Annotated in this window: 115 protein-coding genes, 2 pseudogenes and 1 other annotated feature (2 of these 118 running past the window's edge); of the genes and pseudogenes, 21 read left to right on the top strand and 96 right to left on the bottom strand. The window is 39.0% G+C overall.

The features are described from left to right. The 8 genes from DKZ56_RS10470 to DKZ56_RS10505 form a co-directional block, all read right to left on the bottom strand. On the bottom strand, positions 1 to 576 hold the 5' portion of the coding sequence (locus DKZ56_RS10470) for a peptidoglycan D,D-transpeptidase FtsI family protein (RefSeq protein ID WP_208649936.1). The gene continues 1620 nt to the left of window position 1, outside the view; 576 of the gene's 2196 nt are visible here — the first part of the coding sequence; the start codon lies at positions 574 to 576; the stop codon falls past the left edge of the window. Positions 577 to 831: 255 nt separating this feature from the next. After that, the gene (locus DKZ56_RS10475; protein WP_208649937.1) at positions 832 to 2106 is read right to left on the bottom strand and encodes an ISL3 family transposase; all 1275 of its coding nucleotides are present in this window, start codon (positions 2104 to 2106) and stop codon (positions 832 to 834) included. Positions 2107 to 2235: 129 nt separating this feature from the next. Further along, a complete protein-coding gene (locus DKZ56_RS10480) occupies positions 2236 to 3870 on the bottom strand; it encodes an EAL domain-containing protein (RefSeq protein WP_208649938.1) in 1635 nt (544 codons plus the stop codon). A 354-nt stretch (positions 3871 to 4224) separates the two neighbouring features. Further along, on the bottom strand, positions 4225 to 4644 hold the full coding sequence (locus tag DKZ56_RS10485) for a pyridoxamine 5'-phosphate oxidase family protein (RefSeq protein ID WP_208649939.1): 420 nt from the start codon (positions 4642 to 4644) through the stop codon (positions 4225 to 4227). Between the two features lie 59 nt (positions 4645 to 4703). Next, positions 4704 to 5588: a patatin-like phospholipase family protein gene (locus tag DKZ56_RS10490; protein WP_208649940.1), complete on the bottom strand. Its 885-nt coding sequence runs from the start codon at positions 5586 to 5588 to the stop codon at positions 4704 to 4706. Positions 5589 to 5730: 142 nt separating this feature from the next. Next, positions 5731 to 5904 carry a hypothetical protein gene (locus tag DKZ56_RS10495; RefSeq protein WP_208649941.1) on the bottom strand — a complete coding sequence of 58 codons (174 nt, stop codon included), beginning with the start codon at positions 5902 to 5904 and terminating at the stop codon, positions 5731 to 5733. 227 nt (positions 5905 to 6131) lie between these two features. Then, positions 6132 to 6743: a superoxide dismutase gene (locus DKZ56_RS10500; protein WP_208649942.1), complete on the bottom strand. Its 612-nt coding sequence runs from the start codon at positions 6741 to 6743 to the stop codon at positions 6132 to 6134. 177 nt (positions 6744 to 6920) lie between these two features. Continuing rightward, positions 6921 to 7403 (bottom strand): DUF456 domain-containing protein, encoded by a 483-nt coding sequence (locus DKZ56_RS10505; protein WP_208649943.1) that lies wholly within the window; start codon positions 7401 to 7403, stop codon positions 6921 to 6923. A gap of 115 nt (positions 7404 to 7518) precedes the next feature. Here DKZ56_RS10505 and DKZ56_RS10510 point away from each other — a divergent pair, with 115 nt between their 5' ends. The 4 genes from DKZ56_RS10510 (at position 7519) to DKZ56_RS10525 (ending at position 10191) form a co-directional block, all read left to right on the top strand. After that, positions 7519 to 8034: a DUF1189 family protein gene (locus DKZ56_RS10510; RefSeq protein WP_208649944.1), complete on the top strand. Its 516-nt coding sequence runs from the start codon at positions 7519 to 7521 to the stop codon at positions 8032 to 8034. Between the two features lie 43 nt (positions 8035 to 8077). Further along, the gene (locus DKZ56_RS10515; RefSeq protein WP_208649945.1) at positions 8078 to 8407 is read left to right on the top strand and encodes a hypothetical protein; all 330 of its coding nucleotides are present in this window, start codon (positions 8078 to 8080) and stop codon (positions 8405 to 8407) included. Positions 8408 to 8498: 91 nt separating this feature from the next. Next, entirely contained in the window at positions 8499 to 9599 is a 1101-nt protein-coding gene (gene ispG, locus DKZ56_RS10520; RefSeq protein WP_208649946.1) for a flavodoxin-dependent (E)-4-hydroxy-3-methylbut-2-enyl-diphosphate synthase, read from the top strand. 19 nt (positions 9600 to 9618) lie between these two features. Then, positions 9619 to 10191, top strand: a complete 573-nt coding sequence (locus tag DKZ56_RS10525) for a hypothetical protein (RefSeq protein ID WP_208649947.1) — start codon at positions 9619 to 9621, stop codon at positions 10189 to 10191. Between the two features lie 47 nt (positions 10192 to 10238). On the opposite strand, the gene DKZ56_RS15760 is transcribed toward DKZ56_RS10525, so the two are convergent. Next, positions 10239 to 10367, bottom strand: coding sequence for a hypothetical protein (locus DKZ56_RS15760; RefSeq protein ID WP_281275654.1), 129 nt, complete (start codon positions 10365 to 10367; stop codon positions 10239 to 10241). Positions 10368 to 10496: 129 nt separating this feature from the next. Between DKZ56_RS15760 and DKZ56_RS10530 the strand changes: the two genes are divergently transcribed. Beyond that, the gene (locus tag DKZ56_RS10530; protein ID WP_208649948.1) at positions 10497 to 10997 is read left to right on the top strand and encodes a 23S rRNA methyltransferase; all 501 of its coding nucleotides are present in this window, start codon (positions 10497 to 10499) and stop codon (positions 10995 to 10997) included. Between the two features lie 19 nt (positions 10998 to 11016). On the opposite strand, the gene DKZ56_RS10535 is transcribed toward DKZ56_RS10530, so the two are convergent. Beyond that, complete coding sequence (locus DKZ56_RS10535; protein WP_208649949.1) at positions 11017 to 11661, bottom strand: alpha/beta hydrolase; 645 nt, start codon at positions 11659 to 11661, stop codon at positions 11017 to 11019. A gap of 276 nt (positions 11662 to 11937) precedes the next feature. On the opposite strand from DKZ56_RS10535, the gene DKZ56_RS10540 reads away from it, so the two are divergent. Continuing rightward, positions 11938 to 12549 (top strand): hypothetical protein, encoded by a 612-nt coding sequence (locus DKZ56_RS10540; RefSeq protein WP_208649950.1) that lies wholly within the window; start codon positions 11938 to 11940, stop codon positions 12547 to 12549. 295 nt (positions 12550 to 12844) lie between these two features. Here DKZ56_RS10540 and DKZ56_RS10545 read toward each other — a convergent pair whose 3' ends face one another. The 8 genes from DKZ56_RS10545 to ccpN all read right to left on the bottom strand — a co-directional run bounded on the left by DKZ56_RS10545 (position 12845) and on the right by ccpN (position 20720). Beyond that, positions 12845 to 13963, bottom strand: a complete 1119-nt coding sequence (locus DKZ56_RS10545) for a Nif3-like dinuclear metal center hexameric protein (protein ID WP_208649951.1) — start codon at positions 13961 to 13963, stop codon at positions 12845 to 12847. Next, positions 13960 to 14658 carry a tRNA (adenine(22)-N(1))-methyltransferase gene (locus DKZ56_RS10550; protein WP_208649952.1) on the bottom strand — a complete coding sequence of 233 codons (699 nt, stop codon included), beginning with the start codon at positions 14656 to 14658 and terminating at the stop codon, positions 13960 to 13962. The genes DKZ56_RS10545 and DKZ56_RS10550 overlap by 4 nt, the downstream gene beginning before the upstream one ends. A gap of 93 nt (positions 14659 to 14751) precedes the next feature. Continuing rightward, positions 14752 to 15102 (bottom strand): c-type cytochrome, encoded by a 351-nt coding sequence (locus DKZ56_RS10555; RefSeq protein ID WP_208649953.1) that lies wholly within the window; start codon positions 15100 to 15102, stop codon positions 14752 to 14754. 252 nt (positions 15103 to 15354) lie between these two features. After that, a complete protein-coding gene (locus DKZ56_RS10560; protein ID WP_208649954.1) occupies positions 15355 to 15921 on the bottom strand; it encodes a hypothetical protein in 567 nt (188 codons plus the stop codon). A 152-nt stretch (positions 15922 to 16073) separates the two neighbouring features. Next, positions 16074 to 17198 (bottom strand): RNA polymerase sigma factor RpoD, encoded by a 1125-nt coding sequence (gene rpoD, locus DKZ56_RS10565; protein ID WP_208649955.1) that lies wholly within the window; start codon positions 17196 to 17198, stop codon positions 16074 to 16076. A gap of 31 nt (positions 17199 to 17229) precedes the next feature. After that, the gene (dnaG, locus tag DKZ56_RS10570; protein WP_208649956.1) at positions 17230 to 19047 is read right to left on the bottom strand and encodes a DNA primase; all 1818 of its coding nucleotides are present in this window, start codon (positions 19045 to 19047) and stop codon (positions 17230 to 17232) included. Positions 19048 to 19251: 204 nt separating this feature from the next. Further along, entirely contained in the window at positions 19252 to 20070 is an 819-nt protein-coding gene (locus DKZ56_RS10575; protein ID WP_208649957.1) for a pyruvate, water dikinase regulatory protein, read from the bottom strand. An 11-nt stretch (positions 20071 to 20081) separates the two neighbouring features. Next, positions 20082 to 20720 carry a transcriptional regulator CcpN gene (ccpN, locus tag DKZ56_RS10580; RefSeq protein WP_208652234.1) on the bottom strand — a complete coding sequence of 213 codons (639 nt, stop codon included), beginning with the start codon at positions 20718 to 20720 and terminating at the stop codon, positions 20082 to 20084. A gap of 374 nt (positions 20721 to 21094) precedes the next feature. Between ccpN and DKZ56_RS10585 the strand changes: the two genes are divergently transcribed. Beyond that, positions 21095 to 22480, top strand: a complete 1386-nt coding sequence (locus DKZ56_RS10585) for a glycine--tRNA ligase (protein WP_208649958.1) — start codon at positions 21095 to 21097, stop codon at positions 22478 to 22480. 134 nt (positions 22481 to 22614) lie between these two features. Further along, a complete protein-coding gene (locus DKZ56_RS10590; RefSeq protein ID WP_208649959.1) occupies positions 22615 to 23091 on the top strand; it encodes a hypothetical protein in 477 nt (158 codons plus the stop codon). Between the two features lie 11 nt (positions 23092 to 23102). On the opposite strand, the gene recO is transcribed toward DKZ56_RS10590, so the two are convergent. The 26 genes from recO to gpr all read right to left on the bottom strand — a co-directional run bounded on the left by recO (position 23103) and on the right by gpr (position 47864). Further along, the gene (recO, locus tag DKZ56_RS10595) at positions 23103 to 23894 is read right to left on the bottom strand and encodes a DNA repair protein RecO (protein WP_208649960.1); all 792 of its coding nucleotides are present in this window, start codon (positions 23892 to 23894) and stop codon (positions 23103 to 23105) included. 98 nt (positions 23895 to 23992) lie between these two features. Continuing rightward, positions 23993 to 24907: a GTPase Era gene (gene era, locus DKZ56_RS10600; RefSeq protein WP_208649961.1), complete on the bottom strand. Its 915-nt coding sequence runs from the start codon at positions 24905 to 24907 to the stop codon at positions 23993 to 23995. After that, positions 24885 to 25295, bottom strand: coding sequence for a cytidine deaminase (locus DKZ56_RS10605; RefSeq protein ID WP_208649962.1), 411 nt, complete (start codon positions 25293 to 25295; stop codon positions 24885 to 24887). Before DKZ56_RS10605 ends, era begins: the two co-directional genes overlap by 23 nt. Positions 25296 to 25321: 26 nt before the next feature. Continuing rightward, complete coding sequence (locus DKZ56_RS10610) at positions 25322 to 25666, bottom strand: diacylglycerol kinase family protein (RefSeq protein WP_208649963.1); 345 nt, start codon at positions 25664 to 25666, stop codon at positions 25322 to 25324. Further along, positions 25659 to 26135, bottom strand: a complete 477-nt coding sequence (ybeY, locus tag DKZ56_RS10615; RefSeq protein ID WP_208649964.1) for an rRNA maturation RNase YbeY — start codon at positions 26133 to 26135, stop codon at positions 25659 to 25661. Before ybeY ends, DKZ56_RS10610 begins: the two co-directional genes overlap by 8 nt. 181 nt (positions 26136 to 26316) lie before the next feature. Continuing rightward, positions 26317 to 28434: an HD family phosphohydrolase gene (locus DKZ56_RS10620; protein WP_208649965.1), complete on the bottom strand. Its 2118-nt coding sequence runs from the start codon at positions 28432 to 28434 to the stop codon at positions 26317 to 26319. A 112-nt stretch (positions 28435 to 28546) separates the two neighbouring features. Further along, positions 28547 to 29503 (bottom strand): PhoH family protein, encoded by a 957-nt coding sequence (locus DKZ56_RS10625; RefSeq protein ID WP_208649966.1) that lies wholly within the window; start codon positions 29501 to 29503, stop codon positions 28547 to 28549. A gap of 2 nt (positions 29504 to 29505) precedes the next feature. Next, the gene (locus DKZ56_RS10630) at positions 29506 to 30633 is read right to left on the bottom strand and encodes a sporulation protein YqfD (RefSeq protein WP_208649967.1); all 1128 of its coding nucleotides are present in this window, start codon (positions 30631 to 30633) and stop codon (positions 29506 to 29508) included. Further along, on the bottom strand, positions 30630 to 30872 hold the full coding sequence (locus DKZ56_RS10635; protein ID WP_208649968.1) for a hypothetical protein: 243 nt from the start codon (positions 30870 to 30872) through the stop codon (positions 30630 to 30632). Before DKZ56_RS10635 ends, DKZ56_RS10630 begins: the two co-directional genes overlap by 4 nt. A gap of 58 nt (positions 30873 to 30930) precedes the next feature. Then, positions 30931 to 31362 (bottom strand): hypothetical protein, encoded by a 432-nt coding sequence (locus DKZ56_RS10640; protein WP_208649969.1) that lies wholly within the window; start codon positions 31360 to 31362, stop codon positions 30931 to 30933. Positions 31363 to 31389: 27 nt separating this feature from the next. Further along, positions 31390 to 32385 carry a flotillin-like protein FloA gene (gene floA / locus DKZ56_RS10645; protein WP_208649970.1) on the bottom strand — a complete coding sequence of 332 codons (996 nt, stop codon included), beginning with the start codon at positions 32383 to 32385 and terminating at the stop codon, positions 31390 to 31392. Beyond that, a complete protein-coding gene (locus tag DKZ56_RS10650) occupies positions 32382 to 33164 on the bottom strand; it encodes an NfeD family protein (RefSeq protein ID WP_208649971.1) in 783 nt (260 codons plus the stop codon). Before DKZ56_RS10650 ends, floA begins: the two co-directional genes overlap by 4 nt. A gap of 243 nt (positions 33165 to 33407) precedes the next feature. Then, the gene (gene rpsU / locus DKZ56_RS10655) at positions 33408 to 33584 is read right to left on the bottom strand and encodes a 30S ribosomal protein S21 (protein ID WP_208649972.1); all 177 of its coding nucleotides are present in this window, start codon (positions 33582 to 33584) and stop codon (positions 33408 to 33410) included. A 104-nt stretch (positions 33585 to 33688) separates the two neighbouring features. After that, positions 33689 to 34336, bottom strand: a complete 648-nt coding sequence (deoC, locus tag DKZ56_RS10660) for a deoxyribose-phosphate aldolase (protein WP_208652235.1) — start codon at positions 34334 to 34336, stop codon at positions 33689 to 33691. 148 nt (positions 34337 to 34484) lie between these two features. Continuing rightward, positions 34485 to 35816, bottom strand: a complete 1332-nt coding sequence (gene mtaB, locus DKZ56_RS10665) for a tRNA (N(6)-L-threonylcarbamoyladenosine(37)-C(2))-methylthiotransferase MtaB (RefSeq protein ID WP_208649973.1) — start codon at positions 35814 to 35816, stop codon at positions 34485 to 34487. Positions 35817 to 35831: 15 nt separating this feature from the next. After that, a complete protein-coding gene (locus DKZ56_RS10670; protein ID WP_208649974.1) occupies positions 35832 to 36572 on the bottom strand; it encodes a 16S rRNA (uracil(1498)-N(3))-methyltransferase in 741 nt (246 codons plus the stop codon). A gap of 47 nt (positions 36573 to 36619) precedes the next feature. Further along, entirely contained in the window at positions 36620 to 37555 is a 936-nt protein-coding gene (gene prmA, locus DKZ56_RS10675) for a 50S ribosomal protein L11 methyltransferase (protein WP_208649975.1), read from the bottom strand. Positions 37556 to 37589: 34 nt separating this feature from the next. Continuing rightward, the gene (gene dnaJ / locus DKZ56_RS10680; RefSeq protein WP_208649976.1) at positions 37590 to 38726 is read right to left on the bottom strand and encodes a molecular chaperone DnaJ; all 1137 of its coding nucleotides are present in this window, start codon (positions 38724 to 38726) and stop codon (positions 37590 to 37592) included. Between the two features lie 102 nt (positions 38727 to 38828). After that, complete coding sequence (locus DKZ56_RS15765) at positions 38829 to 38951, bottom strand: hypothetical protein (protein WP_281275655.1); 123 nt, start codon at positions 38949 to 38951, stop codon at positions 38829 to 38831. Positions 38952 to 38989: 38 nt separating this feature from the next. After that, positions 38990 to 40813 (bottom strand): molecular chaperone DnaK, encoded by a 1824-nt coding sequence (dnaK, locus tag DKZ56_RS10685; protein WP_208649977.1) that lies wholly within the window; start codon positions 40811 to 40813, stop codon positions 38990 to 38992. A 36-nt stretch (positions 40814 to 40849) separates the two neighbouring features. Next, complete coding sequence (grpE, locus tag DKZ56_RS10690) at positions 40850 to 41491, bottom strand: nucleotide exchange factor GrpE (RefSeq protein WP_208649978.1); 642 nt, start codon at positions 41489 to 41491, stop codon at positions 40850 to 40852. Between the two features lie 15 nt (positions 41492 to 41506). Beyond that, entirely contained in the window at positions 41507 to 42538 is a 1032-nt protein-coding gene (hrcA, locus tag DKZ56_RS10695) for a heat-inducible transcriptional repressor HrcA (RefSeq protein WP_208649979.1), read from the bottom strand. Positions 42539 to 42628: 90 nt separating this feature from the next. Beyond that, positions 42629 to 43771 (bottom strand): radical SAM family heme chaperone HemW, encoded by a 1143-nt coding sequence (gene hemW, locus DKZ56_RS10700; RefSeq protein ID WP_208649980.1) that lies wholly within the window; start codon positions 43769 to 43771, stop codon positions 42629 to 42631. Positions 43772 to 43901: 130 nt separating this feature from the next. Beyond that, the gene (gene lepA / locus DKZ56_RS10705; RefSeq protein ID WP_208649981.1) at positions 43902 to 45734 is read right to left on the bottom strand and encodes a translation elongation factor 4; all 1833 of its coding nucleotides are present in this window, start codon (positions 45732 to 45734) and stop codon (positions 43902 to 43904) included. A gap of 248 nt (positions 45735 to 45982) precedes the next feature. After that, positions 45983 to 46783, bottom strand: a complete 801-nt coding sequence (gene spoIIP / locus DKZ56_RS10710; RefSeq protein WP_245989423.1) for a stage II sporulation protein P — start codon at positions 46781 to 46783, stop codon at positions 45983 to 45985. A 49-nt stretch (positions 46784 to 46832) separates the two neighbouring features. Further along, a complete protein-coding gene (gpr, locus tag DKZ56_RS10715) occupies positions 46833 to 47864 on the bottom strand; it encodes a GPR endopeptidase (protein ID WP_208649983.1) in 1032 nt (343 codons plus the stop codon). A gap of 157 nt (positions 47865 to 48021) precedes the next feature. Here gpr and rpsT point away from each other — a divergent pair, with 157 nt between their 5' ends. Continuing rightward, a complete protein-coding gene (rpsT, locus tag DKZ56_RS10720; RefSeq protein WP_208649984.1) occupies positions 48022 to 48282 on the top strand; it encodes a 30S ribosomal protein S20 in 261 nt (86 codons plus the stop codon). 210 nt (positions 48283 to 48492) lie between these two features. Here rpsT and holA read toward each other — a convergent pair whose 3' ends face one another. Next, positions 48493 to 49503, bottom strand: coding sequence for a DNA polymerase III subunit delta (gene holA, locus DKZ56_RS10725; protein WP_208649985.1), 1011 nt, complete (start codon positions 49501 to 49503; stop codon positions 48493 to 48495). Positions 49504 to 49677: 174 nt separating this feature from the next. Between holA and DKZ56_RS10730 the strand changes: the two genes are divergently transcribed. Continuing rightward, positions 49678 to 49842, top strand: coding sequence for a YqzM family protein (locus DKZ56_RS10730; protein ID WP_208649986.1), 165 nt, complete (start codon positions 49678 to 49680; stop codon positions 49840 to 49842). A 39-nt stretch (positions 49843 to 49881) separates the two neighbouring features. Here the strand turns inward: DKZ56_RS10730 and DKZ56_RS10735 are convergent, their stop codons facing one another. The 11 genes from DKZ56_RS10735 to DKZ56_RS10785 all read right to left on the bottom strand — a co-directional run bounded on the left by DKZ56_RS10735 (position 49882) and on the right by DKZ56_RS10785 (position 58532). Continuing rightward, positions 49882 to 52170, bottom strand: a complete 2289-nt coding sequence (locus DKZ56_RS10735; protein ID WP_245989425.1) for a DNA internalization-related competence protein ComEC/Rec2 — start codon at positions 52168 to 52170, stop codon at positions 49882 to 49884. Continuing rightward, the gene (locus tag DKZ56_RS10740; RefSeq protein ID WP_208649987.1) at positions 52154 to 52723 is read right to left on the bottom strand and encodes a ComE operon protein 2; all 570 of its coding nucleotides are present in this window, start codon (positions 52721 to 52723) and stop codon (positions 52154 to 52156) included. The genes DKZ56_RS10735 and DKZ56_RS10740 overlap by 17 nt, the downstream gene beginning before the upstream one ends. A gap of 35 nt (positions 52724 to 52758) precedes the next feature. Further along, positions 52759 to 53394 carry a helix-hairpin-helix domain-containing protein gene (locus DKZ56_RS10745; protein ID WP_208649988.1) on the bottom strand — a complete coding sequence of 212 codons (636 nt, stop codon included), beginning with the start codon at positions 53392 to 53394 and terminating at the stop codon, positions 52759 to 52761. Between the two features lie 81 nt (positions 53395 to 53475). Further along, complete coding sequence (locus DKZ56_RS10750; RefSeq protein ID WP_245989427.1) at positions 53476 to 54216, bottom strand: class I SAM-dependent DNA methyltransferase; 741 nt, start codon at positions 54214 to 54216, stop codon at positions 53476 to 53478. Beyond that, a complete protein-coding gene (rsfS, locus tag DKZ56_RS10755) occupies positions 54209 to 54556 on the bottom strand; it encodes a ribosome silencing factor (protein WP_208649990.1) in 348 nt (115 codons plus the stop codon). The genes DKZ56_RS10750 and rsfS overlap by 8 nt, the downstream gene beginning before the upstream one ends. 62 nt (positions 54557 to 54618) lie before the next feature. After that, positions 54619 to 55176, bottom strand: coding sequence for a bis(5'-nucleosyl)-tetraphosphatase (symmetrical) YqeK (gene yqeK / locus DKZ56_RS10760; protein ID WP_208649991.1), 558 nt, complete (start codon positions 55174 to 55176; stop codon positions 54619 to 54621). Further along, positions 55163 to 55735 (bottom strand): nicotinate-nucleotide adenylyltransferase, encoded by a 573-nt coding sequence (locus DKZ56_RS10765; protein WP_208649992.1) that lies wholly within the window; start codon positions 55733 to 55735, stop codon positions 55163 to 55165. The genes yqeK and DKZ56_RS10765 overlap by 14 nt, the downstream gene beginning before the upstream one ends. A 22-nt stretch (positions 55736 to 55757) precedes the next feature. Continuing rightward, a complete protein-coding gene (yhbY, locus tag DKZ56_RS10770) occupies positions 55758 to 56051 on the bottom strand; it encodes a ribosome assembly RNA-binding protein YhbY (RefSeq protein ID WP_208649993.1) in 294 nt (97 codons plus the stop codon). A 17-nt stretch (positions 56052 to 56068) separates the two neighbouring features. Next, positions 56069 to 56890, bottom strand: coding sequence for a shikimate dehydrogenase (aroE, locus tag DKZ56_RS10775; protein WP_208649994.1), 822 nt, complete (start codon positions 56888 to 56890; stop codon positions 56069 to 56071). A gap of 20 nt (positions 56891 to 56910) precedes the next feature. Further along, positions 56911 to 58014, bottom strand: a complete 1104-nt coding sequence (gene yqeH, locus DKZ56_RS10780) for a ribosome biogenesis GTPase YqeH (RefSeq protein ID WP_208649995.1) — start codon at positions 58012 to 58014, stop codon at positions 56911 to 56913. After that, positions 58014 to 58532 carry a YqeG family HAD IIIA-type phosphatase gene (locus DKZ56_RS10785; RefSeq protein WP_208649996.1) on the bottom strand — a complete coding sequence of 173 codons (519 nt, stop codon included), beginning with the start codon at positions 58530 to 58532 and terminating at the stop codon, positions 58014 to 58016. Before DKZ56_RS10785 ends, yqeH begins: the two co-directional genes overlap by 1 nt. A gap of 259 nt (positions 58533 to 58791) precedes the next feature. On the opposite strand from DKZ56_RS10785, the gene sigK reads away from it, so the two are divergent. Then, a complete protein-coding gene (sigK, locus tag DKZ56_RS10790; protein ID WP_208649997.1) occupies positions 58792 to 59526 on the top strand; it encodes an RNA polymerase sporulation sigma factor SigK in 735 nt (244 codons plus the stop codon). 263 nt (positions 59527 to 59789) lie between these two features. Here the strand turns inward: sigK and mtnN are convergent, their stop codons facing one another. From mtnN to alaS, 12 genes are all read right to left on the bottom strand, one after another. After that, positions 59790 to 60482: a 5'-methylthioadenosine/S-adenosylhomocysteine nucleosidase gene (gene mtnN, locus DKZ56_RS10795; protein ID WP_208649998.1), complete on the bottom strand. Its 693-nt coding sequence runs from the start codon at positions 60480 to 60482 to the stop codon at positions 59790 to 59792. 56 nt (positions 60483 to 60538) lie between these two features. Beyond that, entirely contained in the window at positions 60539 to 61204 is a 666-nt protein-coding gene (locus DKZ56_RS10800) for a YrrS family protein (protein WP_208649999.1), read from the bottom strand. A gap of 155 nt (positions 61205 to 61359) precedes the next feature. Then, complete coding sequence (greA, locus tag DKZ56_RS10805) at positions 61360 to 61848, bottom strand: transcription elongation factor GreA (protein WP_208650000.1); 489 nt, start codon at positions 61846 to 61848, stop codon at positions 61360 to 61362. Positions 61849 to 62098: 250 nt separating this feature from the next. Further along, the gene (locus DKZ56_RS10810; RefSeq protein WP_208650001.1) at positions 62099 to 63382 is read right to left on the bottom strand and encodes a peptidase U32 family protein; all 1284 of its coding nucleotides are present in this window, start codon (positions 63380 to 63382) and stop codon (positions 62099 to 62101) included. A gap of 15 nt (positions 63383 to 63397) precedes the next feature. Further along, positions 63398 to 64330, bottom strand: a complete 933-nt coding sequence (locus DKZ56_RS10815) for a peptidase U32 family protein (protein WP_208650002.1) — start codon at positions 64328 to 64330, stop codon at positions 63398 to 63400. Between the two features lie 5 nt (positions 64331 to 64335). Further along, positions 64336 to 64968 (bottom strand): O-methyltransferase, encoded by a 633-nt coding sequence (locus DKZ56_RS10820; protein ID WP_208650003.1) that lies wholly within the window; start codon positions 64966 to 64968, stop codon positions 64336 to 64338. Positions 64969 to 65205: 237 nt separating this feature from the next. Beyond that, positions 65206 to 66306 (bottom strand): endolytic transglycosylase MltG, encoded by a 1101-nt coding sequence (mltG, locus tag DKZ56_RS10825; protein WP_484421936.1) that lies wholly within the window; start codon positions 66304 to 66306, stop codon positions 65206 to 65208. 211 nt (positions 66307 to 66517) lie between these two features. Continuing rightward, entirely contained in the window at positions 66518 to 67024 is a 507-nt protein-coding gene (locus DKZ56_RS15985) for a DUF1292 domain-containing protein (protein WP_208650005.1), read from the bottom strand. 74 nt (positions 67025 to 67098) lie between these two features. Beyond that, positions 67099 to 67413, bottom strand: coding sequence for a DUF1292 domain-containing protein (locus DKZ56_RS10835; RefSeq protein WP_208650006.1), 315 nt, complete (start codon positions 67411 to 67413; stop codon positions 67099 to 67101). Between the two features lie 109 nt (positions 67414 to 67522). Continuing rightward, positions 67523 to 67948 carry a Holliday junction resolvase RuvX gene (gene ruvX / locus DKZ56_RS10840; RefSeq protein ID WP_208650007.1) on the bottom strand — a complete coding sequence of 142 codons (426 nt, stop codon included), beginning with the start codon at positions 67946 to 67948 and terminating at the stop codon, positions 67523 to 67525. 3 nt (positions 67949 to 67951) lie between these two features. Further along, a complete protein-coding gene (locus tag DKZ56_RS10845) occupies positions 67952 to 68218 on the bottom strand; it encodes an IreB family regulatory phosphoprotein (RefSeq protein ID WP_208650008.1) in 267 nt (88 codons plus the stop codon). A 104-nt stretch (positions 68219 to 68322) separates the two neighbouring features. Continuing rightward, entirely contained in the window at positions 68323 to 70983 is a 2661-nt protein-coding gene (alaS, locus tag DKZ56_RS10850) for an alanine--tRNA ligase (RefSeq protein WP_208650009.1), read from the bottom strand. Positions 70984 to 71041: 58 nt separating this feature from the next. After that, positions 71042 to 71287 (bottom strand) — a binding site (T-box leader). 143 nt (positions 71288 to 71430) lie between these two features. Between alaS and DKZ56_RS10855 the strand changes: the two genes are divergently transcribed. Continuing rightward, positions 71431 to 72114 (top strand): TerC family protein, encoded by a 684-nt coding sequence (locus DKZ56_RS10855; RefSeq protein WP_208650010.1) that lies wholly within the window; start codon positions 71431 to 71433, stop codon positions 72112 to 72114. A gap of 50 nt (positions 72115 to 72164) precedes the next feature. Continuing rightward, positions 72165 to 72560 carry a retropepsin-like aspartic protease gene (locus DKZ56_RS10860; protein WP_208650011.1) on the top strand — a complete coding sequence of 132 codons (396 nt, stop codon included), beginning with the start codon at positions 72165 to 72167 and terminating at the stop codon, positions 72558 to 72560. Between the two features lie 484 nt (positions 72561 to 73044). Here the strand turns inward: DKZ56_RS10860 and DKZ56_RS10865 are convergent, their stop codons facing one another. The 5 genes from DKZ56_RS10865 to DKZ56_RS10880 all read right to left on the bottom strand — a co-directional run bounded on the left by DKZ56_RS10865 (position 73045) and on the right by DKZ56_RS10880 (position 75679). Beyond that, positions 73045 to 73815 (bottom strand): sporulation protein, encoded by a 771-nt coding sequence (locus DKZ56_RS10865; RefSeq protein WP_208650012.1) that lies wholly within the window; start codon positions 73813 to 73815, stop codon positions 73045 to 73047. 73 nt (positions 73816 to 73888) lie between these two features. Continuing rightward, positions 73889 to 74005: a TetR-like C-terminal domain-containing protein gene (locus tag DKZ56_RS15830; protein WP_425471054.1), complete on the bottom strand. Its 117-nt coding sequence runs from the start codon at positions 74003 to 74005 to the stop codon at positions 73889 to 73891. 162 nt (positions 74006 to 74167) lie between these two features. After that, positions 74168 to 74449 carry a TetR/AcrR family transcriptional regulator gene (locus DKZ56_RS15570; RefSeq protein ID WP_245989429.1) on the bottom strand — a complete coding sequence of 94 codons (282 nt, stop codon included), beginning with the start codon at positions 74447 to 74449 and terminating at the stop codon, positions 74168 to 74170. 130 nt (positions 74450 to 74579) lie between these two features. Continuing rightward, a complete protein-coding gene (locus DKZ56_RS10875) occupies positions 74580 to 75143 on the bottom strand; it encodes a GNAT family N-acetyltransferase (RefSeq protein ID WP_208650013.1) in 564 nt (187 codons plus the stop codon). Positions 75144 to 75256: 113 nt separating this feature from the next. Further along, entirely contained in the window at positions 75257 to 75679 is a 423-nt protein-coding gene (locus tag DKZ56_RS10880) for a PaaI family thioesterase (protein WP_208650014.1), read from the bottom strand. A gap of 101 nt (positions 75680 to 75780) precedes the next feature. Here DKZ56_RS10880 and DKZ56_RS10885 point away from each other — a divergent pair, with 101 nt between their 5' ends. Next, positions 75781 to 76320: a TetR/AcrR family transcriptional regulator gene (locus tag DKZ56_RS10885; protein ID WP_208650015.1), complete on the top strand. Its 540-nt coding sequence runs from the start codon at positions 75781 to 75783 to the stop codon at positions 76318 to 76320. A gap of 280 nt (positions 76321 to 76600) precedes the next feature. On the opposite strand, the gene menE is transcribed toward DKZ56_RS10885, so the two are convergent. From menE to DKZ56_RS10905, 4 genes are all read right to left on the bottom strand, one after another. After that, positions 76601 to 78073 carry an o-succinylbenzoate--CoA ligase gene (gene menE, locus DKZ56_RS10890; RefSeq protein ID WP_208650016.1) on the bottom strand — a complete coding sequence of 491 codons (1473 nt, stop codon included), beginning with the start codon at positions 78071 to 78073 and terminating at the stop codon, positions 76601 to 76603. Between the two features lie 30 nt (positions 78074 to 78103). Next, positions 78104 to 79666 (bottom strand): acyl-CoA dehydrogenase family protein, encoded by a 1563-nt coding sequence (locus tag DKZ56_RS10895; protein ID WP_208650017.1) that lies wholly within the window; start codon positions 79664 to 79666, stop codon positions 78104 to 78106. A 145-nt stretch (positions 79667 to 79811) separates the two neighbouring features. Continuing rightward, positions 79812 to 80993: an acetyl-CoA C-acetyltransferase gene (locus DKZ56_RS10900; protein ID WP_208650018.1), complete on the bottom strand. Its 1182-nt coding sequence runs from the start codon at positions 80991 to 80993 to the stop codon at positions 79812 to 79814. Between the two features lie 14 nt (positions 80994 to 81007). Beyond that, positions 81008 to 82498, bottom strand: a complete 1491-nt coding sequence (locus DKZ56_RS10905; protein ID WP_208650019.1) for a class I adenylate-forming enzyme family protein — start codon at positions 82496 to 82498, stop codon at positions 81008 to 81010. 59 nt (positions 82499 to 82557) lie between these two features. On the opposite strand from DKZ56_RS10905, the gene DKZ56_RS10910 reads away from it, so the two are divergent. Together DKZ56_RS10910 and DKZ56_RS10915 are read left to right on the top strand one after the other, a co-directional pair. Next, a complete protein-coding gene (locus DKZ56_RS10910) occupies positions 82558 to 82755 on the top strand; it encodes a hypothetical protein (RefSeq protein WP_208650020.1) in 198 nt (65 codons plus the stop codon). A 246-nt stretch (positions 82756 to 83001) separates the two neighbouring features. Continuing rightward, positions 83002 to 83598 (top strand): C40 family peptidase, encoded by a 597-nt coding sequence (locus DKZ56_RS10915; protein ID WP_208650021.1) that lies wholly within the window; start codon positions 83002 to 83004, stop codon positions 83596 to 83598. Positions 83599 to 83689: 91 nt separating this feature from the next. Here the strand turns inward: DKZ56_RS10915 and DKZ56_RS10920 are convergent, their stop codons facing one another. The 6 genes and pseudogenes from DKZ56_RS10920 to DKZ56_RS10945 form a co-directional block, all read right to left on the bottom strand. Continuing rightward, entirely contained in the window at positions 83690 to 85360 is a 1671-nt protein-coding gene (locus tag DKZ56_RS10920; RefSeq protein WP_208650022.1) for an acyl-CoA dehydrogenase family protein, read from the bottom strand. Beyond that, the gene (locus DKZ56_RS10925; RefSeq protein WP_208650023.1) at positions 85357 to 86862 is read right to left on the bottom strand and encodes a class I adenylate-forming enzyme family protein; all 1506 of its coding nucleotides are present in this window, start codon (positions 86860 to 86862) and stop codon (positions 85357 to 85359) included. Before DKZ56_RS10925 ends, DKZ56_RS10920 begins: the two co-directional genes overlap by 4 nt. Next, complete coding sequence (locus DKZ56_RS10930) at positions 86855 to 87244, bottom strand: MerR family transcriptional regulator (protein ID WP_208650024.1); 390 nt, start codon at positions 87242 to 87244, stop codon at positions 86855 to 86857. The genes DKZ56_RS10925 and DKZ56_RS10930 overlap by 8 nt, the downstream gene beginning before the upstream one ends. Positions 87245 to 87443: 199 nt before the next feature. After that, positions 87444 to 87740: pseudogene (locus tag DKZ56_RS15990) on the bottom strand (amino acid permease); the annotation flags it as partial. A 63-nt stretch (positions 87741 to 87803) separates the two neighbouring features. Beyond that, positions 87804 to 89310 (bottom strand): annotated as a pseudogene (locus DKZ56_RS10940) (cation-translocating P-type ATPase); the annotation flags it as partial. After that, positions 89297 to 89476 carry a cation-transporting P-type ATPase gene (locus tag DKZ56_RS10945; protein ID WP_208652237.1) on the bottom strand — a complete coding sequence of 60 codons (180 nt, stop codon included), beginning with the start codon at positions 89474 to 89476 and terminating at the stop codon, positions 89297 to 89299. The pseudogene DKZ56_RS10940 and the gene DKZ56_RS10945, both read right to left, overlap by 14 nt. 397 nt (positions 89477 to 89873) lie before the next feature. Here DKZ56_RS10945 and DKZ56_RS10950 point away from each other — a divergent pair, with 397 nt between their 5' ends. Together DKZ56_RS10950 and sspO are read left to right on the top strand one after the other, a co-directional pair. Next, entirely contained in the window at positions 89874 to 90206 is a 333-nt protein-coding gene (locus DKZ56_RS10950) for a DUF2500 domain-containing protein (protein WP_208650025.1), read from the top strand. Between the two features lie 60 nt (positions 90207 to 90266). Further along, positions 90267 to 90422, top strand: a complete 156-nt coding sequence (gene sspO, locus DKZ56_RS10955; RefSeq protein WP_208650026.1) for a small acid-soluble spore protein SspO — start codon at positions 90267 to 90269, stop codon at positions 90420 to 90422. Between the two features lie 84 nt (positions 90423 to 90506). Here sspO and DKZ56_RS10960 read toward each other — a convergent pair whose 3' ends face one another. Beyond that, positions 90507 to 92243 carry an ABC transporter ATP-binding protein gene (locus tag DKZ56_RS10960; RefSeq protein WP_208650027.1) on the bottom strand — a complete coding sequence of 579 codons (1737 nt, stop codon included), beginning with the start codon at positions 92241 to 92243 and terminating at the stop codon, positions 90507 to 90509. A gap of 299 nt (positions 92244 to 92542) precedes the next feature. On the opposite strand from DKZ56_RS10960, the gene DKZ56_RS10965 reads away from it, so the two are divergent. Beyond that, positions 92543 to 94522, top strand: coding sequence for an acetoacetate--CoA ligase (locus DKZ56_RS10965; protein ID WP_208650028.1), 1980 nt, complete (start codon positions 92543 to 92545; stop codon positions 94520 to 94522). A gap of 321 nt (positions 94523 to 94843) precedes the next feature. On the opposite strand, the gene DKZ56_RS10970 is transcribed toward DKZ56_RS10965, so the two are convergent. The 9 genes from DKZ56_RS10970 to asnB all read right to left on the bottom strand — a co-directional run bounded on the left by DKZ56_RS10970 (position 94844) and on the right by asnB (position 109175). Then, positions 94844 to 96229 (bottom strand): ammonium transporter, encoded by a 1386-nt coding sequence (locus DKZ56_RS10970; RefSeq protein ID WP_208650029.1) that lies wholly within the window; start codon positions 96227 to 96229, stop codon positions 94844 to 94846. A gap of 21 nt (positions 96230 to 96250) precedes the next feature. Further along, entirely contained in the window at positions 96251 to 96592 is a 342-nt protein-coding gene (locus DKZ56_RS10975) for a P-II family nitrogen regulator (protein ID WP_208650030.1), read from the bottom strand. A gap of 12 nt (positions 96593 to 96604) precedes the next feature. Then, the gene (glnA, locus tag DKZ56_RS10980) at positions 96605 to 97942 is read right to left on the bottom strand and encodes a type I glutamate--ammonia ligase (protein WP_208650031.1); all 1338 of its coding nucleotides are present in this window, start codon (positions 97940 to 97942) and stop codon (positions 96605 to 96607) included. A gap of 34 nt (positions 97943 to 97976) precedes the next feature. After that, on the bottom strand, positions 97977 to 98864 hold the full coding sequence (gene dapF / locus DKZ56_RS10985) for a diaminopimelate epimerase (protein WP_208650032.1): 888 nt from the start codon (positions 98862 to 98864) through the stop codon (positions 97977 to 97979). Between the two features lie 4 nt (positions 98865 to 98868). Next, positions 98869 to 100119 (bottom strand): LL-diaminopimelate aminotransferase, encoded by a 1251-nt coding sequence (locus DKZ56_RS10990; protein ID WP_208650033.1) that lies wholly within the window; start codon positions 100117 to 100119, stop codon positions 98869 to 98871. A 10-nt stretch (positions 100120 to 100129) separates the two neighbouring features. Further along, entirely contained in the window at positions 100130 to 101605 is a 1476-nt protein-coding gene (locus DKZ56_RS10995) for a glutamate synthase subunit beta (protein WP_208650034.1), read from the bottom strand. Positions 101606 to 101621: 16 nt separating this feature from the next. After that, positions 101622 to 106100, bottom strand: coding sequence for a glutamate synthase large subunit (gltB, locus tag DKZ56_RS11000; protein WP_208650035.1), 4479 nt, complete (start codon positions 106098 to 106100; stop codon positions 101622 to 101624). Between the two features lie 266 nt (positions 106101 to 106366). Then, complete coding sequence (locus tag DKZ56_RS11005) at positions 106367 to 107230, bottom strand: AraC family transcriptional regulator (RefSeq protein ID WP_208650036.1); 864 nt, start codon at positions 107228 to 107230, stop codon at positions 106367 to 106369. Positions 107231 to 107327: 97 nt separating this feature from the next. Beyond that, a complete protein-coding gene (gene asnB, locus DKZ56_RS11010) occupies positions 107328 to 109175 on the bottom strand; it encodes an asparagine synthase (glutamine-hydrolyzing) (protein ID WP_425471024.1) in 1848 nt (615 codons plus the stop codon). A gap of 760 nt (positions 109176 to 109935) precedes the next feature. On the opposite strand from asnB, the gene DKZ56_RS15835 reads away from it, so the two are divergent. Beyond that, positions 109936 to 110079, top strand: a complete 144-nt coding sequence (locus DKZ56_RS15835) for a hypothetical protein (RefSeq protein WP_208650038.1) — start codon at positions 109936 to 109938, stop codon at positions 110077 to 110079. 74 nt (positions 110080 to 110153) lie between these two features. On the opposite strand, the gene recD2 is transcribed toward DKZ56_RS15835, so the two are convergent. Then, entirely contained in the window at positions 110154 to 112607 is a 2454-nt protein-coding gene (gene recD2, locus DKZ56_RS11020; RefSeq protein ID WP_425471025.1) for an SF1B family DNA helicase RecD2, read from the bottom strand. A 140-nt stretch (positions 112608 to 112747) separates the two neighbouring features. Between recD2 and hisA the strand changes: the two genes are divergently transcribed. Next, entirely contained in the window at positions 112748 to 113494 is a 747-nt protein-coding gene (hisA, locus tag DKZ56_RS11025; RefSeq protein WP_208652238.1) for a phosphoribosylformimino-5-aminoimidazole carboxamide ribotide isomerase, read from the top strand. A gap of 303 nt (positions 113495 to 113797) precedes the next feature. On the opposite strand, the gene DKZ56_RS11030 is transcribed toward hisA, so the two are convergent. Both DKZ56_RS11030 and mnmA read right to left on the bottom strand, forming a co-directional pair. Further along, positions 113798 to 114475, bottom strand: coding sequence for a tetratricopeptide repeat protein (locus DKZ56_RS11030; RefSeq protein ID WP_208650040.1), 678 nt, complete (start codon positions 114473 to 114475; stop codon positions 113798 to 113800). A gap of 44 nt (positions 114476 to 114519) precedes the next feature. Further along, positions 114520 to 115343, bottom strand: the 3' portion of a protein-coding gene (gene mnmA, locus DKZ56_RS11035) for a tRNA 2-thiouridine(34) synthase MnmA (RefSeq protein WP_208650041.1). 298 nt of this gene lie beyond the right edge of the window; only the last 824 of its 1122 coding nucleotides appear in the window; its start codon lies off the right edge, out of view; it ends in the stop codon at positions 114520 to 114522.

The following is a 115343-nucleotide window of genomic DNA, read 5'->3' on the forward strand; positions in this document are numbered from 1 at the left end:
CATTTCACGATAAATCGCCAACACTTCCAAATCAAAATCCGAAAGCTCGGCCAATTCTTCATCGGTAATTCTCTCTCGCACTAACCGGTCAATTTCCATTTGTGCCTCTTTCTCGTCTTCATATTTTGCTTTTATTTGCTTTTCTTCATTTTTAGAGACTTTCGCATAAGCTTTTTCTTTATTTTTCATAATCCAGAAATCTTTTTTATCGCGAAGGGTTACCCGATTAGTCGGCTGTTCAATCAACTTGGCTAATTTTTCAGCCACTTCAATCATTTCTTCTTGAGTTGTAGTTGGAAATTTTGTATAGGTAATGGCGTTTTGAGGTTCATTATCGACTAAAATTCTTCCGTACCGATCGTAAATTCTTCCACGTGGAGAACTCGTATTTACCGATACTTCTTCTGTCCGTTGCACTTCCAGAACATATTCTTCCCCTTTTACAATTTGCAAATAGCCTAAGCGCAGTATTAAAATCGAGAATAAAATAAAAATCGAAATAAACAGAACGTTCATTCGAAATGAAAGGTTCGTACGAGAATCTCCCTTGCTGCTAGATTTCTTTAGCTTCCTCATCGGTACCCTCCTTTTCAAAGAAGCTCATTCATGGTCTTTAGTATAACACTTTAACGTATGAGAAAAAAGAAATTCCTTTCTTTAATATTTTGTAATGGTTCCGATTGAAAAAAGTTTCTTTTAAAAATAAAAAGAGAGAGTCTCCCTCTCTCCATTGTTATTTTGGTTCTTTGTCAAATGGTGTTGGTGAATAAATTCTAGTGACATTATTTGGTAATATGTAATCGGATGGCTTAGGGGAAATTCGAGGTTCCCCTAAGCGGTTTTTATTTTCGCTAAGTTTTGGGTAATGAATATTCGGTTTCTAAAGTGATAGAAGGATCGATAACCGAAAGAAATGCGTTTAATCACTTTGATTTTGTTATTAATCCCCTCTAAAATGCCGTTGCTATAATCATATTTCAACGTATTCTCCATGTAATTGATGTATTTGTTGATTGTCTTGATGGCGGTTTTCATATAGCTGGAAACGATATTTTGTTTATTCTCTAATGTTTTCTTTAGGAGCTCAAAGTCTTTGGTTTTGATGCAATGGCGAACGTATTGGTATAACTCATAGGACGCTTTTAATTCAGAATCTAAATCAATGAGATAGTGGAGAATCTCCACCTCACACATATGCTTTTTAAAGCAACGATGATATTTATAGTTCTTATAATCAAGTTTTGTTTGATCTTTCAGAAGGAGCTTCCAGTATTTTTTCAATTTATTGTAATTCTTTTTATCCCGATTCATGACGTTGATGCGCGTTTTGTTTAAAGCTCTGCTAAATAGTTGGAGGATATGGAATTTGTCGAGTATGATTTCCGCCTTAGGGAAAACTTCTTGGATTAAGGAAATATAAGGGCTGTACATATCGATGACAATCGTTTTTACCGCATCTCTCGCCTTCTTGGAATACCGTAAGAAATACTCTTTGAGGACATGTAATCTTCGGTCCTCCACGATATCCACAATCTCCCCCGTTTCAGAGTCACAGAAAATAAAGGACATCGCTCCAGCTGCGGATTTCACTGATTTAAACTCATCAAAACACAAATGCTTTGGAAGGTAGTGAACATTTGGTTGATAGTAGCTATAAAAGCTGTCAATGACTCGACTGACAGTGGCATGAGAAACATTATGTTTCATCGCAATATCTTTTTCGGAGATTTTATCTTTGGCGTTTAAAGCAATCGATACTTTAGTATTGTTGGAAATACAACAGTTTTTAGCCACGACGCTCGTTTTTAAAGTAAACGTGGAATGACAATGTTTACAGAAATAACGCTGTTTACGCAATTTTAAGTAGGTATGAAAACCTGAAATGCTAGGCATTTTAATGAGAGACGTTTTAAAACCGTGTTTAATGATTTGATCATCAAAGACATGTCCACAAGCATAGCACGCTTTTGGTTGGTAAGTTAATTGGCCATAAAAGACTTTTGATTGGACCCCTTTAATGAGTTCTTCTGCACAAAAATTTTCATCAAATGTGATATTTTTATCTTTAATATTTAATAAATTACGTATAGAATAATGATGAGACATGTGACATCACTCCTTGTAAATGTGGTTTTGGTCGATTACATTTTACCAGAGTTTTGTCACTGTCTCATTTTTTTGTTCAAAAAAATTGGTGCTGGTTTTTACTCACCAACACCAAATATTATAGAGCCGTTATTTTATTAATTCATCCACTTTTTCAATTGGCATCGGTTTATAAAAATAAAAACCTTGGGCTGTTGAACAATCCATTTTATGTATCAATTGCAACTGTTCCTGCGTCTCAACTCCTTCAACCACTGTATGTAAGCCCATATTTTTAGCTAATTGGATGATAGACTGAAGGATAATTCTTCCTTTATTATCGTCAACTTTATTGATGAAGTTTCGGGCAATCTTGATTTCAGAAATAGGCAGATTCATTAAATAGCTTAATGACGAAAATCCGATTCCAAAATCATCAACGGAATTTTCAAAACCATAATTCTGCAATTGTTTCAAGATCGCACTTGCCCGATCCACATCAACTAAACAAATGCTTTCAGTAATTTCCAATTTTAAATATTTAGGATCGATTTCGTATTTTTCAATTAAAGCGATTAAATCTTCGACAAAAGTTGGCGTGTAAAAGTGCGATGGCGAAATATTTACCGCCACTTGGTATAAACATAAGTTTTTCTCTTTTCTCATTTTCAGCCATTGGAGAACTTGCTCAATGACGAGCGTATCAAGTTCTTTGATTTGCCCTAGAGATTCTGCTACTTCGATAAATACAGCAGGCGATACATTTCCTAAAAGTTCGGAATACCATCTCGCAAGGGCTTCAAACCCTACCACTTCGCCAGTTTCAATTTTCACTTTTGGCTGAAGATAAACGGAAATTTCTTTATTCTGAATTGCACGAATCAATTCAATTTGGAGCTCCATCGATTTTTCGATTTCCAGTCCATATTCCTCTTTATACGAAACGACTGAATCGCCAGGAGATTTTTTTGCTACATTTAGGGCAATATCGGCAAAATGGATTAATTCATGGATATTCCCTGTGAAATAGCTTAATGAAACGACCCCAATATTAAAAGAAAGGAATAATTCCATATGGTTAATATTAAACGCATGATTTCTAATTTCTAACAATTTCTTTGTATAATATTCAATTTGATCCTCAAGGCAAATGCCAAAAACAATCAAAGAAGTTTCGGATGTCGTTGAAATAATGATTTCAATATCATATAATTCCCTGCGGATTCTTCTTTCAATTTCCTTTTGCAATAAAGACAGTTGGGCATTGTCAAAAAGATGGATGATTTGAATATAATTTGCCGGTTCAATTAGCAAAATAAATCCAGAAACATTTTGCCCTATGCGCTCTTGCAATTGATTGATAAAATAATTGTAATCGGTTAATCCAGAAATTGGATCAATCGATTTTAAAATTTCTGTTTTTTCTTTTTCTATAGAAATACTTTGATATTCCACTTCAAAGAAAATAACAACATCATAAGCATGTTTGCCCTCATCATCATAAAAAGGTTGATTCATGACTTCAATCCATAGGGTGCTTCCGTCTTTCCTTCTACACAATTCTTTTCTCTTTAAATGGTTTTTTTGGCTGAACTGAATGATCGATTCAATCGGTTTATTTTTCACTTCATCTGCTATGTATCCTGTTAATCTCGTAAATGCTTTATTGGCAAATAAAATATGGTGATTAACAGAATCTAGAATTAGAAAAGTGGTTTTAAATTGTTCGCCGATTCGACAGAGCCAAAAAAATAAATTATCCTTACTTAATTTTGTATCTAACAACAGCTGTCACCCCCTTCTGTTGCTCCCTACAAATATATATTATAGAAAAATATGAAAAAAAGCTACTTAATAGTATGCTTGCATTCTCACTATAATAAACATTAAACCGTCGATAATATTAAAAAATTTTCATCATAATGGATGAATTATTCATTTATTAAATAATTTTACAAAAAATTTTTTCAAAATTATTCTTTTCTAAGAATTTATATTTCTAAAAATAAATTTAAAAATCCTTATTATTGCTTTTCATTATAAAGCCAAAAAATATAAATTACCATCCACAATTTGGATGATAATTTATATTTCATTAAGACCAAAGGACGCATTTCAAATGTACTATGTTTAAAAAAATTATAATTGAATAACTTTTGGTTCTTTTCCTTTCGAATTCATAATCCGGATTTGGGAAGGAACAATTTTTATCACCACCATGTTCGGGTCATCTGGGCCATCAAACCAAAATTTTAATACCTTATTCCATACTTTTTCCTTCATTCCCTCATCAGAAGACGCTTCCGCTTTTCCCTCAATTTCCAAATAGGCATCACCAAATCCTTTTCCATCATATCCTATCAAAATGTGAACATATGGATTATTGGAAAGCTCTTCTACCTTATGGGTATCTTTGCTTGTGACCGTATACAAAGTTAAGTTATCGTTGTAAAAGGTCATATAGCGAGTATGGGGTTTATTGCCTTCAATTGTTGCCATCGTACCTACTAAATTGTCATTCAAAATTTTCTCTGCGATTTCTCGATCGGTTTTTGCCATGTCCATCACTCCATTCATCGTTTTTATTTTTAGTATTTTAAAAAATGCAGTCATTTATGTTAATGAATCGGCCGCCAATATTTCAAAAAATGTTCCGCCTTTGTCCTGCCAATTTGAATCAACTGTTCTTTCGCATCTTCATCCAAATCAAACTGCGTAGCGCTATAATGCTCCACTGGGATAAAAATAATATTTTTCTCATGCCTTCTTGAAATGTACCGATTATCATGGGCATTCATCATCGACTTAAATAATGCCTCAAATAAATGCAGCCCATTCTCGATTTTATGAGGAGGAATTTCTGAAGCGTGACTGCTGAGTTTTAACCCTAAAATTGGCCGAACCTTTTTCCCGTTATCATAAATCCACAATGGAAAATTGCTTAATACTCCGCCGTCGACAAAGATGGAATCTCCATTCCCATTGTGAATTTTTACTGGTTCAAAGAAAAACGGTATGCCGCAGCTCATTCTTAATGCTTTTGCAACCGAAAACTCTCTCCAATCTTTTCCATACAAATGCAACTCATCTGGCAGTACAATCATGCGGCCGTTTGTTAAATCTGAGACAACCACTTTTAAGGAATCTTTTGGCAAATCCCCAAAGGTATATACATTTTTTTCTGCTAATTTTTTCCACAGCCATTTTTCAAGAGCTTTTCCTTTATACAATCCTAAGCGTATATATAAATTCAACCATTTCATGAAAGGAAGGGTTTTCGAAAACCTCGGTGCATCGAGCAGCGATTTTGTATCCAATTCGTCCAATGCCTTCTCCATTTCCTGCACTGTATACCCGGCTGCAATAAAAGCAGCTACAATGGAACCGGCGCTTGTTCCAGCCACCCTTTTAAAGATATATCCTTTTTCCGACAATACTTGAAGGGCACCGATAAAGGCAAAAGCTTTTACTCCACCACCTGAAAAAACACCATCTATTTCCATGTACCTCTCCCTTATTTTTCATTGGTATAATAATGTAAGAAAAAATAAGGGATTTTAGAACTTTTTATCGAGAAGAATCGAAAGGGTTTAGTAAAAAATTCGCAAGCTATGTATATGCAGCTTGCGAATAGGTTGTCGAATATTATTCGTTTAAAATAGAAGGATTTTGCTTACTAGATGGCTTGCCTTTGTTTTCATTTTGATTTGCTTTTTTTGCTTTCTCATTTTGGCCAATCACATCCAAATCATCCGGGCTTAAATCATACCCATAGCCATATTCTTCTCGATCTAATGATTTTTCTTTTTTCTTCGCCATATCGGTCACCTCCATCAAACATAATGTGTCCCAAATTCTCCAATTTATGCGGAAGGTGAAAAATTGAAAAGTTCACTACAACTAACGAATTTTAGGAAGAAAAATATACAAAATAAAAATTGCTTCAACGCAAACAAAAAGGATCAGCCTTCACCCACAAAGGATGAAAGCTGATCCTTTCTTGCTAGCCGTTCAGAACTTGCAAGAAGCTCTGATCAGAAGAACCATTATTTTTTCGCAGCTGCGTATTTTTCAGCTACAACGTCCCAGTTTACTACATTCCAGAATGCAGAGATGTAATCAGGACGACGGTTTTGATATTTTAAGTAATAAGCATGCTCCCAAACGTCTAAACCAAGGATTGGTGTTTCGCCTTCCATGTATGGAGAATCTTGGTTTGGTGTAGAAGTAACTTTTAACTCGCCGTTTTTATCTACTACAAGCCAAGCCCAACCTGAACCGAAGCGGCCAGCAGCAGCTTTAGAGAATTCATCTTTAAATGCATCAAAGCTGCCGAATTTTGCATCGATCGCAGCTGCTAAATCACCTGTAGGAGCTTTTGCACCACCAGGAGTTAAAATTTCCCAGAACAAAGAGTGGTTGGCATGTCCGCCGCCGTTGTTGCGTACAGCAGTTTGTTTATCTGCAGGCACTGCATCAAGATTTGAGATTAATTCAATTAAATCTTTATCTGCGAATTCTGTGCCTTCAACAGCAGCATTTAAGTTTGTCACATACGTATTGTGGTGTTTCGTATGGTGAATTTCCATTGTTTGTGCGTCAATATGAGGTTCTAATGCGTCATATGCATAAGGTAATTTTGGTAATTCAAATGCCATGAAAATTTCCTCCCTTTATATAAATCAGTAATTTCTTACCTCTGCTATAAGATTATCAGAATAAATATAGCCGTTCAATTATTACGCTCAGCCTCTATGCTATTTCGGACTTTTGACTGAAACCATGTTCGCCCGCTGAAACCCAACCAAACTCACTATTTCCCTTCAACGGTGTTTTTATACGATGGCGACGATAAAAATCACAATCATCACCAATTGAAGAACACATTTCGTTGCTACAGAAGTTAAAAAACCGACAAGGGAACCGATGCCCGCCCGGAATGCCTGATAAATGTTCGAACGGGCAACAATAAATTCCCCAATCACTGCCCCTAAAAAAGGGCCTATCAGTATGCCCAAAAATGGAATGACAAACGGGCCTATCAAAAGCCCAATCGTACTTCCCCAAAGGCCTGCTTTTGTTCCGCCAAATTTTTTCACACTAATCAAATTCGCGATTGTATCCGCCAAAAACAAAAGAATGACAAACAGGATTTCAATCAGCCAAAACCCCAAGGAAAGTTCGGTAAAGGAAAAAAACAATCCATAAAGGATAAAACCCAGCAATAAAAACAGCACTGACGGAATAATCGGGTATATTAAACCGATAAAGGCGATGATAAAACAAGCGATAATTAACAACCAAGCAAGAAATTCCAACTTCTTCCCTCCATACTTGTTATGGCGTAATAGATTAAAAAAGTTTCAAGAAAACCAATTTGTTCATTTTTTCTTTTTCCCTTTTCATGTTAAACTTTCAATGGAGGAGAAAATCATGGTTTCGCATATACAATTGTTTTTAGACAGCCTATTTCAACCCAAAAAACTTGCGGCCTATCGGATACTATCCATTGGAAAAGTCATTCAATACGTTTTCATACTCATCACCATCGTGACGTTTTTTTCTTTTATTCAATTTATGACAGGAGTATCTGAAACAGCCATTCAAATGAAAGGTTTGCAACAATATGTGAAAGACATTCAATGGCTGCTTTATCCTTTCGCTCTTTTTTTATTGTTTTTTACATCGACCGTACTATTGTTTGTTCGAATTTCCATTTATGCAGCAATTGGCACAATCTTCATCAAATTATTTAAACGCCGCGGTGAATATCGGCATATGTGGAGAACAACCGCTTTTGCCATCACTTGGTCGACTCTACTTTCTATCCTCTTTTCCTTTTTCAGCCTTTCTAGCGGGCTAGCCACAACAATAAACGCAATCATTACTATTTTTCTATTAATTCTTGCATCCTTCAATTATCCAAAATTAGAAAAAACAAAGTTCTGAATCCTTTCCTGCTTCATATAGTGGAGCAAGGAGGGATTTTTTTATGAAACGATTTCTATCAATTGCCATGATCATCCTTCTAGCAGTTGTTATTAAAATAGATTTAACGGATGGAACCGTTCCCTTAATTGCCCATTCTGAATCTCAACCTTGCAATGAACAGCTTTCCGTAAAATCCGTGCCCGTTATGACACAAGAAGGCGATACGGTGCAACGCCTGCTTGCAGAATTTTCAACGGATGAAAGAATTTCCTTGCCTGAGCGGATGGCGGATTTTTATAAAATGAACCCTCACTTGAAAAATCAAGCCATCGTTCCTGGTGAATTCATTAAAATTCCGATTTACGCAAGCCAAGAGAATTGCAAAAAATAATAATGTTTCTTCCTTGTCGACACAATTTTACACTGCTAAAATAGTGGAAGTGAAGGTACGGGAAAAGTACCTTAAGAAGGAGAGAGTTTGGATGAGTGAAATTATTCATCGTACAAAAACACGTCCTGTACGTGTTGGGAATTTAACTATCGGTGGAAACAATGAAGTCATCGTTCAAAGTATGTGTACAACGAAAACCCATGATGTAGAAGCAACGGTCGCTGAAATTTTGCGGCTTGAAGAAGCAGGATGCCAAATTGTGCGCGTTGCTGTTCCAGATGAACGGGCAGCAGCAGCCATTCCAGAAATTAAAAAACGCATCCATATCCCATTAGTAGCGGATATTCATTTTAACTATAAACTTGCATTAATGGCAATAGAAAACGGCATCGATAAAGTGCGCATCAACCCAGGAAATATCGGCCGCCGCGAAAAAGTAGAAGCCGTTGTCAAAGCGGCCAAAGAAAGAGGCGTGCCTATTCGGATTGGTGTCAATGCAGGTTCCCTTGAAAGACATATTCTAGAAAAATATGGCTATCCAACAGCAGATGGTATGGTCGAATCTGCTTTACATCATATAAAAATACTCGAAGATTTAGATTTCCATGATATCATCGTGTCCATGAAAGCTTCGGATGTCAACCTTGCCATTGAGGCTTATGAAAAAGCAGCCCGCACCTTCGATTATCCATTGCATCTAGGGATCACAGAATCAGGAACGCTCTTTTCCGGCACAGTAAAATCTGCAGCAGGTTTAGGAGCCCTTCTTTCAAGAGGCATTGGAAATACGATCCGCATTTCCCTTTCTGCTGACCCAGTAGAAGAAGTAAAAGTAGCAAGAGAATTATTAAAAGCCTTTGGTCTTGCATCCAATATGGCCACATTAGTTTCTTGCCCTACTTGCGGACGAATTGAAATCGATTTAATCTCAATTGCCAATGAAATTGAAGAATATATTTCCAAATTAAATGTTCCGCTCAAAGTCGCCGTGCTAGGATGTGCGGTAAACGGACCTGGCGAAGCAAGAGAAGCAGACATCGGAATTGCCGGAGCCCGTGGAGAAGGCCTTCTCTTTATGAAAGGAAAAACGGTGCGAAAAGTGCCTGAAGAAACAATGGTGGAAGAATTGAAAAAAGAAATCGACAAATTGGCAGCAGAAAAATTGGCTGAACGGGAACAACAGCAAATTTAATCTCGAGGGGGGAGTCGCGATGAAGAAAAAACCTCGTTTTGGCATTGATATCGATGGAACTGTTACAACTCCCGATACGCTGCTTCCGTACATCAATAAACAATATAAAACCAATATTGTGCTTGATGATGTCATTGAGTATGATTTTTTAAGCGCATTCCCCCATCCCGTCGACCGAAAAGAGTTTGCGCGATGGTTTAAAGAAAATGAACCTTATTTTTACGCTGTCAGCAAAATTGCCCAAGATGCCCAACGAATTTTAAACAACTGGCATAAACAATATGAATTATTTTATATTTCCGCAAGAGACCATCATTTGTATGATGTGACAAAACGATGGTTTGAAAAACATCAAGTTCCTTACGATCATATTGAATTAATCGGCAGCCACAATAAATTAGAAGTGGCGAAAAAACATCGCATCGAAGTTTTTTTTGAAGACAAGCACGATAATGCGGTCGAACTAGCAGAAGAATTAAAGATTCCAGTGCTTCTTTTCGATACGCCGTATAATCGTAAAGCTATCCCTAGCAATGTCGTGCGGGTGAAAAATTGGAAAGAAGCAAATGAATGGATTGAGCGGCATTTTTAATCATAACCCAAGGCTTGTCCATGAATGTTGTACAAGCCTTGGGATTTTTATAACTCCAATACCCCCTTCATCCACCGCTCCACAAATCTCTCAAACGTAATCCCATATCGATTATAAATATCGTGGTATACAAAATAGACTCCCAGCTTCTCTAACAAATCATCATTGATTTTCATGAATTCTTCCCTTCTAATAGAGTTAAATTCAACAAAAATTAACGGAAATTTCAAATTCCTCTAAACCAACGATGAATTTTTTCGCTATCATGATATTGGGCGCTAGTTTAATCACTAGGAGGTTTCGGAATGAAGAAAGTCCATTTTTTTGTTGCCATTATTATTTCAATAATTCTATTATCCGGATGCAGCAATATGAAAGAGGCAGTTTCTGGCATACAAACACAAGCGGAAAAAGCGAAAAGCGGTTTGACGGTCGATGCTTTTTCTTTGCGTGAAACTGAACTTGAATATAACAATGAAACCTTTACTGTAGAGGATTTATTTAAAACCATTTTACGTGATGTCCAATGGGAATATGAAAAAAATGAAAATCAAGATTATCTGCTTGTAAAAGGGACATGGAAGGAACCTTTATTTGACGATTTAAATTTATCTGAAGAAGAAAAAAAGGAACTTTCAACGACTGGAAAAATTTATATTCGATTAGTTTTTGAAAAGAATGAACTCATTCCTAGTGAAACAACCGCATCGATGAAGTTGAAAGAAGAAACGTTAGTGGATGAAAAAGGAGAAGATATTCTACATTACTTTTACAATCTGTATTTGAATGTAAAATCGTCTAATTAAAAAAAGCTGACGGCGGCTGTCAGCTTTTTTCATGGACATCTTCCATAATAAAATCAATAAAATCACGCATATTTTCAGGGGAAACTCCGTGGCCAACGGGATATGTTTTGTAAACGACTGTTGCTCCATAATCTTCAAAAAACGCTTTGCTTTCTTCACTCCAGAAAATCGGATAATCGAAATCATATTCCCCATGGGAAATAAAAATTCTAGTTCCCCTCATGTTCTGTTTAAAATATTGCTCCTTCACAAAATTCGGCAAGAATCCTGACAATGAAGCACATGCTTTTATTTGATTGCCCATAACCACACATAATGTTTGGGCAATGGCTGCTCCTTGGTTAAAGCCCGCAACAAAAATTTTCTCCGGATCTAAATGATATTCTTCGATCGCTTTCAAAATGAAATCTCTTATCACAGCGACCACTTTGTCAAAAATAGCTTGTGTAGGCTTTCCTTCCTCTTCAAAAGTATAAAAGGCATAACCCGGATCATGGGTAATAGGTCCTCTTAAACTAAATACATGGCAAACATCTTTCAAATCCCCAATAATTTGCAGCAAATCTTCCTCGTTGCTTCCAAGTCCATGAAACAAAAAAATGGCAGGACTTTTTTGGCTTTTTTCCTTTGGTTCTATATGTTTAAAAGTAAACACTGATTCCATTTTCCTTCCTCCTGTACTGAGCTACGAATGCGAAAACATCTCATTCTTCCTATCAAATTATTTTAACATGAATCCTAATCATAAGGTTTTTATCATTTTGATAAAAATCTTTGAAAAACAACCTGAAATTTCTTTAAAATATATCATTTTCATTATTATTAAAAATTTATCTATGATTTGAAATTGAATTTGGTAAACTATTATTAGATGCTTTTATTCGATGCTTTGTTTGATTCGGGGAAATCATACAACTTGCATTTCAAAGGGGTGTAAAGAATGTATAGGGAAATCACTGTTGATCGCAGTTTATTGTATATCGAGCAATATCATATTGATACATTTAATGAATTAGCCAAGAAATACAGCCAATTTAATTATCTTGTCAAAGAAGGCGCACTTAATTTAATCGATGCATGGATTATTGCTTTTAATATTTGGCTACTGCTCTTGCCTGACAAATACCATATCATACACTCTGCGGGAAAAACCCTATTCTACTCCTCAAATTTTGTCATTCTCACTGCGCTTGAAGAAAATATTCATATAAATCAGCTTAAAGCGAGAGAAAATCGCCCCGAATTACTATATTATATCATTTCTCTACAACTGGCTACAGGAATCAATCGATGGATTTTGCATGTCATGTTGAAGCATGACTTAACAGATATGATTGAGCGCAATAAAAATCGAGTCTATTTTGACGCTCATCTAGGAACAAAAGAAGAAATTCAAATTTTTTTAGAAAACCAATCCAGATTTGTCAAAGCAGCTGTAAAAGAACTGAATTCCACCAATTCCTTTGACAAAATGATTAGGCGTTCGATTAATGAGTCCCATAATGTATATAATGATTATCAGAATAAATCGAAAGAGCCATCTACTTATTAGAAGATGGCTCTCAGCTTGTAGACAAAGTCCCTAACTAGGGGCCAAATCTACAGGCTTTTTTTGTATAATAGGGATAGAATTCTTGGTTAACGGGGGAAATTTAGGATGTTCAAGAATCTTAGAAAATGATGAGCAAAAAAAAGACAAACCCCAACTCAAATGAAGCATTTGAGTTGGGGTTTGTCGACAGTCTGAAACATCATTTTCTCCAAAGAGAAAATGATGTTTTTTTAGATTTGTCCCAACCTCTTCTCATGCATAGGATTGCTTGTACATTTCTTATTTATTTCCACTTTTAAATAAAAATAAACGGTTCTGTATTCACTTCAGATTCGATAAACTCCACATCTAGTTTTCCATCACAAAGGGCGGTCATTTTTTCTTTTACCCCTTTGATCATCACTTTTTCCACATGATGGCCAGGATCCACAATATTTAATCCTATGGCTTGGGCATCTTGAGCCACATGGAAATACATATCTCCCGTTACAAACACATCCGCTCCGGCTCTTTTTGCAATATGGATATATTTATTTCCGTCTCCTCCAAGCACTGCAACTTTGGATACCGTTTCATTTTCTTTACCTACAATGCGCACCATTGGAACATTTAATCGCTCTTTTACATACTCCGCAAATTGCCGCAATGTCATTGTCTCTTTCAACGTGCCGATGCGCCCAATGCCGTATTCATTTGTTTCCTGGGCCAATGTATAAAGGTCATAAGCAGGCTCTTCATATGGATGGGCATTCAACATGGCTTTTAAAATTCTATTTTTCATGGATGTTGGAAAAACTACTTCGATTTTTTCTTCCTCTGTTGATTCAATCTCACCCACATCTCCAATGTATGGATTCGCCCCCTCTAACGGTCGGAAACGCCCTGTACCGGCTGTTGAATAGCTGCAGGAATCATAATTGCCGATTTTTCCAGCGCCTGCTTTTGCAAGAACATAGCGAAGCTCCTCTGCATGGTCAACCGGCACAAACACCGCAAGTTTCATTAAATGTTCGGAGTAGGTTTTTTCTAAAATTTCACGGTTTTCCAGTTCCAATGCATCCGCAAGCAAATCATTGACACCGCCTTCCGCCACATCCAAGTTCGTATGGGCGGCATACACAGCAATATCATTTTTTATAAGCATTTCGTAAAGTTTCCCGCTAGGTGTGTCCGTTCTTAAATTAGATAATTTGCGGAAAATGGGCGGATGATGGGCTATGATGAGCTGGCACCCTTTTTCAATGGCTTCATCGGCTACCTCTTCATTTACATCAAGCGTTACTAATACCTTTGTCACTTCTTTATTCAACGTGCCGATTGCAAGACCGATTGGGTCATTTTCCATGCAAGCCAATTTTTTCGGCACCCAACTTTCAAACAGCTGAATGATTTCGTTCCCATTTGCTTTCTTCATGATTGGATGACCTCCTCCACTAGTGCAATGTGATGAAGCAATTCTTCCCGCTTCGCTATAATCTCCGGCGTTGATTCCGCTTTTTCCAGCGATTGAAGCACTTTTTTCCAATGCTTCACCTCATTGTTCCATTTTTTTAAAAATACATCCGATTTCTCTCGCAATAGATGTTTGCCCATTAATATTTCCGCTTCCGTTAATTCCATTTGTCCTCGCTCTAAAACGAGAATTTCATAAATCTTTGCATCTTCTTCGACAATGGCTTCGTCAATGATTTCCCATTGGTGAGCGAGCGCCCATTTGCGGATGAATTTGGCGTGTATGTTTGGCTGCAAAATTAGCCGGTGAACAGACTCCAGTTTTTCAGGATTTTTTTCGAGAATGGAGACGATTAATGAGCCCCCCATTCCGGCAATGGTAATGGTATCCACCCCATCGCTTTCTCCAATAGCTTCTAGCCCGTCCGCTAGCCTCACCGTAATGTGATCTTCTAATCCTTCTTCTTTCACTTTCTTTAAAGCCGATTGATAAGGCCCGTCCACAACTTCACCGGCAACAGCTTTTTGTACAATCCCTTTATGGACTAAATAACATGGCAAATAGGCATGGTCAGAACCGATATCTGCCACAATTGCTCCTTTTGGCACAAAGGAAGCTACTGTTTCAAGTCGTTTGGAAAGATTTTGTGCATTCATGATGTACCCGCCTTTATTGTTAATTTATGCCTCTTATTCATTATATAAAAAAACAAATCCTTAGTCGCCTATTGCAACTAAGGATTTAAGAGATTATTCTAAAGAACTGATGTATTCGGCAATTTTTTTCGCTTCGTCGCCAGTTTTCATTCCAGGTGTCATAGGAGTTCCTTCGATACCGTTTTCAAGAACATCCACGATACGATCCGCATCAAGTCCAGCGATTTGAGGACCCATGCCACCTTTTAAGTCTTGACCATGGCATCCAATACAAGTTTGAACTAAAGCTGCTCCATCTTCTGCATCTGCAGTTTCAGTTGTTGCACCATCTGCACCTTCAGCAGCTTCTTTTTGTTTTTCGACACCATCTAATGACAAGAAGAAGATAAGTGCGATACCCAATGCCATAATGAGGATATAAGGAACAATCGGGTTGTTTCTCATGTGTTTAACCTCCTTAATAATTCATGAATACTATAAAATATATAGAATATAGCCAACAACCATTATTGTACTTCATATTTTATAAAACGAAAAGACCTAAACAGAAAGTTTTACAAGGAATGTAACAAATTCGACAATTTTTCACAATTTAGCTCTATCTTATAGTTTTTCATTTTCTTAAAAAAACGTTGGATTATTATTGTTTCAAATCCTCTTAAAATTATTTTAAGAAAATGAATGAAAAAATTCTCTTTATGAGAGGAAAAAGATTTGATATCCAATAATGATTAGTAATCCTAACACACCGGAAATTGTAAAATACAAAAGCTTCAATCTTGCGCCCGTTATCGTCCACATTAGGCAATTGGCAATAAGCAAAGAATATAAAACGACATTATTATTCTCAAAATAGACTAAGCTCACTTTCACCGATATGCCAAAAATCAGCAATGCCGCTGCTACTTGCAAAATCGGTGTAATAAAATCATGTTTTTTTGCAAATTTATATGAATAAATGATCAATAGAATGGCAACGATTCCAACAACAATTGCGCCAATCACAAAATAATAGGATGACAAGAAAAATAAGAGCGCTAAAAGGGCTATTGAAAATAAAAGAATTCCAAGGGCGAAAAGGCGTTTTTTGCGCTTTTCTTTCACTTTTATCGACTTTTTAAAACTAATATTTTCTTGTTCCTCGATGTCTTCGCCTTCCATATATAAAGTCAGCAAAAAATCGCAATATTGTTCTGGCAAAAGTTTATTTTGCTTCCAAAATAAGATTTCATTGATGATGATTTGTCTTTTAGGATTTTCCATAAATATTCCCCGAAATGTTTAGTTATTTGTCTATATTTTATATGATTTTCTACTTTTCGACATCGATAGAAAGTAATAAATCTCTATGAAAATTTGTTAAAGTTTTCATATAAAAAGGCACCCAATATGGGTACCTTTACTTATAGGTAAAATTATTCCAAGAAGTCTTTTAAACGTTTGCTTCGAGATGGATGGCGCAATTTTCTTAAAGCTTTTGCCTCAATTTGGCGAATACGTTCACGGGTTACACCGAAAACTTTGCCGACTTCTTCAAGGGTGCGCGTACGGCCATCATCTAATCCGAAACGAAGGCGAAGCACGTTTTCTTCACGGTCCGTTAATGTATCTAATACATCTTCAAGCTGTTCTTTTAATAATTCGTAAGCTGCGTGATCCGCTGGTGATTGCGCATCATGGTCTTCAATGAAATCACCTAAATGGGAATCGTCTTCTTCACCAATTGGTGTTTCAAGAGATACCGGTTCTTGAGCAATTTTTAGGATTTCCCGAACTTTCTCAGGCGTTAAATCCATTTCTTCTGCAATTTCTTCTGGTGTTGGTTCGCGGCCTAAGTCTTGCAATAATTGACGTTGAACACGTACTAATTTATTGATTGTTTCTACCATATGAACTGGAATGCGGATTGTTCTCGCTTGATCAGCTATGGCACGGGTAATGGCTTGTCGAATCCACCAAGTAGCATACGTAGAAAATTTAAATCCTTTGCGGTGGTCGAATTTTTCAACCGCTTTAATTAACCCCATATTTCCTTCTTGAATTAAATCCAAGAACAGCATTCCGCGACCCACGTATCGTTTTGCGATAGATACTACTAATCGCAAGTTTGCTTCTGCAAGTCTTTTTCGAGCTTCTTCATCACCTTGCTCAATACGCTTTGCTAATTCCGTTTCTTCTTCTGCAGTTAATAAGTCGACACGTCCAATTTCTTTTAAATACATTCGAACAGGGTCGTTAATTTTCACACCAGGAGGAACGCTTAAATCATTTAAATCAAATTCTTCTTCCAATTCTTCTTGTTTCGCGATCGCTTCTTCTTCGAACTCTTCTTTTCCTTCCACTCGAATATCATATTGGCTTTCTAATTCTTCTGCAAAGTGAAAGATCTCATCAGGTTCTAATTCAAATGGTTCTAGCTTTTTAGAAATTTCCTCCATGGAAATTCCATCATTTTTTGCTTTTTGTCGAAGAAAATTTTTCGCCTCTTCCAAATTTTTTTCTAAAATTTCTCTTGAACGTTCTGACAAATTGTCCGCCATAAACCTTCCTCCTTATAAAAACCAATCTCAATCAAATCGCAGATAAAGTTCTTTTCAGTTGAACCATTCGTTGAAAAAGCTCTAAAGCTTTATCATATTCGTGCATTCGTTCAGCTTCTTTGGAATCGTGCATAAGCTTTTCTATTTCGAGCTCTAAGCGATGTTTTTTCAAATGTTTTAAACAATCTTGTATTTCAGCATCTTTATATTCTGGATCGCGTTCTACAAGCGCTGCTTCCATCACAATTTTCCGAAGTTCAGCATCATCTAAAATTTCAAGAAAACGCTGATAATCTGATGTTCCATGTTCTTCACAAAAGCCGATTAAGCGAACAAATACCGCAATATATTCATCATGTACAAAGGGCTGCGGATCATCGCTTTCTATAATGTGTTTTACTACTTCCATATCAGATAGCATATGAGAAAGAAGCAATCTTTCTGCACGTTTTGTGGCATTTAAATTTTTCGGATGAAAGTCGATACTTTTTATTGAGATGTTTTGGTCTGCTCGTTTATAATTTTTAGCAAAGTCAGCATCTAATTTTCTGAATTGTGCATAAATCGCCTCTTCCGAAACTTTTGTTTCCTTCGCCAATTCCTTTATATATAAGTCACGTTCGATAGGCGATGTTCTACCAACTAATTGTTCAAGCACTTCTTGGATGTATTGTAGAATATCGTTTTCAAATTGGAAATTTTTGTTCCGTCGTGCATACATCATCATAAATGACATGTATGCATGCGGTTTTTCAACCATCTGAACAAAAGATTCTGTACCATAATTTCGAATATACGCATCAGGATCTAACTGTTCAGGCAGTACGACGACTTCAACCTCCATTTGTTCATTATATAATAACTCTGCAGCACGTTTCGCAGCTTCCCATCCAGCATGATCACCATCATAACAAATAACTACTTTTCGAACTAAGCGTTTTAGCCTTGTGATATGCTCCTTTGTCAGGGAAGTGCCCATTGTTGCTACAGCGTTATCAATTCCCGCTTTATTTGCAGCAAGTACATCCATGAAACCTTCCATTAATATGGCTTGACGTTTTTTTCGAATTGAAGTTCTCGCCTTATCCAGGTTAAAAAGCACTTCACTTTTTCGAAAAATAGGAGTTTCGGGGCTGTTTAAATATTTCGCTTCTGATTCTTTCGGCTCAATTAAACGACCTGAAAAGCCAATCACCTTTCCAGATTCATTGCGAATTGGAAACATGATACGTCCTCGAAATCGGTCAAAATAAGTATGGTCATTTTCCCGTTGAATAATGAGCCCACATTCGACCATTTCATCTAAGGAAAAGCCTTTTCGCTGCAAAAGTACTGTCACCGAATCCCCATTTGGCAATGAATATCCTATACCATTGGATTCGATATCTTCCCTTGTAAATCCTCTTTTGAATAAATAATTTAACGCTTTTTCACCATCTTCTGTGTTCATCAATAAATGATGGTAATACTCAGCAACAAATTGATGGGCGTCCAGCATATTTTCTTCTTTTTTTGAATAGCTGCGAAGACGGTTGTCCATACTTTGGTTTTGGATATCTATATGTATGCCGATGCGTTCTCCTAATTTCGAAACCGCTTCAGGAAAGGATACATTTTCGATATCCATGACAAAGGTAATCACATTTCCACCAGCACCACAACCAAAGCAATGGAAAATTTGTTTGTCTTCGGAAACGGAAAAAGAAGGTGTGTTTTCGTTATGGAATGGACATAACCCAAACCAGTTTCGACCTCTTTTTGTCAGCTGGATATATTCGCTGATGACATCGACTATATCCGACTCTGTTCGAATTTTTTCAATCAACTCTTCAGGGATTTTATTTACCATTCCATCACCAACTTTGTTGCTACATAACACAATTCGATAAAAAATGAAAAATCCCTTTAAAAAATCGACACAAAAAATTAATTTTTTAAAATAATTGTTATAAATTATTTTTACCCCAATTTTATTATTATAAAACAATTTAATTAAAATTTCTATAACTATTTTATAAAAAAACGCAAAAAACCTCCCTATAATCGGAGGATTTTACTTATTTTTTAATCGTTCTAATCGTTCGATTATATCATTAGCTGTTTCCTCAACAGCCTTATTGGTTACATCAATTACTTCACAGCCTAATTTTTCAGCCACTTTGTAAAAATAAGCGATTTCTTTCTCGATCCGGTCTGTCCGAGCATACATTGCATCATCGCTTAAACCTAGCGCAATTAATCTTTCTTTTCGAATGATATTCAGTTTTTCCGGCGATATGACTAAACCAAAACATTTTCTTGGATCCACTTGAAACAATTCCTCAGGCGGTTCAACTTCAGGAACAATCGGAACATTGGCCACTTTATATCGCTTATGGGCCAAATACTGAGATAATGGAGTTTTGGAAGTCCGAGAGACACCAATTAACACAACATCGCTTAATAAAATGCCTTTTGGATCGCGCCCGTCATCATATTTTACCGCAAATTCAATAGCTTCCACTTTTCGGAAATAATCTTCATCCAATTTATGGACTAGTCCAGGTTCTTCTAGCGGGGCTTCTTGAAGCTTTTCGCTGAATAAAATAATCATCGGCCCCAATAAATCGATGCAAGCCACATTTAATTGTCGGCATAAACTGAGCATCAACTGACGCTTTTGTTTTTCTACTAGCGTAAAAACGATGATCGCATCTTGCATCACAGCAATTTCGACAATATTTTTTATATGGTCATCGCTGGATATGTGAGGAAATCGTTTTATAATGACGCCATCAAAATTAGGCCGAAATTGTGTTGCCGCTGCTTTTGCGGCTTGTTCTCCAGTTTCTCCTACCGAATCCGATACGACAAAAATTTTTAAGTTTTTCAAATTCGCACCTCTTACAAATCATTCGTTTCTGCTAATGAAATAAACGCTTTTGTAATATTTGTTTTCGTTATCCGACCGACAATCTCCAATCCATCTTCTCTTTCCTCGACAACCGGCAATGAATCGACTTGTCGATCAATCAGTTTTTTCGCAGCATGAACGAGCGAATCATTTTTGTGGCAATATACGATATTAGGCATTCTTGTCATAATAATATGAACTGGAATTTTTGTTATCGCCTGAGTCCCGATGCTAGTACGAAGCAAATCTTTTCTCGATAGAACCCCTTGTAGGCGGGATCGTTCATCCACTACAAATAATGTGCCTACATCTTCCAAAAACATTTGGCAAATGGCATCATAAGCTGTCATATTTTCAGATACCACAACAGGCAAAGACTGAAAATCTTTTACTTTTAGATTCATCATGGATTCTGTTAGAGCTGCCATCGTTTTTTTTCCAGAATATATATAGCCAACTCTAGGTCTGGCATCTAGAAACCCTGCCATCGTTAAAATCGCTAAATCCGGACGCAGGGTTGCACGAGTTAAATTTAAGTGTTCAGCAATTTTTTCTCCGGTGATAGGACCCTTTTCTTTTACTATTTGAAGAATTTTATCTTGACGTTGATTGAGTTCTATTGGACTCACCGCCTCAATTAGTGTTATACTTTTACTCAAATATTATATACTATTTTTTTTATAATTGCTAAGAAAAGAACATCATGATAAAATAATGTCACAACTAAGCATTATAAAAACTATATTAATATATTGAAGGCAATGACAGGACTATAAGTATCTTTTCAACTGACAGCGAGTAGGGATGGTGAAAGCCTACACGAAAAGAGAAACGGCATCCTGGAGCCATGTTCCAAAAAGAGGATTGCATTTCATTTTACGGAATGCAGTCAATCGGGGTGGAACCGCGGGTGTAGTACGCACTCGTCCCCGGGCTATAATCGCCCGGAGACGAGTGCTTTTCTATTTTTCATGAAAACTATAAATCAATAGGAGGAAACAAAATGGCTGTTCAATCAATGGAAACAATTGTAAGTTTAGCGAAACATCGAGGATTTGTATTTCCTGGTTCAGAAATTTACGGAGGACTCGCCAATACTTGGGATTACGGTCCTCTTGGAGTGGAACTAAAAAACAATATTAAAAGGGCTTGGTGGCAAAAATTCGTTCAAGAGTCGCCTTATAATGTAGGTCTTGATGCCGCAATTCTCATGAACCCCCGCACTTGGGAAGCTTCCGGCCACGTGGGCAATTTCAATGACCCGATGATCGACTGTAAACAATGTAAAGCAAGACATAGAGCAGATAAATTAATTGAAGCTGCGGCTCTAGAAAAAGGCGATGAAATTGTCGTGGACGGCTTATCTTTTGAAAAAATGGAAGAAATTATGAAGCAATATGATGTGCATTGCCCGGACTGCGGTGCGCAAGATTTCACAGATATCCGCCAGTTTAACTTGATGTTTAAAACATTCCAAGGAGTCACAGAAAGCTCTGCCAACGAGATTTACCTACGCCCTGAGACAGCGCAAGGGATTTTCGTCAACTTCAAAAACGTACAACGCTCCATGCGCAAAAAAATTCCATTCGGCATTGCCCAAATCGGTAAATCATTCCGCAACGAAATTACTCCTGGAAACTTTACTTTCCGCACACGTGAATTTGAACAAATGGAATTGGAGTTTTTCTGCAAACCAGGGGAAGATTTAGAGTGGCAAAATTATTGGAAAGAATTCTGTAAAAACTGGCTCTTGAGTTTAGGCATGAGCGAAGAAAACATTCGCCTCCGCGACCATTCAAAAGAAGAATTGTCCCATTACTCAGCGGCTACAACGGATATTGAATACAAATTCCCATTCGGCTGGGGCGAATTATGGGGAATTGCAGACCGCACTGATTACGACTTGAAGCAACATATGCAATATTCCGGCGAAGATTTCACATATGTAGACCCAGTTACAAATGAACGCTATGTACCTTACTGCATCGAACCATCTGTAGGTGCTGACCGCGTCACTTTAGCATTTTTATGCGATGCTTATGATGAAGAAGAATTGGAAGATGGCGACAAACGTACGGTGCTTAGATTCCATCCGGTTATTGCGCCATTTAAAGCAGCGGTTTTACCACTTTCTAAAAAGCTTTCAGAAGAAGCAACAGAAATTTGGAACGAATTGCGCAAATATTTCCCTGTTGATTATGATGAATCTCAATCCATCGGAAAACGTTACCGCCGCCAAGATGAAATTGGTACTCCATTCTGCATCACATACGACTTCGATTCTAAAGAAGATGGCCAAGTAACAGTGCGCCATCGCGATTCAATGGAGCAAGTACGCATTCCGATTGCCGATGTAAAAGCTTATATTGAAAAACATTTACAATTTTAATGACTAGAGCCGTCCAATTTTCGGGCGGCTCTTTAATTTTATAAAAATCAGAATTATTCGAATTTATAATGCCCATTTCCCCCATCTTTTGTATAATTAGGCTAAGGGATGTATGAACTTAGGGGGGAATGGCCATGCTTTTTCAACAATTTTTAGCGGTGAAAAATGAAGAAAAACAGCAGAAAGAAGATTGTTTCGATCAATTAAAGACGATGGTGGAAAGCCTTTTTAAAAAAGAAGTGCCTTCTATTCAGACGACGGGCCATTTATTATTTAACGCTAATTTAAAAATCCAACAATATCTTCATGCGGCTGAGTTCCATCGAAAACAAATCGACCTTTCCACAGCACTGGGGACTTTTCATCAAGAAGCCTATGAAATTGCGAGAAAAAAAGGCAAACAGCTTCAGCTTCTGATGGACAGTTTCATTTTATTAAATATTGAAGAGGAGCGAGAAAGAGTCAATCATCGTTTGATGCTTGTGGATGATAAAATCGAAAAATTATATCGCCAATTTCAAAACAAAGACGAAATCCTTCCAGAATTAAAAGAAAAATTTTGGCAAGCTTTGAAAGAGGATTTAATACCAATCTTAGTTGAATTAAGATAAATTAAAAGGCGTCATGGTTCGACGCCTTTATTTTCATCTTCTTTTTGCATCGCCATCAAAGCTTCGGATTTTTCCAGCTGTTCAATAAAGGAGCGGGATTTTAACCGCATCCCTGTTTGTTCTTCATAAATCGTTGTTACAATCATTTTAATAAAACGCTTCGTCTCGCGTTTTAGCTCCAGCTTTCCTATTTTTTCGATTGGCACATTGGCAAACATTCGTATCAACTTAATTTGAGTCGGATTGAGCCGAATAATATAAGGATCCGCATGAAAACAACGGTGGCAAAGAAACCCGCCTTGAGAAAAGGAAAAGGCAAACTCCCCTTCAACAGCGCCACATGATGCGCATTGATGCAATACCGGCCTCACCCCTGCATAAGGAAGCAGTTTCCAGTCCACAAATAACGCAATTGCCTCTGGGTCGTATTCCTCATCAATAGCATACAAAGCCTGCTTGAGCACCTCATAAACAAAAGTTTGCGAGCTTCCCTCTTCAATTAAACGGTCCACCAATTCCACGATGTAACTGGCGTAAGCAGCCCTTACAATATCCGTCTGAATATGGCGCATAGACTGCATCAGTTCGCCTTGCTGCAAGGTGCCCAAGCCTGTTGTGCGCTGTACAATAAAAATACCGTGCATAAAAGTTTGGGAAATGGCAGCTAAGCGGCTTCTCGGCTTTTTTGCTCCCCGGGCCATCACGGCGATTTTTCCCGCTTCTTTCGTCATTAAGGTAACGATTTTATTCGATTCTCCATAATCTCTTGTTTTTAACACAATGCCTTCTAATTTATGTAGCATTATTGCACATCCCTTTTTAGCAGAAGCCAAAAAACTATTAAACGGATACTAGAAAAAATGCCGCAAAGAGCGGGTCTTTAAATGACGCGCTCTTAAGACTAATATTCATCTTCCCGATATCCGAAGTCACGCAAATACGTAATTTTATTCCGCCAATCTTTTTGCACTTTTACCCATAGCTCTAAATACACTTTCGAACCTAGAAGCATTTCGATATCTCTTCTTGCTAAAGTGCCGATTTCTTTCAACAATTTGCCGCCTTTTCCGATGATGATGCCTTTTTGGGAATCGCGCTCCACCATAATCGTTGCCATCACATGAATTAAGTTTTCATTTTTCTCATCTCGTCGGATTTGGTCAATGACAACGGCAACGGAATGAGGCACTTCTTCCCTTGTTAAATGAAGCACTTTTTCACGAATCAATTCAGAAATGATAAAGCGCTCAGGATGGTCGGTGATTTGGTCGCTTGGATAGTATTGCGGCCCTTCCGGCAAATATTTTTCAATTGTTTCAAGCAACCGTTCCACATTATTTCCTTCCAATGCGGAGATTGGAATAATTTCTGCAAAATCCATGCGCTGGCGATAGTCATCGATGATTTTCAACAATTCATCCGGATGCACTTTATCGATTTTATTGACAACCAAAAACACAGGCGTAACCGTATCGCCGAGCATTTCCATAATGTATTCGTCGCCTTTTCCGATCTTTTCTTCGGCATTGACCATGAACAAAATTAAATCCACTTCACGCAATGTATTTTTCGAAACTTTCACCATAAATTCGCCCAGTTTATGCTTTGGCTTATGAATTCCCGGTGTATCAATGAAAATCATTTGGCTGTTTTCTCTAGTCAACACACCTTGGATTTTATTGCGGGTTGTTTGCGGTTTATCAGACATAATGGCAATTTTTTGTCCGATTACATGATTTAAAAATGTGGATTTCCCAACATTTGGTCTTCCAATGATTGAAATAAAGCCTGATTTAAACGTTTGATTTTCCTGCATCTTTCATATCCTCCGATTTAAACGAACTTGGTAATAATTGTTCCACTGTCGTTTGTTCTATATTCCCGTTTACATTTGCTAAATATACGGGCATCGTCGGCGGGCAAAACTCCGCCAATACTTGCCTGCAAGCACCACATGGAGAAACGGGATCTTTTGTATCCGCAACGACTAAAAGGGCCTGAAAATCCCTTTCCCCTTCAGATACCGCTTTAAAAATCGCCGTTCTCTCTGCGCAGTTCGTCAATCCGAAACTTGCATTTTCAATATTGCAGCCGCGGTAGATTTTTCCGCTTTTTGTAATGAGCGCAGCACCAACCGAAAACTTTGAATAGGGAGCATAAGCATTTTCTCTTGCCTTTTTCGCTTCTTCAAAAAGTATTTCCATATGTATTCAATAGCACCTCCCGCAAGTTAAAACCATTTTGGAAGAAAAAGAATCATTCCAATAATTATGCTTGCAATCGCAAAAACAAGCACAGCCCCTGCCGCCACATCCTTAGCTGCTTTTGCCAGCGGATGAAACTCCGGGGAAACTAAATCGACCACATTTTCAATAGCTGTATTCACCATTTCAAGTCCAATGACAAGGGCAATGGTAATGATTAAAATAAGCCATTCCACCGCACTTAATTTCGAAAAGAAACCAGCAAAAATGGCAATACTTGCGCAAACAAGATGAAAACGCATATTTCGTTCCTTCGTTGCCAAACGAATTCCTTCAAAGGCAAAACGAAAAGAACGAAAAAAATTACCCATGCAAATCACGACCTAAACCAAAGGATGAAAGAATCTCCTCTTGTTTTGAAAACATAACTTTTTCATCTTCTTCAGTCATATGGTCGTAGCCTAGTAAATGTAAAAATCCATGAACGGCAAGAAATCCCAGTTCCCTTTCAAAGGAGTGGCCGTATTCTTCCGCCTGCTCTCTTGTACGTTCCACCGAAATGATAATGTCCCCGAGCACGCGAGGCATATCTCCGACAATTTCGATTTCCCCTTCCCCCATTTCTTCAAGGGCAAAGGAAATGACATCCGTCGGGCGGTCAATATGCCGATACTCCCGGTTAATTTCGTGGATTTTTTCATTGGTAACAAAAGTAATAGAAACTTCTGCTTCCTCAACATTTTCCATTTTCGCAGCGTGTTGCAGCAAGTTTTCCACAAGTTGTATATGTTCTTCGTTTAATTCATTTGTTTCATCTAAAAAATCAATGGTTAATGTCATAGTTCCTCCTAATGTTTAGCAAATATGCATTATTTATTTAATCATGGTCGGTTACATAATGCCAATATACATGACATTAAAAAGCTTTTCAGAAGGAGACTCCAGCGAGAACAGCCCTAAACTTGAGCCCCCTCTGAGGAAGTTCAAGACCGAAGAAAGCGCCTTGAGCGAAAATCAACATCTATTTTTTTTCCTCTTTCGGATACTCAATTCGGGAATGGAACGTGCCGTTTAATGTTTCACAAAGCACTTTTTCAATGATTTTTAATTCCTTAATGGAAATATCGCATTCATCAAATTGATTTTCTTCCAACCGGTCTTTAATAATCGATTGCACCAAGTTTCGGATTTTCTCCGCATTTGGCTCTTTCATGGAACGGACGGCAGCTTCCACACTATCTGCAATGCTGATCACCGCAATTTCCTTTGTCTGCGGTTTTGGACCAGGGTAATGGAAAATCGACTCATCCTTTAATTTTCCTTGTTCCTTTGCCTTATGCAAGAAAAATTTTAGCGAACTTGTGCCATGATGCTGAAGGGCGATATCAATAAATTCTTGAGGCATTTTATGCTTACGTAGAATCTCCGCCCCATCTGTCGTATGGGCAATGATAATTTCTGCGCTTCTTTCTGGCGGCAAAGAATCATGCGGATTGATGCCAGACATTTGATTTTCCACGAAAAAGGCCGGCCTTTTCGTTTTCCCAATATCATGATAATAACTGCCTACCCGGGCAAGCAAACCATCCGCACCAATCGCTTCGCAAGCTGCTTCCGCTAAATTGGCAACCATAATGCTGTGATGATAAGTTCCAGGCGTTTCCGTTAAGATTTTCTTCAATAACGGATGATTCGGATTGGATAGTTCAATTAATTTCATTGTCGACAAAATTCCAATGGCTGATTCAAAGAATGGCAAAAGCCCCATTGTCAATGTGCCTGAAAGCAAGCCTGAAACAATTGCAGCAGCCCCGTAAAACAACAATTCGAAAGGTTCATAATGGGATTGGGTCATCAATAAATAAAATGCGATAAACGATAAATTAATCATGGACACCACTCCACATCCTTTAAGAATATCGGAGCGGTTTTTGATGGACTTCATAAAGTAAATGCAAGCAAAGCCCCCAAGCAAAATGTACAATGCAATTTCCATTTGCATGACAGCAGAGTATCCTTCTTGGAAGATGATCCCAGCTGATGACGCCACAAGCACGGTCACAAGACTTGCAGCTTGATAGGATGAAAGCAAGCTGATTAACATTGTTGCCAACGCTGAAGGATAAATAAAGCCAATTTGCACATCAAAATCATCTAATAAACTAATTAGCTCCATTAAAGCAATCGATATTAAGTAGACAATGACCGTTACAACCAATTGTTTCCGTTTTTTTTGTACATCCAATTTCTGCTTATCAAAAAGAAAATAAAGAAACGCCATTTGAATAAATACCAATATAGCGAGTCCCAAAACAGGTTTTAAGGAAACTTTATTGTTGGTCATTCCCAATAGTTCTAGCTGCCGATATTTCTCTCTGTCGATGAGCTCTCCTTCTTGCACAATAATCTGCCCTTGCAAAATGCGGACAGGTTCAACGGAATGGCGTGCTTGTTTTTTCAGTTCCTCCGTTTTTTCCTCATCCAGCGTTTCAGTTTCAACAACAGCTGTTCTTCCCAGCGTAATGTATGGAGAAAGCAAGGCAGCACTAATATCTTTCTGCTCGCGAATTTTCGTTTCTAAATCATTTCGAATGGCTGCAACATTTTCTTTGCGTATGGGTTTAGATAAAGCCTTTTTTACCAACTCGACAATCGATGTTTGAGCCCGAGCCAACTCCTTCTCATCCACTATTAAAAGCGTCCATAAATCATCATCGGTTAATTGAAGAGTTTGGCGGTCTGTAATTTCTTTCAATTTATTTTTGAATTTTTGAATCTGTTCATCTTTAGTTAAACTTTCATCGCTGTCGACAATTTCCTTACGAACATCTAATGTAATTTCGTAAATCGATTCTAACAGTGCAATGCGATGATTGACAATCTCTTCATCAAAAACATATACCGGTTCGACAGTCTCTTCGGCTTCCTGTCTCTCCTCTTCGGTTTTTTCAGTGTCCTCCACCGTCTTCACCGCTCGTATTGTTTCCGGAGCCAATTGAAAAGGTTGAACATCATATGTATCACCAAGGACATTGCCAAGCATCATGAAAAACTGCAAAATACCTGCAATCGTTAAGATGATAACTAATAATACCCTAAATCCAAACATATCTAACAATCTTTTTAAGTGCTGATCCATGACGCACCCCCAGATATTGTATAGTACTAGTTTAACAATTTCTTCAATGTTTTTCATTGATATCATCAATTCTTAAAAAATAAAAATGTGTACGGTGTGCTCGTACACATTTTTAAAGTTCTTGTTCATGATAGGCTTGTATAATTTTTGCCACAAGGGGATGCCGTACAACATCTCCAGCTTCCAGATAGGAAAAATGGATATCTTTAACATCTTTCAAAACCCGCTCAGCAATGATAAGTCCTGATTCCATTTTTGTTGGCAAATCAATTTGGGATTTATCTCCTGTAATGACCATTTTGGAACCATAGCCTAAACGGGTTAAAAACATTTTCATTTGCATGTGAGTTGTATTTTGGGCTTCATCTAAAATAACGAAGGCATCATCTAAAGTACGTCCTCTCATGTATGCAAGAGGAGCAATTTCGATTGTACCTCGTTCGATAAGGCGCTGCGTATGTTCCGTTCCATACACATCATGCAATGCATCATATAATGGACGAAGATATGGATCGACTTTCTCCTTCATATCTCCAGGCAAAAAACCAAGAGATTCTCCAGCTTCAACTGCTGGACGCGTTAAAATAATGCGTTTAACATGTCCATTTTTCAATGCCTGTGTTGCCATCACGACGGCTAAATAAGTTTTTCCTGTCCCTGCAGGCCCAATAGCGAATACTAAATCTTTTGAGCGAATGGCCTTGATGTATTCCCGCTGGCCAATCGTCTTCGCCCGAATCGGCTTGCCTGAATGGGTTCTCGCTATTTCAATATCATACAATTCCGCAAAATATTCAATTGTTCCTTTATTCATCATCTCAATCGCGTTGGCAACATCCCGCAAATCGATATTGATGCCTTTACGAATGACTTTTAACAATTCTTTTAATAATACAGTCACCTTTTTCTTTTGCTCTTCTTCTCCGGCAATTTGAATTGTTTGGCCGCGAGTGATGATTTGACAGTTGAATGTTTCTTCGATTAACTTTATGTTTTTATCGCCCATTCCGAGAAGCATAATCGCTTCATTCGAATTTTCTACTTGTAACTCTGTTAATTCTTCCGTCATATTTAATCTCCTTGGTCAATAGGATATTCTTTCGCAATATTTTCATTTACCAAAAATAGGACTTTCCCTTTTACTTTATCATCATCAAAGGTAACGTGCAAAATATTTTCTTTCTTGATATTCGTTTTTGGTGGAAGCGAGCGTAAAATTTTTTCGTGCAATAGAGGCAAGATAAATGAGTTGATGTGTTCTTCGGAAAGTTCTTGAGTAGTTGTTGTATAAGTTTGGGTTTTTTTGATTTCGATAAAATTTGAAATCCACTTTGGCAATTTGACTTCTTGTAACGATTGTTCCTTCTCCTCTTCTTTTTGATTTTTTAATTCAATCGTCCACTTTTTCTCAGTGGCAGAAATATATTGCACTTTTCGTGGAATTTCAAAGCTTGTTTCCAGCCAATAATCGGCGTATACTTCTCCTTTTGCACCAACAGCAAGGTAATCATCCTCCCCTATTTGAATAACCCCGGAGACAAGTACATCTCCTTTATAGACTGTGGTATTTGGCATGACTCGGCGCTCGCCGCTTGTAATATTAAAATGGGTAATAACTCCACTCTTTGCAGCAATTAAATGGTAAAGTCGATCCGGCTTTTTGTCTTTCACTTCTGTAATAGGAGCAAGCTGCGGAACAATCGTCATGCTGCCTCCTTTTTTGATAATATGAACCCATGAAAGGTCACGGATTTCTTCCATGATTGTTTGTCTAATTTCATGATCGGAAAGGAGATGGCGTTTTAGTAAAGGCTGTTTTAATTTTATTTTTTCATCCAACACTTTTTCCACTTTTGCCTCAAGTTCAGGTGTTTCCGCTTCTACATCCACTTTCCAAATAAATTGGGCACATAAGATTGGAAGAAGAATCATAAGTGCTATTCCGATGATTGTCCATCCTGTATTTTGAAAAATTCTTGATTGTTGCAAATAACGAATTTTTACTTTTAAATGATATTTTTTCCGCAATGCGCGAACCGTAGACACTTCTTTTCTTGTAATTTCAAATTTGACTTCATCATCTAAATACTCCAGTTCGCGAATTTTTACCCGATTTTGCTGCAGGCGCCGAATAAATTCATGCACTTTTTCTCCGCGGGACACGCGGACTACTACAGGGCGACGGTCGTAAATTCTCATAATTCCTTCACCTGTCGTTTCATTTCAAAATATTTTAATTCATCCACATGCACTAAAATTTCCTCTTCTTTAAGCACATTGATATGTACTGAGGAAGCTTCAATCTTCACAAGGAAGTCTTCATAATAAAACTTGCAATGGGCTTCTGATGCTTCAATAAATTTATAGTTTCCAATTATTCGAATTTGGCTAGTATTCATTATTTCAATCATAGGCTCGCTCTGGAATAACTTTTTCAAAAAAAACTGCCCTCCCTTTCCGCAAGTATATGCGGAGAAAAGGGAGGACATGATTCTTTTAACGTTTTTTCGCTTTCGGCGGGCCTAAGATTTCCTGTGCAATGATTGCGTTGACAAGCCCCTCTTTCGATGATAAAAAGGAATGCCCAGTTCCTTTAGTGCTGCGCTGGTTTTGTTTGACCGCGACAGGTTTTGGATTTTGATCTTTTGCCATGTTTACATGTTTTCTCGATGTTTCGATTTTCGGCTGTTCCCCTTGTATTTCCAATTTCGGCGCCGCCTCTTGTTTCGGTTGTACTTCTTTCTTTTCCGTCAACTGTTGATAAATTTCTTTAGCAAATTCATCGAATGTTTTAATCTCAACTTTTGGCCTATTTTGAGGATTTTGATAAACAGGAGGCGGCGTGGATGGATTATGCCGATCCTTTGCCTTGCTACTTAAAATGGAGCCGATAAGGCCAAATAATATTAAGATGATTAAACTTTCCATTAATAGCACTCCTTTCTGAGGAGTTTATTATGACTCTTCTTGCTGAGTTTTCGTTACATTTGCTATGGACTCTCTCATAGCTGTATCAGCTTGGATATTTTTGTAATTCATGTAATCCATGATGCCTAAATTTCCTGAGCGCAATGCTTCTGCCAACGCCAAAGGAATTTGCGCTTCCGCTTCCACCACTTTTGCTTTCATTTCTTGCGTTCTCGCCACCATCTCTTGCTCTTTCGCCACCGCCATCGCACGGCGTTCTTCCGCCTTCGCTTGAGCGATATTTTTATCCGCTTGAGCCTGTTCAATTTGCAACTCAGCACCAATATTTTTACCAACATCTACATCGGCAATATCGATGGATAAAATTTCGAAGGCAGTACCTGCGTCCAAACCTTTTTTCAACACTGTTTGCGAAATCATGTCAGGATTTTCCAAAACTTTAGAATGGGACTCACTTGAACCGATTGTACTAACAATACCTTCACCAACTCTGGCAATTACCGTATCTTCGCCGGCACCGCCGACTAAACGGTCCAAATTCGCGCGTACTGTAATTCTAGCCTTTGCTTTTACTTCAATCCCGTTAAGGGCGACACCTGCAATAAATGGCGTTTCAATTACTTTCGGGTTAACGGACATTTGAACGGCTTCCAACACATCGCGACCAGCTAGGTCAATGGCAGCAGCCCGTTCAAAAGACAATTCAATATTCGCTCGTTGTGCAGCAATTAATGCATTGACAACTCGGTCCACATTCCCACCGGCTAAATAGTGGGATTCCAATTGGTTAATCGTCACAGCCAACCCTGCTTTATGGGCCTTGATTAACGGGTTCACAATTCTACCTGGTATAACGCGGCGCAAACGCATTCCGATTAACGTTAAAATGCTCACACGAACACCGGCTGCTAATGCACTAATCCACAGCCCAACAGGAACAAAAGTAAAGAATATCCCTAAAACGATGATGACTAGCACAAAACCGATTACCGATGTTACAAATAAACCATCAACAAATATCATGCATCTTCTCCTTCTTTCTCTTTGATTTCTCTTACAACGATTCTTGACCCTTCAACCTGCACGACTTTTACTTTTTTATCAAAATCGATATAGCTTCCTTCAGAAACCACATCAACCCTTTCATCCCCTATTAAAACCGAGCCAGCAGGTCTAAGAGGTGTAAGAGTAATGCCTTCTTTCCCTAATAAATCATTGCGATTGATATTGGAAACATAACCTTCTTCAGTCGTTGTTGCATCTTTCAACACCAGTTTGCTAAAGAGATGTATATTTTTTCCGAAGAACTTCACTAATACCACCATTCCTATTATGGCAATCGCCAATGCTATAATCATCGAATAAGCCATGTGAACAACACTTTTTCCTGCAAACAATAAACCAATTACCATGAAAGCACTACCGATAAGTCCTAAAATCCCCCCAGGGACTAGTAACTCCGCAAGCAACAAGGCAAATCCGATCATAAATAAAAGAATGTTTTGAAATCCTGCAAATCCCGCTGATACATGGCCAAAAAAGAATAAAATTATTGATAAGAACCCAATCATGCCGGGTATTCCGATTCCAGGCGAGAGCAGTTCAAATACTAAACAAAGAGATGCAACCGTTAAAAGTACCGTTACCACAATCGGATTCGTTACAAAGGTTGCCAGTTTTTCAACAAAAGTTGATATATTACCAGCTTCCATTCCATTTTCTATTGCCAAAGCGCTGCTTGGAAAGATGAAACATAATATCATAAACATGGTCATCCACTGAAAAAGCCATGGCTTATTCATTTTTCCCCCTCCTTCCTTCCGTCAAGCATCATGTTAACTTATATACGAACATAACCTCTTGAAAGTTTCAAATTTTTCATGAGTAGCCTTAATATTATTCTAAATGAAAACAATTGGAATTTCCTCTTTTTAGTTTTATATATAGTAAAAAACCCTAGTATTTGCTTAAACAAATACTAGGGATTTATTGGCTATGAAGTGTATCTTACGCGTGTTACGAACGAAGGGCATATGATCATCAAATTATGACCACTTACGTTTGCGTGCAGCTTCAGATTTTTTCTTACGTCTTACACTTGGTTTTTCGTAAAATTCGCGTTTTCTAATTTCTTGAATTGTACCATTTTTTGATACATTTCGTTTGAAGCGACGAAGAGCATCTTCAAGTGTTTCGTTTTTTCGTACGACAGTTTTTGTCATCTCTTATCCCTCCCTCCGAACACACGTCAATACACAGAAAACATTCGTTTTAATGTGTACTTGAGAATTATACCGTAATGTAGTAATGAAGTCAATAGCAAACACTACAATGTTTCTTCAATTATTTTTACACCGCTGCTTGTCCCGATGCGATTTGCTCCAGCTTCAATCATTTTTAACATATCCGCTAAACTGCGAATTCCTCCTGAAGCTTTCACGCCCACTTGTTCTCCAACGGTTTTGCGCATTAATGCGACATCTTCCACCGTCGCTCCACCTGTTGAAAAACCGGTAGATGTTTTTACAAATGCAGCGCCAGCCTCTACAGCCAACTGACAAGCTTTTACCTTTTCCTCATCAGAAAGCAAGGATGTTTCTATAATTACTTTCACCAATCGGCCGCTAGCGGCATTCACCACCTGCTTGATGTCTTCCTTCACTCGTTCATAATCACGCGCTTTTAATAAACCAATATTTATTACCATATCAATTTCATCGGCGCCTTGTTCAATGGCCTGCGTTGTTTCAAAAACCTTCGTCGCTGTTGTTACAGCCCCTAAAGGAAAACCAACGACCGTGCAGACATTGACCTTGGTGCCTTTCAAAATATGTTTACAATCCTTTATCCAATATGGATTGACACAAACAGAAGCAAAGCCGAATTTTTTCGCTTCCTCACATAATTTTTTTATTTGCTCTTCTGTTGCATCGGGTTTCAGCAGCGTATGGTCAATGTATGATGCATAGTTTATTGACATAGGAAATGCTCCTTTTTTGCAATATTATTTTTGTCCAATTTCTCTTATGATACCATACGAAATTCATTCATTTTAAGGTGAAATTTGCCCAAAATGAAAAGCGTGCATTCTTGGATTGGAATAAGAATGCACGCTGAAAGGATTATTGATATTGTTCTTCAAGTATACGCACAAATTGGCCTTCGTTGTAAGGATAACCGGCTTTTGTAATTTTTACTTTTACCAATTTCCCAATCAGATCAGAAGAACCTTCAAAAACAACACGCAAATAATTATCTGTATAACCAGCGAGCATATTTGGACCGATTTCTTTTACATGCTCTTCCGGAATTACTTCAAGCACTTCACCTTCAAAACGGGAAGCGTATTCTTTCGCCAATTGATCGTTTAACGTAATTAAACGGTGTACCCGCTCATTTTTTACTTCTTCATCCACTTGGTTTTCCATGCGGGCCGCTGGAGTACCAGTCCGTTTTGAATATGGGAAAACATGAAGCTCAGCAAATTTATGCTCTTTTACAAAATTGTATGTTTCCATAAATTCCTCTTCCGTTTCACCCGGGAAACCGACGATGATGTCAGAAGTAATGGCCAAATTCGGCAATGCTTCTTTTAATTTATTTAACCGCTCTGCAAAGAATTCCATTGTATATTTGCGGCGCATGCGTTTCAAAACAGTATTAGAACCAGATTGAAGCGGGATGTGCAAATGATTCACAATAATGTTTGAATTTCGGAGCACATCGATGACTTCATCCGTTAATTGAGAAGCCTCAATCGATGAAATTCTTAAACGTTTTATGCCTTTTACATTCGCTTCAATATCTCGGAGAAGCATCGCTAAATTATAATCCTTGAAGTCTTGGCCATAACCGCCTGTGTGAATGCCGGTTAAGACGATTTCCAAATAGCCTGCATCTACTAATACTTGGGCTTGCTTAATAACCGCTTGAGGATCGCGGGAGCGCATAAGTCCTCTTGCCCACGGGATAATACAGAAAGTGCAGAAGTTGTTGCAGCCTTCCTGGATTTTCAAGGAAGCGCGGGTGCGGTCTGTAAAATATGGTACATCCATTTCTTCAAATACGCGGTTTTTCATAATATTGCGGACTGCGTTAATCGGCTGTCTTTCTTTGCGGTACTGTTCAATATATTCAAGCATTTTCGCCCGATCTTGAGTACCCACCACAATATCCACGCCGGGAATTTCTAAAATTTCCGCCGGGGAAGTTTGGGCGTAGCAGCCTGTTACGCAAATGACCGCATCTGGATTTTTTCGGATCGCTCTGCGAATCACTTGGCGAGATTTTTTATCACCTGTATTTGTCACTGTACACGTATTTATCACATAAACGTCTGCTTGCTCTTCAAAATCAACACGCTCATAGCCATGCTCTTTAAACAATTGCCAAATGGCCTCGGTCTCGTAATGATTTACTTTACAGCCTAATGTATGAAAGGCCACAGTTTGCAAGGCAACACACCTCTTTCATTCAAATTCATATGATATGGCAGAAAGGACATATAAAGGCGCCGTTTCTGCTCTTAATATTCTTGGACCCAATGCCACAGGGATTGCGCCTTTTTCTTTAAAGGCTTCCACTTCTTTTCTCGAAAGTCCACCTTCTGGGCCAAAAATAAATAAAATGGACTTCGATTCTTTATCATACACTTTTTTTAACTTGTCCGCAAATCTTGTGTGCTCGCCCTTCGCCTCTTCTTCATCGGCTACAAACACCGCATCGTAATCTGGAAATTTTTCCAATAGCTGCTGGAATGAAAGAGGTGGAGAGATGATTGGCACAAAAGTTCGGTGGGATTGCTCCGCTGCTTCTTGGGCAATTTTGGATAAGCGTTCCATTTTCCTGCCGATTTTCTGATGATCCCATTTTACAATGGACCGTTCTGCCGCAAAAGGAATTAATCCATGCATACCAAGCTCTGTTCCCTTTTGGGCAATGAATTCAAGCTTATCGCCCTTTGGTAAACCACACGCAATATCTACTTGTATAGGCATTTCAGGAGAAGGAATCGTCTCCTCCGTTTGTTCCACTATCACTTCTTGGCCTACCGAAAGAATGGTGCAGACATATGCGATTCCATCTTGCACGACAATGATGTGCTCGCCCTTTTGCATGCGCATGACTTTCGATATATGACGCGCAGCTTCTCCGACAATTGTCAATTGCTTTTGTTCATTAAATGGATCATCAACAAAATATCGCTGCATGATTTCCTCCTAAAATAAGGAGTTGTCTTAATCGACAACTCCATAAATTATTTTTTCGCAATGATGGAAACCCAATCTTCCAACATTAAAACTTCATCAATGGAAAATCCGGATTTTTCAAGGGCGCTTTTTACATCTTCTTTTTTTGCACCTATAATTCCTGATGTAATAAACGTTCCCCCTGGTTTAAGAATGGAATAAGCATCGTCTGTAAAGCTCATGATGACTTCCGCTAAAATGTTGGCCACCACTACATCCGCATTGATATTAACAGTTTCTAACAAATTCCCTTGCAATACTTCAACGATGTTTTCCACCTTATTTAACTCCACATTTTCTTTTGCTGACTTGACAGCAACCGGGTCTAAATCAAGGGCGAGCACTTTACTAGCATCTAACAAAGCAGAAGCTATCGATAAAACGCCTGAACCGGTGCCGACATCAATCACAACATCCCCCGGTTTCACTACTTTTTCCAATGCTTGCAGACACATGACGGTTGTAGGATGCGTTCCGGTACCAAAGGCCATTCCAGGGTCAAGCTCAATGATGATTTCATCGGAATTTTTACGTTCATAGTTTTCCCAAGTAGGCACAATGGTGAAACGTTCAGAAACTTTAATTGGATGATAATATTGCTTCCATGATGTAGCCCAATCGTCTTCGTTTACTTCACAAGTCGTTAGAATATTTTTCCCTATATTGATATTGAAATTTTTCAAGTTGGCGATTGCAAGTTTGATTTCCTCAATCGTTTCAGCCAAAAAGCTGGATGCAGGAAGATAAGCCTTCACAATCACCCCTTCAGCAGGATAATCATCTGGACTTAAGTCATAAATTTCTCCATATACATTATCCCGTTCTTTTATGAATTCGGATGAATCTTCAATGACTACCCCGCTTGCTCCAGCTTCATGAAAAATATTGGAAACGGCTTCAACCGCTTCATTCGTTGTCAATACGGATAATTCAGTCCATTTCACTTGCAATCACACTCCAATGTTTCCTCGTCATTTCTTATTTTGTCTCACCTTTAAATTTTTTTTTGATTTTATTTAATAATGAGCTTTCTTGTTCTTCTGGAATATCGCCGCTAATTTCAGCAAATTCGCGCAACAATTGTTTTTGCCGTTCTGTTAAATTTGTTGGTGTTACAACTTTTACGTTCACATATTGATGGCCTCTGCCGTAGCCATGGATGTTTTTTACTCCTTTATCTTTAATGCGGAATTGAGCGCCGGATTGAGTTCCAGGTGGAATTCTTAATTTCACTTTTCCATGGATGGTTGGCACTTCTATTTCATCGCCTAAAGCCGCTTGAGGGAACGTAATTTTTAAATCATAGTAAATATCGTCCCCTTCTCTGACAAAGTAAGGATGTTTTCCTACTTTAAAGACAATGTATAAGTCGCCAGGAGGTCCTCCATTGATGCCAGGCTCTCCTTGGCCGGCTACGCGCAATTGTTGGCCGTCATCAATGCCTTCAGGAATATTGATTTTGATTTTTTTCCGTTTTTGTACTCGACCTTTTCCGGCACAAGTTGTACATTTTTCTTCGATTATTTTACCAGTACCATGACAGTAACCACAAGTACGGCGATTAACAATTCGTCCCAAAGGCGTGTCGATTGCCTGGCTGATTTGACCTGTACCGTTACATTTATCGCACGTTTTTGGATTTGTGCCAGGTTTTGCCCCTGAACCGTGGCATGTGTCACACTCTTCTTCTCTAGGAATTTCAATTTCTGTTTGTTTACCAAACACTGCATCTTCAAAGGAAATGTTCATGCGATACTGCAGATCGTCGCCTTTTCGAGGAGCATTTGGATCTCTTCTTCGTCTTGAACCGCCGCCAAAGAACGTGTCAAATATATCTTCAAAGCCGCCGAAGCCGAAGTCGCTGAAACCACCGCCGCTAAAACCGCCGCCTTGGCCGTTTACTCCGGCATGCCCAAATTGATCATATTGAGCTCTTTTTTGGTCATCGCTTAACACTTCATAGGCTTCATTAATCTCTTTAAATTTTTCTGCTGCATCCGGTTCATTGTTCAAATCAGGGTGATATTTTTTCGATAATTTTCTATATGCTTTCTTTATTTCATCCTTTGTGGCGTTTTTGCTGACGCCAAGGACTTCATAATAGTCACGTTTCATTACCTCACACTCGCTCTCTTTAACATAACGTCTATTTTATCATATATGCGTAGATTTTGTTAAAGTGAAAAATGCTGTAATTATAGGTTTCACAAAAAGGTTCTATTCATGGAAAAAGTCAAAGACCAAAACGGCTTTGACTTCATCCAACCATGTATCGATGTTGAATAGAACAGCTATGTTGATAATGAGAGAAAAGGCGGTGCGAAGGAGGGCTTTATACATAGTAAACCGCCTTTTCTTTTTAAAACATGGAGAATTTATTATTTATCTTCGTCTTTTACTTCTTCAAAATCTGCATCCACTACACCGTCGTCTTTTTTACCGTCTCCGCTTTGGTTCGCTTGTGCTTGTTGAGCAGCTTGTTGGTATACTTTTATGATTAATGGTTGAAGCACACCTTCAAGTTTTTCTTTTGCAGATTTGATTTCGTCGATGGAACCTTCTTTTAATGCTTTAGATAATGCATCTTTTGCTTCTGATACAGATTTCTTTTCATCTTCTGTGATTTGGTCGCCCAAGTCATTGATTGTTTTATCCACTTGGAATACTAATTGATCCGCTTCGTTGCGGAGTTCTGCTTCTTCTTTACGTTTTTTGTCCGCTTCAGCGTTTTCTTCCGCCTCTTTAATCATACGTTGAATTTCTTCTTCAGATAAACCTGAGTTTGATTGAATAACGATTTTTTGCTCTTTGCCAGTGCCAAGGTCTTTCGCTTTAACAGATACGATACCGTTTTTGTCGATATCGAATGTAACTTCAATTTGCGGTACACCACGTGGAGCTGGTGGAATATCTGTTAATTGGAAACGGCCCAATGTTTTGTTATCTGCTGCCATTGGACGTTCACCTTGCAATACATGAATATCCACAGCAGGTTGGTTATCTGCAGCTGTTGTGAAAATTTGAGATTTAGAAGTTGGGATTGTTGTGTTGCGTTCGATTAATTTTGTGAACACGCCACCCATTGTCTCAATACCTAATGAAAGCGGAGTTACGTCAAGAAGTACGATGTCTTTTACATCTCCAGCAATAACGCCCGCTTGAATGGCTGCACCCATCGCAACTACTTCATCTGGGTTAACGCCTTTATGAGGTTCATGGCCTGTTTCACGTTTTACAGCTTCTTGAACCGCTGGAATCCGTGTTGAACCACCAACAAGGATAACTTTATCGATATCAGATGCAGTAAGTCCAGCATCAGAAAGAGCTTGGCGAACAGGAACCATAGTGCGTTCAATTAAGTCTTTTGTCAACTCTTCAAATTTGGCGCGAGTTAAAGATGTTTCTAAGTGTAATGGACCCTCTGGACCTGCCGTAATGAATGGCAATGAAATTTGTGTAGTAGTGGCGCTTGATAATTCTTTTTTCGCTTTTTCCGCAGCATCTTTTAAGCGCTGCATTGCCATTTTATCTTTTGATAAGTCGATGCCATGTTCTTTTTTGAATTCATCCACTAAGTAGTCAATGATTTTTTTGTCGAAATCATCGCCGCCAAGTTGGTTATCACCGGCAGTAGCAAGCACTTCGAAAACGCCGTCGCCAAGTTCAAGGATGGAAACGTCGAATGTACCGCCGCCAAGGTCGAATACTAAGATTTTTTGGTCTTCTTCTAATTTATCCAATCCGTAAGCAAGGGCAGCGGCAGTAGGCTCGTTAATGATGCGTTCCACTTCTAATCCGGCAATTCGTCCAGCATCTTTTGTTGCTTGGCGTTGAGCATCATTAAAGTAAGCTGGCACAGTGATAACTGCTTTTGTTACTTTTTCGCCTAGGTAATCTTCAGCGTAGCTTTTTAAATATTGTAAAATCATCGCTGAAATTTCTTGAGGAGTGTATTCTTTATCTTCCACTTTTACTTTGTAGTCAGTACCCATGTGGGATTTAATGGAAAGAATTGTATTTGGGTTTGTAATGGCTTGGCGTTTTGCCACTTCTCCTACTAGACGTTCTCCATTTTTAAAAGCAACAGCAGAAGGTGTTGTACGGTTTCCTTCTGGGTTCGGGATGATTTTAGGTTCTCCACCTTCTAATACTGCTACAACAGAGTTCGTAGTACCTAAGTCAATACCAATAATTTTACTCATATTGAATTTTACCTCCTATTTCACACACAAATTTCATTACTCATTAACAGAAACCATAGATGGTCTTAATACGCGATCTTTCAATTTATACCCTTTCTGGAATTCTTTTAAAACAATGCCGGATTCTTTTTCTGGATCAGACTCTTGCATAATCGCTTGATGAACATTCGGATCAAAAGGTTGGTCTACAGCCGGAATGACTTCAAGCCCTTCTTTCTTCGCTGCTTCAATGAGCATATTGTAGACCATTTCAATTCCTTTATATAAATTTTTTGCGTCTTCCGATTCCACTTTGACATCCAGTGCTCTTTCGAAATTATCAATCACTGGCAATAAATCCATAAGCAAGCTTTGGGCGCGGTATTTTTCAGCCGCCTGCAAATCAAGCTGGCTGCGTCGACGCATATTTTCAAAATCCGCTCTCAAACGCAAATAGCGGTTTTCTTCTTCCTCAAGCTTTGCTTCCAACTCAGCAATTTTCGCTTTATATTCTTCCACTAAAGGCCCTTCAACTAAAGAGCTAGCATCTTCTTCATTGCCCGCTTCTTTGTTTTGAGAGGCTTCTTCATTGGAAGATGCAACCTCTCCATTTGCTTGAGCAGCTGCTTCTTCTTTTACAGTATCATCTTGTTCGATTGTTTCTTCCTGTTTGTTCTTGTTTTCTGTCGTTTCGGACACTTAAAATCCTCCTTACTATCCACCATTCAATTTTTCTGTGAATGTTCTCGACAATCCTCTTCTAACAATGTCAAGCAATGTTACGACCCGCTTATAATCCATTCTAGTCGGTCCAATGATAGCAATAGCGCCATTTTGGTCTTCGCCGGCAGAATAAGATGCCGTAATGACACTGCAATGCTCCACAGCAATATGATTGTTTTCAGACCCGATGCGAATCGTAATTCCCTGTTTCACTGGCTGGAACAAAGACATTACTTGACTCTTTTTGTCCATTAATTCCAATAATTGACGGACTTTGTTAATATCGTGGAACTCCGGCTGATTCAACATATTCGTTTTGCCGCCAAAGTAAATTTTACTATTATTTTCAACAGATGCAACTTTTAGCAATGATTGAATGATGGAATCCGCCATATGGACATGCTGCTTTAATACTTCATAAGTTTCTTTTTCCAATTTATGTTGAAGATGAATCAACGGAACGCCCATTAACCGTTCATTTAAAATATTCACCGTTTTTTCGATATCTGAAGAATCAAAGCCATCAGGCAAAGAAATGACTTGGTTTTCCACATGCCCTATATCTGTAACGATTATTGCAACTGCCATTTGTTTTGAAAGAGGAATAATTTGAAAGCGTTTAACTCGATGATCTGTCACGTTAGGTCCAAGCAAAATGGCAGTATAAGATGTCAATTCAGACAAAATGCTTGCAGCTTCACGAATCATTTGTTCCATTTCAACCTTTTGTTTTTCAAAAATGGATTGAATTAAATTTATTTCCTCAACGGACATGCGTTTAGGTTGCAATAGGTGATCCACATAGTAACGATATCCTTTTTCAGAAGGAATGCGTCCTGAAGATACATGGGTTTTTTCTAAATAGCCAAGTTCTTCTAAATCTGCCATTTCATTTCGAATAGTGGCTGGTGAATAATTAATGCCTTTTTTCTTTGAAATTTGACGAGATCCAACAGGTTGAGCAGATGTTACAAAATCATCAACGATTACTTGCAAGATTTGCAATTGACGCTCAGTTAACATGAAAATCACCTCTGTTAGCACTCGTTTAACGAGAGTGCTAATACTATAATAAAATTAGCAAAACAATGAATCAGTGTCAACGAAATACCCCTACTCGCTCAATAAAAATTGTTGGAACACTTCATTGCCTAAAAAGCGGCCTTTTTTTGTTAACTTTAAACGTCCGGCATCTTCCATTATTAAACCTTCAATGATTAGTCTGTGAATCACATCGCCATATTTTTCATTCATGGAAAAGCCCATTTTCATTTCAAACTGTTTAAAAGAAACCCCTTCATTTTTTCTGAGTCCTAAAAACATTTCCTCTTCGCACTTTTCCGAGATTGTAACTTGATGTTGATAGAGTATCGGCCTTTTTCCCGTCTCGATTGCTTGCAAATATTTTTTGATTGGACCGCAATTGGAATATCGGATGCCGTTCATATATCCATGGGCTCCAGCGCCAAATCCTGCATATTCATCATTGTCCCAATAAATTTTATTATGAATAGATTCATAGCCTTCTTTTGCAAAATTGCTGATTTCGTATTGATGAATCCCCTTCTCTTCCATCTCGTCCATCAGCATTTCATACATTTTTGCCTCCAATTCTTCCCCAGGCAGTTGGAGTTTTCCCTTTGCATATTGAATGTAAAAAACCGTCTTCGGTTCCACTATTAATGAATAGGCGGAATAATGAGGCAAGTTTAACCTAAGTGCCGTTTCAAGAGTATCTTCCCACTGCTTGAGAGTCTGTCCAGGAAGCCCATACATTAAATCAATATTAATATTTTCAAAACCGACGTTCTTTGCCCATTCAATCCCTTGATAAATATGATTTATCGTATGGGTTCTGCCCAGTTTTTGGAGGAGTGCTTCATCAAAGGACTGAACCCCTAAACTAAGCCTTGTTACGCCACCGTTTTTTAATGCTTTCAATTTATCAATGGAAAGTTCATCTGGATTCGCTTCTGCTGTAAATTCAAGTACATTGGTCGGCAAACAATCAGCAATCAGCTCCAAAAGACGTTCCAGCTGCTTAGGAGAAAGAGCAGTTGGTGTGCCTCCTCCTAAATAAATCGTTTCTATGTTTGCAAATTGCTCCGGTTCCTTTGAGACAACCATCGCCATTTCTTTCCCGACGGCTTCAATGTATTCATCTACCGGCTGCTTATGAAAATACACTTTGTTAAAGTCGCAGTAATTGCATATTTGATGACAGAAAGGAATATGGATATATACTCCTCGGACCATTGGATCCCTTCTTTCTACTATTTATCTTACTATTGTACAATTTCAAATGGAAAATTCAATGTGGAAGGGATTTATACAGAAAAAGAGGGTGTCTAGAAAGTTAAACTTTCGAACCCCCTCTAAAATAAGCTTATTTTTTATTTTCATCATCCATTCTCAATACGGCCATGAACGCTTCCTGAGGGATTTCCACGGAGCCTACTTGCTTCATGCGCTTTTTCCCTTCTTTTTGCTTTTCAAGCAATTTGCGCTTCCGTGAAATGTCCCCGCCATAACATTTTGCCAATACGTTTTTGCGCATTGCTTTAATGTTGGAACGGGCAATGATTTTTGTTCCAATTGCTGCTTGAATTGGCACTTCAAACTGTTGGCGCGGAATAATATCTTTAAGTTTTTCCACAATTATCTTGCCTCGTTCATAAGCAAAATCCCGATGGACGATAAAGCTTAATGCATCGACTTTTTCGCCGTTAATTAAAATATCCATTTTCACCAGTTTGGATGGCTTGTATCCAATTAACTCGTAATCGAAGGAAGCATAGCCTTTCGTGCTGGATTTTAAATGGTCAAAGAAATCATAAACAATTTCAGAAAGCGGCATTTCGTACGTAATTGTTACACGTGTTGTATCAATATAGTCCATATTGATAAATGTGCCGCGTTTTCTTTGGCAAAGTTCCATCACCGCGCCGACATAATCATTCGGCACCATAATCGTCGCTTTCACATACGGCTCCAGCACTTGGTCGATTTTTTGCGGCGCTGGCATCATGGATGGGTTGTCCACTCTTACCTTTGTACCGTCCGTCATTTCAACTTCATAAATAACGGATGGCGCCGTTGTAATGAGGTCTAGATTGAACTCTCTCTCAAGACGTTCTTGAACGATTTCCATATGCAATAAACCTAAGAAACCGCACCGGAAGCCAAAGCCTAACGCTTGGGAAGTTTCCGGCTCAAATTGCAAAGCCGAGTCATTTAATGCTAGTTTCTCCAAAGCTTCACGCAAGTCGTTATATTTGGCTGTATCGATTGGGTAAAGTCCGCAGAACACCATTGGATTTAATTTCCGGTACCCAGGAAGCGCCTCTTTCGCTGGGCGGTCGGCATGGGTGATTGTATCCCCGACGTTCGTATCGCTAATATTTTTGATGGATGCGGTAATGTAGCCAACATCGCCGACTGTTAATTCAACCACCTGCGTAGCTTTCGGCGTATGTACCCCAACTTCCACCACTTCGTATTCGGCTCCTGTCGCCATAAAGCGGATTTTGTCGCCAGGTTTTACAGTACCGTTCACCACCCGCACTAATACAACGACCCCTTTATAGGAATCGTAGTAAGAGTCAAAAATAAGGGCTTGCAACGGTTCATCCGGGTCCCCAGATGGTGCTGGAATTTTTTCAACAATTTGCTCCAATAATTCATCAATTCCGATGCCGGCTTTTGCGCTGGCCAACACTGCATCTTCCGCATCAAGACCAATTACATCTTCAATTTCTCTGCGAACCTTTTCAGGATCTGCTGCAGGCAAGTCGATTTTGTTAATGACCGGCAAAATTTCCAAATCGTTGTCAAGGGCTAAATAAACGTTCGCAAGGGTTTGTGCCTCAATGCCTTGCGCAGCATCGACCACTAAAATAGCCCCTTCACAAGCGGCTAAACTTCTGGACACTTCATAAGTAAAATCGACGTGTCCAGGAGTATCAATTAAATGGAAAATATAAATTTGTCCATCTTTTGCCTGATATTTTAATTGAACAGCATTTAATTTAATTGTAATGCCGCGTTCCCGTTCAATGTCCATGGAATCCAAAAGCTGTTCCTTCATTTCCCGTTCCGTTAGGGCTTTCGTTTTTTCTAAAATACGGTCCGCTAACGTGGATTTTCCATGGTCAATATGAGCGATAATAGAAAAGTTTCTGATGCGTTTTTGTCGTTCTAATCGTTCTTCGCGATTCATATCTTCACTCCTAACAAATGCCTCCATGCGAGTTGGGCTTTTCTATTTCGCAGGAGGCTTTAACTTTCCTCTATATAACTTCGGATTGACATATTTTTTACATAAAATGATAAACTAAGTTGAATTATACTATGAATGACAACAAAAGCACAATAACAAACAAATACTGTTCTTCTCCTGCTTCCAACCTGCTCACAAATAAAAAAGCGTTTAAAAGATAAACCCCCCTTAAACGCTTTCATAAAGAATTATTTTTTCGCCAAACTATTCGCTACCGCTTGCGCCAGCACCGCAGCCGTCCGATACACTTCATCTTCGGTATTATCAATGCCTCCAATTTCAATTAAAATAAATTCCTTCGCTAAATCTTGATTATACACCCCGTCTACACCTGAGCCCTTCTTTTCAATAATTCCTCGAGAAATATCCGGAATGATTGCATTCATGGAATCACTGATTGTTTGGGCAATTGATTTATTCAGTTTATAATTAGGATTTTCCGCACCGATGACAAAGGCTGCTTTTGCATAAGAAACATCTTTATGGACAATTGTCGTCTTTTTGTAAGAAGCAGAATCCCGATGTATATCTAAAATCAAATCGTATTGATTTGTCTTTAATTCTTCCGCAACATAAGGCCTTACCGTTTTATAGGCATCAACAATCGTTTTTCCATTTTCCTTTAAAACCGTCATCACATCGACATCAAGCGTTTTCGCTTCCATGCCGTTCAACCGGAAGTAATCTTCCATTAGCTGATGCATGGAATATAAATTTGATTGATCGTCATAAACAGCCACCATTCCCTTTTCATTTTGTAAAAACGGTTTATAGGTTTCATGGGAATGAGTAAACAACAAAAGCACTTTAAAAGGCTCTTTTGGAGGCGCCACATCAGAAACAACCAAATCGTTTGATGCATAAAGTATTTTTTCTTCTGGTGTGGCAGGCACATATTTTTCATTGTTTGGAAAAGGCATAAACCCTATCACAATTGGTAGCGAAAAAAAGAAAAGTATTGTCAGTACAAATCCTCTCAATTTGTTCATCAGCATCCTCTCCTTCCTCTACCATATGGAAGGAAGAGAATTTTTAGAACTAGTTCACTTTCTCATCAATCCATTGAAATAGACAATTGCTGATGAGCGTGGCGTATTTCGTCATCCAAATATCGACTTCTTTTGGTGTGACAATTAGTCTTTGGGAATTGGACAAAAGCACTTCTTCAAATAATTGCCGCCGTTCTGCCTTTGACCAAGTTGACCATTCGCCAAAGATTGGCCGAATCACTTCGTAATCAATTTCTTCATCTTCCGAATCGGATGTCCAAGAGGTTACGGCTAGTTTTCCTGAAGGTTTATTTTTTTCTTGAACTTTTTTTGCAATGGAGCGGAAGACTTTATCCACTGCATCGGCAATGATAACTGTTGCATCTACCACCGTTGGAACACCAATGGCCGTGACAGGTACACCCAACACTTCTTTTGAAATTTCTGTCCGCTGATTTCCTACTCCTGAACCTGGATGAATTCCGGTATTTGTAATTTGAATGGTTTTGCATAATCTCGATGTTCCACGGGTAGCTAATGCATCAATGGCCAACACCAAAACCGGTTTAATTTTTTCTGTTAAAGCATGGACAAAATCGCTCGTTTCAAAGCCTGTTTGCCCTGTAACGCCAGGGGCATATAAAATAAATTGATCCACATGCTCCTCCAGTTGTCTTGCTTGCATTGCATCAATGGTAAAGGGACCAATGGCATCCGGCGTTATGGTTTTGTTTCCTAGGCCAATTACTAAAACTTTGCTGTCTTTGGTGAATTTGATGTCTTTATGAATTTCTTCAATGTATTTGAGAAAAGCTTTTTCCAATTGCTCCATTCCCTCAAGGTCGTCAATATTTAGAGATGGAACCGTTAATGTAATATATTGCCCCTCTTTTTTTCCAATTTCTTCGGAGCCTTCTTTGCTGACGGTTACTTTTGTCACTTTTACACGATTTTCATTGAATTCTTCAAAGAGGACGCCTTCTGAATCATCTAACTTCTCTTTTTGCTGCTTCGTTTGGTGCTGAACGACCTCTTCCGTTTCATCGATTAAGTCAGTTCTAGTCCAATTGATTTCTTGCATGATGATCACCTCTTTTCTATCATGTTCATTCTGTCAAGTAAATATTCTTTGCATTTATGTGTTGCAATTATAGATTTCCTTTTGTATAATGTTTTCTGTTGTATTAACAATTGATTAGAGAATTTATCATCTCGTATTCTTATTAGGAGGTGAAAACATGCCAAATATTAAATCAGCAATCAAACGCGTAAAAACAAACAAAAAAGCAAACGTTGCAAACTCTTCAGCAAAATCAGCTATGCGTACAGCTGTGAAAAAAGCTGAGCAAGCAATCGCTAGCGGTGCTGACAACGCACAAGAATTAGTGATTCAAGCTACTAAAGCTCTTGACAAAGCTGTTAGCAAAGGAATCATCCATAAAAATGCTGCAAGCCGCAAAAAATCTCGCCTTGCAAAAAAATTAGCTCAAGCAAACTAAAATAAAAAGATCAATTGTTTTTATGACAATTGATCTTTTTTCTTATCGAAAATTGAGGTTTGGACAAATCTAAAAAAAACATCATTTTCTCCAAAGAGAAAATGATGTTTTTTTGATATGTTATTAAAACGATTTTTAGTTATATCCATTTTTTATCAAAATTCTTTCAGCTGCCCCTATAATTTTTGGTTTATGTCCCAGCCTCGTTTTTTATAAACTTTTTAATAAAAACATTTCTAAGTATCTCTCTCGGTTTCCCCCGGTTGTTTTTAATTGCAAATCGATTTCCGCCAATTCATTTAAGGCTTTTAGCAGCCTCTCTTCTGTAGGTCGGTTTTTTCGTTCCAGCATTATTTTGACCCGGTATGGATGGATGTTTAATTGCTTTGAAATTTGGGTTGGAGGATAACCTTTTTTATGTAAATAATAAACACTGTTCATCGTTCTGATATTGTTTGCAAGCAACCCCACCAGTTTAATCGGCTCTTCCTTTTGGCGCAATAAATCATGATAAATTCGAAGGGCTTCTTGAGTGTTATGGGCTAAATAAGCATTTAACATTTTAAAGGCATCATGTTCTAATGTTATGGCCACTAAATTTTCCACAAGCTCCTTTGAAATGACGACCTCATCCCCTAAATAAAGGGCTAGTTTTTCAATTTCCATTTGAAGTTGGTTCATATTTTCACCGACCATTTCAACCAGTTTATCGACCGCATCATCCTCGATCTTTTTGCCCCAACTTGCGGCCTCGCTTTGAATCCAGACGGCTAAATCTTTCTCCCCAAGCGCTTCTGCGTGTAGCATAACGCTTGTTTCCTTCATAAGCTTCGTAATTTTTTTCCGCTCATCCAGTTTTTCATAAGGAGCAATAAAAATCACCACTGCAAAATCGGAAGGGTTTTTCAGCCAGTTTTCGAGGCGTTTTAAATCATGGTCGATTTTTTCTGCTCCTCTTTCCGCAGCTTTTAAAAAGGTTGCATTTTTTGCCACAATTAATTTCCGTTCAGATAAAAAAGGAAAAGTATCCGCTTCATCTATTACAAAATCGACAGGAGTTTCCTCTAAATCAAAAGTGGTCATTTCCACTTCTTCATTTTTGCTTAAAACTTTTTTAATCCGTTGAATGGTTTCATCTATAAAATAAGCTTCTTCACCATAAATGCAGTAAATGGGGGCGATAGTGCCCTTTTCAATCTCTTTCCAAACTTTCTCAAACATTTCAAGTAACCTCCAAATTGTTCGTACCAATAGTATACACGATTGAAATAAAGAACTGTATTTTTTGTATAAAATGTGTCAAAATGAAATAGAAAGATAAAAGATTTTCCACAATCTCATATAGCTTTTTATTTTCCGTTGACTTATAATGGACTTTGAGTAGGAGGTTATCATATGGCAAATCATAACGAAAATTTTGTTACACATAACCCATTTGAAGGCGAAAATGCTTCTTGCAAACGCAATGATGCAATTGACGCTGGAATCGGCTTCGTGGTATCATTCTTATTCTTTACTTTAATGTTTATTATTGCTATTATTTTTGATGCTGTAGCTTAATTTTCAATAGAGTGTAGGCAAGGGGAACTTGTCTACACTCTATTTTTTTATATTTGTCCTTTCCACTTTCATTTGTTGATGGTTGACCGTTATTTCAATTGTTCCGACTTCCCCAGTGGTCATGGTTTTTAAATGGTGCTTCCAAAAGCGCTCCACCACCTCTTGATGGGGATGACCGAACCGATTATTTTCTCCTGCACAGAAAATGGTAAGCTCCGGTTTCATTTGTTGGATAAAGGCTTCGCTGCTTGAAGTTCTGCTGCCATGATGCCCTGCTTTCAATAAATCAATATCATGTAGGGCCGGATAAGCTGTTAGAAGCTCCTGTTCCCCTTCCGCTTCCAAATCTCCTGTAAACAATGCTTGAAAATCGCCCATCTCTAAATACAACACAAGGGAATCATTATTTCCTTCGTATTCAATATCCATTGGCCAAAGATATTGAAAAAAAACCTGCCCTTCTCTCCAAGAAACGCCTGCCCTTTTTTCTATAATAGGGACTTTTTGCTCCTTCGCTTCATCGAGTAAATCTTCCATTACAGGTTTTGACCAAGATGAAGGCGTTACATGAATTTCTCCGACGCGAATCTCCTTTAAAATTTCTTCCGCCCCTTCCACATGATCGCTGTCAGCGTGGGTCAAAATAAACGCATCAATTTTTGAAATGCCTTTTCCTTTCAAAAAGGGCACGACAATTTGCCTTCCTACTTCATAATCTTTGCCTTTTCTCCATTCTTCCTGTTGAAACCGTAAAACGCCTCCTGAGTCAATCAAATACACTTTTTGGCGGTAAGGAAGCTCAATCAAAATACAATCTCCCTGCCCCACATCGATAAAGGTGATGACAAGATTTGGATTCATTTTATCTTGAAAGTGAATTAACAGTGCAGGAATCAGCAATACAAGCGCAATATATTTCTTTTTCGCCCGGCAATCGATTAAATACAAGGCGATGAATACGCTGAAATACGCAATTCCTATTAAAAATAAGGATGGCTTCCCTGGAACCCACATTTGATAAGGTAAAGATTCCAAAATGAACGTGATGTTTGAGATTAGTTGGCGGAATGGTTCATAGAAGAAAAAAACAAGATCAGAGAATGGCCCTGGAATAAAGGTAAGAAATAATAAAGCTATATTGATGGGCAAAATGAGAAAGGAAAAGAGAGGCACATACAATAGATTGGCAATAAACGAGGAAAGGCTGAGTTCATAAAAGTGAAAAAGAAGCAAAGGGTAAACAATGAGTTGGCAAAGAAATGTGACTGCAAAAGCATTCTTCCACCACGAATGAATGGATTGAAGAAATTGGCTAGAATAAATTAAACTAGCCGTTGCCAAATAGGATAGCTGAAAGCCGATTTGGTAAATCACTCCCGGCTCCAATAGCACAAATCCAATGAAACTGATAGCAAGGGCATCATCCATGGAAAGTCGATGTTTCAACCGGGAAAGCATCAAAAGCTCCACCACTGCCACCGCCCGCCAAACAGAAGGCGCACCACCGGACAAAATGGCATATAGAGGCAAACACACCATTAAAAAAATCGCCGCTAGTTCCCGCCTCATATGCAAGCGGAGAAGCCCTTCATAAAAAAGAAAGGAAAGAATTCCGATATGCAGTCCCGAGATGGCAAACAAATGGGTAATGCCCAGCTTTTGATAGGCCCTCTTTGTTTCATCATCCATCTCTTCCTGCAAGCCAATGAGCAATGCTTCCGCTTCAGGAGCTAAAGAAGCTGGAAATGCTTTTTCTATATGTTTTTTTAAATGAAGACGCATTTCGTTGATTTTTTGAGATAAAGAAAATGTCGTATCTACATATTGGAGAACCGTAATTTCGATGATGCCTTGTGCACCTTTGCTTTTCAAATAGCTCTCCATTTGGAAACTATAGGGATGATGGGGTCTAGTAGGCTTTACCACTTTCCCCTGTACATAAAACTGCCTGCCAGCCAAAGCAATCGATTCAAACCACCGTTTTTCCTCTTCAGAAGAGAGCTTATAGGTCACATACACTTTTCTTCCCTCTTCATCCTTCATAAACCCTCTTAGAGCGTCCCCATTGATTTTATAGTCGCTTGTCCATTTATAAACGTGCGGCAAGTGAATAGGCTTTTCAATTTCTTTTAATTGAAAAGAAATATAGCCAAAAGAAACGATGCCGCATAGAAATAAAGCCAATAGATGGACTGGTGGATGCTTTTTATAAATGGCATGTAAAGCTAAAGGCAAGAGAAAAACTAAAAGCCATGGACTTTCATGGGCGCTAACAGAAGCAACGAGCACCGCCAAGGCAAAATAAATCCATTTATTTCGCAGAATCAAATAATTCTTTCACCTTCTCTTCATAATAAGATAACTCTTGTTCATCCGCCCCCATTTCCCGCAGCTTGTTCAATAAATCAAGCATTAACTGATGCTTTTCAATTTTTAGGAAGTCAATATTAGTTTTATCAAAAGGCACTTGCATCACACACACGCCAGCCTTTACAAACAGTTCCAACGCATAAGGATCATTTTTATAATCGCTGGCATAGTAGACATTTTTGATGCCGGATTGAATGATGGCTTTTGTGCATTGCAAGCATGGGAAATGGGTGATGTAAATATCCGCTCCGTTTGTAGAGATGCCGTATTTGGCACATTGCAGCAATGCGTTGATTTCAGCGTGGATTGTGCGCACGCAATGGTTGTCTCGGATATAGCATCCTTCATCATTGCAATGTTCTGCACCAGAAATAGAGCCGTTATAGCCTCCTGCAATAATTCTTCTGTCCCGTACAATCGTTGCACCGACGCTTAGTCTAGGGCAAGTGCTTCTCAATGCCAATAAGTGGCTTTGGGCCATAAAATATTGGTCCCAAGTAATTCGCTCCATATGATTACCTCCAATAGTTGTATTCTGTATTTCTATTATATCGTAATTAGGTCTTTCAATTTTTCGAATGTTTTTTCACCAATGCCGGAGACATTTTTAATTTCATCAATTTGTTTAAATTTTCCATGCTCCTCGCGATATTGGATGATCGCTTTTGCTTTGGATGGTCCTATCCCAGGCAATGTCATCAATTGGGATTCATCCGCCGTATTAATGTTCACTAGCGGCTCATTTTTAGTGGTAGCGGCACTTTTCACAAAACTATGTCCAATGGATGGCTCTTCTCTTTCAAAAGATTCACCTTTTTTCGGGATGTAAATGACCATTTCATCCTGCAATTTTTGCGCATGATTAATATATTGTGAATCGGCCTCTTCCAAATAGCCGCCTGCCAATTGAATGGCGTCGATAATTCGATCTTCTGTTGTTAATTCATAGACTCCGGGAAATTTTACAGCCCCTTTAACATCCACTACAACTTTGGTGGAAGCGGGCTCTTCTAATTGAAAGGTTTCCATTTCGTCGAAAGTTTGGGTTTGGGGAATGGTTGAAATGAGTTCAGTTTCTTCTGAACCGTCTTGCTGAAGAAAATAAATGATTGCGATGATGCAAAGGATTCCGGGTGCTATGATCATTTTTCCATACGTTTTAAACAATTGATGGAAAATCATACAGCACCCCTTCCAAAATGATAGAAGGTAAATCATATGGAACTACTTTTATCATACTGATTTACCTTCTACTTGAAAAGACTATTTTACTGCCCGAATAAAAATTCGCTCACTTTCCTTATTTGGCAATTGGTTTTCCCAATCGGCGGTCACCACTACTTGAGAAAATCCGGCTTCTTTCAGCCAAGCTTCGTAGGTTTCAATAGGAAATGTTCTTTGAAAATGTTGTTCATCAAAACGTTCATATAAGCCCGTGGACTCATCTAACACGAAAAAGATAATGTCATGGATAATGGAATGTTCCACATCTCCTTTTTCGGTTGTCCAGAGATATACAATTTCCCCATCGTCATACATAAAAGGACTTTGCAAAAAAATATGATTCATTTTATGAAGGGAATGAACGTCAAAAAACAGCTGTCCGCCTTTGCGCAACGAAGAATAAATTCGATTGAACGTTTCTTTTACTTGATGTTCTTCTCCCAAGTAATTGATCGAATCGATAGGGATTACAACGGCATCTACATCAGAAAATCCTTCCAATTCATCCATGGACATTTGGTAGAAAGGAATCGACAAGCCCGCTTCCTGGGCCCGCAGCTCCGCAATGGCAAGCATCGATTCCGATAAATCAATGCCGCTTACTTTGTAGCCCGCTTGGCGGAATAGTATGGACAATGTTCCTGTTCCGCATCCCACATCCAACAAGATGGGATATTCAGAACTGGGCGCATAGGAAGCGACCCAATCAACATATTTTTCATATGGAACATCTTCCATGAGCGCATCATATACTTCAGCGAAACGTTCGTAACTATTCACTGGCAACCTCCACTTCGATTTGCGGCGCATCTCCCCATAATCGTTCAAGATTATAGAATTGGCGTTCGTCTTTATTGAAAATATGCACTACCACATCTTCCAAATCGATTAATACCCAGCGAGCAGCGTCATAGCCTTCCATTCTTTTTACCGTAAAGCCATTTTCTTCAGCCTTTTCTTTCACTTCTCTTGCTATGGCCTGAATTTGGCGGTCTGAATTTCCGTGGCAAATAATGAAATAATCCGCCAATAGCGAAATATTTTGCATATTTAATACGACGATATCTTCTGCATGTTTGTCATCTAATGCTTTATAAACTAATTGTAAAAGATCTGCCATTGAATCAAAATTCCTCTCCTTTTGCTTTAATACTATTTTGCGAAACAATCAAAAAGGTAAAACTATTCTTTATAATAATCGTTGTAGCACTCAATGGAATCAGGGAAAATAGGCTGTTTTGATTCCACCAAAAAGGCAAGGGTATGGCGAATGCTTGCACGCATTGCCTCATCCAAATCTTCCTGCGCTTTTTTTCTCAACTTCTCAACCCCGTCAAATTTGCGGTTCGGTTCAATCATATCCGCTATATAAATAATTTTCTCCAATTTGGACATATTAGCCCGGCCTGTTGTATGGAAACGAATGGCATTTAATATTTCTTCATCATGAATTTGAAATTCATTTTCCGCAATCCATGCTCCGACAGGTCCGTGTAAAATTTCTGGCCCCCAGTCCAATAATCTTAAATCAAGTCCGTGTTCTTTTACAATGGTTTTCATCCACTCTTCATCGGCATATTTAGCCACATCATGCAAGATTGCGGCAATTTCCGCTTTTTTTGCATCCGCTCCATATTTTTCAGCTAACTGGATGGCCGTCTCCATTACTCCTATAGTATGAATAAATCGTTTTTCTGGCATCCGGGATTTGATTTTCTCTAAATATTCATTTCGCTCCATAAAGACCTTCCTTTCGTATGTATGCTTCCACTTCTGGCGGCAAAAGATATCTTAATGTTCCGCCTGTTTTGAACCGTTTGCGGATTAACGTGGAAGATAAAGCGAATTCAGGAGCTTCTACCATGATAATGTTAAATGGCGACTTGGACTTCGTTCCCGGCCTCTTAATGCCGACAAACTGGACAAGTTTAACCAGTTCATCGATGTTGTGCCATGTGTGGAGGGTATCAATCATATCCCCTCCGATAATGAAATAAAATTCCACATCCGGCTCCCGTTCTTTTAAAGCCACCATCGTCTCATAAGTATAAGAAATTCCGCCTCGTTCAAGCTCAATGGTTTCAATGGTAAATTCTTTATATGGTTTGACTAGAAGCTCCAGCATGCGCAGCCGATTTGCATCCGTCGATTCGTCTTCCTTTTTTTTGTGGGGAGCAATGGCATTAGGCATAAAGCGGACTTCATCCAGCTTTAAAGCATGATACGCTTCATTTGCCATTATTAAATGTCCCATATGGGGAGGATTGAAAGTCCCTCCTAATATGCCGACTTTTTTCATGAACGAACACCCAACTTTAAACTTATTTAGGTAATTGAATTCTTTTATGCTTCTTCGATTCTTTATATAAAACAACCGTCAGCCCGATTAACTGTACAAGCTCTGAATTTGTTCCTTCCGCCAAGGCTTGAGCCACTTCATGCTTGTCCATTTCACAGTTGTCTAATATGCGTACTTTTATAAGTTCTCTCGCCTCAAGGGCATCCTCTATTTGGCGAAGCATCTGTTCGTTTACCCCGCCCTTTCCAACTTGAAAGATTGGGGTTAAATGATGGGCCTCTGCCCTTAAAAATCTTTTTTGTTTTCCTGTGAGCATAAGTTCCTCCTAGTTGTCTATTTTAATTGTTCGATTAATTTTTGCATCATGTTTTCCGTATTTGGATATTGCCCAAGCCAGTATTGAAAAGCAATCGCTCCTTGATGAACAAACATGCCCAAGCCTGTGACAATTTTCGCTCCTCGTTTTTCCGCTTCTATTAGGAAAGGAGTCATTAAAGGATTATACACAATATCCGCAACAATTGTCTCTTTCTGCAATTTCTCCAAAGATAGAGGAAGTTTGCTTTCTCCTGTTGAAAGTCCTAAGGAAGTGGCTTGAATAATAATGCCATATTCGTCTAACCGCTGTTTTGCTTCATCAAGAGAAAGGCTGGCTCCACCGCCGAGTTCTTCTATGATTGCTTGAGCTTTTATAACAGTGCGGTTGGCGATATCCACTTCCTGATAGCCGTATTCCTTCAAAGCAAAGGCAATCCCGCGGCTCGCTCCTCCAGCACCAATGAGAAGCACTTTTTTCTCACGATGCTTTCCTACTGCTTCTTCTAAAGAATGAACAAACCCGGCGCCATCCGTATTATAGCCTTTCAATGTGCCATCTGCTTGCCGTACAACGGTATTCACTGCCCCCATTTTTTCTGCCATTGAATCCAGATCATCTAAAAAAGGAATGATGGCTTCCTTATGGGGAACAGTCACATTAAAGCCGCTTGCCCCCAATAATTTTAATGCGGACACAGCTTCCTCTAAATTTTCGCTTTTTACATGAATTGGAATATATGCTGCATCAATTTCCATTTCTTCAAACCATGCATTATGCATAAAAGGCGATTTTGAATGGGCGATTGGATCGCCAATGACAGCAAACCATTTCTTCATTTTCCCACCCCTCTTCTCTTTTAAATTAACGAAGGACGAACAAACACTTCTACCCCTTTAGGCGCATAGCAAGCAACAACGGCATTCGGCTGCTGCACCGTAATCCATCCAAGTCCGGAAATGACAATATCCGTTTTTCCTTCCTTAATGGAAAATTCATGGCGAACAAACTCCGGCAAAAACTCCAAAAATTCTTTGGATGGTGGAGACAATAGCTCTCCTTTGTGTTCTTCATACAATGAATCCGCTTTTTCCAGCTTTGTGCGGTGGATTGGCAAGTCATTTGATACATAAATCGTATACGAATTGCGGTTTCCTTTCACATAATCAAATCGGGCAAGCCCGCCAATAAATAACGTTTGCTTGTCATTTAATTGATACACTTTTGGCTTAATTTCCTTTTTCGGCGTGATGTACTTCAATTCGCTCTCATGAATATGGTGGGCCATTTGGTGATGGTTGATAATCCCAGGAGTATCATAAATGGCTCTTCCATCATCCAATGGAATTTCAATCATATCCAGCGTTGTGCCAGGGAAGTGGGAAGTGGTAATCAAATTCCCTTCACCTGTCACCCGTTTGATAATTTGATTGATGAAGGTAGATTTTCCGACATTTGTACATCCTACTACAAAAACGTCTTTTCCATCGCGGTACTTCTCAATGGTTTCAATAACTTCATTCATTCCATAGCCTTTATGGGCGCTCACCAGCTTCACATCGATTGGGAATAAGCCATAATCCCTGCAAGCCCGCTTCAACCATCGGATCACTTTTTCCCGTTTCACCGATTTCGGCAATAAATCCGATTTATTCGCAACGAGCAATACCGGATTTTTTCCAACAAAACGATGGATGCCTGGAATAAAGCTTCCATTAAAATCAAAAATGTCGACGATTTTCACAATGAGTCCATCATGTTCGCTTATGCCGTTTAAAATTCTCAAAAAATCATCATCCGTTAAGCGAACCGGCTGAATTTCATTATAATGCTTCAAACGGAAGCATCTTTGGCAAATAACTTGTTCTTTTTCTAATGATTTTGGCGGTGCATAGCCGGGCATGTCCGGATTTTCCGTCTGGATTTTAACACCGCAGCCAATGCAAGTTGGCATTTCAGTCATCATCTTTCCTCCCACATCGTTATTCCTTTTCGTTTTAAAACTTTGAATACACGCCGTTCCACAAAACGGTTAAAACGCGTAACAAAGCCGTCCGACTCTGCTACAGGCCGAACTAAAAAAGTATAGAGATTGAGCCTTTTTGCACCCAAAATATCTGTCAGCAATTGATCGCCTATCATCGCGACTTCATTTTTACTTAACTCCAATTTTTCTAGCGCCGCTTTATAAGCATATCCAAGAGGTTTTTTTGCCCGATATACATACGGAATTCCAAGCGGCTCTGCAAATCGCTTGACCCGCGCCTCACTGTTATTGGAGGCAATAACAACCCGAATACCAGCATCTTTTAACATTCGCAGCCATTCGACAATCTCATCCGTTGCATCCGCACGATTCCATTCTATTAACGTATTATCTAAATCGGTAATTATACCGCGTATTCCCCGCTGTTTTAATTTGTCTGGCGTAATTTCAAACACAGAGATTACAAATTCATTTGGCAAAAATAACTTGTACAAAACCCATTTCTTCCCCTTTTACAAAATTTTATATTCCATTATAGCATAACCTTCAATTCAAAACCTATGTAGCCAACGCATCCTAAGCATGTTGCCCTCAAATAATAGTACAACATTTGAACCTTTTTCAAAACTATCAAATCTTTATATTTTATTAAAGCATCATTTCATTTGCTTTTTTCTACAAAATAATCGATATCACGCATGTTAGCATAATATAATTCATATAATGTCGAAAAAAGCGGAAAGGATGTGCTCTTTGGGCGGTATATTTGCATCATTGATCCAGTTCTGGCTAGACATACCCGCCTTTCTAGGATACCTTAAAGGGCAGGCATTTCATAAACCGTTCACATCCGAAGAAGAAGCTGAGGCCATTGAACGATTTTTAGCCGGCGATGAACAAGCAAGGCTCGATTTAATCGAACGCAATATGAGGCTCGTTGCGCACGTCGTCAAAAAATTTCATCCACCCCATGAACAATTGGACGATTATATTTCTATTGGAACCATCGGGTTAATGAAAGCGGTTAGCAGCTATACACCGGATAAAAAGACCCGCCTTGCCACATATGCAGCTAGATGTATCGAGAACGAAATCCTCATGCATTTAAGAGCGCAAAAAAAGGTGCAAAAAGACGTTTCTTTATTTGAACCAATTGGTGTCGATAAAGAAGGACAATCATTGCAAATCCGGGATATTTTACAGCTGGATGAAAAGCCGGCCATCGAAAAAATTGAACAAAAAGAAAGCTTCGATCAGCTATACTCTTATTTAAGCGCGTTGGAACCTAGAGAATTAGAGATTATCATTTACCGATATGGATTAAACAATGAAGAGCCGCTCACCCAAAAGGAAATCGCCAAAAAATTAAATATTTCAAGAAGCTATGTATCCCGCATTGAAAAAAGAGCCCTTGTGAAATTGTATCAACAGTTTAAACATCATCAAAACGAAAGAGAGAGGGAACGGGAAAAAAAAGAAAAAGATTGAGCCGCCTCATGATACGAGCGGCTCATTTTTTTATAAAAAAAGAAAAGCTCATTTAAATAAACATTTAAACGAGCTAATGAATAATTATTTCTTAAATTTTGCTAAATCACTGCTTGCACCGAAATATGCGATCAGACCTACAAGAGCAGTAATCGTAACAGAAACTAACATTAATGTTAATTCCATAACTAAACCTCCTCTAAAATATCCCGCTACCTATATATTACTTTTTCCCAATTGACACCGTCAAGACTTTATCTAGCCTATAATTTTTCAATTGTTTTTAAAACAATTTCCGTTGAATGTTTTGCCGCTAAAGGCAAGAATTCATCAAAGCTAATGTTCGACTCCTTGCCGGCAATGTCCGATAATGCGCGAATCACCACAAAAGGAGTTCCGAAATGATGGCATACTTGCGCCACACTAGCAGCTTCCATTTCACATGCTTTCATTTGCGGGAAATGGTTTCGCACTGCTTCTACCCTCTCTGGGTCGCTCATAAAGGAATCGCCGGAACAAATGAGCCCAACGCCATATTTGTGCTCCCCGATTTCTTCCACCGCTTCAATGGCCAATTTCATGAGCTTCTCATCGGCTTTAAAAGCAGCAGGCATCCGTGGCACTTGCCCCATTTCATAGCCAAAAACTGTGCAATCTACATCGTGGTGACGCACTTCATCGGAAATGACTACTGAGCCTACTTCCAACTCTGGATCATATCCCCCAGCAGAACCTGTATTAATCACGACATCCGGTTTGTATTGATGCAAAAGAATAGTTGTCGACATCGCTGCGTTCACTTTGCCGATTCCGCTTTTTAATAGTACGACTTCTTTGCCGCTATATGTACCTGTAGTATATTCGCAGCCAGCAATCGTCGTCACCGCTTTGTTTTCCAAAGCATCTCTTAACAATTCTACCTCTTCCTCCATCGCGCCTATGACTGCTATTTTCATACTTTTTCCTCCTCTAAATAACGTCTATTACAAATTACCGAAAAAGAAGGGAAAGGTCAATTCTTTGGAATTTCTTTCAGCACTTCCACTTTAATTGGAATCCATCCAGAGTTGTCAATCCATTTGATATGAACGCGGTATTTTTTCGATTGATCCTTCGATGAAACAACGGAAATAGCGCCTTTTCCTGTTCCATCATTTCTTACAGACCAATAGATGATATCATCTTCCGGCAACTCCACCGCATTGCGGATGGTAACTAGTTTTTCTTCATAATCCACATGGCCTTCTTCAAAAGCCGAAATATGTTCACCTGTTTGGCGAGTTGGCGTTACTTGCCAATTATTATTGACAATGACCTTTTCTACATTTGCATCAGTGGATGTGCTTACAATAATCTCAGCATTGTTTTTGTCTTCAATTGATGAATGGTCCTTCTGAACATTGTCTTGTTCTTTGTTTTCTTCCAATTTACTTGGTTCATTGTCTTCTTTTGGCGTTCTCGCTTCTTTTTCTGATTCCGTATCTTTTGTTTCTTCTACAGTTTCTTCCTCTTTTGCCGTTTCATTTTTCCCATCATCTTTGACGATAAAATAAAGATTAATGACGATTAACGCAAAAACAATGGCAATTAATATATTGAGGATTCGATTCATTTTTCTTTTACTGTCCGAATGCCTTTTCATTTTACGGCTTGTGATTTCTTGTCCTTCCTTTGCCATTCCATTCCTCCTTCCATTGCTACATTCCATCTTACCAATAAAATAAGAAAAGCACCCGCTTCCAATAAATTTTTAATATAGTTGTTAATAAAATATTACAAACGAAAAAGTCGACAAATTTATTTACTAAAATTCGCCGACTTTTGTAATATGAATTAAACATTTGAAGAACGAATCTTCACAATTTTAACTTCCATTTCACCGCCAGGGGTTGTGAATTTTACTACATCTCCAACTTTATGGCCAAGAAGGGCTTGGGCAATTGGAGAGTCGTTTGAAATTTTACCTTCAAATGGATCCGCTTCTGCAGAACCAACGATGACATATTCTTCTTCTTCCCCATCAGGCAATTCAATAAATGTAACCGCTTTACCTAAAGTCACAATATCAGCTTCATTTTCGTTTTCTTCAATGATGACTGCATTGCGAAGCATGTTTTCAATGGCAGAAATGCGTCCTTCCACAAAAGCTTGTTCTTCTTTTGCAGAATCATACTCTGAGTTTTCGGACAAATCCCCAAAACCTCGAGCAACTTTAATGCGTTCTACCACTTCTTTGCGTTTTTCTGTTTTCAAATATTCTAATTCTTTTTCCAGTTTTTCTTTACCCGCTAAAGTCATAGGGTATTGTTTTTCATTTGCCAAATCGCTCACTCCTTAAACAACATCACTTTTATATTACAATTATTTCTGTATTTGTAAAAACTTTCTTATATATGTTAAAACCCGGTTATTAGAAAAGCATATGTTGCGCTGGTTCATCAAAGAACCAACGAACGCCCTCTAATAACCGAATTTTATATCGTACGTATTCGATTGTTTGGAAATGTTAAATTCATGCAAATAATACAATAATCATCATAGTACACATTGCCTTTTGTTTCAAGCCAATTCGTTATTTTTTATTTCTTCTTCTCATCATATTGTATGGGTAGATTGGATGTTCCACTTTAAACTTCACAATTTGAAGAGGATGGTTCGCCACTTCAATCGGTTCATTATCCTCATTCCACATTTGGCCAACCGTCATCGTGAATGTATTGATTTCCGGTCCAAAGAATTCAACGGTATCTCCCGTTTTGAAGTAGTTGCGCTGCTGCAATGTCACTATTTGTGTATCTTCATCATAATCCAAAACAAATCCTGCAAAATCCCATTCCGGTTTTTTCGCATGGAAGCCAAACATTTGTTGTTTATAGCTTGGTTCCCCTTCAAAGAAGGCTGAAGCTGTGGCGCGGTTAGCACAACGATCCAACTCTTCCAGCCATTCCCGTTTAATTTTGAAGTTATCCGGATCGGCACAATAGCTGTCAATCACTTTACGGTAAACGGAAATTACTGTCGCCACATAGTGGATGGATTTCATACGCCCTTCTACTTTCAAAGAATCGATTCCAAGCTCAATCATATGAGGAATAGATTCAATTAATTTTAAATCTTTTGGGCTCATGGCAAAAGGAGCATCGCCTTCTTTAAATAAAGGCACTTCTTTGCCATCTACATTTTCATATAAGTCATAATCCCAACGGCAGCTTTGGCAGCAGCCACCGCGGTTTGAATCGCGAGCCGTCATATGGTTGGATAAAACACATCGTCCTGAATAAGCGATGCACATGGCACCGTGGATAAATGTTTCAATCTCAATATCTACTTTTTCTTTGATGAGACGGATTTCTTCCGCTCCAACTTCACGGGCTAAAACGACACGGTCCAACCCTTCAGTTTTCCAGAATTTTACCGCTTTCCAGTTCGTCAATGATTGCTGTGTAGAAAGGTGGATTTCCAACTCTGGAGCCACTTTTTTGCACGTTTCAATAATCAACGGGTCAGCCACGATAATGCCTTTTACCCCCACATCGGCAATAGCGCGCAAATATTCCTCAAGGCCGGACATATTTTCATTGTGAGCGTAAATATTTGTAGTGACGTAAATGACCGCACCATATTTTTTCGCAAACTCCACGCCTTCTCGCATTTCTTCAATCGTAAAGTTATCGGCATTGGAACGTAAGCCGAATTCTTGGCCACCGATAAATACCGCATCTGCTCCGTAATGGACCGCCACTTTCAATTTTTCAAGGCTGCCTGCTGGGGCAAGCAACTCAGGTTTTTTCGTAATAACACGTTTGCCGTTCACTGTTTCTCGAATGCTTTCATTTTGAATTAATTGTAGCACCATAATACCCCTCCTTTCTTAATATACAGTTTCCTTATAAATAAATCCTGTATCTAATGGTCTAAGCGGCGGTTGAATGGCTTTGATTTGTTCAAATAAATCATCTTTGATTTCATCATATGCGTCTTCTCCTTGGTCGAAATACGCATCGATAGCTTGGCGATAGAGTTTCGTAACTGTAGTAATGTATTCTTCTGTCTGCAAAATGCCATCTATCTTCATAGAATCAATTCCAGCTTCAAAGAACTCAGTTAGTTCATCAATTAAGCAAATATCATTCGGCGAGAAAATGTGCGTGCCGTTCAAATCTTCGTAGATTGGATAGCGGTTGTTCCGTTCTTTATCGTGCAAAAACATATTTTTATTTTCTTTGCGGTTTTCTACTTCCATCACTTCACCGCGATAAAGGAAGTAGTTACCTAACAATTTTCGCTTCGATTGGAAAATGCAAGTCATGCCGTGCACTTGCACTTCAATTTCATATTTTGAGTTTTCTTTAATTTCCAAGATTTCATCAAGGGATAACTCACGGGCAAGAACTGAGCGTTTTGCCCCTCTTTCTCCCCAATAATTCACTTGGAACCAGTTTGTTGCTGTTGTTTCAGGATTCCAGTGAAGTGGGATGTCAATGCCAAATTCGCGAACGGACATAACAACTGCCGGATCTCCAAATAAAATGGCGTCCGGACCGATTTTTTTCAATTCTTTTAAGTATTCATCCAATGCTTCAATGCGGTCGTTATGGAATAAAGCGTTGCATGAAACATAAACTTTCTTTCCTGCTTGATGAATCATTTCCGTCGCTTCTCTTACTTCCTCAAGGGAAAATTCCCCGGCAAGGCGCAAGCCAAATTTTTGTTCACCAATGACAAAAGCATCTGCTCCTGCATTAATCAATTCTTTTATATGGGAAAGTGACTTTGGCGTCACGAGCAATTCTGGTTTTTTCAAAACTTTCACCTCTTTAAACAAATTAACAAACCATCGCCCACTGGAACGAAAGTTGTTTGATAGTCGGGATGGTTTGCAATCCATTCCGTAAATTCTTTTAGTTTGCGAATCATCGAACGCTTATTTCTTGGCACTTCTTCAATCGGAAGTTCCGATAATCCATGCATATACATATTGTCAATATAAATGACTCCACCTGATGGCACAAGGGGAGAGTATGTTTCAAAGAAACGCATATTTTGTCCTTTTGCAGCATCTATAAAAACAGCATCAAAATTAGACAGAAGTTCCGATGCATCTACTTCCAACGCATCTCCTTCAATCAACGTAATTCGATTTCCGACATTTGATTCAGCGATAAACTGTTTGGCAAGCTGAATCCGCTCTTCATCTTTTTCAATAGTCACAATATGGCAATCTGGTACTGCTTCTGCAATCCTGATGGCCGAATAGCCAATCGCCGTCCCAATTTCAAGCAGCCTTTTCGGTTTTTGAATCCGCAAAATCTGCGTCAACACTTCGATGGCTTCAAGCTGCATAATCGGCACATGATGATTTTGTGCATATTGTTCCATTTTTAATAATAAGTCATTCCTTGGCTGAATGAAGGATTTCATAAATTCCTCTGAAAACTTCATGTTTTCGCTCCTCAACTGTATATAAAAAAGAAAAAACCAAACAAGTTGGCTTATTTTCAATGACCTATGGAAAAATCACATTTAATCATAACATGAAAGTCTATGGAAAGCGAACATTCTTTACTATTTTTCGCTCAAAAAGTTTCAATTTCAGACGTTTGGCTGAAATTAAGGTTTAAATAAAACGAGAAAATAGCAGTGTTAACCGGAAAGGCTAAACCTGCTATTTCCAATTGTCTATTTTTTATTATTGATATAAAGATTCTTGTTTTGCAAATGTTCTTCATAAGTTTTGGCAAAATGGTTGTTTCCATCTTGATCAGCCAAGAAATACAGATATTCGGTATCAGTAGGATTCAATGCAGCTTCAATGGAAACAACTCCCGCATTGGCAATCGGCCCTGGAGGCAATCCTGGATTAATATACGTGTTGTAAGGGCTTTGCACTTCTAAATCTTCATATAATACCCGTTCTTTATGCCCGCCTAACGCATATAAGACACTAGGGTCCGTTTGCAGTGGCATGCCGATTTCCATACGATTGTAAAAGACGCTGGCAATTGTTTCCCGATCTGTTTTAGCTGTGGCTTCTTCTTCCAACAAGGAAGCGATAGTCAATAATTCATGTACAGACATTTCTCTTTCCGCTAGCAATGATTTATATTCATTAATCACGCTATTGGTTTTTTCAATCATTGGCAGAATAACGTCATCCAAAGAAACATTTTCTTCGTAAAAAGCATAAGTTGCCGGGAATAAATAGCCTTCCAGTGGATAACGAATATTTTCATTCAATATTTCATCCGTCACCAATTCTGGGTAGGTACTCATCACGTAATCAATGAATTCCTTGCTGTTCACTCTATCCATAAATTGCTCTTTCGTATATTTCGTATGTTTTTCTACGATTTTTCCAATTTGCTCTAAAGTCAAACCTTCAGGAATCGTGATGGCCATTAAAGGTTCGCGGTACACTTTTCCTGTTTTTAAGCTTTCGAGTATTTCATCTAATGTCATGCTTGGCGTCATTGTATAATTACCTGCTTGGAAATTGGATTGATTTTTAAATTTGGCATAATATTTAAATATTCTTGCATCTTTAATAATACCATGTTCTTCCAATATTTTGGAAATGGCCGTAATCCCTGAACCTAAAGGAATTTCTACTTCGATTTGTTGATCTGAATCAGAATCAACCGGCTGAAGGGCACTTTTCACATAGATTGCGCCAAAAATGCCAATAAATAAAACAAGTGCGATAACAATGATTGTGACCCATGCAACAATTCGGCGAACTACTTTTCCTTCCTGTTTAAACTGCTTGATTTTATCCATCATCTCCTGGTCCACATATGTACCCCCTATCATTTCACTACATATGATAATAAATTACTGGATAGATGAACAATAATCAAATAGGTTTTGCGGTAATTCTATGTATTTGTACGTTTTTTGCTAAAAAAGGTTCGAATAATTGGCATTTTTATCGAATTATGTATATTCTTTCCTGCGGCGAATTCCAAAGAATCGCGCCGCAGAAAAATTCGATTTACTGTTGATTTAAATGCTCAAAAACTTCCTCAATTTTTTCCCATTCTTCATCAGATTCAACTGGAAAAATTTCATGAATTTCTCCATCTTCTGATTCTACAAAGCTTGCAGCAAAAAATTCACTATTTTCTTCATCATCAACTGTATAAATCACGTATTTCTTTCCAAATTCTTCTATTTCAAATTGATGAAGAACTTTGCATTCCACTTCATTTCCTTCTTCGTCAATCGCTGTAAAAGTTTTTCCTGAGAAAGTATCCACAAGGGTGTTATAAACTTCTTCCACCATATCCCACTCTTCATCGGTTTGAAGCTCTTGGAAATTTGTCATTTCTAAGTTTTCATCCAACTCAAACCGCACTGCCGAAATTTCGCCGTTTTCCTTTCCTTCCTCATCCACAACGCAATAAATGCAGTAAGAATGTTCATCAGTGTCAAAAGTAAACAACACTTTGCATGTTTTCATTCCATCTTCCGTTTCTAATTTGAAAAATTGCTGATCCATCGTATCCTCCTAATAAATAGACATAATCATACACAAGAAAAAAGTAGGCAATTCAATGCCTACTTTATCCTTTTTTATTCTTCGTCCTCGTCTTCTGACTCCCATTCTTCTTCGAGATTATTTAATACTTCTTCAACTAAATCCCATTCTTCTTCGGTTTCGATTGGGAGCAATTCTCCATCTTTTCCGTCCTCATCTGGAATGAAGGCAGAAGCAAAAATTTCGATTTGGCCTTCTTCATCTTCTTCTGCCCCAACATAGGTATATAATACGTAAGACTTTCCAAATTTCTCAGAATCAAATGTGTGGATTACTTGGCATAAATGCTCATTTCCATCTTCATCAACGACTGTAATAATATTTTCATCGAACTCATGGTTATGTGCCATGATGGTCACCTCTTCCTATAAAATACGCAAAATCTATATCATCCCCGACGATTGTCTAAAGGATTTTTACAAATCATTTCATTCATATTATTCACCCAACATGGGCTAATTATTTAAGAAATGATTTTCGGTCTAAATAACCTTGCAAAATCATAACGGCTGCCATCTTGTCGATGACTTTTTTTCTTTTCTTTCGGCTCACATCGGCTTCAATCAGCATTCGCTCAGCAGCCATCGTTGTCAACCGTTCATCCCAAAGCGTCACTGGCAAATTGAACGTCTCTTCCAAGAGCTTTTTGTATTTTTCTGAAGCTTCGCCGCGGGGCCCCACCGTATTGTTCATATTTTTTGGATACCCTACGACAAACTCCGTCACGCCATATTCTTTGAGAAGCTCTCTAATTCGTTCAATACCGAATTCGCCAGCTTCTTCATCTATATGAATCGTTTCGATCCCTTGAGCAGTCAACCCCAATGGATCGCTGATTGCAATGCCAACCGTTTTTGTACCGACATCTAATCCCATAACTCTCATTGATTATTCCTCTTGATGATGTCTAATGTAGAATTTCACAAGCTCTTCTAAAATTTCATCCCGTTCAAGTTTGCGAATTAAATTTCGTGCATCTTGATGGCGAGGAATGTATGCCGGATCACCAGATAATAAGTACCCTACAATTTGGTTTGTTGGATTATATCCTTTTTCCTGTAATGCAGAGTACACTTTCAGCATAACTTGCTTGACTTCTTCTTCCATTGATTCTTCTGGAAAACTAAATTTCATCGTTTGATCGAACGAATTCAAGACCAGCACCTCGCTTTCAGAAATCAGGAGTTGGAAATTCTCGCTCCATTTTCTCTATTATAACTGATTCAACGGGTCAGCGAAATAGATTTGTTCCCCAGTTTTTATAGAGATTTTACAAAATTATATACAGATTGAAGAGCTTCATCTAGTTTAGATGCATCTTTTGCACCTGCCATCGCCATGTCAGGACGTCCGCCGCCTTTTCCTCCGCATTGTTCTGCAACGGATTTTACGATATTGCCTGCATGATATTCTTTTCCAGCAATATCTTTTGTCACCCCTGCGCAAAGCATTACTTTGCCATCGCTAACAGCTCCGAGGACGATAACTGCTTTCTCCAACTTCGCTTTTAAGTCATCCATCATTTGACGAAGTTGATTATTATCTTTTGCTTCTACCCGTGTAGATAATACAGTGATTTCGCCAATTTTTTGCGCTGCATCGAGAACGCTTGCCGCTTCAAGGTTCGCCAATTTTTGGGATAGCGAATCATTTTCGCGTTGCAATTCTTTATATTCAGCTTGCAATCCATGAATTCGCATTACTAAATCTTTTGGATTTGCTTTAAATTGAGCGGCTGCCTCATGCAAGATTCTTTCTTCTTCTTTCACTGCCAAATAAGCGCCTTTGCCAGTCACAGCCTCAATACGTCTTACGCCAGCACCAATTCCGCCTTCTGAAACGATTTTAAACAATCCAATTTCAGATGTGCGGTTTACATGCAGACCACCACAAAGCTCGATGGAATAATCGCTGACTTGTACGACGCGTACAATATCGCCGTATTTTTCGCCGAATAGCGCCATCGCACCCATTGCTTTTGCTTCATCAATCGGCATTTCTTCGATAACCACTTCAATATCTTCCCAAATTTTTTCGTTCACGATGCGCTCAATTTGTTCAAGTTCTTCTTTAGATGCTTGTCCAAAGTGAGTAAAGTCAAAACGCAAACGGTCTGGTCCTACATATGAACCTGCTTGGTTAACGTGTTCACCTAGCACGTCTTTTAATGCCCGGTGTAGAAGGTGAGTCGCTGTATGGTTTTTCACGATAAGCTTGCGTTCTTCTTTATTCACCACAGCTTTCACTGGATCGTCAAGACGCATTTCACCGGATTCAACCACAACTGTATGAAGATGCTGGCCGTTTGGTGCAACTTGTACATCTTTTACAACAGCTCTAAATGTATCGCCTTCAATTACACCTTTATCCGCAATTTGACCACCCATTTCTGCATAGAAAGGTGTTTCAGCCAAAATCACTAGCACTTCTTCGCCTTCTGAAGCCAAATCTACAAGCTCGCCGTTTGATACAATGGCAGCAACTTTCGTATCGCTTTCTTCCACTTCATAACCAACAAAGACAGAAGGCACTTTTAAGTTTGTCAACACTTCATTTTGCACTTGCATGGAATCAACATCCACACGGGCATTTCTCGCACGCTCCCGTTGTTTTTCCATTTCTCTTTCGAAACCTTCATAGTCAACCGTCATGCCATGTTCAGCAGCATATTCTTCCGTTAATTCAACAGGGAAGCCGTACGTATCATATAAACGGAATACATCTTCGCCTGGAATTTCAGTAAGTCCTAATTTTTTCTCCCGTTCAACAACTTCGTTCAAAATTTCAAGACCGGCATCAAGTGTCTCTAAGAAACGAATTTCTTCATTTTTTACAACCCGTTGAATAAATTCACATTTTTCGCTTACTTCCGGATAGAAGTCTTTCATAATTTCGCCAACAGTTGGAACAAGTTCATACATAAATGGTTTTTCAATGCCGATTTGTTTTGCATATCTTACTGCGCGACGCAATAAACGGCGGATTACATACCCGCGTCCTTCATTGGATGGAAGCGCACCGTCACCAATGGCAAATGCTACTGTACGGATATGGTCTGCAATCACTTTAAACGGTGTATTGATGTCTTCTTTATTATTGAAAATTTCTTTTAGATCAATTTCACCAGGACGTTTATATCGGCGATTTGCAAATTCCTCAACTTTTTCAATAATCGGCATGAATAAATCTGTATCAAAGTTTGTTGGTACATTTTGCACAACGGAAGCCATCCGCTCAAGACCCATACCTGTATCGATGTTTTGTTTTGGCAGCGGCGTATAAGTACCGTCTGGATTATGGTTGAATTGAGAGAACACCAAGTTCCAAATTTCTAAGTAGCGTTCGTTTTCTCCACCTGGGAACAACTCTGGGTCATTTGGATCATTTCCATATTCTGGGCCTCGATCATAGAAAATTTCTGAGTTTGGACCGGATGGACCTTCCCCAATATCCCAGAAGTTTCCTTCGATGCGGATGATTCGTTCTTCCGGCAAGCCAATTTCATTCTTCCAAATGTTATAAGCTTCTTCGTCTTCAGGATGGATAGTTACAGAAAGCAATTCAGGATTGAATCCCATCCATTTAGGGTCTGTTAAAAATTCCCAAGCATAATGAATCGCTTCTCTTTTGAAGTAATCCCCGATAGAGAAGTTCCCCAACATTTCAAAGAATGTATGGTGGCGAGCTGTTTTCCCTACATTTTCAATATCATTTGTCCGAATGGATTTTTGAGCATTTGTAATACGTGGATTTGCAGGAATTTCACGGCCATCAAAATATTTTTTTAACGTTGCCACCCCTGAGTTAATCCATAAAAGGGATGGGTCATTCACTGGAATTAATGAAGCTGATGGTTCTACTGCATGGCCTTTTTCGACAAAGAAATCTAAAAATTTGCGGCGAATTTCTGCTGCTTTCATTTTTGCTTAACCTCCTATTAATTTTTTGTTTGACAAAATGAAAAAAGTCTTCATCCCAGTAAGGGACGAAGACGTACTATTCGCGGTACCACCCTCGTTACAGTTTCCGTAAGTTTCGGCAAAAGGAATTTGTCTATTAGCCATTAGAAACTGTCACTTTAGCCACTGTAACGTTAGTGAACGGCAGGGATTAGCTGCACTCAGGAGTAGCTTTCCGCAATTGCCGCAGTGGAGATTCTTTCAGCCCAGGGAATCTCTCTCTTTACACTCAGCAAAAACGTACTTTCTCCTTCATCGTGTTCAAATTTTATCCATTTTGACATTTTCTCTGTAAATTATATGAAATGCGCTAAGTCATGTCAATAAAAATAGCAGCCGCTTTATTTCTTAATATGGAAACTCGTTCATATACTTTCCAAAAAAACAGAAAGAATAGGAGAAGTATATATGGAAATGATGTCTTTCGAATTTTTTACAGCACTTTTGTCCATCATTTTTATCGATCTTGTTCTTGCAGGAGATAATGCTTTATTAATCGGAATGGTAGCAAAAAATTTGCCAACTAAGCAACAAAAAAAGGTTATTGTGGTTGGAACGCTTGCTGCCATTTTCATGCGCATTCTCTTTACAATAATGGCGGTAAAATTATTGGAAATTGATGGTTTACTCTTCATTGGCGGCGTTTTATTGGTCTATATCGCTTTGAAACTGCTGGCGACAGAAGAAAGCAACGATATCCGACCATCTGCAAAATCCTTTTTGGGTGCCGTTTGGACAATCATGCTTGCCGATTTTTTAATGGGCATTGACAATATTATGGCCGTTGCTGGCGCTTCTTCCGGAAACATGCTGTTGGTGGCAATTGGTCTTTTCATCTCCATTCCAATTATTGTGTGGGGAAGCACCATTGTCATTGGCATCATCGAAAGATTTCCGCTCTTCATTTATTTAGGCGCAGCCGTACTTGCATGGACTGCTTCAAAAATGATGATAAAAGATGCTTATGTGCAGCCTTATTTAACAAATCCATTGCCTATCATTTTATTCCAATTATTATTAATTTTTATTGTTGTTTTTATTGGGTATCTATTGCGCAGCAGAGATAAAGGAAAATCCCACCAATTTGAATAATTTATCAATTTCTGAAATAAGATGGGATAAAAAGGGTATGGGGGCTTAATATGCAATTAATTTTCGAAGACGGTTTGCTGCTTTCAACTATTGAAATTTGCTATAAAGGAAAAAGAAAATATTTGAATCGTGTTGCCATCGATTCAGGGGCCTCCCATTCTTTCATCGATATCGATTCAGTTGAAGACTTAGGAATTGCCTTTGAAAATGGAGACCCTTTAATTTGCCATTCAGGAATCGGCGGGGCGGAATATAGTTTTTCAAAAAATATCGATTATATAAAAATCGGAGAAAAAATCTTCCGAGAAGTACCCATTGATTTTGGCACTTTAAGGGGATTTAATATTCAGGGATTGATTGGGCTAGATATATTAAAATCCGGAGAGTTTCTATTAGATTTAAAAAATTTGCAACTCATTGCAATCGATGAGAAAAAATTAGCATAATGGAATCGCAAGCAGGACATGCTCTATTTAAAAAACATCACTTTCTCCAAAGAGAAAATGATGTTTTTTTTGATATGTTATTAAAAATTGATTTCCGTTCCGGGGACGCTTTCCGCAGGCCCTCCTCTGAGTCATTCCTTCGCTCCTCGTGGTCTAGAGAGGGCTCGTCGCAGGAAAACTTTGCTTTGCCACTAAGCGTGCGCGACAGGAACTCGCCCCGTCATTCCAATCAATTTTTAGTTATCAAAACTCTTTCAGCTACCCCTATAATTTTTTGTTTATGTCCCAGCCCCTGCTTTTTCTTAATTGGCGCCATTTATTGCTTGGCGACTATTTTATCCATTCTGACGATTATGTTTCCCTTTAAGGCGATTATTTTCCCTAAACTGGCGATTTTCCGATATTCTCAGAGGACATCAGCGAATAGCTAAAATCCATACAAAAAGAGCGAATGAGTTTTTCCATTCACCCTTTTCACGGTTTCTTACACATATCTTGAAATGATTTGCTGAAGTTTATCTTCTACCCGGTTATAATCCGCTTCAGTGATCGTCACACGAACGAGGCTTTCATCGATATCCAACATTTCCGCAAACAAACCGCCAAGCCCCCGAGCTTTCCGATCCACTTCCAATAATAACTCCACTGCTCCTTCCTGTTGAGCTAAAAAGGCGATTTCCAACTCATCCAATCGGCCGCGGAAAGGACCGGAAATCGGCACAAATTCAAATTCTTGAATAAATGGATAATTTCTTCGATAACGTAAAGACACTTGCTCATTTTCCGCTTTTCGAAGACGGAAACCTAAATTTTGTACAGCTTCCAAAACTCTGGATGCCAACCTTGACGGGCGCACTTCCATATAGTCTTTATCCGTTGAATCAACGCCGCTTTGTATATCTAATTCCGTTTTCACCCATACTCTTGTGCTTCCAATTGTAAGAGGCGTATCTACAGGCAGTTTAAAAGAAAATGGGATGATTTTTACTTCATTTGCTTGAATTGTAAACGGATCGCTTATTTTAAATTTATAGAAAGCATATGGAACTGTCACTTTCCGGTCATCGATTTCTTTAATATACGTCGTGTATAAAGTAAAGTAAATTGTATGAATCCGTTGCTCAACATTTCCCCCATACACTTCCACTTCGCCGCGAACTGTCTCGCCGGCACTGTAAGAAGATTTCTCCAGCTGCGTATCTACTTTGGCAGAACCAATTCCTAAAGATGCAAGCATTTTATTAAAAAATGACATTTAAACTCCTCCTTATTTGCAAATTTCCTCTTAATCATACGATTCAATGTCCAAAAAGTTTCAATTAGGGGAATTATGGATTTATAATAAATGAAATAATCTCCACATACATAGCCGTCATTTCTTCAGGTGTTTTATCCATGCCGTTTTGAATCCATTGTTCTATCAACCCTAAAAAGGCCGCCGTAATGAAGGATCAAAAATAATCAATAGGCACTTTTAGATTTTTAGTGAAATGTTCATTTTTTCCAAGTTCTTCTGTAATTTTTTAATAAAGGCATCCTGCATGCGAAAATGAAACTCCGTACTTCCATGAACACTTAAAAAGATTTTTAAAACATTGGAATAGTCTTCAAAAAAAGCGAAATAACATCTCTTGCTCTTTTTCAAAAGTAATGGTGGATGTATAGCGTGCTTGCAACTGATCGATATAATCACCTAATTTTGAAAACAGCTCTTCTTCCATTTTCTCTTGCAAATCATATTTATCTTTATAATGCAAAGAAAAAGTACCTCGATTGATATCGGCTTCTTTTGCAATTTTCCCTACTGTAATAGTTTCAAAAGATTTTTTCTCCAATAACTTCAAAAAGGAATTTTGAATTAGCTGTTTCGTTTTTCGATTCTTTTCCACATATAAATCTTGATGGTAAATTTCCCACTTTGACTATCCCAGCCAACATATTGCAGGTCATTAATCATATTAAAAATAAAAAAGATAGACCAACAGGAAATTACCTGTTTGCATCTATCCTTTTTATGTTCTATGAAATTTTCTTTTGTTCTGAATACCATTTTAAAAATGTATTTCTTTCTATTACATTTAAAAGACATGGAACTTTTAATTGTTCTTGCACTTTCTTGTATTTTTCCGGAAACTCATGTTGAACATTCATTCGAATATACGGCAATTTTGCTTGAGCTTTTTGAGAACGAATATTTGATTTTTTCACTGCCACAAACACATATTGTAAATCCAACTCAGTAAAAGCCTTGTAGAGCATTTCCTTTTTTGCCAATTCGTTGTATCCTTTCCCCCAATATGGATAACCTATCCAAGTACCAATTTCACAAGTTTTCGAGTTTTTATCAATATCTTTCAATGTGATGATTCCAATCAACTCTTTATTTTCGTTGAAGATGACTCTTGAATATTGTTTTCCTAGTTTTTCTTGCTCTTTTATAAATTCAATAAATTGAATTGTGCCTTCAACAGAAGTTTGTTCTTCAGACAGCCCTAATGGTTCACGTACTTGGGGCTGTGATGAAAGAGATGAAATAGATTTTGCATATTTTTTATCATGAGGCATTAGCAAAACTTTTTTCATAGAACCACTCCAAAATTAAAATTTATAATGGGATTTTACTATATATTGTAAAAATTTCAATATTACAAAAAAATGCAACTTTAAAGAATACAAGGCTGCATTTATAATGGCCTTTATTGTTTCTTTTTCAATACGATGCATGTACTCGTCGCGTATGCAATCAATTTTCCCTCTTCATCTATGACGCTGCATTCCAACAAACCAAGTGTTGATCCTCGCTTGATTATTTTACTCTCAGCTCTTAATGCTTGACTGGTCGGGGCTTTTAAAAAGTTGATTTTTAGTTCGACCGTTGTGGAGATTTCATCCTCTGCCAAAGTGGTTGAAAAAGCATATCCCATCGCAGCATCTGCAATAAGGCTAATGATTCCTCCGTGAACGGTTCCAATCGGATTATGAAAATTCTCCGTTTTTTCCAATCCCACAACGACTCTCCCTTTTTCTGCTTCCAATACTCGATAACCAATCATCTGTGCCGCACTGCAGCTTGGAATTTGATTTTGGGCAAAATAAATAAGCTTTTCTAAGTAACTCATCAAAAATTCACCTTCCCTAAATCTTTTTGCAGGTGCTTTCGATTTTATGAATTTTCATTATGTTATAATGTATAAAATTAGAATTTCGCCAAGGAGGCACTATGAGGACAAAAGGTGAACGTTCAAAACAACATATTCTGGAAGTTGCCAGTATGCTGTTCAGTAAAAACTCTTTTAAAAACGTAACCATTCGACAAATTGCTAAAGAAGCCGGCATTTCACCTTCTCTCATTTACAAATACTTTCATACGCAAGAAGATTTGTATTACGCTGCTTTGCAATCAGCCTGCCAAGATTTATTAGAGCGTTTAAAAACGATTGACCGTTTAGAAGATTTTGTGCATGAATATTTGCGCTATATGTTTTCATCGGCACTGTTTGAAATGATGTCGTATTTTTCTCTTGAACATGATTCATCCAAAAACTTCATCCCTATTTCAAATGAAATTAATAAATTTCTTCAATTATTGGAAGAAAAAATATCCGGACCAAATGCAAAAATCGAGGCCCAATTGTTGTTTTCCACCCTGAACGGGCTCATTATTTCATACAAAAAAGTACCGCGCGACACGGAAGCGAAAATCGCGACGATTCAAAAATTGGCCGACTACTATATTGCCAATTTAAAAAACCGAATATAAAAGATGAGGCTGGGACAAATCTAAAAAAACATCATTTTCTCCAAGGAGAAAATGATGTTTTTTTGATATGTTATTAAAATTGATTTCCGTTCCGGGGACGCTTTCCGCGGGCCCGGCTCGAGCCTCCTCTGATTCATTCCTTCGCTCCTGCGGTGTCTCGAGAGGGCTCGTCTCAGGAGTCGCCCCGTCACTCCAATCAATTTTTAGTTATATCAATTTTTTATCAAAACTCTTTCAGCTACCCCTATAATTTTTGGTTTATGTCCCAGCCTCAACATTATTAAACCGGATTTTTTTCTTCTGCGAATTTTGACTTTATAATTTTGCCGACTGCATTGCGTGGCAGCTGATTAAGAAAGACCACTTCCTTCACGGTTTTGAAAGATGCCAAATGTTCTTTCGTGAATGCGATGATCTCCTCCTCTGTAACTTCCGCGCCTTCTTTTTTCACTATAAAAGCCCTTGGCACTTCTCCCCATTTTTCATCCGGCTTACCAACAACTGCTACTTCTTGTACTGCTGGATGTTCCGAAATCACCGCTTCAATCTCTGCTGGATAAATATTTTCACCGCCGCTGATAATCATATCTTTTAATCGGTCCACTACATAAAGGAATCCTTCTTCGTCGATGTAGCCAACATCTCCCGTATATAATTCGCCATTCTGTACCGTTTTCTTATAACTTTCTTCATCTTTATAATATCCGACAAACACTTGGGGACCACTTAATACGATTTCACCAATTTTCCCTTGCTGAACCGCCTCTTTTGTTTCAATATCGACAATACGCAAACCAGCCTGCATAACAGGTTTTCCCATCGATTTATATTTGTCTTTATTTTGAGATTCCTTCCAAAAGGTAATCGCACCAGTGAATTCTGTCATTCCGTATACTTGCTGTATTGGTATGCCAAGTTGTCTGAAGCCAAGAATCAATGGCGCAGGTACAGCCGAGGCGCCGCATGAAATATTTCGAATACTTGAAATATCTGTTTTGACAGAAGGATAGGTTTTGAGCATAAATGCCAGCATCGCCGGTACACTCATCATTGTCGTAATTTGATGGCGTTCAATTGCTTTCCAAGCTTCAACCGGATGGAAATCTTCCATCAATATCATCGTGGCACCAACATGAACATTTGTGATGAGCGGTGCAAATCCCCCTATATGGAAGAACGGTGCAACCATCAAGAAGCGATCTTGCTCCCACCAATCAATTGTATGAGTAAGCCCGATGGATGCCGCTTGTAAATTATTGTGGGATATTAAAGCTCCTTTAGGTTTGCCAGTTGTCCCTGATGTGTACATCATTAAGATTGGCTCATTGTCATGGGTCACATATTGCGGCTCAGCGGCTTTTTGCTTATAAATGTCTATTAGCTTATTTGTGCCGATTGCAGCAACAGGCAATTGTTTTGCCGTTTCTTCAAATACTTCATCATACACTAATAATTTAGCATCACTATGGGTGATAATGTATTGCAATTCTTCTGTATGTAAACGATAATTTAAAACAACTGTCACAACCCCAATTTTTGCCGCACAAAAAAATGCTGCCACAACATGCTCATTATTTTTGCATAGCAGTGCAATTTTATCTCCTGCTTTAATTCCCTCTTGTTGTAAAAACTGTGCAAAGCTATTTGCTCTTTCATTCATCTCATGAAAAGTCAGTTGCACATCATTGCGGATAAACCCTACTTTTTCTCCTTGCAATATTGAACGGCTGGCTAAAATTTGACCGATATTCATACTCCCATCCCCTTTTTATAAAGTAGATCATTATAAAATAGGCAAATGTTCAAACCGTTTCGTAATAAATTCTTGATATGAAACAAACAATTCTTCCCATAAAGCTTCCCATCTGCGGGCAGCACGCATATTATCCTTATTCGGTAAATCTACTAAATTTATTTGCATAATCGAGGAAATTTCCTCCGCATATCTTCTTATTTCTTTAATGGATAAATGCGGGAACATTTCCTGCAATACAATTGTTAAAGGCCATTTAGACTTTTGTAAATCGCGATAAATTTGTGATAATAATACATTTCTTGGGCCTTCCCATAATTCGTTAACTATGCTGTCTCTAAATAAGCGGGCGATATCATTAAAATCTTCAATGGCCCCATTTCCGCCAAAAAGAGAGATTGCTAATCTCAGATTTTCAACCGCTTCTTTGGAAGTGTAAATTTTTTGCAGCAAAATCAATTCGCGCAATGCAAAGTTATCTAATGGATCACCGCTTGGATTTGCAAATTTTTTATATATATGAAAAGCCGTTGCGACAGTTCTTTTTGCCGCGTATTCCAAATCTGCGAGCTGGGCAGCTGCCATCGGAAACTGGTCAATTTTTCGATCAAATACTTCCCGAAAGCTGGCATAAAGTTTTGCTTCTCTTGCAGCGCGCATCATAAATGCCCCACTGGCAAATCCAATATCTAGACGGGATCTTGTCAACACAATACTTACGGCAATGGCAACCCCACAATCTTGAGGACCAATGCGATAGGCAATCGCCCCTTTATATTCAATTTCACCAGAAGGCAATTCACAAGTTCCGAGTTTCCATTTCAATCGATTGATTTCATAGTGATTGCGGATTTCTTTCTTTTTATTCTCAGGAAGCCATGAAGGTACTATAAATACAGCAATGTCATCTGTATCTTCAATTCGTGCAGTTACAACAGCATAATCCGCATGTACAGCTGAACAGAAATATTTATGCCCATACAGCCTGTACACATTTCCATCAGGCACAGCATTTAGCACATTGGCAGGTATATCGGATCCACCCTGCATTTCTGTCATAAATTGTGCTCCTATTGCAAAATCGCCGTTTATTCCTTCTTTGGCATGGCGATGTATTTCCCGAACTGCATCCGGGACCTCATCATAATAGGCTTCAATCAGTGCAATTAAACCATCTGTACAAACAAGCGGGCACGAAATGGCTGCTTCCCCGTTGCTTTGCAACAAATAACGTTTGCAAATCCCCTCATATGGCAAATTTTTAACAGAAAAAAGGGCTTCTTGAAAAACTTCTTTTGTCACTTGCACTGCTTCTTGTGGTTGTATGATTCGATCGATACGGTGATTAAAAGCATCAAAATGCCGAATTTTCGGATGATTTTCAGGTCGGGCATATTCAGAAATCAATGGGCGCCACCGATAAGCAACTTTCTTACTAAAGGGTTTTAATGCTGCAATCAACTTTCCATAACCGTCTCCTGCCAATTCTTTTAACACTTGCAGCAAAAATGGATTATCCAAATCATTTAATTGAGCACGTTTTTTCAAAAATTCATCAAAGGAGTACCCTTCATTTTTTTCCACTTTAAGCATCAAACCCCCCCTTTTTATTTAAATTTTATAAAAATTCACGCAAAGAGTAAACAGTGTTCACTTTTAAAAAATTGACCAACATAGTGTTATGAAGTATTTGAAAACAAAAAAGGCAACAGGTTATTATTCTGCTGCCTAACATGAATTACACTCTTTCAATTACCATTGCAATCCCCTGTCCGCCGCCGATGCATAAGCTGGCAAGTCCATATTTTCCGCCCCGGCGTTTTAATTCATAGGCGCAAGTCAATACAAGGCGCGTGCCGCTTGCTCCGACAGGATGTCCTAACGCAATGGCGCCGCCGTTGACATTGGTGATTTCCCGATTCAATCCCAATTCCTTTTCAACAGCTAAATATTGGGCGGCAAAGGCCTCGTTGATTTCTATTAAATCGATATCATCTAGGGCAAGATTCGCTCTTTCCAACGCCTGTTTGATGGCTGGTACAGGACCGATGCCCATAATGGATGGGTCCACCCCTTGAATGCCCCAAGAAACAATTCTTGCAAGAGGCGAAAGACCATTTTCATTAACTGCTTTTTCGCTTGCCACAATGACCGATGCTGCGCCGTCATTGATGCCGGAAGCGTTCCCTGCTGTAACTGTCCCACCTTGTTTAAACACCGGCTTTAATTTGCTTAACGCTTCGATGGTCGTATCAGCTTTGATATGTTCATCCACTTCAATGATCGTTTCTTCTTTTCTTGTTTGAATTTTTACCGGCACAATCTCTTCTTTAAAAAGGCCTTTCTCCCGGGCGTTGGCAGCGCGCTGATGAGAAAGCAGGGCAAACTCGTCTTGTTCTTCCCTTGAAAGCCCGTATTGTTCAGCCAGATTTTCCGCGGTGATACCCATTCCTATACCCGTATATTCATCAAAAAGAGTTGCTTGTAGCATATCGGTAAATTGCAAGTTTCCTGATTTCATTCCTTTAAAGCGCACATCAAAATTAGAGAAAGGCGATTGGGACATATTTTCTGCCCCGCCAGCTAAAATCACATCCCCTTCGCCCAATAAAATCGATTGAGCGGCTGTTACAATGGATTGCATGCCGGAACCGCACAGGCGATTCAACGTCAAAGCCGGCACTTCCTTTGGCACGCCTGCGTGAAGTCCGATATGGCGCGCTAAGTATGCGGCATTTCCGCTTGTAGCAATGACATTTCCATAAATCACATGGTCAATTTGTTCAGGCAATACTTTTGAACGTTTCATCGCCTCTATTGCCGTAGCTGCTCCTAATGCAACTGCATTTGTATTGGCGAAAGTTCCTCCAAAAGATGTGAAAGCTGTTCTTGCACCATCCACTAAGTAAACATTTCCCATATTTCCCCTTCTTTCTATACGGTTTCTTTTTTCGGACGTAGCGTATGTTTCAAGACTTTCCCTGATGCATTCCGTGGAAGCTGCTTTAATTCTTCAATTTCCACCGGCACTTTATATTTGGCAAGTTTAGTGAAGCAATAGTTAATAATTTCTTCAGATGTCAGGGATTTTCCTTCTTTAAATACTACATACGCTTTTGGCACTTCCCCATACACTTCATGAGGAACACCGACAACCGCCGCTTCTAATATTTCAGGGATTTGATACAGCACTTCTTCCACTTCTACAGGGTAAATATTTTCTCCCCCGCGGATAATCATGTCCTTTTTTCGGTCGACGATGTATAAAAATCCTTCTTCATCGAACTTTCCTAAATCGCCTGAATATAACCAGCCATCTTGAATCGTTCTCGCCGTTTCTTCCGGATTTTTTAAATAACCTTTCATCACCTGCGGACCTTTCACGCAAATTTCGCCTACTTCCCCAACCGGCACTTCTTCCCCATTTGCATCCACCAATTTGATTTGTGTATTTTTGAGCGGCTTTCCAACTGAACCGATTTTTTCGAGCGCATATTCATCGGTAAGGGAAGAGGCTGCAGGGGTATTTTCTGTTTGTCCATACAAATTTTGTACTTTTACCTTTGGGAACGTATCTTTTAATTTCTTCACAAGTTCATAAGGCATTGGTGCAGCGCCATAGCAGAATAATCGTAAATTTTGAAAATTATATTGTCTGATTTCCGGTTTATTTAAGATGATGGTATACATTGCCGGCACGCCGAAAAAAATCGTCGCTTCCGTTTTTTCAAGATTCTTTAATGTCCTGTCTGGTGAAAAGGCTTCCTCTATGACAACGGTTCCTCCTTTGTATAATGTCGGCATGGCAAATACATGAAGACCTGCACAGTGGAAAAGTGGCGTGCAAATATAAGTCCGATCTTGATTTGTAATGTTCATCGAATCCGACCAAATTTTTGCCGTTTCAATCATATTATAGTGGGATAACATGACTCCCTTTGGCTTTCCCGTTGTTCCCGATGTATACATAACAACGGCGGTTTGATCCTGTTCAATTGGCACTTTTGTAAAATCGGTTTGATTTCCATGAAGAATTTCTAAAATTTTCGATGTGGAAATGACTTGGTCAAAAGTATGAGTTGTCGGTTTGATGATTTCTTCGATTTTTTCATCATAAAATAACACCTTTGCTTCCGAATGTTGGAAAATGTAGTCTACTTCAGGAGGGGCTAGTTTCGTATTCACCGGCATAACGGTTAATCCTGCTAATTTGACGCCTAAATAGACAGGCAAAAATAAATCGGTGTTCAGCATGAATTGAGCAATTATATCTCCCTTTTTGTACCCCTTGTGTTGCAAATAGGCCGCAACCTTTTTCGCATTTTCAAACAATTCCCCGAACGTCATGGTCTTGTTCTCAAAAACAATCGCTTCTTTGGAAGGTTGTTTTGAAGCATGCTCCTCAATAATGTTTGTCATTAACATATCCCATCCCCCTTATCTTATCATTCATTTGAAAATTATTTGATTTTTCGAGAAATTATGTGTATTTAAGAACATCCGCACTAATTAGGGCTCTATCCACACTAATTGATGAAGCATCCGCACTAATTGGGGCTCTATCCACACAAAATGATGGAGTATATGCACCAATTAAGGCTGGCTATGCACTAAATGAGAAACTATCCTCACTAAATCGAAGCAGTAAACGCACTAATGGAAATTCCATTCGCACTAAATAATGAAGCAAACACACCAATCCAGGCCTAGCCTCATTAAAATCTTTTAAATATCCATTCTGGTTTTATCTCAAGGATCAATTATTTTTATTTCATTATTACTAAATACCATAGAACTTGTAGGAATTTTGTATTATTTTTTCAATATAACATTCTTGTAACATTAGTGTAATGTTTTTTTGCTATAATCCAAACTGTGAATCAGATAATAAAAAAATAGTACAAGAACGAAAAGGACTTGATTAGGTTATGAATAAATTTACAAAAATAATTGCATCATTTGTTTTAGGAACATCCTTCTTCCTTTCAACAACATCAGGAGCTTTTGCTGCTACATATACGGTAAAAAGTGGAGACACACTATACAGCATTGCAAAAAAATATAATACGACGTACCAAGAAATTATGGAGTTAAACGGTTTAACTTCAACTCTCATCAAAGTTGGACAAAAATTAGAAGTGAATGGTACAGACAATTTAACAGAGAATCCTAATTTAAAAGCTGTCGAGTTAGCAAAAAAATACATAGGCGTGCCTTATGTTTTTGGAGGCAGTTCTCCTTCAGGTTTTGACTGTTCCGGATTTATTTATTACGTGTATAAAAATGCCGGAAAATCCATCAGCCGCGAAACTGCAGCTGACTACTATCAAAAAGCTACAAAAGTGACTTCACCAAAAGTAGGCGATTTAGTCTTTTTCAGCAACACTTATAAAAAAGGCATTTCACATGTTGGAATCTACATTGGCGATGGACAAATGATTAATGCCTCAAGTTCAGGCGTAAAAATCGAATCCATCAAAACAGGCTATTGGAAAAACCGTCTTTCTGGCTATGGACGCATTTAAGCCAAGTTTGAAAATCTAGGCCATTCTTCAAATCACATATTAAAAGGAGAATTTGAACTCGCTCAAATTCTCTTTTTCTTTTTCCATTTGCTTACACCACATCATCAAAATACAAAACCGTCTTCATCGGATCGCCTAATTTTCGAAGCTTCCAAGTGTCTTCTAAATAAATTTCTGCCAGTTTTTCGTACTTTCCGCCGTAGCGATTCGCCCATTCAAGGGCTACAACGCTTTCATACATCCAAGCCAGTTGTTGAGCAATCCCTTTTCCTTCAAAAGTTTGCGCTGCTTCATCCAAAGACACAAAAGTTTCCAAAGCAGCTTCAAGTTGTCCAAGCTTTTCCACCACAATTTGTTTTAACTTCGAATCTCTTACCTTTTTCAAGCGCTGGTTCATTTCATCAACAAATAATTGATGGGCGTTATACTTTTTGAATAATCGAATCACTTCTAAGGCTAAGATGTTTGCCGTTCCTTCCCACACCGTCAATACTTGCGCATCCCTTAAAAGTCTTGGTGTAACGAAATCTTCAATATATCCATTTCCGCCATGGAGTTCAATTGCTTCATGGGCAAAATGAATGGACTGTTCCGCTGTCTCTTTTTTCATGATTGCAATATTCAAACGATTCATTATAATATCCCGCTCAGTTCCTTGGCCCCTTGTCACCACATCGTACAATTGAATCAAATCAAACATGGTAGCTACTTCCACATGAAGTTTTGCAGCCATTTTCGCTAAAGAATCTTGAATCATTGGATAGTTGGTTAATCTTTGTCCAAAAGCTTCCCGATTGGAAACATAATATTTCGATTCAATGAACGCTCTTCGCATAATGCCGACTGAAGCAATTCCATTGCAGATTCTTGATAAATTCAATGCCTCTAACATATAGTAAATACCCTTTGTCGGATCTCCTACTACATAGGCAATTGAGCCGTCAAATTCCACTTCACCGGAAGGCACAGCGCGAACGCCCAATTTATCTTTCAAACGTCGAATCAGCAAATGATTGAGAGACCCATCTTCTTTTCTCCAAGGCACAGCAAACAGTGTAAGCCCTTTTGACCCTTTTGGAGCATCTGGCATGCGGGCTAATACCATGGCAACGCCGCACATCCCCGCATTAGACGCAAAATATTTCTCGCCATATAATCGGTAATTCGTGCCGTCAAATCTTGCTTCAAGAATGTTTGCTCCGACATCCGAACCGCCTTGCCGCTCTGTTAAGAAAGTCGCTCCTTCGTACAATTCCACTTCGCCCGTTGAGCAGACGTGAGGCAAAAATTTTGCTTTTAATTCCTCATCTGCAAAATGATCTAACAAATAGGCAGTGGCAAGGGTTAATGTCACAGGACAATAAAATCCCGGCTCCGCATGGGAAAGTAAATAACCTTGGGCAAAACTGTAAATATAATTCCCTTTTCTCCCTAGTTCTGGAATTTCCTTATGCACGTAGCCAACAATTCCCGTATTATACGTTTGTTCTACAGTCTTTTTGTATCCCTCATTAACCCAAATTTCCGATACTTCTTCTCCGTATTTGTCGTAACGGATCAGGCGGGGCTCCCCTTCCCGGTCCGTATGCTTTGCCCGCGCATCAATCTCGCCGCATACCAAAGCCCCGAAGTCTGTCAGTTCTCTAAATGCAAATTCATAAAACTCTTGATCCAGCATTTGCTCCAATATTTTTTGCAATGTATCATCGCTTGTAAAAAAGTTTGTCTCTTTTTCCGCCACCACATTTTGCAATACTTTCATTCTACAATCGCCTGCGCTTTCAATTGTTGTTTTAATATTTTTCCGGAAGCATTCCGTGGAAGGGCTTCCACCTGTTCGTATAGACGCGGCACTTTATAGCTTGCCAGATGCTCCGATAAATACGCCTTCAATTGTTCCACATCAATCGGTGTATTTGCCGCAAACACCGCTTTCACTGTTTCCCCCCATTCCGGATGAGGTACTCCAATAACTGTTACTTCCTGAATTCCTCCAAATTGTAAAATTCGATCTTCCACTTCTTTCGGATAAATATTCACGCCGCCGGAAATAATGACGTCTTTCTTCCGGTCAACCACCCAAATATAGCCGTCTTCATCAAAGCGGGCCAAATCCCCTGATTTCAGCCATTCTCCATGGAAAGCTTGTTTTGTTGCTTCTTCATCGCGATAATAGCCAACCATGTTTCCTTCCCCATATAGCACAATCTCTCCAATTTCACCTACTCGAACATCTTCACCGTTTTCATTGACAATGCGGATTTCTGTTCCAAAGGCTGCCCGCTTACCAATGCTGCCTGCTTTTTTTACATGTTCATATCCAAATAAAATGGTTCCACTTGGCCCAGCTTCCGTTAAGCCGTAAACGCAAGTTAATTTATCCGTTTTAAATGCTTGTTGTATATGGCGCACTTCTTTTTCGGATAACGATGCTCCGCCATAAACCCACCATTTCATGGAAGATAAATCCGCTGTTTGCAATCTCGGATGGGAAGCCGTTAATAAATAAGCAACCGGCGCTCCAAAGAAGTGGGTTGTTTTTTCTTTTTCTACCGTGTCAATAAGTAAATCAGGGGTAAAAGTAGGTGTAAGTACATTTGTTGCTCCAACAAGAACAGCTGACATTAAGAACAAATGCAACGGCGCTGAGTGAGTGAGGGGCATCATTAACAACATTCGGCTTTCCGGCTTTACTTCCATTTCAATGGCAATCATATGGGCAACTGCTAAAATATTGCGATAGCTGAATAATACGCCTTTTGGTTTTCCTGTTGTTCCAGATGTATAGAGGATTGTTGAATAGTCATCTTCTTTTAATAAACATTTAATTTCTGAGCTGTCGGACTTCTCAATGAGCTCGTTATAGTCGAGCCAACTTTCTTTTTTTGCTCCAGTTTTAATTTTAATTTTGACATTTTTTATGCTCTCAACCGATGAAAAAATAGCTTCATGAGCGATGATAGCCTTTGCCTGGGCATGATCTGCCACATACTCCACTTCCGATAAAGTGAATTTCGCATTTACAGGCACCACAATCGCACCAATTCGCTGTATTGCAAAATAACTAACTACAAATTCCAATACATTTGGCATAAAAATCATGACTTTATCCCCTTGTTGAATGCCAAGGTCAAGCAAAGCATGGCCCAATCTTGTCGCTAGTTCATCCAATTCCTTGTAGGTAACCCGGCGCCCTTGGCAAATCACGGCCTCGTTCTTTGGATATTTTCGGGCATTTCTTGCTAAAAGCATGGAACTATTCATTCGCATCTTCCCCCTTTAATTTCGCTAGTTTTTCGCAAAAATTGTCATGAAGCTGAATTAATTCGTTTTTCAATTGGGTTAACTCCTGAATTTTTTCATCAATCTCTTTAATTTTCTGTGCACCGTACTCAACGGTTCTTTCCAGTTGTTTTATTCCGGTGCGGTCGCAATCGAATAGCAGAACCATTTCTTTAATTTCTTCTAAGGAAAAGCCATATCTTTTTCCGCGCATAATAAGCTTCAATTTGGCAATTTCTTTTTTGGAAAAGGTTCGTAAATTGGATTCCGTTCGATTTGGTGAAAGCAATCCGATTTCTTCATAATATCTAAGCGTTCTTGGTGTGATATTGAATTCCTTTGCAACTTCCTGTATCGTTTTCATCCCTTTCACCTCTTGAATTTGGCCTTATTATAGCATTGACGTTAACGTAAACTTCAAGATATTATATTAAATATTTTGAATATTAATAATATTGTATACTGATTCTTATATATAAAACATAAAAGCGGCAGCACTTTGCCACCGCTTTTTCATCCTCATTTAATTTTCAACAATCGTTCCGGCTTGTCCCAACAATGCGTCAAGGGCCTTGTCCAAAGAGGTAATCATGGCTTTTCGGTCCGGTTTGGATTCCACAAACTGAATGGCTGCTTTTACCAAACCCTTCTTTGGCATAGCTATAAATACCGCTGTCTAAATCAGGCTTTTTGATGGATAGATTTTGGAATACAAGCCCAAGGGCGATAATTCCAATACCTGTAATAACCCATCCAATCAACATAGCCCCCGCATTGGCACCGAGAGCTATGTCTCCTGCCATATTAAATGCTCCACTGCCAATCATTGAACCTACAACTAGTGCAATTAATGCAAATAAGTCATATGCGGAATTTCATCTTTTCGCACGCCGGCCATAATTTTTTTGACCATTTCGAGCGTGTCAAAAGATTATTAATTTCTTCACCAGCACATCCACTCCACCCAACAGGAAGGTAGGAATGCCAGCCATCACTAAAATGAGTATCCAGTCCAATATTTCAATTGGGGCTGTAGAGAAAACTTGCTGCAATGACGGAATATAAATCACCATCAACATTAATACAAAGGAAGATAAAACCGCCCCTGTCAGAAATTTATTTTCAAAAGGATTTCTAGAAAATATCGACTTTTCCGAGCGGCAATCAAATACATGAATCAGCTGCGCCATTACAAGAGTTGCAAAGGCAACGGTTTGAGCATATTCAAGATCCCCTTTCTCAAGGGCCATCATAAAAGCAGCAAGGGTAATAATGCCAATTGCAAGTCCCCGTGAAATGATTTTCCAGCCAAGGCCTCTTGCAAAAATTCCTTCTTTCGGATTCCGCGGCTTGCTTTTCATTACTTCTCCTTCCGGCTGATCCACTCCTAAAGCCATGGCAGGCAAACCATCTGTAATTAAGTTTACCCATAAAATATGAATCGGCACTAATGGCAATGGCAACGCAAGGATGATGGCAAAAATCATCACAAGCATTTCCCCGACATTGGAAGCAAGAAGATAACGGATAAACTTGCGGATGTTCTCGTAAATATTCCGTCCTTCTTCAATGGCTGATTCTATCGTTGCAAAATTATCATCCAATAGAATTAGAGAGGAAGACTCTTTTGCCACGTCGCTTCCGGTAATCCCCATGGAAATTCCAATATTCGCTGCTTTAATGGCTGGCGCATCATTGACGCCATCTCCCGTCATGGCTACAACATGCCCTTTTTGCTGCAACGACTTCACAATTTTTAATTTATGTTCAGGAGATACCCTCGCAAAAACTGCCACATCTTCAACGATTTCTTCTAATTCATCTACAGACATTTTTGCCAATGTTTTTCCGTCCATTATTTTGCTGTTTTCTTGATAGATGCCTAGTTGGGTAGCGATTGCTTTTGCCGTTGCCATATGGTCGCCGGTAATCATCACCGTTTTAATGCCTGCCTGTTTGCATTTTTCCACCGCTGCTTTCACTTCGGATCTAGGCGGGTCAATAATGCCTTCTAGTCCCATTAAGGTTAACCCGCATTCCGCCTCATCCGCTTTTTCGATTACTGTACTAGCTGGCACTTCTTTATAAGCAATCGCGATTGTTCTTAACGCCTGAGAAGCTAAATCATGAATGGCCGAATGAAGGGAGTTCTTTATCTCCTCCGACAACAATTCTTCTTTGCCATTCCAAATTATTTTGCTGCATTTATTCGTCAGTACATCCGAAAGCCCCCTTCGCAATGACAAACTTCTTCCCGCTCGCATCTTCAACGAGCATAGACATCATTTTTCTTGTAGAGTCAAAGGGGAATTCTTTTATGATTTTAAATTCTTTTAGCAATTCATTTCGATCGAATCCGGCTTTCATTGCCGCAACCAAAAGAGCGCCTTCAGTTGGACTGCCAATCAACAAATATTCATGATCTTGTTTCTTGAACAGCAACCAATAATACAATCACTAAAAAGTCTTTAAATTGGCTGAAAAAAAGTAATAAATCGGATTGTTTTTTATGTTTCTCAAGCTCATTATAGCCATATTGTTCAATCCGCTTTTGCGCCTCACTAGTTGTTAATCCCTGTTCAATGTCCGTGTTCAGCTTTTTTCGACTTCCTCAATATTCAGTGTGGTAATTCATCCGTCTTCACTCCCTCATAGCTGCCTTCCTTTCACCCTGTTCCATCAGCGAGCATTTCTAGGTGTTTATGTGAAAAACAAAATCTTTCTTACTTATAGATTACCATTTATTTTACAAAGGGAATGTATCCGTTTTTTGAATATTTATAACTACTCAACAAATTTTAACCAATCTTTTCTTTGATGGCACAGCGAAAATAAGAAATTTGTATTTCACGAAATGAAAAAGTTCCAGCGCCCTGCAACTGGAGCAATAAAGTGATTACATTTCCGAAACTTTTCTCTTTTTGTATCGTATAAAATTTAGAATTTGTATTTTAAAAAAGGATGATAATTTTTTTCGGATAGGAAGTGACTACATGCTTTTTGATTTTATGTTTTCCATTTTTCCGTTATTATTTTTTATTATTTTTGGCATTTTCCTTTTTCGCTTTTTTTCAAATATTAAGGAGGGCATAAAAAATAATCACTCTCCCCTTTTGACTGTTCCAGCGAAAGTCGTTGCGAAAAGGATTCAGGTTCGCGGAGACCATTCCCATACTACTTATTATGTAACCTTTGAAGTGCAAAGTGGAGACCGAATGGAATTGAAGGTGAATGGCAATGAGTATGGAATGCTAGTGGAAAATGATATCGGTTTACTCTCTTTTCAAGGAACGCGTTATGTTTCCTTTGAACGGCAAAACTCTTAGAAGAACTCTACATATTTAAAGACACCCCGAGGCAAACTAATTTCACGGAGGTGTTTTTTCATGGCAAAAAGGGAAAAGAAAAATTTAAGCGGAAACTTCAGCGATGAACAAGCGGTAAGAAAAAATTTGTCAAGGGAGTTTGACCACGAGCTGGCGAACGAACCGTTGACGCCGGAAGAAAAATATAACAATAAGAAAACAAAAAAGAGGCAGTGAGTATAAACTTGGACGATCATATTTATTTCCTCTTTTTCTAATTAAAATATCCCCCCACTTTTTATCCAAGTGGGGGGTGTGTTACTAAATAGTAATAAACTCTTCCGCTTTCTTAAACTGTGCGTTGTGCAAGTTGGCAAAGACGCCATTTAATGCTAAGAGTTCCTCATACGTTCCTTGTTCTACAATGCCGTTGTCCGTTACAACGAATATTTTATCCGCATTGCGAATCGTTGCTAGGCGATGGGCAATGACTAATGTTGTGCGGTTTTTGGTGAGCTCGTTCAACGATTTTTGAATGAGCATTTCCGTTTCTGTATCGAGGGCAGATGTAGCCTCATCCAAAATTAGGATTGGCGGGTTTTTCAAAAACATCCGCGCAATGGCAAGGCGCTGCTTTTGTCCACCCGACAATTTCAAGCCGCGCTCGCCGATTTGAGTGTCATACCCGTCAGGAAGGGATTCAATGAATTCCTTCAAATGGGCTTTTTCAGCAGCCGCTTTGATTTCCTCAAAGCTTGCCCCTAATCGGCCGTATTCGATATTTTCCCGAATTGTTCCCGTAAATAAAAACACATCTTGCTGCACAATGCCGATTTGTTCCCGCAATGATGTTTGCGTCATATCCCGAATATCGATGCCGTCAATGGTAATCGATCCTTCATTTACATCATAAAAGCGTGGGATTAATGAACAAATCGTCGTCTTCCCTGCTCCAGATGGGCCGACGAAAGCAATGGTCTGCCCTGCCTCTATATCAAAGGAGATGTTTTTCAGTACAGATTTCGTTTCATCATATTGGAAAGATACATTATGAAATGAAATATTTCCTTCCAAATGCGGCACTGCGATGGCATTTTTCCGATCTTTAATTTCCGGTTCTTGGCTAAGCAATTCCCGGAAACGCTTAAAACCAGCCATTCCTTTTGGATAAAGTTCCAACAATGCGCTAATTTTATCCACCGGTTTGATTAATACGTTTGTGTATAAGACGAAACTTACCAATTCACCGTAGGATAATTTGCCGTTGTAGCTCAGCCATGCGCCGACCACTAAAATAACCAAAGTGAGCAGCCGCGTCATAAAATAAATGCTGGAGTGGGTTCCGGCCATTACTTTATAGGCATAAAGCTTAGCGGCGCGGAAAAAGCTGTTTTGTTCACGGAAGCGTTTCATTTCAAACTCTTCATTCGTAAAAGCTTTCACTACCCGGATGCCTGAAACGCTGTCTTCCACTCTCGCATTGACATCCGCAATTTTGCTGTACATTTCTTTCCATGCATTGTTCATTTTCGTGTTGCAGTAAGTAACAAGCCAAATTAAAAACGGCATGAACACTAGGGCAATCAAAGCCAATGTTGGATTGATTTGGAACATAATGACAAAAGCGCCGACAAAAGTCATCATGGCAATAAAGAAATCTTCAGGTCCATGATGGGCAAACTCTCCGATATCAAACAAATCGTTTGTGATGCGGCTCATAATATGGCCGGTCTTCGTGTTGTCGAAAAACTTAAAGCTTTGTTTTTGAATATGATTGAACAAATCGCGCCGCATATCAGTTTCAATATTTATCCCTAGCTTATGCCCCAAATAGTTGACCACAAAGTTCATAAGGGTGCTTAAAAGATATACAAGGAGCAATAAGATGCTCACCTGCACAATTTTTCCCCAATTCCCTTCAGGCAGCAGCGTATCGATGAACCATTGCACCGCAATCGGAAAAAACAAATCTAAAATGGCCACAAAAACGGCACATGAAAAGTCGATGATAAATAATCGCTTATGCGGTTTGTAGTACGAAAAAAAGTGCTTTAACATTTTCTTTTCCTTTCTTTTGAATGTCACATCTTGAATTATACAAAAATCTGTCGCAAATTGATAATAAAACTACCCATCCATCCCTTTTTTCAAAGTATTTTAGGAGACGAATGGGTTTATTTTTTTTATACTTTTCTCATTTAATCCTTTCAAAATAGCATTATAAGTAAGAATTTTTTTCCTCTAGTATACATATTTAATTTATAGTTTAAATTCTACTAAGTTCCTTACATCCTGAAGCAGGCTTCTAATGTAAACTACCCAAACTAACTATTATTTTTTCTGAAAGGATGATTCGTATGGTTTCTGTAATCGAAGGAACACTGCTCTACAAAGCGGATGAAAATAAAATTGAAAACAGCGAATACAGCCGCTACAAAAAATGGTTGAAGGAGAAATATGGACTTGAATTTGAATCCCATCAAGCATTATGGGAATGGTCTACAACAGAAACAGAAGCTTTTTGGAAATCCATCTGGGAGTATGGAAAAATCATTCACAGCAAGCCTTATGATTCGGTTTTATCCGGCGAAAAAATGCCCTTTTTCAAATGGTTTCAAAACGCCCATCTGAATTATGTGGATCAAGTATTCCGCCACAAAGAGCAAAAAGGCCCGGCAATCATCTATAAATCCGAAAATCAAAAAACCCAATCCATTTCTTGGAGCGATCTTTACGAAAATGTCGCAACGCTTGCAAAATATATGAAGTTTATCGGCATCCAAAAAGGAGATCGGGTGGTCGCCTATGCTCCTAATATCCCTGAAACGGTCATCAGCTTTTTAGCCTGCGCAAGCATTGGGGCCGTTTGGGCAGTTGCCTCGCCGGATTTTGGCCTAAACAGCGTCGTTGACCGATTCAAACAAGTGGAGCCGAAACTTTTGATTGCCGTGAATGGCTATCAATATAATGGAAAGGTTTATGAAAAACTAGATACCATTCAACATTTACTAGAAGAAATTCCATCCATTGAACATTGCATCATTATTCAAAATGTTGGAGAGAAGCCGGCACTTAAGTCTTCCAACACCGTCCATTGGGAAGATGCTTTAAAAGATCGTACTAATGAAATCGAAAGTGAACAAGTGGAATTCAGCCACCCGCTTTGGATTTTATATTCTTCAGGAACAACAGGCTTGCCAAAACCCATTGTCCATTCCCACGGCGGAATCATCGTCGAACATATAAAAACTCTTCAAATTGAGGCGGATTTAGGAAAAGACGACCGATTTTTCTGGTTCACAACAACCGGTTGGATGATGTGGAATATATTAGTCAGCGGATTGATGACAGGCAGCACCATCGTTTTATATGATGGAAGCCCAAGCTATCCGAACCTTTCTGCTTTATGGGCCTATGCGGAAGAAGTAGGCATCACTGTTTTCGGCACAAGCGCCCCATTTATTGATATTTGTTTTAAACATAATTTCCAGCCAAACAGCTACTTTAAATTTCCAAAGCTGCGTACCGTATTATCTACCGGTTCGCCTTTATCCGCAGCTTGTTTCAAATGGGTATATGATGCTGTTAAACAGGACGTCTTGCTCGTTTCAATCAGCGGCGGTACGGATGTTTGCACGGGGTTTGTCGGTGGAAATATTAGTTTGCCTGTAAGAGCCGGCATTTTGCCATCCCGTTCATTAGGGGTGAAGGCGGAAAGCTACGATGAAGAAGGAAATTCCATCATCGGCTCCGTAGGCGAATTGGTGATAACAAAACCAATGCCATCAATGCCTATTTATTTCTGGGGAGATGAAGACTTTAGCCGATATTTGGACAGTTATTTCAGCACCTTTCCAAATGTTTGGCGCCATGGAGATTGGATTCAAATACATGAGGATGGATGCTGCATCATCTTTGGGCGTTCCGATGCAACCATCAACCGCTCCGGGGTGCGGATGGGGACGAGCGAGATTTATAAAATTGTTGAATCTTTCCCGGAAATCCTTGATAGTTTAGTTGTTGATTTAGAATACAAAGACCGTCCTACTTGCCTCTCTTTATTTATTGTCATGCAGGAGCCGGACAAATTAAATGATGAATTAAATCAAAAAATTTGCGATGCTATCAGAGAAAATTTATCTCCGCGATTTGTTCCTGATCGAATTCATGTCATTCAAGAAGTGCCAAAAACTTTGAACGGCAAAAAGTTGGAAGTGCCAATTCGCAAAATTTTGCTTGGCATGCCATTGGAGAAATCTATTAACCGCGATGCCATGGCAAACCCGAAATCGTTGGATTACTTTATCGAATTAAGCAAATCCTATCATACGAATTAAATATATTGGCGCTATCTCCAATGAAATGATTAGAGGTAGCGCCTTTAATTTTTGTTAAAGAATGATACAAATGTCCAAAAAATATCAACACAAAGATGGTCTAATCACACTTAAACCCGGATACATATCTTGCATTTCGTGGGCTTGTTTATTTCATGAATGGACAACGCTTAATACATTTTCAATTGAAGAGGATTGGGTTTCTGCCGATTTGAAGGATTGTTGGTATTGTTTGCAGCATTTGCAATTTCCGATACAGAAACAGCCACTTCTTCGGTAGTTGATGGATCACCACCTTATTTGGAAGTTTTTTGAGATGTCTTAAGAAGTTTTACTTTTTACGGCACCATGAGCAAGATTATTTAGCCGATCCGCCAAGCCTAGACCGTGTTCTGGTTTTTCATCGTTGCCATTGATGACTCTTTCAAGCAATGTTTGGCTCCATTCATAGGCATAAGAGCCGTGTTCAGAGTAATCAAGGCCAGCAATTTCATCTTCGGTAGAAACACGGATGGGATAAATGAAGTTGATTAGAACTGTTATGACACTAACGACGATTAGTGTATACACAATAACAGCCAAAACACCGATTGCCTGAATACCTAATTGTGATGCACCTGCACCGTAGAAAAGTCCACTGGAAGTCGAGAATAAACCTACTGCAAGTGTTCCCCAAATTCCGCAAATACCATGAACGGCAATGGCACCTACTGGGTCATCTACACGAACCTTCGTATCTAAGAAACGAACACCTTCTACTAATAAAATGCCAGATACACATCCAACAATAATTGAACCAATAATAGAAATATCTAATGCTCCAGCTGTAATACCTACCAAACCGCCTAAAACACCGTTTAATGAGATGGAAGGATCAATTTTTCCAAAACGGATTTTTGTATAAAGAGCGGAAACTACAAACGCAGCTGAAGTAGAAAGTAAAGTTGTGGCAATGACATGAGGTACTGCACTTGTATCTGCTGCAAGGGTACTAGCACCGTTGAAACCGAACCAACCTAACCATAGTACAAATACCCCAAGTGCTCCAAGAGGAATATTATGGCCTGGAATAACGTTGACTTTTTTGCCTGTATATTTGCCAATACGAGGCCCAAGGAAAATAACAACTGTTAAAGCGGCAATGGCACCTGTTAAATGCACCACTGTGGAACCTGCAAAATCAGTAAATCCTAGTTGTGCAAGCCATCCATCACCTGACCATACCCAATGGCCAATAATTGGGTAAACGATGATGCTCATTCCAACAGCAATCAAAATATAGCTCATGATATGGATTCGTTCAGCAACTGCTCCTGAAATAATGGTGATGGAAGTTGCTGCAAACATTGCTTGGAATACGAAGAAGTCGATATCTTCTCTTCCGGATAGGAAGAATCCATTCGTACCGACGAATCCGCCAGCTGTATCTCCAAACATAAGCCCAAAGCCTACCATAAAATATAATATGGAAACAATACTGATCGTTAAGAAGTTTTTCATGATAATGTTCAAAGAGTTTTTCGCTCTTGTAAAGCCCGTTTCCACAAGGGTAAATCCGGCATGCATAAAGAATACTAAGACAGCGCCTAACATTACCCAGACAAGGTTTATGGATAATTCCAATGATTCAACAGTCGGAGCTTGTGCATAAGCTGGCATTGCAGCGAACAGTAATAATGGGAAAATAGATAATAGTTTTTTCTTCATCTCTTCTCGACTCCTCTCTTCTTATATAATCGCTTCTTGGCCATGTTCGCCTGTTCGAATGCGAATCGCATCTTCTACAGGGATAATAAAGATTTTCCCATCACCTACCGATCCTGTATTGCAAGTTTTCTGAATAACTTCGACTACTTCTGGAACTTTTTCGTCGTCAACCACCAATTCAATTTTTAATTTAGGGAGGACTTTTATTTCAAAGGTTGTGCCTCGAAATAAACCTTCCATCCCTTTTTGTTTGCCGCTACCGGCGGCTTCCGTTACCGTCATGCCGCCGATACCGATGGAAAACAAGTTATCCCGCAATTCTTTAAACACTTCTGGACGGGTAATCACTTCAACTTTTTTCATAGAGCGTCCCCCTTAGTATAGAGTGATATAGCGTTCACGTTCCCATGGATGCACGTTAATTCTGAATTCATCCCATTCGATGCGTTTTGCTTCAATAAAGTGTGTTGTAATATGTTCGCCAAGGGCTGCTTTAATCACTTCATTTTGTTCCAACGCGTCCAATGCTTCTTTGAGGCTTTCTGGAAGACTCTTAATTTTTAATTCTTCTAATTGATCTTCATCCATTTTGTAAATGTTGGAGTTTACAGGATCACAAAGGGTTAATTTGTTTTTAATGCCGTCCAGACCTGCAGCTAGCATAACAGCTAATGCGAGATATGGGTTTGCTGATGGATCTGGATTTCTTAATTCAATACGAGTGCTTAATCCACGGCTTGCTGGAATACGTACAAGAGGACTGCGGTTTTTGCCTGACCATGCAATATAACATGGAGCTTCATAACCTGGAACTAATCGTTTGTAGGAGTTTACTGTTGGATTTGTAATGGCTGCGAAACTGTAAGCATGTTTTAGAATTCCTGCTAAATATTGTTTCGCTGTTTCACTTAAACCTAGTTCATCGTTTTCATCATAGAAGGCATTTTCATTTCCACGGAAAAGAGATTGGTGGCAGTGCATACCTGAACCATTTACGCCATAGAGAGGTTTTGGCATGAATGTGGCATGCAATCCATGTTTTCTAGCAATATTTTTTACTACTAATTTGAAAGTTTGAATATTGTCAGCCGTTTCGATAGCATCGGCATATTTAAAGTCAATTTCATGTTGACCAGGCGCAACTTCGTGGTGAGAAGCTTCAATTTCAAAGCCCATTTGTTCTAAAGTTAGAACGATATCACGACGGCAGTTTTCTCCAAGGTCCGTTGGCGCTAAATCAAAGTAGCCGCCTTGGTCATTTAATTCCATTGTTGGGTTGCCGCTTGCATCTGTTTTAAATAAGAAGAATTCTGGTTCTGGACCTACATTCATTGCTGTAAATCCAAGTTCGTTGGCTTCTTTTAAAACTCGTTTTAAAACTCCGCGTGGGTCGCCAGGGAATGGATTGCCATCTGGCAAGTATACATCACAAATTAAACGGGCCACTTTTCCGTATTCTGTTTCCCAAGGGAAGATCAGCCATGTGTTTAAATCCGGATATAAGTACATATCAGATTCTTCAATTCTTACAAACCCTTCAATAGAAGAACCATCAAACATGATTTTGTTGTCTAAAGCCTTTGGCAATTGGCTTAACGGAATTTCAACGTTTTTAATAATTCCGAATAAATCTGTGAATTGTAAGCGAATATAGCGCACGTTTTCTTCTTCTGCGATTTTTAAAATGGCTTCTTTTGTATAATTTTTCTTCATAAACTGTTTCCTCCTCCAAATTGTTATCCAATAATTATTGTCCTGCTGCTTTAAGCATCTTTTCTTTGGTGAAATGTTCTAATTTAATTTCACCGTGGCAGATGTACTCTGCCCTACCCTTCATCCAAATATGATTGTTTTCATCCCACCGAATCTCTAAATCACCTCCTGGAAGATGTACGGTTATTAATTGGTTCTTCTCAATCTTTTTATTTAAGGTGGCTGCGACAACTGCTGCACAAGCACCTGTTCCGCATGCCATTGTAATACCTGAGCCTCTTTCCCAAACTCGATAATCGAGTTCTTTGGAATTTTTAACAGTTACTATGCCGACATTGACTCTTTCGGGAAATATTTCAGCATGTTCGATGATGGGACCGATTTTCTCAAGGGGTACGTCATGAACATTGTCAGCAAATATGATGGCATGTGGGTTACCCATGGAGACACACGTTAAATGGTAGAGATTTTCACCAATGGTAAATGGTTCATTGATGGTCATCGTCATAGGCTCCCCTTTCATTGGAATCATTCCTTTTAACAATTTCGGTTCACCCATATCAACCGTCACAAATTCCACTTCTTTTTTCTTTTCTGAAATATGGACTTCTACAATTCCACCGAGGGTTTCAATGGTAAAACTCTCGGAAACTATAAACTGATGATCATATAAATATTTCGCAACACATCTTAATCCGTTGCCGCAATTTTTTCCTTCTGAACCATCTGCATTAAAGATTCTCATCCTGAAGTCCGCCACTTTTGAATCGCAAATGAGGATTAAACCATCAGAACCAATGCCAAATCTCACATCGGAAAGATTTCTAGCAAGTGTTGGAAGATATTCATCTTCTAAGGTGTTTTCTAAAAGATTGATTAAGATATAATTATTTCCTAATCCATGCATTTTCGTAAATAGCATTTCATCACCTTCTTTTAAATATGAACTGAACTCCCTTCAAGCGTCTCTCCATTTCCTTCATCACTTGTTGTTCTTCTTCTTCGGAATTTGCTTCAAAGGTGACGGAAAATCTGATGAAGCTTCCCGCATCATCCCATGGAACTGTTGAAATAAGGTGTTCCCGAATGAGATATTGCGAAAAATCTTCCGCTGATTGAAATGATGGACCACCTTCTACTCCGATTGGCGCTTCTGCGTACAAGTAAAAGGAGCCTTTTGGTTTTTCTACTTGGAAACCACATTCGCGAAGAATAGTGACTAATAATTCATGACGGCGGGAATACTTTTTTGCAGTTTCTTCTGTTATTTCTGGATGGGATAAGGCAAAACATGCGGCTTTTTGGATTGGAATGAATTGACCGGAATCGCTGTTGTCTTTTACCGTTTGGAAAGCTTTAATACATTTGGCATTTCCAGCGATAAACCCAATTCTCCAACCGGTCATATTGAAAGACTTGGATAATGAATGAAGCTCTACTCCAACTTCTTTTGCACCAGGTACGGATAAAAAGCTGAGAGGTTTTTCGCCGTCAAACATCAACGCTGCATAGGCGGCATCATGGACAACAATGAGGTGATGTTTTTTTGCAAACGCGACGACTTCTTCAAAGAATTCTTTCGTTGCTACCGCACCAGTCGGATTGTTTGGATAGTTTAAATAAAGCAGCTTTGCTTTTTTCAACACTTCTGGATTAATTTGATCGAGACGAGGTAAAAATCTGTTTTCTTTATGGAGTGGAAGATGGACAACTTCTCCGCCAAAATATTTTGTGTAAGTGCCAAGCACCGGATAGCACGGTGATGGCATCAACGTTATATCGCCTGGATTAATGAAAGCTGCAGGCAATAAGCTGAGACCTGATTTTGAACCAATGACGTGGTTGATTTCCGTTTCAGGGTCAAGGTCAGGAACGTTAAACACTTCCGCCATATAGCGGAAAGCAGCTTCTTTAAATTCCTGAATTCCGTTATCTGCATAAAATCGGTTTTCAGATTTTGCTGCTTCTTCATATAGTTTGTCAACTACTCTCCTGTCTGCCATAGCGTCAGGTTCCCCAACGCCTAAATCAATTAATGGCACATCCGGTTTTTCTTTCATGGCCTGCCTTTTAGCTCTCTTGATCTTTTCAAATTTAAAAATTTCTTCTTTTAGACCGAAGGAGGGACCTCCAATTCGATCTGCAAATAATTGTTGGATATAATCAACTGCTTGCACCGTATCCCCCCTAAATTGGTAAGTTTACTTTATTTATTACATATTCATGGCAACTTTTTGCTGCTTCCTTTCCTTCTTGAATCGCCCAAACAATTAAACTTTGGCCTCTTCTTGCATCGCCTGCCACAAAGACATTTTCTACGGCTGTTTGGAAAGTACGGCTATTTCTCAATCCTTTTACATCAATGTTTAATTGATCAAAGAGTTCTCTTTCTGGCCCTTCAAATCCAATGGCTAAAAGGACGAGCTGAGCGGGTATGGTTTTTTCTGTATTTGGGATAGGTTCTCGAATCTTTTCACCTTTTTCATTAATGATGGTTTTCATGCCAACGCTTTTTACTGCCGTGAGTTGGCCTTGTTCATCCCCGATGAATTCCAAAGCAGAAGTTGCAAATAGTCTTGGATCATTGCCAAATTTCGCCTTTGCTTCTTCTTGGCCGTAATCCAATTTATAAACCATTGGATATTGAGGCCATGGATTATCGGGTGTGCGTTCTGTTGGACGTTTAGGATAAATATCGAATTGAACGACGCTTTTGCAATTTTGTCTTAGGACAGTAGCGATGCAGTCTACCGCTGTGTCTCCTCCTCCGATAACTACTACATCTTTGCCTTCAGCGGAAATATATTGGCCATTTTTAAAATTGGAATCTAACATACTTTTTGTATTGGCGTGCAAGAAGTCCATTGCAAAATGGATGCCTTTTAAATTTCTGCCATCGACTTCTAAATCGCGGGGTTTTGTAGCGCCTGTGCAAAGGATGACCGCATCAAACTCTTTTTGCAGCTTTTCAATCGGATAATCCTTTCCTACTTCCACATTGGTTAAGAAGGAAATGCCCGATTCTTCCATCAGGCGAATTCTTCGATCAATGACAGATTGTTCGATTTTCATTTTAGGAATACCGTAAGTAAGCAGCCCACCCACTCGGTCACTTCTTTCAAAAACAATTACGGAATGGCCGTATTGATTTAATTCGTAAGCGCAAGCCAAGCCAGCCGGGCCGGAACCAACTACGGCAATTTTGATTCCTGTACGCATTTTTGGAATTTGCGGTTTTACCCATCCTTCTTCAAAAGCTTTTTCAATAATGGCCCACTCAATATTTTTTATCGTTACGGAACTTTCATAGAGGGAAGCGACACATCCAGCTTCACAAGGCGCTGGACATGCCCTTCCTGTAAACTCTGGGAAAGGATTCGTTTTAGTTAATCTTTCATATGCTTCTTTCCAATCCCCTCGATAAACAAGCTCATTCCATTCAGGAATTAAGTTAAATATTGGGCATCCTGTCGACATTCCTCCTATATGAGAGCCGTTTTGACAAAATGGAACACCGCAATCCATGCATCGAGATGCTTGCTGTCTTAAACTGCTTTCAGGAAGCAAGTTTGAAATTTCCTTCCAGTCTTGGATTCTTTCCAACGGGTCACGATACTGGGCATTTTGCCTTTTATATTCTATAAATCCAGTAGGTTTTCCCATTTCTTTCACCGCCCTCTCACGCTAAATAGTTGTTTAATAAGTACGGTTCTTCTTTTTCTAAAATTTCTTTATATTTGTAAGGGATGACGCGAATAAAGTTCGCTGCTTCCAACTCCCAATTTTGCAGAATCCGCTTTGCCACAGCGCTGTTTGTTTGCTGATAATGCTCTTTGATTAATGCTTTGACAAAACTCAATTCTTGCTGATCCTTCATATCTTCAAGCAATACAAATTCATCATTATAAGTTTCTGTAAAATGATTGTTGGCTGGAGAATATACGTAGGCGATTCCGCCAGACATGCCGGCCGCAAAGTTCTTTCCAACTTCTCCTAAAACCACCACTCGGCCGCCTGTCATATATTCACAACCGTGATCTCCAGTCCCTTCTACTACCACATGAGCGCCGCTGTTTCGAACGCAGAATCGTTCTCCGGCTTTCCCGCGAATAAAGGCTTTCCCACCTGTTGCCCCATAGAAAGCAGCGTTTCCAATAATCACATTTTCTTCTGCAACAATTTTCGAATGAGAAGGTGGCGCCACAATAATCTTTCCGCCGGATAATCCTTTACCAACATAATCATTCGCTTCGCCTTCTAACTTCAACGTGATGCCTTTTGGGATAAATGCCCCAAAACTTTGGCCGGCAGAACCATGGAAATGAACTTGAATTGTATCTTCTTTTAATCCTTCACTGCCATATTTTTTCGAAACTTCGTAACCGAGCATCGTGCCGACTGAACGGTTTATATTTTGGATTGGAAGTGTTATTTGAACAGGCTGCTTATGAACGATCGCTTTTTGGCTTAATGGAATCAATTGTTCATAATCCAGCGTCTGTTCTAATTGGTGATTTTGGCTTTGCGTTGCTACGCAATCACCTTTATACCGAACAAATAGGGGGGAAAAGTCGAGTTTCTTTTCTTTCCAATCCATATCATCTTTCACTTGAATAATATCTGTTCTTCCTACCATTTCTTCCAACGTTCTGAATCCTAGTTCTGCCATAATTTCACGAACTTCTTGAGCAAGAAAATACATCAAATGAACCACGTGATCAGCAGTGCCAACCATTTTCTTACGAAGTTGTGGATTTTGAGTCGCAATTCCTACAGGGCATGTATCCAAGTGGCAAACCCTCATCATCACACAGCCAAGGGAAACAAGGGGCAATGTAGAGAATCCAAATTCTTCAGCACCTAATAGTGCAGCAATAATAACGTCTCTACCGTTCATCAATTTTCCGTCTGCCTCAAGTACCACTTTGTTTCTCAACCCATTTAACATCAATGTTTGATGGGCTTCCGCTAAACCTAATTCCCAAGGGAGCCCCGCATGTTTAATGCTCGTTTTGGCAGCTGCGCCTGTTCCGCCATCATAGCCGCTGATGAGAATCACATCGGCTTTCGCTTTCGCTACACCTGCCGCGATTGTTCCTACACCGCTTTCGGAAACAAGCTTAACGCTGATGCGGGCTTCAGGATTGGCATTTTTTAAGTCGTAAATTAATTGTTCCAAATCCTCAATAGAGTAAATATCGTGATGCGGAGGCGGTGAAATAAGTTCAATGCCAGGTGTTGAACCTCTAGTTTTGGCAACTTCCACCGTCACTTTATGGCCGGCAAGCTGTCCGCCTTCACCCGGTTTTGCCCCTTGCGCCATTTTAATTTGAATCTCATCGCAGTTTACTAAATAGTGGCTTGTAACCCCGAATCGACCGGAAGCTACTTGTTTAATACGGCTTAATTTTGAATCGCCGTTTGGCAACGGAATGTAGCGGTTTGGATCTTCTCCACCTTCGCCTGAGTTGCTTTTTGCGCCAATTCGGTTCATGGCAATGGCTATGGCTTCATGGGCTTCTTTGCTGATGGATCCAAAAGACATCGCACCGGTTTTGAAACGTTTGAAAATGGATTCAATCGGTTCTACTTCCTCAATTGGAATTGGTTTTCGGTCGCTCTTTAATTCAAACAAGCTTCTTAATGTTGTATGGCTTTCCTTTGAAAGCATGTCACTGTATTTTTTATAAAGCTCATACTTGCCAGTGCGGCATGCAAGCTGCAATGTATGAATCGTTTCAGGGCGATACAGATGTTCTTCCCCATTTTTTCGCCATTGGAAATCTGAACCTTCCTCCAAGAGCAGTTTTTCATCTTCCCAAGCTTTGTTATGGCGAGCAACGGTTTCCTTTGCTATATCCGTTAAATCAAGGCCTCCGATTTGTGAAACCGTCCGTGGAAAATATTGATTTATCACATCTTGGCTAATGCCGACCGCTTCAAAAATTTGTGCCCCGATATAGCTTTGAACCGTTGAAATACCCATTTTGGACATGACTTTTAAAATACCTTTTGTAATCCCTTTTACATATTTTCCAATGAAATCGTCTTTTTCGTTTTCTTCCAATTGGGAAAGGGATGCATACACTAAGTAAGGATAAATAGCATTTGCCCCATAACCTAGCAAGGCAGCGAAATGATGAACTTCTCTCGGTTCTCCCGATTCAATAATCAGGCTCACTTTATTGCGCAGGCCTTTTTTGATTAAATGATGATGGACGCTGGAAACGGCAAGCAATGATGGGATGGCTGCATTTTCTTTATTGACGCCTCGGTCGCTAATAATGAGCAATTGATAGCCATCTTTTGCTGCTTTTTCTGCCTGTTTCAGCAGTTTTTTTAAATGTTCTTCCATCAATTCAGGCTGCTTTGCAGGGAATAAAGATGAAAGTTTTTTCACTTTCCATCCGTTTAAATGTAAACTCATCAACTTCACCCAATCGTGTTTCGTTAGGATTGGAGATTTCAGTTTGATTTTGTGGTAATCTTTTCTTTTTGGATTTAATAAATTTCCTTCTCCCCCTAAATACACTTCCATGGATGTTACATACGTTTCACGGATTGCATCGATAGGAGGATTCGTTACTTGGGCAAATCGTTGTTTAAAGTAGTTGAACAACAGCTGCGGTTTTTTTGATAAAACAGCCAGCGGACCATCATAGCCCATTGAACCAACCGGATCATCTTCGCGCATCGCAAGGGGTTTAATATATTTCTCCCATTCTTCAAAGGTATAGCCAAAGGCCTTTTGAAGAAGGACAAGTTGTTTTTTGTTGAACTTTCTCGCTTTTTCGATATTCAACGCCGGAATGTTATCCAGTGGCAGAATCATTTCAGCTGCCCACTGTTCATACGGTTGTTCAATCATAATTTGCTGTTTTAGTTCTTCATCGAACAACACTTGATTTGTCTCAAAATCTACTAATAGCATTTGCCCTGGTTTTAGCCGTCCTTTTTGAACGATTTTTTCTTCTGGAATATCAACAACGCCGACTTCTGAAGAGAGATAGAAAAAGTCATCCTTTGTCAAAATATATCGTGCAGGCCGCAAACCGTTCCGATCGAGACAAGCGCCGGCTTGCTTTCCATTAGTGAATCCCATGGCAGCTGGACCATCCCATGGCTCCATCAACAAGCTGTGGTATTCATAAAACGCCCGCTGTTTTTTTGAAAGCAATGTATTGTTTTGCCAAGGTTCAGGAATCATCATCATCATCGCCTGTGGCAAAGACCAGCCGGAAAGCACTAAATGTTCCAGCACATTGTCAAACATTGCCGAGTCGCTGCCGTCTAAATTGACGATTGGCTGAAGTTCTTCTACTTTTACACCGAACACATCTGAATGCATCGATGCTTCTCGGGCAAAAATCCAATTCACATTGCCGTTGATTGTATTAATTTCCCCGTTGTGCATGATCATCCGATTCGGTTGGGCTCTGCTCCAACTTGGGAAAGTATTTGTACTGAAACGGTTATGAACCATTGCCATTTTTGATTTATAATTTTCATTCGTTAAATCTTTATAGAAATTTTTTAATTGTTTCGGAAGCAATAGTCCTTTATATACAATTGTTCTGGATGAAAAACTGGAAATGTAACAAGCATCTTTATTTTTTTCGAACTCACTAAATGTCTTTTCGATGTTTCGACGAGCTACGTACAAACGTCTTTCAAAGTCATCTTCTTGAATCTTAGACGTTGGCAATACGAATAATTGGTGAATTGAAGGGGCTAACTTGATTGCTTCCTTTTGCAGCGCTTCTTCGTTCGTTGGCACTTTTCGCCATCCAAATAACTCTAAACCGCTCTTTTCAACGATTTCTTCGATTTTTGATTGATATTCAAGCAGTTTTTTTTGTTCGTTCGGCAAAAAAATCATCATAACTCCGTAATGACCGGATGGTGGAAGTTGTTTTCCGTTCTTTTCCCACTCTTTCGAAAATAGTTCATGTGGTATATCCGTTAAAATACCAGAACCATCTCCTAATGTTTCCTCCACATCTCGCCCTCCGCGATGGCTTAACCGTTCAAGGGCTTCCAACGATTGGGATACAAGAGAATGTGTTTTCTCCCCATTAATATTTGCTAATAAGGCGATTCCACACGAGTCATGTTCCAATTGTGGGTTGTACATGCCTTGATTGAGTTGTTGTTTCATTTTTTGCACCCCTTAATTCTTCCTGATTTCTTATATTTACATCCTATCAGTTTGAAAAATAAAAATATTTAGACTATTAAGTCGAATATTTGCACTTTTTTACACAACCTATAAATAAGAAAAAACTTCAATTACATCTTCCGCCACAAGCCTAGCTATTAATGGTGGAAGAGCTTAAAATAATTAATAAAATAAACCGGCTTTTTTGTGGAAAATGCCGGCTTTAGTTTAGGAGCTATTTTTTTGCCTTTCAGTGAACCAATCTGTTAGGCGTTTTTTCTTCTTGATGATGTTATTTTCGCTAGACCGGGTTTTTGAATTCCTGTAATCATCCGGATTTCTGAAGGACTTTTTCCTGTATATGCTTTAAATTGACGGCTGAAAAAGTGAATATTGTTATAACCAAGGGCATCCGCTACTTCTGTTACAGACATCCCTGTATAATGCAGTAGATGCTCGGCTCTTTTAATGCGCGTTTCAACAATGTAAGATTGTATTGTTTGCCCCGTGATTTCTTTAAACTTTTTAGAAAAATAGCGCGGTGAAAAGTTTGCACGGGCTGCTAAACTTTCAACTGTATGATTGTCTCCAGGATGCTGCTGCACAAAATTGGCCACTTCTCTGATTGTATAAAGAATTTGGCTTTGCAACCCTTTATCTTCATCCTTCTGCAACTCTATTTTTGTTTGCTGGTCATTTCTTATCAGATGAATCATGAGCTGTTTTAAAATCAGCTTTCCTTCCATTTCCGCTCCAAAGGTATCTATTAAAAATAATCGGACATATTGGCTTAATAAGGATTCAAAATGAATGCGGTCTTCTAAAACTCGATAATGATTTGGAATGATTTCAGGTTCTCCATCTACATCAAAATGAATGTACGTAATCACCAATGGATTTGACGGATCGTGAGTGGCAGTTGTCCAATCCCCTGGACGAAATAGGAAACACGTTCCCCTTTCCAATGGATAATCTTTTCCGTTCAATCTCAAATTTCCTTTGCCGCTCCATATATAAATCAAATCATAATTTGGAATGGGTGCTTTTCGTTTCCATTGCCAATTAGGTTCACAATTAATTGTTGCTAATGCAGGTTTAATGATGAATTGTTCAGGGTTTAAATTTAACATTTAGATCGCCTTCCTTTCCCATGATTAGTCAACCTTTTTCGAGATTCTCCCTCCCATCTTCTTCTCTTGTTGATGGCGGGAGAACGCTGCAATGGAACTATGCGTCAACAAGATTCACATGATATAAGTCTAGCCATAGATTCATTTGCACTAAATGGGCCATGAGCTGTGGACCGGTCATTAATTGCCCGAACCATGGCAGTTTTATCGATTCATTGGCGTTCAGTATTTCTTCGACTTTTTCTTTTGAAAGAATCTCTAGAATTGGCGAGCTTTTCTTATCGATAATTTGCTGCAACATTTCTTTTACAAGTTTCGTATATTTCGGATGATGTGTTTTTGGGTATGGGCTTTTTTTACGATATAAGACTTCATCAGGCAAAATTCCTTCCAACGCTTTTCGCAATAAGCCTTTCTCTCTTCCATTTAACATTTTCATTGTCCACGGTATGTTCCATGCATATTCCACAATTCGATGGTCGGCGAAAGGAACGCGCACCTCAAGACTTGCTGCCATGCTCATGCGGTCTTTGCGGTCAAGCAATGTTGCCATAAACCATATCATATTTAGATAAAACATTTCTCTCCGTCTTGCTTCTACCGGATCTTCTCCCTCCAGTTTCGGCACTTCTTGAAGGGTTTCGTGATATCGTTCGTTAACATATTCCTCTAATTTCAATTTTTCTTTCCAATCCGCTAGAAGAAGTTCACGCCTTAAAGTTTGGGATTGCATCCAAGGAAAATTTTTTCCTTTTAGCAATTCTTCTTTGTAAAACCATGGATAGCCGCCGAAAATTTCATCGGCACATTCGCCAGACAATGCTACGGTAAATTGCTTTTTAATTTCCTTTGAGAACAAGAGCAAAGATGAATCAATATCCGCCATTCCCGGCAAATCTTTGGCAATCACTGCATCTTTCAATGCTTCTGCAAGCCGTTCGTGAGAGAGTGTAACGGTTTGATGATTTACGCCAAAATGTTGAACGACTTTTTCAATCCAAGGGCGATCTTCATCCGGCTGAAATAAACTTTTTTGAAAGTAGGAGCTGTTTTCTTCGTAATCAATGGAATAAGTATGAAGGGCCCCTCTTTCTTGCTTATTGAAATAGTTCGAAGCAATCGCCGTAATGGCGCTGGAATCCAAGCCGCCGGATAAAAAGGTGCAAACAGGAACATCCGCCACCAGTTGTCTTTCCACTGCATCTTTAATGAGATAGCGTAAATGTTCAATGGTTTCTTCCAAGGAATGTTCATGCTTTTCACTTTTTACATTCCAATACCGTTGTATCCGAAGACCATGCCGATCAAAAATTAGAAAGTGGGCCGGCCTTAATTCAGAAATTCCTCGAAAAATGCCGTGTCCTGGTGTACGTGAAGGGCCTAACCCCAATAATTCCTGCAATCCTTCCCGGTCAATTTCTGCTTTCACTTCCGGGTGGGCAAGGATTGCCTTCAACTCGGAGCCAAACAATAAGCTGTTTCCGTCGTATTTATAAAATAACGGTTTTACTCCAAGCCGGTCTCTCGCCATGTACAATTTTTCACATGCAGCGTCCCAAACAGCGAAAGCATAAATGCCATTTAGATAATTCACACAATCTTCTTTCCATTCTATATAAGACGTCAACAATACTTCTGTATCCGAATGGGACTGGAATTGGTATCCCCGTTTTTTTAGTTCATTCCTCAATTCTTCTGTATTGTATAGTTCGCCATTATAAACGATGGTGTATGAATTTTTGCCTTTCGTTTTTGTCATGGGTTGAATGCCGCCAGCGGGATCTACTACGATGAGCCGTGTATGGCCAAGTGCTATATGTGTGTCGCAAAAATGATTCGTTGCATCTGGTCCTCTTTTCTCCAACGTTTGTGCCATCATTTGTATCGTGACTTCGTGATGTTTCATTTCTTCATTCCAGTGAACCCAGCCTGTAATCCCACACATCATCCATCACTCTTTCGTAGTATAATTTTTTCTTGTAATTCATTTTATGTTTTTTGTATATAAAGAACAATTTCATTTTTGTATGAAACCTATCTAATATCAAGATGAAAAATTGATAAATACTCTATAATTAAGCATTATATGTTTAAAATATATCAACATCTGACACAGATTCTTCACTTTTTGTATATTATTTTATTTTTAACTCACTGTTTCATTTCCAAAAGGACAAGAAACGTTCTCAATTTTATATAAATGGATGTACATAGGGCAAATAAGCAGCTGATTTAGGAATAAATAAAAAGAACAATGTTTGAATGAAAACATATTTATTGACAACTATTCTTATAATGATAGAGGCTGGGACATAAACAAAAAATGAAAGGGGCAGTTGAAAGAGTTTTGATAAAAAATTGATATAACGAAAAATTGATTTCCGTTCCGGGCCCGAGGAAAGCGTCCCCGGAACGGAAATCAATTTTAATAACATATCAAAAAAACATCATTTTCTCCTTGGAGAAAATGATGTTTTTTAAATTTGTCCGAACCTCTTTTTTGTCCCAACCTCTTTAAGTTGCCGTAGGACTCATTGTTTTAAGTGCAGCTTCAAACAGCTTCGTACTGCTTCTTTCAAGCGTTTTAATTGGCCTCGGCTACGGCAATATGCAATCTTGCATTCAAGGCATAGCTGTTAAAGTAACGCCTGTCCATCGAATGGGGCTTGCCACTTCCATCATTCTTCATTTTCCTTGATGGAGGATTGGGATTTGGGCTATATTTGCTCGGCTTCATTGTTCCTTACACAACTTACCGCAAGCTTTATTTCTGTTTAACTTTTGTCGTGTTGGCAACCATTCTTCATTACTTTTTCCTTCATGGAAGAAAAGCAACGATTTTTCAATAGTGCCAGAATCAAATAAAAAAACCGGACGAAGCTGAAGTTTTTCAGCCATCGTTCGGTATTTTTTTATCAGTCTTTTATTCATCTAAAAAATCATAAGGAGTGATTCCATCCATGCCAATCATCGGATGGATTTTCGATACGGTTTCGGCATTAAGAACAGGCGGAAGCGGAATTGCTTCATTTTCTTTTTTTTCTTCAACTGTATCGCTAACAACATGCTGATTTATTTTAGTTTCCTTCTCATCCGCCTCGGCTGGATTTAAACGAATCTTTAAAGTCGTAAACCGCTTCAAATCGTCGGTGCGCTCGATGCCTTTCTTCAATTCTTCCGGTTCGCCGCACAAAATTAAAAAGTTTTTTGCCCGGGTAATTCCCGTATAGATTAAGTTTCTGCGAAGCATTTTGGCATAACTGCGGACAATCGGCATGATCACCGTCTGGAATTCGCTTCCCTGCGATTTATGGATGGAGCAGCAATAGGCCAGAGTTATTTGATTCAAGTCGCTCCTGTCATACACCACTTCATTTCCATCATACGAAACAACCACCTGGTCTTTCTTTTCAACGGTTTCCTTCGCTTTCAAAATGGCAACGATTTCTCCAATATCCCCATTAAATACGTTCTTTTCCGGCTGATTGACAAGCTGCAATACTTTATCGCCAATGCGGAAAATCGTATCTCCATAGTTCACTTCTTTTCGCGTTCCGTCCTTATTTGGATTAACAAGCTCTTGAATTTCTTTATTTAAACGGTCAATGCCAGCTGGTCCTTTATACATCGGCGCCAACACTTGAATATCTCGAATGGATTGCCCTTTTGCCATCGCACTTTTCACCACTTGTGTGACGACGCTTGCAATTTGTTCGGCAGAAGCTTTTATAAAAGAACGGTCACTCGTTTTGGCCGTGAGACAATCAGGAACAAGACCTTTTTTGATTTGATGGGCCATTTCAATAATCGTTGACCCTTCCGCCTGACGGTACACTTCTGTCAGTTCAATGGTCGGCACAATATTGGATGCCAATAAATCCTTCAACACTTGTCCAGGACCAACCGGAGGCAATTGATCTTGGTCTCCCACAAGCACCACTTGCGCATCTGGCGGAATGCTTTTTAACAATTGATGGCTTAACCAAGTATCCACCATTGACATTTCATCAATAATGACAAGACGCCCATGAATTTCTCGTCCGATTTCTTCTTCGTTGTTTTTTTCTTGTCCATTAAATCCTAACAAACGATGAATCGTCATCGCTGGCAATCCGGTTGATTCGGAAAGGCGTTTTGCGGCTCTTCCCGTCGGCGCTGCAAGAACAATAGGAAAAGGCTCTTCCCTTTTGGCATATTCAATTGGATTTAACGAGAGCCCATGCAGTTCCGCAAACACTTCCACAATTCCACGAACCACCGTTGTTTTCCCAGTTCCTGGTCCTCCAGTTAAAATCATAATCGAAGAATTGATTGCCTGTTCAATGGCTTTTGCCTGCGTCTCGGCATAGGTTACTTCCAGCCGCTCTTCCGCTTCGCCAATAGCTTTTCGGATTTCATCCTTTGAAAACTTTTTTGTATGTTCATTGTTCTTAATAAAATGTAGAATTTTAGTGGCGATGCCGACTTCGCTGTAATAAAGAGACGGCAAATAAATTCGCGTTTCTTCCCCGCAAATTTTCCCTTCTTCCTCCAATTCAATAACAGCTGCCGATATGGATTCATAAGGGATTTCTTCTGTTTGGCTTTGTTCTAGAATCTCTTTTACTTCCGGCAGAAGTTGTTCCGCTTCTAAATATACATGGCCTTCCGTTAAAGCTGCCTGGTTCAACACAAAAAGCACTGCCGCTTTAATGCGGTCGGGATGGTTTCCTATGATGCCGAGTTTCTTTCCTAATTCATCCGCTTTGGCAAAACCGACACCTTCCACTTCTTCAGTTAAGCGATATGGATTTTGGGATAATAGCTCAATCGTCTCTTCCCGGTATGTTTGATAGATTTTCATACCCAGCTGCGGACCAAAACCCCACTCGCTTAATTGAATCATAATCCGGTCCAATCCTAAATTTTTCTCTAAGGTGCTTCGAATCGTGATTTTTTTATCTTCAGATAGCCTTGGCACTTCATCCAGTACATATGGATTTTCCATAATTTTTTTCAACGCATCGGCCCCTAATGTTTTCACGATCAATTCCGCCGTTTTCCGTCCAATTCCCGGAAACAGGTCGCTTGATAAATAATGAATAACTCCTTGTTCAGTGGCAGGCACTTCTCTTTCAAAGGTTTCCACTTGAAATTGCAATCCGTATTTTGGATGAGTTGTTAAGCCCCCGAAAAATCGGTAATCCAGCTCTTCATCCAGAGGCGGAAAATATCCAACAACGGTAATTTCCTTCTCTTCATATTGCAAATTCGTTTCTTTTATTTTTACTTTTACTATGGAATACATATTGGATGCGTTATGAAAAATGGAAACAATCGGTTGGCCTAAAATAAAGTTTTTATCAATATGTAAAGGAAAAAGTTCCCCCATTTTCATACGCTCCTCTCCGATAAAATCTCTTAATATCATATCATTTTTATCATCTCTTCAAAATAGAAACTTCCCCTTCTCGATTAAATGAAAAACCAATGATATGATGGTAATAAAAAGTATAGTTGAAGGGATTCGTGAAGGAAATGGAATTTAGACCATGCATTGACTTACATGAAGGAAAAGTAAAGCAAATTGTCGGAAGCACATTGGGACAAGAAAACGTAGTGGAAAATTTTATTTCAGAAAAAGATGCTTCCTACTACGCGAAACTTTTTCAACAAGATGGCTTGAAGGGCGGGCATGTCATTATGCTGGGCCCTGGAAACGAAGAGCAGGCAAAATTGGCATTATCGGTTTATCCAGACGGCCTTCAAATCGGGGGCGGCATCACTGCGGATAATGCGAAAAAATGGATTGATAGAGGTGCCAGTCATGTTATTGTGACTTCTTACATATTCCATGACGGAAAATTGGATATGGAACGATTGGAGAAACTTGTGGAAGCCATAGGAAAAGAGCATATTGTCCTTGATTTAAGCTGCCGAAAACGAGACGGGAAATGGTATGTGGTAACAGATAAATGGACGAAATTCAGCGATTTTGAAGTGAATCAAGAAAATATTTCCTTCCTAGAACGATATTGCGACGAGTTTTTAATCCATGCCGTTGATGTGGAAGGGAAAAAAAGCGGCATGCAGGAAGAGCTTGTGCAAGATTTGGCGAAATGGACAAACATTCCGACTACTTATGCAGGCGGAGTTCGCTCCTTGGAAGATTTAGAACGATTTAAAGAATTATCCGGAGGGAAACTGCACGTTACCATTGGCAGCGCTTTAGATATTTTTGGAGGAAATTTATCTTATCGAGATGTCGTGGCATATTGCAAATAAAGAATTTTAAAGAGGTTGGGACAAATCTAAAAAAACATCATTTTCTCCAAGGAGAAAATGATGTTTTTTTGATATGTTATTAAAATTGATTTCCGTTCCGGGGACGCTTTCCGCGGGCCCGGCTCGAGCCTCCTCGGAGCTCATTGCTTCGCTCCTGCGGTGTCTCGAGACACGGGCTATTCCCGCAGGAGTCGCCCCGTCACTTCAATCAATTTTTAGTTATATCAAATATTTATCAAAACCCTTTCAACTACCCCTTTAATTTTTTGTTTATGTCCCAGCCTCTTTTTATTGAATTCTTCATTAATTGAAGGCATCATTATTTTTTACTCTCATGTTTACCATGTCGTAAATATATCTTGCCTGGTCATGTTCCGGCTGGATGGTGAAAGCCTGCTTTAAATGATAAAGGGTTTTTTCTGTATCATCGGTCGAAAGGGCGTAAAGCACCCCTAAATTATAATGGGCATCTGCATTCTTTTCATCTTTTTCTAAAACAAATTCCAATTCTTTCTTTGCCAAATCAAACATTTCAAGCTTGCATAAAATAATGCCGTAGCTTAAACGGATTTGCAAATCATCAGGCGCTAGTTCAGCCGCCCGCTGCATGTATGGCAAAGCTAATTTCACTTGGTTTTCCTTTTCAAAGCATTTGCCTAGCATATAGTAGCTATCGGCTCCTTCAATGCCATACTCAATTGACTTTTGATACAGTTTGGCAGCCTCTAAAAAACGCTCGGCATTATAATACAAATTTGCAAGCCCATAATAAGCTGTTGCTGCTTTTTCATCAAGGGTAATGGCTTTTTGGAAAAATCGTTCTGCCCGCTCTACTTCATTCATTGCCGCAAGCACGTTGCCAAAGTTAATGTAGCCTATCGGATTATCAGGATTTTGTTCGATGGCTTCCGTAAAAGCTTTTACGGCATCTTCATAGCGTTTTTCTTGCAGCGCTTTGATTCCTTCTTCATTATAATTCATGCTTCTCACCTCTCATGAAAAAAGGCGACTCATTCAGCCGCCCATTATCCAACATAAGTTAGTTTTTCTCCATTTTTAAATACTTCATCAATCGTTCCACCGCCTAAGCAAACCTCTCCATCGTATAAAACGACTGCTTGTCCAGGCGTAATAGCCCGCTGCGGATTTTGGAAAGTAATGTTTGCGCGATTTCCATCCAATAATTCCACTTCCACCGGCGTATCTTCTTGACGATATCGGAATTTCGCTGTGCAAGTAAATTTGGTTGGTTTCGGTTTATTGGATGTAAAACTCATATTAATGGCTTTTAAAGATGTGGAATATAGCACCTCGTTGTGGAAGCCTTGTTCCACATACAGCACATTGCGTTTTAAATCTTTTCCAACGACAAACCAAGGTTCCCCTGCACCGCCAATTCCAAGGCCGTGTCTTTGTCCAATTGTATAATACATTAATCCGTCATGTTTTCCCATTACTTTTCCGTCAAGGGTTTCCATATTCCCCGGTTGGGCTGGCAAGTAGTTGCTTAAAAATTCTTTAAAGTTACGCTCACCAATAAAGCAGATGCCTGTCGAGTCTTTTTTCTTTGCTGTTGCCAATCCCGCTTCTTCCGCTATTTGGCGCACTTTTGACTTTTCAAGATGTCCGATTGGGAACATGACTTTTTGAAGTTGATCTTGCTTTAATTGATTTAAAAAATAGGTTTGGTCTTTATTTCGATCTACACCGCGCAATAACAGGACTTCGCCGTCTCGCTCTTGCACCTGCGCATAATGCCCTGTTGCCAAATAATCTGCACCGAGCTTTAATGCATGCTCAAGGAAAGCTTTGAATTTGATTTCCTTGTTGCACATGACATCGGGATTTG

Origin of the sequence: Ureibacillus thermophilus (assembly GCF_004331915.1) — a bacterium.
Taxonomy (GTDB): domain Bacteria; phylum Bacillota; class Bacilli; order Bacillales_A; family Planococcaceae; genus Ureibacillus; species Ureibacillus thermophilus.

Coding starts and splice junctions, on each gene's coding strand:
- DKZ56_RS10475 (WP_208649937.1), bottom strand. CDS start 2,106: ATGTCTCATCATTATTCTATACGTAATTTATTAAATATTAAAGATAAA.
- DKZ56_RS10485 (WP_208649939.1), bottom strand. CDS start 4,644: ATGGCAAAAACCGATCGAGAAATCGCAGAGAAAATTTTGAATGACAAT.
- DKZ56_RS10490 (WP_208649940.1), bottom strand. CDS start 5,588: ATGGAAATAGATGGTGTTTTTTCAGGTGGTGGAGTAAAAGCTTTTGCC.
- DKZ56_RS10495 (WP_208649941.1), bottom strand. CDS start 5,904: ATGGCGAAGAAAAAAGAAAAATCATTAGATCGAGAAGAATATGGCTAT.
- DKZ56_RS10500 (WP_208649942.1), bottom strand. CDS start 6,743: ATGGCATTTGAATTACCAAAATTACCTTATGCATATGACGCATTAGAA.
- DKZ56_RS10510 (WP_208649944.1), top strand. CDS start 7,519: ATGGTTTCGCATATACAATTGTTTTTAGACAGCCTATTTCAACCCAAA.
- DKZ56_RS10515 (WP_208649945.1), top strand. CDS start 8,078: ATGAAACGATTTCTATCAATTGCCATGATCATCCTTCTAGCAGTTGTT.
- ispG (WP_208649946.1), top strand. CDS start 8,499: ATGAGTGAAATTATTCATCGTACAAAAACACGTCCTGTACGTGTTGGG.
- DKZ56_RS10525 (WP_208649947.1), top strand. CDS start 9,619: ATGAAGAAAAAACCTCGTTTTGGCATTGATATCGATGGAACTGTTACA.
- DKZ56_RS15760 (WP_281275654.1), bottom strand. CDS start 10,367: ATGAAAATCAATGATGATTTGTTAGAGAAGCTGGGAGTCTATTTTGTA.
- DKZ56_RS10530 (WP_208649948.1), top strand. CDS start 10,497: ATGAAGAAAGTCCATTTTTTTGTTGCCATTATTATTTCAATAATTCTA.
- DKZ56_RS10535 (WP_208649949.1), bottom strand. CDS start 11,661: ATGGAATCAGTGTTTACTTTTAAACATATAGAACCAAAGGAAAAAAGC.
- DKZ56_RS10540 (WP_208649950.1), top strand. CDS start 11,938: ATGTATAGGGAAATCACTGTTGATCGCAGTTTATTGTATATCGAGCAA.
- DKZ56_RS10545 (WP_208649951.1), bottom strand. CDS start 13,963: ATGAAGAAAGCAAATGGGAACGAAATCATTCAGCTGTTTGAAAGTTGG.
- DKZ56_RS10550 (WP_208649952.1), bottom strand. CDS start 14,658: ATGAATGCACAAAATCTTTCCAAACGACTTGAAACAGTAGCTTCCTTT.
- DKZ56_RS10555 (WP_208649953.1), bottom strand. CDS start 15,102: ATGAGAAACAACCCGATTGTTCCTTATATCCTCATTATGGCATTGGGT.
- DKZ56_RS10560 (WP_208649954.1), bottom strand. CDS start 15,921: ATGGAAAATCCTAAAAGACAAATCATCATCAATGAAATCTTATTTTGG.
- rpoD (WP_208649955.1), bottom strand. CDS start 17,198: ATGGCGGACAATTTGTCAGAACGTTCAAGAGAAATTTTAGAAAAAAAT.
- dnaG (WP_208649956.1), bottom strand. CDS start 19,047: ATGGTAAATAAAATCCCTGAAGAGTTGATTGAAAAAATTCGAACAGAG.
- DKZ56_RS10585 (WP_208649958.1), top strand. CDS start 21,095: ATGGCTGTTCAATCAATGGAAACAATTGTAAGTTTAGCGAAACATCGA.
- DKZ56_RS10590 (WP_208649959.1), top strand. CDS start 22,615: ATGCTTTTTCAACAATTTTTAGCGGTGAAAAATGAAGAAAAACAGCAG.
- recO (WP_208649960.1), bottom strand. CDS start 23,894: ATGCTACATAAATTAGAAGGCATTGTGTTAAAAACAAGAGATTATGGA.
- era (WP_208649961.1), bottom strand. CDS start 24,907: ATGCAGGAAAATCAAACGTTTAAATCAGGCTTTATTTCAATCATTGGA.
- DKZ56_RS10605 (WP_208649962.1), bottom strand. CDS start 25,295: ATGGAAATACTTTTTGAAGAAGCGAAAAAGGCAAGAGAAAATGCTTAT.
- DKZ56_RS10610 (WP_208649963.1), bottom strand. CDS start 25,666: ATGGGTAATTTTTTTCGTTCTTTTCGTTTTGCCTTTGAAGGAATTCGT.
- ybeY (WP_208649964.1), bottom strand. CDS start 26,135: ATGACATTAACCATTGATTTTTTAGATGAAACAAATGAATTAAACGAA.
- DKZ56_RS10620 (WP_208649965.1), bottom strand. CDS start 28,434: ATGGATCAGCACTTAAAAAGATTGTTAGATATGTTTGGATTTAGGGTA.
- DKZ56_RS10625 (WP_208649966.1), bottom strand. CDS start 29,503: ATGACGGAAGAATTAACAGAGTTACAAGTAGAAAATTCGAATGAAGCG.
- DKZ56_RS10630 (WP_208649967.1), bottom strand. CDS start 30,633: ATGAGAATTTACGACCGTCGCCCTGTAGTAGTCCGCGTGTCCCGCGGA.
- DKZ56_RS10640 (WP_208649969.1), bottom strand. CDS start 31,362: ATGGAAAGTTTAATCATCTTAATATTATTTGGCCTTATCGGCTCCATT.
- floA (WP_208649970.1), bottom strand. CDS start 32,385: ATGATATTTGTTGATGGTTTATTTGTAACATCGGTAATCGGTTTTGTG.
- DKZ56_RS10650 (WP_208649971.1), bottom strand. CDS start 33,164: ATGAATAAGCCATGGCTTTTTCAGTGGATGACCATGTTTATGATATTA.
- rpsU (WP_208649972.1), bottom strand. CDS start 33,584: ATGACAAAAACTGTCGTACGAAAAAACGAAACACTTGAAGATGCTCTT.
- DKZ56_RS10670 (WP_208649974.1), bottom strand. CDS start 36,572: ATGCAGCGATATTTTGTTGATGATCCATTTAATGAACAAAAGCAATTG.
- dnaJ (WP_208649976.1), bottom strand. CDS start 38,726: ATGAAACGTGACTATTATGAAGTCCTTGGCGTCAGCAAAAACGCCACA.
- DKZ56_RS15765 (WP_281275655.1), bottom strand. CDS start 38,951: ATGTATAAAGCCCTCCTTCGCACCGCCTTTTCTCTCATTATCAACATA.
- dnaK (WP_208649977.1), bottom strand. CDS start 40,813: ATGAGTAAAATTATTGGTATTGACTTAGGTACTACGAACTCTGTTGTA.
- hrcA (WP_208649979.1), bottom strand. CDS start 42,538: ATGTTAACTGAGCGTCAATTGCAAATCTTGCAAGTAATCGTTGATGAT.
- hemW (WP_208649980.1), bottom strand. CDS start 43,771: ATGGTCCGAGGAGTATATATCCATATTCCTTTCTGTCATCAAATATGC.
- lepA (WP_208649981.1), bottom strand. CDS start 45,734: ATGAATCGCGAAGAACGATTAGAACGACAAAAACGCATCAGAAACTTT.
- spoIIP (WP_245989423.1), bottom strand. CDS start 46,783: ATGAACAAATTGAGAGGATTTGTACTGACAATACTTTTCTTTTTTTCG.
- gpr (WP_208649983.1), bottom strand. CDS start 47,864: ATGCAAGAAATCAATTGGACTAGAACTGACTTAATCGATGAAACGGAA.
- rpsT (WP_208649984.1), top strand. CDS start 48,022: ATGCCAAATATTAAATCAGCAATCAAACGCGTAAAAACAAACAAAAAA.
- holA (WP_208649985.1), bottom strand. CDS start 49,503: ATGTTTGAGAAAGTTTGGAAAGAGATTGAAAAGGGCACTATCGCCCCC.
- DKZ56_RS10730 (WP_208649986.1), top strand. CDS start 49,678: ATGGCAAATCATAACGAAAATTTTGTTACACATAACCCATTTGAAGGC.
- DKZ56_RS10740 (WP_208649987.1), bottom strand. CDS start 52,723: ATGGAGCGAATTACTTGGGACCAATATTTTATGGCCCAAAGCCACTTA.
- DKZ56_RS10745 (WP_208649988.1), bottom strand. CDS start 53,394: ATGATTTTCCATCAATTGTTTAAAACGTATGGAAAAATGATCATAGCA.
- rsfS (WP_208649990.1), bottom strand. CDS start 54,556: ATGGCAGATCTTTTACAATTAGTTTATAAAGCATTAGATGACAAACAT.
- yqeK (WP_208649991.1), bottom strand. CDS start 55,176: ATGGAGCGAAATGAATATTTAGAGAAAATCAAATCCCGGATGCCAGAA.
- DKZ56_RS10765 (WP_208649992.1), bottom strand. CDS start 55,735: ATGAAAAAAGTCGGCATATTAGGAGGGACTTTCAATCCTCCCCATATG.
- yhbY (WP_208649993.1), bottom strand. CDS start 56,051: ATGCTCACAGGAAAACAAAAAAGATTTTTAAGGGCAGAGGCCCATCAT.
- aroE (WP_208649994.1), bottom strand. CDS start 56,890: ATGAAGAAATGGTTTGCTGTCATTGGCGATCCAATCGCCCATTCAAAA.
- yqeH (WP_208649995.1), bottom strand. CDS start 58,014: ATGACTGAAATGCCAACTTGCATTGGCTGCGGTGTTAAAATCCAGACG.
- mtnN (WP_208649998.1), bottom strand. CDS start 60,482: ATGAAAATAGCAGTCATAGGCGCGATGGAGGAAGAGGTAGAATTGTTA.
- DKZ56_RS10800 (WP_208649999.1), bottom strand. CDS start 61,204: ATGGCAAAGGAAGGACAAGAAATCACAAGCCGTAAAATGAAAAGGCAT.
- DKZ56_RS10810 (WP_208650001.1), bottom strand. CDS start 63,382: ATGGTGCTACAATTAATTCAAAATGAAAGCATTCGAGAAACAGTGAAC.
- DKZ56_RS10820 (WP_208650003.1), bottom strand. CDS start 64,968: ATGAAGTTTTCAGAGGAATTTATGAAATCCTTCATTCAGCCAAGGAAT.
- mltG (WP_484421936.1), bottom strand. CDS start 66,306: ATGATGGATAAAATCAAGCAGTTTAAACAGGAAGGAAAAGTAGTTCGC.
- DKZ56_RS15985 (WP_208650005.1), bottom strand. CDS start 67,024: ATGGATCAGCAATTTTTCAAATTAGAAACGGAAGATGGAATGAAAACA.
- DKZ56_RS10835 (WP_208650006.1), bottom strand. CDS start 67,413: ATGGCACATAACCATGAGTTCGATGAAAATATTATTACAGTCGTTGAT.
- ruvX (WP_208650007.1), bottom strand. CDS start 67,948: ATGAGAGTTATGGGATTAGATGTCGGTACAAAAACGGTTGGCATTGCA.
- alaS (WP_208650009.1), bottom strand. CDS start 70,983: ATGAAAGCAGCAGAAATTCGCCGCAAATTTTTAGATTTCTTTGTCGAA.
- DKZ56_RS10855 (WP_208650010.1), top strand. CDS start 71,431: ATGGAAATGATGTCTTTCGAATTTTTTACAGCACTTTTGTCCATCATT.
- DKZ56_RS10860 (WP_208650011.1), top strand. CDS start 72,165: ATGCAATTAATTTTCGAAGACGGTTTGCTGCTTTCAACTATTGAAATT.
- DKZ56_RS10865 (WP_208650012.1), bottom strand. CDS start 73,815: ATGTCATTTTTTAATAAAATGCTTGCATCTTTAGGAATTGGTTCTGCC.
- DKZ56_RS10875 (WP_208650013.1), bottom strand. CDS start 75,143: ATGAAAAAAGTTTTGCTAATGCCTCATGATAAAAAATATGCAAAATCT.
- DKZ56_RS10880 (WP_208650014.1), bottom strand. CDS start 75,679: ATGAGTTACTTAGAAAAGCTTATTTATTTTGCCCAAAATCAAATTCCA.
- DKZ56_RS10885 (WP_208650015.1), top strand. CDS start 75,781: ATGAGGACAAAAGGTGAACGTTCAAAACAACATATTCTGGAAGTTGCC.
- menE (WP_208650016.1), bottom strand. CDS start 78,073: ATGAATATCGGTCAAATTTTAGCCAGCCGTTCAATATTGCAAGGAGAA.
- DKZ56_RS10895 (WP_208650017.1), bottom strand. CDS start 79,666: ATGCTTAAAGTGGAAAAAAATGAAGGGTACTCCTTTGATGAATTTTTG.
- DKZ56_RS10900 (WP_208650018.1), bottom strand. CDS start 80,993: ATGGGAAATGTTTACTTAGTGGATGGTGCAAGAACAGCTTTCACATCT.
- DKZ56_RS10905 (WP_208650019.1), bottom strand. CDS start 82,498: ATGTTAATGACAAACATTATTGAGGAGCATGCTTCAAAACAACCTTCC.
- DKZ56_RS10915 (WP_208650021.1), top strand. CDS start 83,002: ATGAATAAATTTACAAAAATAATTGCATCATTTGTTTTAGGAACATCC.
- DKZ56_RS10920 (WP_208650022.1), bottom strand. CDS start 85,360: ATGAAAGTATTGCAAAATGTGGTGGCGGAAAAAGAGACAAACTTTTTT.
- DKZ56_RS10925 (WP_208650023.1), bottom strand. CDS start 86,862: ATGAATAGTTCCATGCTTTTAGCAAGAAATGCCCGAAAATATCCAAAG.
- DKZ56_RS10930 (WP_208650024.1), bottom strand. CDS start 87,244: ATGAAAACGATACAGGAAGTTGCAAAGGAATTCAATATCACACCAAGA.
- DKZ56_RS10950 (WP_208650025.1), top strand. CDS start 89,874: ATGCTTTTTGATTTTATGTTTTCCATTTTTCCGTTATTATTTTTTATT.
- sspO (WP_208650026.1), top strand. CDS start 90,267: ATGGCAAAAAGGGAAAAGAAAAATTTAAGCGGAAACTTCAGCGATGAA.
- DKZ56_RS10960 (WP_208650027.1), bottom strand. CDS start 92,243: ATGTTAAAGCACTTTTTTTCGTACTACAAACCGCATAAGCGATTATTT.
- DKZ56_RS10965 (WP_208650028.1), top strand. CDS start 92,543: ATGGTTTCTGTAATCGAAGGAACACTGCTCTACAAAGCGGATGAAAAT.
- DKZ56_RS10970 (WP_208650029.1), bottom strand. CDS start 96,229: ATGAAGAAAAAACTATTATCTATTTTCCCATTATTACTGTTCGCTGCA.
- DKZ56_RS10975 (WP_208650030.1), bottom strand. CDS start 96,592: ATGAAAAAAGTTGAAGTGATTACCCGTCCAGAAGTGTTTAAAGAATTG.
- glnA (WP_208650031.1), bottom strand. CDS start 97,942: ATGAAGAAAAATTATACAAAAGAAGCCATTTTAAAAATCGCAGAAGAA.
- dapF (WP_208650032.1), bottom strand. CDS start 98,864: ATGCTATTTACGAAAATGCATGGATTAGGAAATAATTATATCTTAATC.
- DKZ56_RS10995 (WP_208650034.1), bottom strand. CDS start 101,605: ATGGGAAAACCTACTGGATTTATAGAATATAAAAGGCAAAATGCCCAG.
- gltB (WP_208650035.1), bottom strand. CDS start 106,100: ATGAAACAACAACTCAATCAAGGCATGTACAACCCACAATTGGAACAT.
- DKZ56_RS11005 (WP_208650036.1), bottom strand. CDS start 107,230: ATGTTAAATTTAAACCCTGAACAATTCATCATTAAACCTGCATTAGCA.
- asnB (WP_425471024.1), bottom strand. CDS start 109,175: ATGTGTGGGATTACAGGCTGGGTTCACTGGAATGAAGAAATGAAACAT.
- recD2 (WP_425471025.1), bottom strand. CDS start 112,607: ATGAAAATGGGGGAACTTTTTCCTTTACATATTGATAAAAACTTTATT.
- hisA (WP_208652238.1), top strand. CDS start 112,748: ATGGAATTTAGACCATGCATTGACTTACATGAAGGAAAAGTAAAGCAA.
- DKZ56_RS11030 (WP_208650040.1), bottom strand. CDS start 114,475: ATGAATTATAATGAAGAAGGAATCAAAGCGCTGCAAGAAAAACGCTAT.